The 112452-nt window shown below is 68.9% G+C and carries 106 protein-coding genes, 2 tRNA genes and 1 pseudogene (1 of these 109 cut by a window edge); 84 read left to right on the top strand and 25 right to left on the bottom strand.

Annotation, left to right across the window (positions count from 1 at the left end):
* The 3 genes in view from hisD to ACIPYT_RS16450 are tightly spaced (at most 10 nt apart) and all read left to right on the top strand, a layout consistent with a single transcriptional unit that may run on beyond the window.
* Positions 1–897 carry the 3' portion of a histidinol dehydrogenase gene (gene hisD, locus ACIPYT_RS16460; protein ID WP_401076696.1) on the top strand. It extends 408 nt beyond the left edge of the window, so the window shows 897 of its 1305 coding nt (coding positions 409–1305); its start codon lies beyond the left edge, outside the window; its stop codon occupies positions 895–897.
* A 10-nt stretch (positions 898–907) separates the two neighbouring features.
* A complete protein-coding gene (nrdR, locus tag ACIPYT_RS16455) occupies positions 908–1378 on the top strand; it encodes a transcriptional regulator NrdR (protein WP_401076694.1) in 471 nt (156 codons plus the stop codon).
* 10 nt (positions 1379–1388) lie between these two features.
* Positions 1389–2414 (top strand): quinone-dependent dihydroorotate dehydrogenase, encoded by a 1026-nt coding sequence (locus ACIPYT_RS16450; RefSeq protein ID WP_401076692.1) that lies wholly within the window; start codon positions 1389–1391, stop codon positions 2412–2414.
* Positions 2415–2506: 92 nt separating this feature from the next.
* Here ACIPYT_RS16450 and ACIPYT_RS16445 read toward each other — a convergent pair whose 3' ends face one another.
* A complete protein-coding gene (locus tag ACIPYT_RS16445; RefSeq protein ID WP_401076689.1) occupies positions 2507–3094 on the bottom strand; it encodes a DUF3043 domain-containing protein in 588 nt (195 codons plus the stop codon).
* 46 nt (positions 3095–3140) lie between these two features.
* Between ACIPYT_RS16445 and ACIPYT_RS16440 the strand changes: the two genes are divergently transcribed.
* The 5 genes from ACIPYT_RS16440 to ACIPYT_RS16420 all read left to right on the top strand — a co-directional run bounded on the left by ACIPYT_RS16440 (position 3141) and on the right by ACIPYT_RS16420 (position 8176).
* On the top strand, positions 3141–4562 hold the full coding sequence (locus tag ACIPYT_RS16440) for a dipeptidase (protein WP_401076686.1): 1422 nt from the start codon (positions 3141–3143) through the stop codon (positions 4560–4562).
* Positions 4563–4636: 74 nt separating this feature from the next.
* A complete protein-coding gene (gene erpA, locus ACIPYT_RS16435; RefSeq protein WP_401076683.1) occupies positions 4637–5002 on the top strand; it encodes an iron-sulfur cluster insertion protein ErpA in 366 nt (121 codons plus the stop codon).
* 96 nt (positions 5003–5098) lie between these two features.
* Entirely contained in the window at positions 5099–6001 is a 903-nt protein-coding gene (gene coxB, locus ACIPYT_RS16430) for a cytochrome c oxidase subunit II (RefSeq protein WP_401076680.1), read from the top strand.
* A 3-nt stretch (positions 6002–6004) separates the two neighbouring features.
* Positions 6005–7738 carry a cytochrome c oxidase subunit I gene (gene ctaD / locus ACIPYT_RS16425; protein WP_401076677.1) on the top strand — a complete coding sequence of 578 codons (1734 nt, stop codon included), beginning with the start codon at positions 6005–6007 and terminating at the stop codon, positions 7736–7738.
* 3 nt (positions 7739–7741) lie between these two features.
* Positions 7742–8176: a cytochrome c oxidase subunit 4 gene (locus ACIPYT_RS16420; RefSeq protein ID WP_401076675.1), complete on the top strand. Its 435-nt coding sequence runs from the start codon at positions 7742–7744 to the stop codon at positions 8174–8176.
* 59 nt (positions 8177–8235) lie between these two features.
* Here the strand turns inward: ACIPYT_RS16420 and ACIPYT_RS16415 are convergent, their stop codons facing one another.
* The 6 genes from ACIPYT_RS16415 to ACIPYT_RS16390 all read right to left on the bottom strand — a co-directional run bounded on the left by ACIPYT_RS16415 (position 8236) and on the right by ACIPYT_RS16390 (position 13802).
* Positions 8236–8655, bottom strand: a complete 420-nt coding sequence (locus ACIPYT_RS16415) for a rhodanese-like domain-containing protein (RefSeq protein WP_401076673.1) — start codon at positions 8653–8655, stop codon at positions 8236–8238.
* A 92-nt stretch (positions 8656–8747) separates the two neighbouring features.
* Positions 8748–9341 carry a GNAT family N-acetyltransferase gene (locus ACIPYT_RS16410; protein ID WP_401076670.1) on the bottom strand — a complete coding sequence of 198 codons (594 nt, stop codon included), beginning with the start codon at positions 9339–9341 and terminating at the stop codon, positions 8748–8750.
* 59 nt (positions 9342–9400) lie between these two features.
* Complete coding sequence (locus tag ACIPYT_RS16405) at positions 9401–11215, bottom strand: cytochrome bc complex cytochrome b subunit (protein WP_401076667.1); 1815 nt, start codon at positions 11213–11215, stop codon at positions 9401–9403.
* Positions 11212–12288, bottom strand: a complete 1077-nt coding sequence (locus ACIPYT_RS16400) for a Rieske 2Fe-2S domain-containing protein (RefSeq protein WP_401076663.1) — start codon at positions 12286–12288, stop codon at positions 11212–11214. The genes ACIPYT_RS16405 and ACIPYT_RS16400 overlap by 4 nt, the downstream gene beginning before the upstream one ends.
* 36 nt (positions 12289–12324) lie before the next feature.
* Positions 12325–13128 carry a c-type cytochrome gene (locus tag ACIPYT_RS16395; protein ID WP_401076661.1) on the bottom strand — a complete coding sequence of 268 codons (804 nt, stop codon included), beginning with the start codon at positions 13126–13128 and terminating at the stop codon, positions 12325–12327.
* Positions 13129–13148: 20 nt separating this feature from the next.
* Positions 13149–13802: a heme-copper oxidase subunit III gene (locus ACIPYT_RS16390; RefSeq protein ID WP_153302215.1), complete on the bottom strand. Its 654-nt coding sequence runs from the start codon at positions 13800–13802 to the stop codon at positions 13149–13151.
* Between the two features lie 192 nt (positions 13803–13994).
* On the opposite strand from ACIPYT_RS16390, the gene trpD reads away from it, so the two are divergent.
* The gene (gene trpD, locus ACIPYT_RS16385; RefSeq protein ID WP_401076658.1) at positions 13995–15059 is read left to right on the top strand and encodes an anthranilate phosphoribosyltransferase; all 1065 of its coding nucleotides are present in this window, start codon (positions 13995–13997) and stop codon (positions 15057–15059) included.
* 7 nt (positions 15060–15066) lie between these two features.
* Positions 15067–16053 carry a PHP domain-containing protein gene (locus tag ACIPYT_RS16380; RefSeq protein WP_401076655.1) on the top strand — a complete coding sequence of 329 codons (987 nt, stop codon included), beginning with the start codon at positions 15067–15069 and terminating at the stop codon, positions 16051–16053.
* A 10-nt stretch (positions 16054–16063) separates the two neighbouring features.
* Here the strand turns inward: ACIPYT_RS16380 and ACIPYT_RS16375 are convergent, their stop codons facing one another.
* The gene (locus ACIPYT_RS16375; RefSeq protein WP_401076652.1) at positions 16064–16999 is read right to left on the bottom strand and encodes a 5'-3' exonuclease H3TH domain-containing protein; all 936 of its coding nucleotides are present in this window, start codon (positions 16997–16999) and stop codon (positions 16064–16066) included.
* Positions 17000–17207: 208 nt separating this feature from the next.
* Between ACIPYT_RS16375 and rpsA the strand changes: the two genes are divergently transcribed.
* The 11 genes from rpsA to ACIPYT_RS16320 all read left to right on the top strand — a co-directional run bounded on the left by rpsA (position 17208) and on the right by ACIPYT_RS16320 (position 29787).
* Positions 17208–18662, top strand: coding sequence for a 30S ribosomal protein S1 (rpsA, locus tag ACIPYT_RS16370; protein ID WP_401076650.1), 1455 nt, complete (start codon positions 17208–17210; stop codon positions 18660–18662).
* Between the two features lie 163 nt (positions 18663–18825).
* On the top strand, positions 18826–19677 hold the full coding sequence (locus tag ACIPYT_RS16365; RefSeq protein ID WP_401076647.1) for an ABC transporter ATP-binding protein: 852 nt from the start codon (positions 18826–18828) through the stop codon (positions 19675–19677).
* Entirely contained in the window at positions 19674–20720 is a 1047-nt protein-coding gene (locus tag ACIPYT_RS16360) for an aliphatic sulfonate ABC transporter substrate-binding protein (RefSeq protein ID WP_401076645.1), read from the top strand. The genes ACIPYT_RS16365 and ACIPYT_RS16360 overlap by 4 nt, the downstream gene beginning before the upstream one ends.
* On the top strand, positions 20717–21574 hold the full coding sequence (locus tag ACIPYT_RS16355; RefSeq protein WP_401076642.1) for an ABC transporter permease: 858 nt from the start codon (positions 20717–20719) through the stop codon (positions 21572–21574). The genes ACIPYT_RS16360 and ACIPYT_RS16355 overlap by 4 nt, the downstream gene beginning before the upstream one ends.
* Entirely contained in the window at positions 21565–23577 is a 2013-nt protein-coding gene (gene acs / locus ACIPYT_RS16350; RefSeq protein ID WP_401076639.1) for an acetate--CoA ligase, read from the top strand. Before ACIPYT_RS16355 ends, acs begins: the two co-directional genes overlap by 10 nt.
* Positions 23574–24878 (top strand): O-acetylhomoserine aminocarboxypropyltransferase/cysteine synthase family protein, encoded by a 1305-nt coding sequence (locus ACIPYT_RS16345; protein ID WP_401076636.1) that lies wholly within the window; start codon positions 23574–23576, stop codon positions 24876–24878. Before acs ends, ACIPYT_RS16345 begins: the two co-directional genes overlap by 4 nt.
* The gene (locus tag ACIPYT_RS16340) at positions 24875–25450 is read left to right on the top strand and encodes a CoA-binding protein (protein ID WP_401076633.1); all 576 of its coding nucleotides are present in this window, start codon (positions 24875–24877) and stop codon (positions 25448–25450) included. The genes ACIPYT_RS16345 and ACIPYT_RS16340 overlap by 4 nt, the downstream gene beginning before the upstream one ends.
* Before the next feature lie 30 nt (positions 25451–25480).
* Complete coding sequence (gene coaE / locus ACIPYT_RS16335; protein ID WP_401076631.1) at positions 25481–26080, top strand: dephospho-CoA kinase; 600 nt, start codon at positions 25481–25483, stop codon at positions 26078–26080.
* Complete coding sequence (locus ACIPYT_RS16330) at positions 26077–27306, top strand: MFS transporter (protein ID WP_401076628.1); 1230 nt, start codon at positions 26077–26079, stop codon at positions 27304–27306. The genes coaE and ACIPYT_RS16330 overlap by 4 nt, the downstream gene beginning before the upstream one ends.
* A 58-nt stretch (positions 27307–27364) precedes the next feature.
* Positions 27365–29437, top strand: coding sequence for an excinuclease ABC subunit UvrB (gene uvrB, locus ACIPYT_RS16325; protein ID WP_401076626.1), 2073 nt, complete (start codon positions 27365–27367; stop codon positions 29435–29437).
* 17 nt (positions 29438–29454) lie between these two features.
* Positions 29455–29787, top strand: a complete 333-nt coding sequence (locus tag ACIPYT_RS16320) for a TfoX/Sxy family protein (protein WP_401076980.1) — start codon at positions 29455–29457, stop codon at positions 29785–29787.
* Between the two features lie 23 nt (positions 29788–29810).
* On the opposite strand, the gene ACIPYT_RS16315 is transcribed toward ACIPYT_RS16320, so the two are convergent.
* Entirely contained in the window at positions 29811–30059 is a 249-nt protein-coding gene (locus ACIPYT_RS16315) for a hypothetical protein (RefSeq protein ID WP_401076623.1), read from the bottom strand.
* A gap of 39 nt (positions 30060–30098) precedes the next feature.
* On the opposite strand from ACIPYT_RS16315, the gene ACIPYT_RS16310 reads away from it, so the two are divergent.
* The 16 genes from ACIPYT_RS16310 to ACIPYT_RS16235 all read left to right on the top strand — a co-directional run bounded on the left by ACIPYT_RS16310 (position 30099) and on the right by ACIPYT_RS16235 (position 46145).
* The gene (locus ACIPYT_RS16310; RefSeq protein WP_401076621.1) at positions 30099–30539 is read left to right on the top strand and encodes a MarR family winged helix-turn-helix transcriptional regulator; all 441 of its coding nucleotides are present in this window, start codon (positions 30099–30101) and stop codon (positions 30537–30539) included.
* A 66-nt stretch (positions 30540–30605) separates the two neighbouring features.
* Positions 30606–31358, top strand: coding sequence for a DUF4129 domain-containing protein (locus tag ACIPYT_RS16305; RefSeq protein WP_401076619.1), 753 nt, complete (start codon positions 30606–30608; stop codon positions 31356–31358).
* Positions 31355–31870 (top strand): hypothetical protein, encoded by a 516-nt coding sequence (locus ACIPYT_RS16300; RefSeq protein WP_401076616.1) that lies wholly within the window; start codon positions 31355–31357, stop codon positions 31868–31870. Before ACIPYT_RS16305 ends, ACIPYT_RS16300 begins: the two co-directional genes overlap by 4 nt.
* Positions 31860–32828: an AAA family ATPase gene (locus ACIPYT_RS16295; protein WP_401076613.1), complete on the top strand. Its 969-nt coding sequence runs from the start codon at positions 31860–31862 to the stop codon at positions 32826–32828. The genes ACIPYT_RS16300 and ACIPYT_RS16295 overlap by 11 nt, the downstream gene beginning before the upstream one ends.
* Positions 32825–34162, top strand: a complete 1338-nt coding sequence (locus tag ACIPYT_RS16290; protein WP_401076611.1) for a DUF58 domain-containing protein — start codon at positions 32825–32827, stop codon at positions 34160–34162. The genes ACIPYT_RS16295 and ACIPYT_RS16290 overlap by 4 nt, the downstream gene beginning before the upstream one ends.
* 8 nt (positions 34163–34170) lie before the next feature.
* Complete coding sequence (locus ACIPYT_RS16285) at positions 34171–34689, top strand: hypothetical protein (RefSeq protein ID WP_401076609.1); 519 nt, start codon at positions 34171–34173, stop codon at positions 34687–34689.
* A gap of 53 nt (positions 34690–34742) precedes the next feature.
* A complete protein-coding gene (uvrA, locus tag ACIPYT_RS16280) occupies positions 34743–37631 on the top strand; it encodes an excinuclease ABC subunit UvrA (RefSeq protein ID WP_401076606.1) in 2889 nt (962 codons plus the stop codon).
* On the top strand, positions 37631–39550 hold the full coding sequence (gene uvrC / locus ACIPYT_RS16275; protein WP_401076603.1) for an excinuclease ABC subunit UvrC: 1920 nt from the start codon (positions 37631–37633) through the stop codon (positions 39548–39550). The genes uvrA and uvrC overlap by 1 nt, the downstream gene beginning before the upstream one ends.
* Before the next feature lie 31 nt (positions 39551–39581).
* Complete coding sequence (gene rapZ / locus ACIPYT_RS16270; RefSeq protein ID WP_401076600.1) at positions 39582–40454, top strand: RNase adapter RapZ; 873 nt, start codon at positions 39582–39584, stop codon at positions 40452–40454.
* 68 nt (positions 40455–40522) lie between these two features.
* On the top strand, positions 40523–41500 hold the full coding sequence (gene whiA / locus ACIPYT_RS16265) for a DNA-binding protein WhiA (protein ID WP_401076597.1): 978 nt from the start codon (positions 40523–40525) through the stop codon (positions 41498–41500).
* Positions 41501–41698: 198 nt separating this feature from the next.
* Positions 41699–42325, top strand: coding sequence for a superoxide dismutase (locus ACIPYT_RS16260; RefSeq protein ID WP_401076977.1), 627 nt, complete (start codon positions 41699–41701; stop codon positions 42323–42325).
* A 115-nt stretch (positions 42326–42440) separates the two neighbouring features.
* Complete coding sequence (gene gap / locus ACIPYT_RS16255) at positions 42441–43451, top strand: type I glyceraldehyde-3-phosphate dehydrogenase (RefSeq protein WP_401076595.1); 1011 nt, start codon at positions 42441–42443, stop codon at positions 43449–43451.
* 10 nt (positions 43452–43461) lie between these two features.
* On the top strand, positions 43462–44676 hold the full coding sequence (locus ACIPYT_RS16250; RefSeq protein ID WP_401076593.1) for a phosphoglycerate kinase: 1215 nt from the start codon (positions 43462–43464) through the stop codon (positions 44674–44676).
* Positions 44667–45458 (top strand): triose-phosphate isomerase, encoded by a 792-nt coding sequence (gene tpiA, locus ACIPYT_RS16245; protein ID WP_401076590.1) that lies wholly within the window; start codon positions 44667–44669, stop codon positions 45456–45458. Before ACIPYT_RS16250 ends, tpiA begins: the two co-directional genes overlap by 10 nt.
* An 85-nt stretch (positions 45459–45543) precedes the next feature.
* Entirely contained in the window at positions 45544–45792 is a 249-nt protein-coding gene (gene secG, locus ACIPYT_RS16240) for a preprotein translocase subunit SecG (protein WP_050723792.1), read from the top strand.
* Positions 45792–46145, top strand: a complete 354-nt coding sequence (locus ACIPYT_RS16235) for an RNA polymerase-binding protein RbpA (RefSeq protein ID WP_050723793.1) — start codon at positions 45792–45794, stop codon at positions 46143–46145. Before secG ends, ACIPYT_RS16235 begins: the two co-directional genes overlap by 1 nt.
* An 88-nt stretch (positions 46146–46233) precedes the next feature.
* Here the strand turns inward: ACIPYT_RS16235 and ACIPYT_RS16230 are convergent, their stop codons facing one another.
* Both ACIPYT_RS16230 and ACIPYT_RS16225 read right to left on the bottom strand, forming a co-directional pair.
* On the bottom strand, positions 46234–47451 hold the full coding sequence (locus ACIPYT_RS16230; protein WP_401076587.1) for a hypothetical protein: 1218 nt from the start codon (positions 47449–47451) through the stop codon (positions 46234–46236).
* A 110-nt stretch (positions 47452–47561) separates the two neighbouring features.
* Positions 47562–47635 (bottom strand) — tRNA-Gly (locus ACIPYT_RS16225).
* Between the two features lie 107 nt (positions 47636–47742).
* Here ACIPYT_RS16225 and ACIPYT_RS16220 point away from each other — a divergent pair.
* From ACIPYT_RS16220 to clpX, 10 genes are all read left to right on the top strand, one after another.
* Positions 47743–47816, top strand: a tRNA-Pro gene (locus ACIPYT_RS16220).
* Positions 47817–47878: 62 nt separating this feature from the next.
* Positions 47879–49330 carry a trigger factor gene (tig, locus tag ACIPYT_RS16215; RefSeq protein ID WP_401076584.1) on the top strand — a complete coding sequence of 484 codons (1452 nt, stop codon included), beginning with the start codon at positions 47879–47881 and terminating at the stop codon, positions 49328–49330.
* Positions 49331–49411: 81 nt separating this feature from the next.
* Positions 49412–49906 (top strand): tetratricopeptide repeat protein, encoded by a 495-nt coding sequence (locus ACIPYT_RS16210; RefSeq protein WP_401076581.1) that lies wholly within the window; start codon positions 49412–49414, stop codon positions 49904–49906.
* 81 nt (positions 49907–49987) lie between these two features.
* The gene (locus tag ACIPYT_RS16205) at positions 49988–50578 is read left to right on the top strand and encodes an ATP-dependent Clp protease proteolytic subunit (RefSeq protein WP_050723797.1); all 591 of its coding nucleotides are present in this window, start codon (positions 49988–49990) and stop codon (positions 50576–50578) included.
* Between the two features lie 17 nt (positions 50579–50595).
* A complete protein-coding gene (locus ACIPYT_RS16200) occupies positions 50596–51237 on the top strand; it encodes an ATP-dependent Clp protease proteolytic subunit (RefSeq protein WP_050723798.1) in 642 nt (213 codons plus the stop codon).
* Between the two features lie 177 nt (positions 51238–51414).
* Complete coding sequence (locus ACIPYT_RS16195; RefSeq protein ID WP_401076579.1) at positions 51415–52350, top strand: sugar-binding transcriptional regulator; 936 nt, start codon at positions 51415–51417, stop codon at positions 52348–52350.
* Positions 52347–53348 carry a deoxyribose-phosphate aldolase gene (gene deoC / locus ACIPYT_RS16190; protein WP_401076576.1) on the top strand — a complete coding sequence of 334 codons (1002 nt, stop codon included), beginning with the start codon at positions 52347–52349 and terminating at the stop codon, positions 53346–53348. Before ACIPYT_RS16195 ends, deoC begins: the two co-directional genes overlap by 4 nt.
* Before the next feature lie 10 nt (positions 53349–53358).
* Positions 53359–54801 carry an aldehyde dehydrogenase family protein gene (locus ACIPYT_RS16185; protein WP_401076574.1) on the top strand — a complete coding sequence of 481 codons (1443 nt, stop codon included), beginning with the start codon at positions 53359–53361 and terminating at the stop codon, positions 54799–54801.
* Positions 54798–55649, top strand: a complete 852-nt coding sequence (locus ACIPYT_RS16180; protein WP_401076572.1) for an aldehyde dehydrogenase family protein — start codon at positions 54798–54800, stop codon at positions 55647–55649. Before ACIPYT_RS16185 ends, ACIPYT_RS16180 begins: the two co-directional genes overlap by 4 nt.
* Positions 55650–55786: 137 nt before the next feature.
* Positions 55787–57055 carry an ATP-dependent Clp protease ATP-binding subunit ClpX gene (gene clpX / locus ACIPYT_RS16175; RefSeq protein ID WP_050723803.1) on the top strand — a complete coding sequence of 423 codons (1269 nt, stop codon included), beginning with the start codon at positions 55787–55789 and terminating at the stop codon, positions 57053–57055.
* Between the two features lie 24 nt (positions 57056–57079).
* Here clpX and ACIPYT_RS16170 read toward each other — a convergent pair whose 3' ends face one another.
* Positions 57080–59131 (bottom strand): M3 family metallopeptidase, encoded by a 2052-nt coding sequence (locus ACIPYT_RS16170; protein WP_401076569.1) that lies wholly within the window; start codon positions 59129–59131, stop codon positions 57080–57082.
* Positions 59128–60045, bottom strand: a complete 918-nt coding sequence (locus ACIPYT_RS16165) for a LysR family transcriptional regulator (protein WP_401076566.1) — start codon at positions 60043–60045, stop codon at positions 59128–59130. The genes ACIPYT_RS16170 and ACIPYT_RS16165 overlap by 4 nt, the downstream gene beginning before the upstream one ends.
* A gap of 81 nt (positions 60046–60126) precedes the next feature.
* On the opposite strand from ACIPYT_RS16165, the gene tdh reads away from it, so the two are divergent.
* The 4 genes from tdh to ACIPYT_RS16145 all read left to right on the top strand — a co-directional run bounded on the left by tdh (position 60127) and on the right by ACIPYT_RS16145 (position 63233).
* The gene (gene tdh, locus ACIPYT_RS16160; RefSeq protein ID WP_401076563.1) at positions 60127–61170 is read left to right on the top strand and encodes an L-threonine 3-dehydrogenase; all 1044 of its coding nucleotides are present in this window, start codon (positions 60127–60129) and stop codon (positions 61168–61170) included.
* Positions 61170–62348: a glycine C-acetyltransferase gene (locus ACIPYT_RS16155; protein WP_401076561.1), complete on the top strand. Its 1179-nt coding sequence runs from the start codon at positions 61170–61172 to the stop codon at positions 62346–62348. The genes tdh and ACIPYT_RS16155 overlap by 1 nt, the downstream gene beginning before the upstream one ends.
* 73 nt (positions 62349–62421) lie before the next feature.
* On the top strand, positions 62422–63018 hold the full coding sequence (locus tag ACIPYT_RS16150) for an ArsR/SmtB family transcription factor (protein WP_401076558.1): 597 nt from the start codon (positions 62422–62424) through the stop codon (positions 63016–63018).
* Positions 63015–63233: a hypothetical protein gene (locus ACIPYT_RS16145; protein WP_401076555.1), complete on the top strand. Its 219-nt coding sequence runs from the start codon at positions 63015–63017 to the stop codon at positions 63231–63233. The genes ACIPYT_RS16150 and ACIPYT_RS16145 overlap by 4 nt, the downstream gene beginning before the upstream one ends.
* On the opposite strand, the gene ACIPYT_RS16140 is transcribed toward ACIPYT_RS16145, so the two are convergent.
* Complete coding sequence (locus ACIPYT_RS16140; RefSeq protein WP_401076553.1) at positions 63230–63448, bottom strand: hypothetical protein; 219 nt, start codon at positions 63446–63448, stop codon at positions 63230–63232. The two genes, ACIPYT_RS16145 and ACIPYT_RS16140, sit on opposite strands and share 4 nt — an antisense overlap.
* Positions 63445–66054, bottom strand: coding sequence for a valine--tRNA ligase (valS, locus tag ACIPYT_RS16135; protein ID WP_401076550.1), 2610 nt, complete (start codon positions 66052–66054; stop codon positions 63445–63447). The genes ACIPYT_RS16140 and valS overlap by 4 nt, the downstream gene beginning before the upstream one ends.
* A gap of 168 nt (positions 66055–66222) precedes the next feature.
* On the opposite strand from valS, the gene ACIPYT_RS16130 reads away from it, so the two are divergent.
* The 4 genes from ACIPYT_RS16130 to ACIPYT_RS16115 all read left to right on the top strand — a co-directional run bounded on the left by ACIPYT_RS16130 (position 66223) and on the right by ACIPYT_RS16115 (position 71162).
* The gene (locus ACIPYT_RS16130; protein WP_401076547.1) at positions 66223–67833 is read left to right on the top strand and encodes an ABC transporter substrate-binding protein; all 1611 of its coding nucleotides are present in this window, start codon (positions 66223–66225) and stop codon (positions 67831–67833) included.
* Positions 67834–67906: 73 nt separating this feature from the next.
* Positions 67907–68848: an ABC transporter permease gene (locus tag ACIPYT_RS16125; protein ID WP_401076545.1), complete on the top strand. Its 942-nt coding sequence runs from the start codon at positions 67907–67909 to the stop codon at positions 68846–68848.
* Positions 68845–69657 (top strand): ABC transporter permease, encoded by an 813-nt coding sequence (locus ACIPYT_RS16120; protein ID WP_401076542.1) that lies wholly within the window; start codon positions 68845–68847, stop codon positions 69655–69657. Before ACIPYT_RS16125 ends, ACIPYT_RS16120 begins: the two co-directional genes overlap by 4 nt.
* Positions 69654–71162, top strand: coding sequence for an ATP-binding cassette domain-containing protein (locus tag ACIPYT_RS16115; RefSeq protein ID WP_401076539.1), 1509 nt, complete (start codon positions 69654–69656; stop codon positions 71160–71162). Before ACIPYT_RS16120 ends, ACIPYT_RS16115 begins: the two co-directional genes overlap by 4 nt.
* Positions 71163–71175: 13 nt before the next feature.
* On the opposite strand, the gene ACIPYT_RS16110 is transcribed toward ACIPYT_RS16115, so the two are convergent.
* The gene (locus ACIPYT_RS16110; protein WP_401076535.1) at positions 71176–71826 is read right to left on the bottom strand and encodes a pentapeptide repeat-containing protein; all 651 of its coding nucleotides are present in this window, start codon (positions 71824–71826) and stop codon (positions 71176–71178) included.
* Between the two features lie 281 nt (positions 71827–72107).
* Here ACIPYT_RS16110 and ACIPYT_RS16105 point away from each other — a divergent pair, with 281 nt between their 5' ends.
* The 6 genes from ACIPYT_RS16105 to ACIPYT_RS16080 all read left to right on the top strand — a co-directional run bounded on the left by ACIPYT_RS16105 (position 72108) and on the right by ACIPYT_RS16080 (position 79416).
* Positions 72108–72896: an endonuclease domain-containing protein gene (locus ACIPYT_RS16105; protein WP_401076533.1), complete on the top strand. Its 789-nt coding sequence runs from the start codon at positions 72108–72110 to the stop codon at positions 72894–72896.
* 406 nt (positions 72897–73302) lie between these two features.
* Positions 73303–76668 (top strand): isoleucine--tRNA ligase, encoded by a 3366-nt coding sequence (ileS, locus tag ACIPYT_RS16100; RefSeq protein ID WP_401076530.1) that lies wholly within the window; start codon positions 73303–73305, stop codon positions 76666–76668.
* Positions 76665–78017, top strand: coding sequence for a bifunctional folylpolyglutamate synthase/dihydrofolate synthase (locus ACIPYT_RS16095; protein ID WP_401076526.1), 1353 nt, complete (start codon positions 76665–76667; stop codon positions 78015–78017). Before ileS ends, ACIPYT_RS16095 begins: the two co-directional genes overlap by 4 nt.
* Entirely contained in the window at positions 78014–78445 is a 432-nt protein-coding gene (locus ACIPYT_RS16090) for a DUF4233 domain-containing protein (RefSeq protein ID WP_401076523.1), read from the top strand. Before ACIPYT_RS16095 ends, ACIPYT_RS16090 begins: the two co-directional genes overlap by 4 nt.
* Position 78446: 1 nt before the next feature.
* Positions 78447–78863: a nucleoside-diphosphate kinase gene (gene ndk, locus ACIPYT_RS16085; RefSeq protein ID WP_400821079.1), complete on the top strand. Its 417-nt coding sequence runs from the start codon at positions 78447–78449 to the stop codon at positions 78861–78863.
* 166 nt (positions 78864–79029) lie between these two features.
* Positions 79030–79416, top strand: a complete 387-nt coding sequence (locus ACIPYT_RS16080; RefSeq protein WP_401076521.1) for a hypothetical protein — start codon at positions 79030–79032, stop codon at positions 79414–79416.
* 109 nt (positions 79417–79525) lie between these two features.
* On the opposite strand, the gene ACIPYT_RS16075 is transcribed toward ACIPYT_RS16080, so the two are convergent.
* The gene (locus ACIPYT_RS16075; RefSeq protein WP_401076974.1) at positions 79526–80143 is read right to left on the bottom strand and encodes a vitamin K epoxide reductase family protein; all 618 of its coding nucleotides are present in this window, start codon (positions 80141–80143) and stop codon (positions 79526–79528) included.
* A gap of 296 nt (positions 80144–80439) precedes the next feature.
* Between ACIPYT_RS16075 and ACIPYT_RS16070 the strand changes: the two genes are divergently transcribed.
* Positions 80440–83001 carry an Rne/Rng family ribonuclease gene (locus ACIPYT_RS16070; protein ID WP_401076518.1) on the top strand — a complete coding sequence of 854 codons (2562 nt, stop codon included), beginning with the start codon at positions 80440–80442 and terminating at the stop codon, positions 82999–83001.
* Here the strand turns inward: ACIPYT_RS16070 and ACIPYT_RS16065 are convergent.
* The gene (locus tag ACIPYT_RS16065; RefSeq protein WP_401076515.1) at positions 82963–83232 is read right to left on the bottom strand and encodes a DUF4031 domain-containing protein; all 270 of its coding nucleotides are present in this window, start codon (positions 83230–83232) and stop codon (positions 82963–82965) included. The two genes, ACIPYT_RS16070 and ACIPYT_RS16065, sit on opposite strands and share 39 nt — an antisense overlap.
* 212 nt (positions 83233–83444) lie before the next feature.
* Between ACIPYT_RS16065 and rplU the strand changes: the two genes are divergently transcribed.
* From rplU to ACIPYT_RS16010, 11 genes are all read left to right on the top strand, one after another.
* On the top strand, positions 83445–83753 hold the full coding sequence (gene rplU, locus ACIPYT_RS16060) for a 50S ribosomal protein L21 (RefSeq protein WP_050723826.1): 309 nt from the start codon (positions 83445–83447) through the stop codon (positions 83751–83753).
* A gap of 18 nt (positions 83754–83771) precedes the next feature.
* Positions 83772–84029 (top strand): 50S ribosomal protein L27, encoded by a 258-nt coding sequence (gene rpmA / locus ACIPYT_RS16055; RefSeq protein ID WP_017202370.1) that lies wholly within the window; start codon positions 83772–83774, stop codon positions 84027–84029.
* Positions 84030–84104: 75 nt separating this feature from the next.
* Positions 84105–85607 (top strand): GTPase ObgE, encoded by a 1503-nt coding sequence (gene obgE, locus ACIPYT_RS16050; RefSeq protein ID WP_401076513.1) that lies wholly within the window; start codon positions 84105–84107, stop codon positions 85605–85607.
* Positions 85604–86389 carry a glutamate 5-kinase gene (gene proB, locus ACIPYT_RS16045; protein ID WP_401076510.1) on the top strand — a complete coding sequence of 262 codons (786 nt, stop codon included), beginning with the start codon at positions 85604–85606 and terminating at the stop codon, positions 86387–86389. The genes obgE and proB overlap by 4 nt, the downstream gene beginning before the upstream one ends.
* Positions 86390–86398: 9 nt before the next feature.
* Positions 86399–87652: a glutamate-5-semialdehyde dehydrogenase gene (locus ACIPYT_RS16040; RefSeq protein ID WP_401076508.1), complete on the top strand. Its 1254-nt coding sequence runs from the start codon at positions 86399–86401 to the stop codon at positions 87650–87652.
* A 66-nt stretch (positions 87653–87718) separates the two neighbouring features.
* Entirely contained in the window at positions 87719–87943 is a 225-nt protein-coding gene (locus tag ACIPYT_RS16035; RefSeq protein WP_401076506.1) for a hypothetical protein, read from the top strand.
* A 6-nt stretch (positions 87944–87949) separates the two neighbouring features.
* Positions 87950–88552, top strand: a complete 603-nt coding sequence (nadD, locus tag ACIPYT_RS16030) for a nicotinate-nucleotide adenylyltransferase (protein WP_401076504.1) — start codon at positions 87950–87952, stop codon at positions 88550–88552.
* Complete coding sequence (locus ACIPYT_RS16025) at positions 88549–89874, top strand: hypothetical protein (RefSeq protein ID WP_401076501.1); 1326 nt, start codon at positions 88549–88551, stop codon at positions 89872–89874. Before nadD ends, ACIPYT_RS16025 begins: the two co-directional genes overlap by 4 nt.
* Positions 89874–90254 carry a ribosome silencing factor gene (gene rsfS / locus ACIPYT_RS16020; RefSeq protein ID WP_401076498.1) on the top strand — a complete coding sequence of 127 codons (381 nt, stop codon included), beginning with the start codon at positions 89874–89876 and terminating at the stop codon, positions 90252–90254. Before ACIPYT_RS16025 ends, rsfS begins: the two co-directional genes overlap by 1 nt.
* A gap of 1 nt (position 90255) precedes the next feature.
* The gene (locus tag ACIPYT_RS16015; protein WP_401076496.1) at positions 90256–90945 is read left to right on the top strand and encodes an SDR family oxidoreductase; all 690 of its coding nucleotides are present in this window, start codon (positions 90256–90258) and stop codon (positions 90943–90945) included.
* A 102-nt stretch (positions 90946–91047) separates the two neighbouring features.
* The gene (locus ACIPYT_RS16010; protein ID WP_401076493.1) at positions 91048–91332 is read left to right on the top strand and encodes a hypothetical protein; all 285 of its coding nucleotides are present in this window, start codon (positions 91048–91050) and stop codon (positions 91330–91332) included.
* Positions 91333–91353: 21 nt separating this feature from the next.
* Here the strand turns inward: ACIPYT_RS16010 and ACIPYT_RS16005 are convergent, their stop codons facing one another.
* A complete protein-coding gene (locus ACIPYT_RS16005; protein ID WP_401076490.1) occupies positions 91354–93009 on the bottom strand; it encodes a dipeptide ABC transporter ATP-binding protein in 1656 nt (551 codons plus the stop codon).
* A gap of 167 nt (positions 93010–93176) precedes the next feature.
* Between ACIPYT_RS16005 and ACIPYT_RS16000 the strand changes: the two genes are divergently transcribed.
* Genes ACIPYT_RS16000 through ACIPYT_RS15970 form a run of 7 tightly spaced genes read left to right on the top strand, consistent with a single transcriptional unit; the run spans position 93177 to position 101052 of the window.
* Positions 93177–94385 (top strand): dipeptidase, encoded by a 1209-nt coding sequence (locus ACIPYT_RS16000; protein ID WP_401076487.1) that lies wholly within the window; start codon positions 93177–93179, stop codon positions 94383–94385.
* The gene (locus ACIPYT_RS15995; protein WP_401076484.1) at positions 94385–96004 is read left to right on the top strand and encodes an ABC transporter substrate-binding protein; all 1620 of its coding nucleotides are present in this window, start codon (positions 94385–94387) and stop codon (positions 96002–96004) included. The genes ACIPYT_RS16000 and ACIPYT_RS15995 overlap by 1 nt, the downstream gene beginning before the upstream one ends.
* A gap of 33 nt (positions 96005–96037) precedes the next feature.
* Positions 96038–97000, top strand: coding sequence for an ABC transporter permease (locus ACIPYT_RS15990; RefSeq protein WP_401076481.1), 963 nt, complete (start codon positions 96038–96040; stop codon positions 96998–97000).
* On the top strand, positions 96997–97899 hold the full coding sequence (locus tag ACIPYT_RS15985) for an ABC transporter permease (protein ID WP_401076479.1): 903 nt from the start codon (positions 96997–96999) through the stop codon (positions 97897–97899). The genes ACIPYT_RS15990 and ACIPYT_RS15985 overlap by 4 nt, the downstream gene beginning before the upstream one ends.
* On the top strand, positions 97896–99092 hold the full coding sequence (locus tag ACIPYT_RS15980) for a M24 family metallopeptidase (protein ID WP_401076476.1): 1197 nt from the start codon (positions 97896–97898) through the stop codon (positions 99090–99092). Before ACIPYT_RS15985 ends, ACIPYT_RS15980 begins: the two co-directional genes overlap by 4 nt.
* Positions 99093–99133: 41 nt before the next feature.
* Positions 99134–100033, top strand: a complete 900-nt coding sequence (locus ACIPYT_RS15975) for an alpha/beta fold hydrolase (RefSeq protein WP_401076473.1) — start codon at positions 99134–99136, stop codon at positions 100031–100033.
* Positions 99979–101052, top strand: a complete 1074-nt coding sequence (locus ACIPYT_RS15970; RefSeq protein ID WP_401076470.1) for an Lrp/AsnC family transcriptional regulator — start codon at positions 99979–99981, stop codon at positions 101050–101052. The genes ACIPYT_RS15975 and ACIPYT_RS15970 overlap by 55 nt, the downstream gene beginning before the upstream one ends.
* An 18-nt stretch (positions 101053–101070) precedes the next feature.
* Here the strand turns inward: ACIPYT_RS15970 and ACIPYT_RS15965 are convergent, their stop codons facing one another.
* The 4 genes from ACIPYT_RS15965 to ACIPYT_RS15950 all read right to left on the bottom strand — a co-directional run bounded on the left by ACIPYT_RS15965 (position 101071) and on the right by ACIPYT_RS15950 (position 106409).
* On the bottom strand, positions 101071–102210 hold the full coding sequence (locus tag ACIPYT_RS15965) for an AI-2E family transporter (protein ID WP_401076467.1): 1140 nt from the start codon (positions 102208–102210) through the stop codon (positions 101071–101073).
* Between the two features lie 112 nt (positions 102211–102322).
* A complete protein-coding gene (locus tag ACIPYT_RS15960) occupies positions 102323–103738 on the bottom strand; it encodes an FGGY family carbohydrate kinase (RefSeq protein ID WP_401076464.1) in 1416 nt (471 codons plus the stop codon).
* Complete coding sequence (locus tag ACIPYT_RS15955) at positions 103735–104889, bottom strand: NAD(P)/FAD-dependent oxidoreductase (protein WP_401076461.1); 1155 nt, start codon at positions 104887–104889, stop codon at positions 103735–103737. Before ACIPYT_RS15955 ends, ACIPYT_RS15960 begins: the two co-directional genes overlap by 4 nt.
* Before the next feature lie 32 nt (positions 104890–104921).
* Positions 104922–106409, bottom strand: a complete 1488-nt coding sequence (locus ACIPYT_RS15950; protein WP_401076458.1) for an APC family permease — start codon at positions 106407–106409, stop codon at positions 104922–104924.
* A 90-nt stretch (positions 106410–106499) separates the two neighbouring features.
* On the opposite strand from ACIPYT_RS15950, the gene ACIPYT_RS15945 reads away from it, so the two are divergent.
* Complete coding sequence (locus ACIPYT_RS15945; RefSeq protein ID WP_401076455.1) at positions 106500–107246, top strand: GntR family transcriptional regulator; 747 nt, start codon at positions 106500–106502, stop codon at positions 107244–107246.
* Positions 107243–107884, top strand: a complete 642-nt coding sequence (locus tag ACIPYT_RS15940; protein ID WP_401076452.1) for an HAD family hydrolase — start codon at positions 107243–107245, stop codon at positions 107882–107884. Before ACIPYT_RS15945 ends, ACIPYT_RS15940 begins: the two co-directional genes overlap by 4 nt.
* Before the next feature lie 88 nt (positions 107885–107972).
* On the opposite strand, the gene ACIPYT_RS15935 is transcribed toward ACIPYT_RS15940, so the two are convergent.
* The gene (locus ACIPYT_RS15935) at positions 107973–109196 is read right to left on the bottom strand and encodes an MFS transporter (RefSeq protein WP_401076449.1); all 1224 of its coding nucleotides are present in this window, start codon (positions 109194–109196) and stop codon (positions 107973–107975) included.
* A gap of 126 nt (positions 109197–109322) precedes the next feature.
* Between ACIPYT_RS15935 and ACIPYT_RS15930 the strand changes: the two genes are divergently transcribed.
* Positions 109323–109670 (top strand): ArsR/SmtB family transcription factor, encoded by a 348-nt coding sequence (locus ACIPYT_RS15930; protein WP_401076445.1) that lies wholly within the window; start codon positions 109323–109325, stop codon positions 109668–109670.
* Between the two features lie 1284 nt (positions 109671–110954).
* On the opposite strand, the gene ACIPYT_RS15925 is transcribed toward ACIPYT_RS15930, so the two are convergent.
* On the bottom strand, positions 110955–111404 hold the full coding sequence (locus ACIPYT_RS15925) for a thioredoxin domain-containing protein (RefSeq protein ID WP_401076971.1): 450 nt from the start codon (positions 111402–111404) through the stop codon (positions 110955–110957).
* Between the two features lie 113 nt (positions 111405–111517).
* Between ACIPYT_RS15925 and ACIPYT_RS15920 the strand changes: the two are divergent.
* A pseudogene (locus tag ACIPYT_RS15920) lies at positions 111518–112452 on the top strand (hypothetical protein); the annotation flags it as partial.

The raw sequence follows: 112452 nt of genomic DNA, 5'->3' as shown, positions 1-112452 counted from the left end.
CCGTCGAGCGTGGTCATGAACGTCGTGCCCGCGCAGGTCGCCGGCGTCACCCAGATCGCCCTCGCCTCTCCGCCGCAGGCCGACCAGAACGGTCGCGTCCACCCCACGATCCTCGCGGCCGCGGGTCTGCTCGGTGTCACCGAGGTCTACGCGATGGGCGGTGCCGGAGCGATCGGCGCCTTCGCGCACGGTGTGAGCGGCATCGGCCTCGACCCCGTCGATGTCGTGTCCGGCCCGGGCAACAACTACGTCGCCTCGGCCAAACGCGCCGTCGCCGGCGTCGTCGGCACGGACTCCGAAGCCGGGGCGACCGAGATCCTGGTGGTCGCCGACGCGGCAGCCGATGCACGGCTGATCGCCGCGGACCTCATCAGCCAGGCCGAGCACGACGAGCAGGCCTCGGCCGTGCTCGTCACCGACTCGGTCGACCTCGCCGACCGGGTCGTCGCCGCTGTGGCCGAGTTGGCGCCGCGCACTCGTCACGCCGCGCGCGTGGCCGCCGCGCTCGACGGTCCGCAGTCGGCGATCGTGCTGGTCGACGACCGCGCCATGGCGACCGCGTTCAGCAACGCCTATGCGCCCGAGCACCTCGAACTGCACCTCGACGACGCCGACGACGCCGCTGCCGCGTTCACGAGCGCCGGCGCCGTGTTCGTCGGCGATCAGACGCCGGTGAGCCTCGGCGACTACATGGCGGGCAGCAACCACGTGCTGCCCACCGGCGGCCAGGCGCGCTACGCGCCGGGGCTCGGCGCCTACACGTTCCTGCGCCCGCAGCAGGTCATCGCCTACGACCGGGAGGCCTTGGCCGCCGTGCGCGCGGGGGTCGTCGCGCTCGCGAACACCGAGATCCTACCCGCGCACGGCGAGGCGATCGAGGCGCGCTTCACGGCGTAGGATCGGTCAGATGCACTGCCCCTTCTGCCGCAACCCGGACTCCCGTGTCATCGACTCGCGCACGAGCGACGACGGGCTCTCGATCCGCCGACGTCGTCAGTGTCCGAAGTGCGGCGGTCGATTCACGACCACCGAGACCGCGAGCCTCAACGTCATCAAGCGCTCGGGCGTCATGGAGCCGTTCAGCCGCGAGAAGGTGATCTCCGGCGTCCGCAAGGCGTGCCAGGGGCGACCCGTCACCGAGGCCGACCTGGCGATCCTCGCGCAGCGCGTCGAGGAGGCCGTGCGGCAGACCGGCGTCTCTCAGCTCGACACGAACGAGATCGGCCTGGCGATCCTCGGCCCGCTCCGTGAGCTCGATGAAGTGGCCTACCTGCGCTTCGCCAGCGTGTATCAGGCGTTCGACTCGCTCGAGGACTTCGAGAGCGCGATCACCGATCTGCGCGCCGACCACGCGGAACGCGAGCCCGTCGACCGGTAACCTGGCAGGGATGTATCCGCTGCTCTTCCGCGCCGTCCTGTCGCGCTTCGACCCCGAGTTCGCCCATCACGCCGGCATGGCGGTGATCAGGGTGCTCGGCGCGCCGCCGTTCTCGGCCATGACGCGCGCCCTGACGAAGCCCGATCCCTCGCTGCGCGTCGACGCTCTGGGGCTCACCTTCCCTTCGCCGTTCGGCATCGCCGCGGGCTTCGACAAGAACGCCGTCGGCGTGCGCGGTCTCACGGCGCTCGGCTTCGGACACGTCGAGGTCGGTACGATCACCGCGATCCCTCAGGACGGCAACCCCAAGCCCCGACTCTTCCGACTCATCGCCGACCGCGCGGTCATCAACCGCATGGGGTTCAACAACCAGGGCGCGGATGCGGTCGCCCGACGCCTCGCCACCCTGCGTCGCGGTGCGCCCGACACCGTGATCGGCGTCAACATCGGCAAGAGCCGCGTCGTCGACGTCGACGAGGCGACCGACGACTACGTGGCCTCTGCGACCCGCCTCGCGCCCCTCGCCGACTATCTCGCCGTGAACGTGTCGTCGCCGAACACGCCGGGGCTGCGCGGCCTGCAGGCGGTCGAGACCCTGGCACCGCTGCTGCGTGCGGTGAAGGCAGCGGCGGGGGCGACTCCGCTGCTCGTGAAGATCGCGCCCGACCTCCCGGACGAGGAGATCACGGCGATCGCGCAGCTCGCGGTCGCCGAGGGACTCGCGGGCATCATCGCGCACAACACCACCATCAGCCGCGACGGACTGCTCACCGACCCGGCGACCGTCGAGGCGGCAGGCGCCGGGGGGCTCTCCGGCGCGCCGCTCAAGGAGCGGTCGCTCCAGGTGCTGCGACGGGTGCGCGCCGCGGTCCCCGAGGACTTTTGCGTCATCGCGGTGGGGGGTGTCGAGACTCCCGCCGACGTGCAGGAGCGGCTCTCGGCGGGTGCCACGCTGGTGCAGGGATACACCGCATTCCTCTATCGCGGTCCCTTCTGGGGACGCGAGATCAACCGCGGACTCGTCCGCGGACGCTGACGGGCGCATCGCGCACACACGCAGAAGGCGCCCGGCTCTCGCGAGCGGGCGCCTTCTGCGTGCCTGTGGGGCGGATGCCGGTCGGCGGGGGATCAGTCCGGGTACTGGCCGCGCTTGACCTGCGCCTTCGGAAGACGCATGAAGCGCATCTGCAGCGATCGCATGGCGGCGTACCAGCCGAGCCCGCGCTCCATGCGCTCCTGCCCGAACTTCGCCGCGATCTTGCGCTTGACGCGGAAGCCGAGCAGGATCATGCCGCCGATCGCGAGCACGAGGTAGGCCATCATCACGAGGTACGCCCAGCCGGCGACGGCGAATCCGGCGATCGCGAGGTTCGGCGGGAGGAGCGAGATGAGGATCACGAGCACCATGACGCCCATCACGAACTCGGCGGGGTGCCATCCGGCATCCACGTAGTCGCGCACCCAGCGGCGCTGCGGGCCCTTGTCGCGAGCCGGGAGGTACTTCTCCTCGCCCGCGGCGAGTCCTGCCTGCGCACGTGATCGGCGCTCGTTCAGCTCGGCGCGCGCGGCGGCCTTGGCCTCCTTGGTGTTCGCGACCAGCGGTCGACGACGCGCCGCCTCCTGCTCCGCCCGGGTCGGCGTGGCGCGTCCCTTGCCCGCGGCGGGCGTCTCGGGGGCGTCGTCGTTCGTCGGCGGGGATGCGGGGGAAGTGGCCACGAGGTTCCTCGGTTCGGTGTGAGCGGATCACCTTAAGATTACTCGCATGACTTCTCCTGTTCAGCCCGGCGACCAGATTCCGACCAGCGACCGCGAGCCCGCCGTCCTGGAGGCGGCGTCGACCGGGATGCCGGCGGCGCTGAGCGATCTCGGACACCTCGTGCGGATCCCGGGCATGGCATGGCCCGCGTTCGATCAGACGCAGCTCGAGCGCAGTTCCGAAGCCGTCGCGGCACTCGCCGAGGGCACGGGCGTGTTCGACAGCGTTCGCATCCTCCGTGCGGGCATCCCGGGCACCGAGGAGGTCGGGCAGCCGGCCGTGCTCGCGACGCGCGCGGCGAAGAACGGCAAGCCGACCATTCTGCTCTATGCCCACCACGATGTGCAGCCTCCCGGCGACGAGGCGCTGTGGGAGACGCCGCCGTTCGAGCCGACCGTCCGCGACGGACGCCTGTACGGACGCGGGGCGGCCGACGACAAGGCCGGCATCATGGCGCACATCGCCTCGATCCGTGCGGTGTCCGAGGTGCTCGGCGACGACCTCGAGCTCGGCATCGCGATGTTCATCGAGGGCGAGGAGGAGTACGGCTCCCGTTCCTTCGCGCAGTTCCTCTCCGACAACAAGGACGCCCTGCGGGCGGACGCGATCGTGGTAGCCGACTCGGGCAACTGGGACTCCGAGACCCCGGGCCTCACGGTGTCGCTCCGCGGCAACGCGCGCTTCACGGTGCGCGTGCGCACGCTCGACCACGCCTCGCACTCCGGCATGTTCGGGGGAGCCGTGCCCGATGCGATGATGGCGACGGTCACGATGCTGTCGACGCTGTGGAACGGCGACGGCTCCGTCGCCGTCGAGGGGATGACCGAGCGCGACGCGCCGACGCCCGATTACTCGGAGGAGACCCTGCGCGATGAGGCAGGGCTCCTGCCTGGCACGTCCCCGATCGGCGACGGCACGATCCTCAGCCGCATCTGGAACAAGCCGTCGGTCACGGTCATCGGCATCGACGCCACGAGCGTCGCGGCGGCCTCCAACACCCTCCTCCCCGAGGTCTCGGTCGTGATCAGCGCGCGCGTCGCGCCCGGGCAGTCGGGGGAGGACGCGTACGCGGCCCTCGAGGCGCACCTGCGCGCCCACGCCCCGTTCGGCGCCGAGCTGACGTTCTCCGACGTCGACCTCGGCAACGGCTTCCTCGTCGACACGAGCGGCTGGGCGGTCGCGCTGACCCGCTCGGCGATGCACGACGGCTACGGAGTCGCCCCGATCGACCTGGGCGTCGGCGGGTCGATCCCGTTCATCGCCGATCTCGTGCGGGAGTTCCCCGCCGCGCAGATCCTGGTGACGGGCGTCGAGGACCCGCACTCCCGCGCGCACAGTCCGAACGAGTCGCTGCACCTCGACACGTTCCGCCACGCCGTCGCGACCGAGGCGCTGCTGCTCTCGCGCATGAACGACGTCGTGATCTGACCCCCGCCCACCGGGGTGGAGGGTAAAATCGAGGCACCAGCCGTGTGCGAGCGCGGCAGATCCGAAGGAGCGACATGAGCGACACCACACTCACCCCGGCCGAGACCGCGCAGGCACACGGCGTGAAGCTGACCGACGCGGCCGCCACCAAGGTCAAGAACCTCCTCGAGCAGGAGGGTCGCGACGACCTTCGTCTGCGCGTCGCGGTGCAGCCCGGAGGATGCTCGGGCCTCATCTACCAGCTCTACTTCGACGAGCGCTTCCTCGAGGGCGACGAGACCGTCGACTTCGACGGCGTCGAGGTCATCGTCGACAACATGAGCGTCCCGTACCTGGACGGCGCGTCGATCGATTTCAAGGACACGATCTCCGAGCAGGGCTTCACGATCGACAACCCCAACGCGGCGGGCAGCTGCGCCTGCGGCGACAGCTTCCACTGATCCGATCGGCTCCGCCAACCTGCGTGGTTGGCATGAATCGGGTGTGAGGTTGCCCTAGACTTGGGTGTGCCCTGTCCGCAATCTGAAAGGTGCATCGTGCCCTCGAAACGCCGCCTTCGTTGGGTCGCTCTTCCGCTGGGAGTAGTGACCGCCGTGGCCCTGGCTGGATGTACCACCACCGAGCTGAACGGGTACCTCCCCGGCTTCGTGGACGACGGACCAGCAGCCACGAACCAGACCGAGCGGGTCTCCTCGCTGTGGGTCAACTCGTGGATCGTCCTCCTCGCGGTCGGCGTGATCACCTGGGGCCTGATGGCCTGGGCCGCGATCGCGTACCGCCGCCGCAAGGGGCAGACCGGTCTGCCGGTGCAGATGCGCTACAACATGCCGATCGAGATCTTCTACACGATCGTGCCGCTCATCCTGGTGCTGGGTATGTTCTTCTTCACGGCCCGTGACCAGGCCGCCATCGAGGCGAAGTGGGACGACCCCGACGTCGAGATCACCGCGATCGCCAAGCAGTGGGCGTGGGACTTCCAGTACGACGGCGACGAGGACGACAACTCCGACGCCGTGTGGACCATGGGAATCCAGGCGCAGCCGGATGCCGCGGGCAACATCGACCAGGATCTGCTCCCCACGCTGGTGCTCCCGGTCGACCAGAAGGTCACGATCAACCTGCAGTCCCGCGACGTCATCCACTCCTTCTGGATCATCGACTTCCTCTACAAGAAGGACATGTACATCGGGAAGGACAACTCCTGGTCGTTCATACCCACCCGCGTCGGGGAGTACGCCGGCAAGTGCGCCGAGCTCTGCGGCGAGTACCACTCGATGATGCTCTTCAACGTCAAGGTCGTTGAGCAGGACGAATACGACGCCTACCTCGAGACGCTCAAGGAGGAGGGGAACACGGGAGACATCACCGACGCTTACGACCGTCTGGCGAACTACCCGGGCACCACCCCCGCGACCGGCACCGAGGAAGGGGAGGAGTAAGCCATGTCGACCACTGAAGCCCCCCGCACCGACGAGGCGCCCCGCTCGCGCCCCACGACCCTCCCGGCTCGCCAGGCCGCTCTCATGAGCTCCTCGCGCGTCGAGCAGAAGGGCAACATCGTCGTCAAGTGGATCACCTCGACCGACCACAAGACGATCGGGTACATGTACCTCATCGCGTCGGTGCTGTTCTTCCTCCTCGGCGGCGTGATGGCCCTCGTCATCCGCGCCGAGCTCTTCGCGCCGGGAATGCAGATCATCCCGACGAAGGAGCAGTACAACCAGCTGTTCACGATGCACGGCACGATCATGCTGCTGATGTTCGCGACGCCGCTGTTCGCCGGTTTCGCGAACGCGATCCTGCCGCTGCAGATCGGTGCTCCCGACGTCGCCTTCCCGCGTCTGAACGCGTTCGCGTTCTGGCTCTTCCTGTTCGGCTCGACCATCGCGGTCGCCGGCTTCCTCACCCCGCAGGGTGCGGCATCCTTCGGCTGGTTCGCCTATCAGCCGCTCGCGAGCGCCTCGTTCTCGCCGGGCGCGGGCGGCAACCTCTGGATGCTGGGTCTCGGCATCTCCGGATTCGGAACCATCCTCGGCGCCGTGAACTTCATCACGACGATCATCACGATGCGCGCCCCGGGTATGACGATGTGGCGCATGCCGATCTTCTCCTGGAACACGCTCATCACGAGCCTCCTGGTCCTGATGGCCTTCCCGGTGCTCGCCGCCGCGATCTTCGCCGCCGGCGCCGACCGCGTGCTCGGCGCGCACATCTACGACCCGGCCAACGGCGGCGTCCTGCTCTGGCAGCACCTGTTCTGGTTCTTCGGTCACCCCGAGGTGTACATCATCGCCCTGCCGTTCTTCGGCATCGTGTCCGAGGTCTTCCCGGTCTTCAGCCGCAAGCCGATCTTCGGGTACAAGACCCTCGTCTACGCGACCATCGCGATCGCGGCTCTCTCCGTCGCGGTGTGGGCCCACCACATGTACGTCACCGGCTCCGTGCTGCTGCCGTTCTTCGCTCTCATGACGATGCTCATCGCTGTGCCGACGGGTGTGAAGATCTTCAACTGGATCGGAACGCTCTGGCGAGGATCCGTGACCTTCGAGACTCCGATGGTCTTCGCCCTCGGCTTCCTCGTGTCGTTCGTCTTCGGCGGTCTGACCGGTGTCATCCTCGCGGCTCCGCCGCTGGACTTCGCGCTGTCCGACTCGTACTTCGTCGTCGCCCACTTCCACTACGTCGTCTTCGGAACCGTCGTCTTCGCGATGTTCTCCGGCTTCTACTTCTGGTGGCCGAAGTGGACCGGTCGCATGCTGAACGAGCGCCTCGGCTACGTGCACTTCTGGATGCTGTTCATCGGCTTCCACATGACGTTCCTCATCCAGCACTGGCTGGGCGTCGACGGCATGGTGCGTCGCTACGCGGACTACTCGGCGGCCGACGGCTGGACCTGGCAGAACCAGGTGTCGACGATCGGTGCGATCATCCTGGGAGCCTCGATGCTGCCGTTCTTCCTGAACGTCTGGATCACGGCGCGCAAGGCTCCGAAGGTCACCGTCAACGATCCGTGGGGCTACGGCGCCTCGCTCGAGTGGGCCACCTCGTGCCCGCCGCCGCGTCACAACTTCACGTCGATCCCGCGCATCCGCAGCGAGCGTCCGGCATTCGATCTGAACCATCCGGAGGCTGCGGAGTTCGCTACCACGGCTCCCGGCGAGCGAGAGGGCCACTGACCCATGCGCGACAACGTCATCCTCTGGTGGATCCTGACCGCGTTCTTCGCGCTGGTCGGCGTCGTCTACACCGGTTGGCACATCCTGGCCACGCCGAACGACAACTTCGCGATGCGAATCGAGTGGGTCGGCACCGTGGCGCTGTTCTTCGCGGCCTTCATGGGCGCGATGATCGCCTTCTATCTCGACCGCACGCACAAGGCGCAGAAGGGTGAACTTCCCGAAGACATCCTGACCAGCGACATCGACGACGGCGACCCCGAGCTCGGCGAGTTCAGCCCGTGGTCCTGGTGGCCGCTCGTCCTCGCGGCGTCGGCGGCGATCTTCGTCGTCGGACTCGCCGTGGGTCACTTCCTGCTCCCGATCGGACTCGCGATCTTCGTCGTCGCGATCGTCGGCTGGGTGTACGAGTACTACCGAGGCAACTTCGCCCGCTGACTCATGACGCAGAAGGCCCCTGGGACGCATCCCAGGGGCCTTCTGCGTGCCCGAGATTGCTAGGCGCGCGTGCGGATGCGGGCGATACCGGTGAGAGGGTCGACGGGCCGTCGATGGACGCCGTCGGCGTCCTCCACGGGATAACCTTCGCGCACCCAGTACTCGAAGCCGCCGATCATCTCCTTGACGTCGTAGCCGAGCTTCGCGAACTCGAGCGCTCCCTTGACGCCGGCGTTGCATCCAGGGCTCCAGCAGTAGACGACCACCTGAGCGTCCTGAGCGATCTCGACGGGTGCCCGGGTGGCGATCTCCCGGTAGGGCATGTGCACGGCGCCGGCGACGCGTCCCTGTGCCCACGCCTCGGCGGAGCGCACATCGACGATCATGAGGTCGTCGCCGCGCGTCAGCGCCGCATAGGCGTCGCTGGCGTCGGTCTCCGAGGCGAGTCTGGCTGCGTAGTAGTCGGCGCGATCGATCATGAGGCCAGACTATGGAGGTCCGCCCCTTATCCGCCGCTGCGATCCTGACGATGACGCGTCGGATTCCGCCAATCACGCAGGACGGAGTTCCGTCAGAGCTCCACAGTCATCTGCAGGCGGCGACCGTAGCGGTCGATGCCGAGCGAGGCTTCCGTCTCGACGAGCCCGAGCTGGAATCCGGACTCCGGGATGCTCTCCAGGAAGCCGCAGGAGGCGTAGAAGGGCGCGTTCCACGGGATGTCGGCGTAGGTGCGGAGAGTGACGCGCGTGTACCCGCGCTCCCGCGCCTCATCGAGCGCGGCCGTGACGAGGCTGCGGCCGTATCCCTGCTGCCCCGACTCCGGGAGCACGGAGAGCTGCTCGAGGTGGGCGTGCCCGTCGACGTCGAGGACGTGCACGAAGCCGACAGGGAAGTCGTCGTCGGGGTCGTCGAGCACGAGGACGTAGCCCGGCTGTCCGAGGCGCTCGATCGCATCTCCCGGCGGCGGCCACTCCGGCGCGCCGAGAACGTCGATGAGCAGAGCGTCGGCTGCGGCCTCGATCGCCTGGATCATCTCGGCGTCATCGGCGGCCGCCTCGCGGATGACCGTGGTCGTCACGACGCGCCTCCGTCCTCCGCGGCGAACGCTGCGGTGCAGGAGGCGGCACAGGGGACTCGTACGGAGGCCATGCCCCGATCCTCCCACGTGAACATGAGAAGGCCCTGTCCGCGAACGGACAGGGCCTTCTCGGGGAGGGGCGGGTCTTACTCGCCGTCCTCCGACTTCTTCTTGCGAGGCTTCTTCACGGGCTCGGTCGCGATGACCGTGCTGGGCGTGTTCGGCGTCTCGTCCACGTGGGTCTCATCGACCGTGAGCGGGGCGTCGGGGAAGCCTGCGCGCTCGTGGGCACCCTGGATCTCGGCAGCCTCGGTCTCCTCGTTGTGAGCCGTGACGTGGTGCTGGTGCGCATCGGCCTCGTCGATCTCAGCCTGCGTGAGCGGGGCGAGACGGTCTTCGAAGAACCACCGCGAGATCGAGGAGCGAAGGTTCTCGGTCCACGGGATGCGGCCCTTGTCGTTCGGACGCACCACCAGGGGCTCGTAGCCGTCGACGTCGATGAGCTTCCAGCGGTCGTACTTGTCGACCGGCTCGTGGACCTCGATGAACTCGCCGCCGGGGAGGCGCACGATACGCCCCGACTCGAAGCCGTGCAGGACGATCTCGCGATCCTTCTTCTGCAGGGCCAGGGCGATGCGCTTCGTGACGAAGTATCCGAGGATCGGGCCGAGGAACAGCAGCGCTTGCAGCGTGTGGATCACGCCCTCCATCGTGAGCATGAAGTGCGTCGCGATGAGGTCGGACGATGCTGCCGCCCACAGCACGGCGTAGAAGATGACGCCGGCCACGCCGATCGCGGTACGGGTCGCCGCGTTGCGGGGACGCTGGGCGATGTGGTGCTCGCGCTTGTCGCCCGTGACCCACGCCTCGAGGAACGGGTAGATCGCGACGACCACGATGAACAGTCCGAGCACGGCGACCGGCGCCAGGATGCCGAACGACCACGTGTGGTTGAGGAACACGACGTCCCAGTTCGACGGAGCGAGACGCAGAGCGCCGTCCGCGAAGCCGATGTACCAGTCGGGCTGGGTTCCGGCGGAGACGGGGGATGGGTCGTAAGGTCCGTAGTTCCAGATCGGGTTGATCTGGAAGAACGTCGCGATCAGGACGATCGTGCCGAAGACGATGAACAGGTAGCCGCCCATCTTCGACATGTACACCGGCATCATCGGGTAACCGACGACGTTGTCGTTCGTGCGGCCGGGGCCGGCGAACTGGGTGTGCTTGTTGACGATCATCAGCATGAGGTGCACGACGATCAGCGCGATGACGAGCATCGGCAGCAGGAGGATGTGCAGCGTGTAGAGGCGCCCCACGATGTCGGTGCCGGGGAACTCGCCGCCGAAGAGCAGGAACGAGATCCAGGTGCCGACGAGCGGGAAGCCCTTGATCATGCCGTCGATGATGCGGAGGCCGTTGCCCGAGAGCAGGTCGTCAGGCAGCGAGTATCCGGTGAAGCCCTCGGCCATGGCCAGGATGAACAGCACGAAGCCGATCACCCAGTTGAGCTCACGCGGCTTGCGGAACGCGCCGGTGAAGAAGACGCGCAGCATGTGCACGCCGATGCCGGCCACGAAGACCAGGGCGGCCCAGTGGTGGATCTGGCGGACCAGGAGTCCGCCGCGCAGGTCGAAGGAGATGTGCAGCGACGACTCGAGCGCCGCCGACATCGCGATGCCGCGCATCGGCGCGTACGCACCTGTGTAGTGCGTCTCGACCATGGAGGCCTGGAAGAAGAACGTCAGGAAGGTTCCGGAGAGGAACACGACCACGAAGCTCCACAGCGCGATCTCGCCGAGCATGAACGACCAGTGGTCGGGGAAGATCTTGCGTCCGAGCTCCTTGACGAAGCCGGAGAGGCTGGTGCGCTCATCGATGTAGTTCGACGCGGCGCCGACGAAGCGGCCGCCGAGCGGCGCCTTGGTGTCCTTGTCCTCTTTGGACAGCGTTGCGGTGCTCAATGGCGCTCCCAGAAGCTCGGGCCGACGGGCTCGGTGAAGTCACTGCGTGCGACGAGGTAGCCCTCGTCGTCGACGGTGATGGGCAGCTGCGGCAGCGGACGCGCGGCCGGGCCGAAGATGACCTTGGCGTGGTCCGTGACGTCGAACTGCGACTGGTGGCAGGGGCAGAGGAGGTGGTGCGTCTGCTGCTCGTACAGCGCCACGGGGCAGCCGACGTGCGTGCAGACCTTCGAGTACGCGACGATGCCGTCGTACGACCAGTCCTTGCGTTCTTCCGACTCGATGAGCTGCTCGGGACGCAGACGCATCATGAGGACGATGGCCTTGGCCTTCTCCTCCAGGTAGCCGTCGTGGTGGCTGAGCGTCGCGAGCTCCTCGGGGATCACGTGGAACGCGGAGCCGAGCGTGACGTCCGCAGCGCGGATCGGGGTGCCGTCGGGGTCGCGGACGAGACGAGCGCCCTCTTCCCACATCGTGTGCTTGAGCAGCGCGACGGGGTCGCCGGCGGTGGGGTCCTCGGGGGTGCTGTGCGGGGCGAGGCCGCGGAACAGCGTGACACCGGGGATGATCGACGCCACGATCGCCGCGAACAGCGAGTTGCGGATCATGGTGCGACGGCCGAAGCCGGACTCCTCGTTCGCGGCCTCGAACGAGGCGATGACCGCCTCGCGCGTCGAGTCCTTGCCCCGGGTGGGGTGGCGGTGCTCGATGTGCTCCTTGTCGGCCATCAGCGCCTTCGACCAGTGGATCGCGCCGATACCGATCGCGAGCAGCGCGAGTGCGATGCCGAGACCGATGAAGAGGTTGTTCTGGCGGATGTCGATGAGCGCGCCGCTCTCGATCGGGAACAGCATGTAGGCGGCGACTGCCCAGATGCTTCCCGCGAGCGATAGGTAGAACAGGGTGTAGACCGTGCGCTCCGCCGTCTTCTCGGCGCGCGGGTCCTTGTCGGTCATCCGCTCACGATGCGGCGGCAGCCCCGGGTTCTGCACGGGGTCGCTGACTGCGACGCCCAGCCCCGGAGAGGGCTGGTAGGCCCTGTCAAGAGCCTGCGAGTCGTCGTCGTGTGCCATGGTGCTCCTCGTACGTTCCTCTTCGATGAATAAGCGTCAGTTGGACTTCGCCGTGATCCACACGGTGATGGCGACCAAGGCGCCGATTCCGAAGATCCAGACGAACAGGCCCTCGGACACCGGACCGAGCGAGCCGAGCGAGAAACCGCCGACCTGCACGGACTGCTGCTGGAAGAGCAGTGCCGAGATGATGTCGCGCTTGTCCTCGTCGGACAGGTTCATGTCGCCGAAGACGGGCATGTTCTGCGGGCCGGTGACCATGGCGGCGTACATGTGCAGCGCGCTGGTCTCGGTCAGTCCGGGGGCGTACTTGCCCTCGGTGAGAGCGCCACCGGCGGCGGCGACGTTGTGGCACATCGCGCAGTTGACGCGGAAGAGCTCGGCGCCGTTCGCGACATCGCCCTTTCCGTCGAGCGTCCGCTCGGAGGGGAAGGTCGGGCCGGGGGCCACGGACTGCACGTACGAGGACACGGCGAGGATCTGGTCCTCCGTGAACTGCGCTTCCTTCTGCGGTGCCTGCGGGCCCTGCATCTGCAGCGGCATGCGTCCGGTCGACATCTGGAACTCGACCGCGAGCTCGCCCACGCCGTACAGGCTGGGGCCGTTGGCGGTGCCCTGCATGTCGAGGCCGTGACAGGTGGCGCAGTTCGCCTGGAACAGCTTCTCGCCGTCCTCGACGGTGAGCGTGCTCGAGGCCGCCGTCTGGGTGTCGGTCGCGGCGAACGCGGCCGACGCTCCGGCGTACACGGCGCCGGTGATCATGAGGCCTGCTCCGATGAGGGCGGCCGCAGCCAGGGGACTGCGACGACCGTTCGAACGGCGCTTCTTCTCTCGTGCCATCTCGGGGATCAGCTCCGCTCTTATTTCAGGAAGTAGATAACGACGAACAGCACGATCCAGACGACGTCGACGAAGTGCCAGTAGTAGGACACCACGATCGAGGAGGTCGCCTCCTTGTGCCGGAAGTTCTTGACGGCGTAGGCGCGCCCGATGACGAGCAGGAACGCGATCAGACCGCCGGTGACGTGCAGGGCGTGGAAGCCCGTGGTGATGTAGAAGGCCGACGCGTAGGAGTCGGCGCTGATCGGGAGGCCCTCGGCGACGAGCTGGGCGTACTCCCAGACCTGGCCGGACACGAAGATCGCGCCCAGGGCGAAGGTGAGGAAGAACCATTCGACCATGCCCCAGCCGAACAGGCGGCGACGACCGGCACCGTTCTTCTGGCCCTTGGCGATGCGGTACGGCTGCAGGTCCTCGGCAGCGAACACGCCCATCTGGCACGTGAACGAGGAGAGCACCAGGATCGCCGTGTTGACGAAGGCGAACGGCACGTTCAGCAGCTCGGTGCGGTCGGCCCAGAGCTCGGGGGAGGTGCTGCGGAGGGTGAAGTAGATCGCGAAGAGTCCCGCGAAGAACATCACCTCACTGCCGAGCCACACAATGGTGCCGACAGCTACCGGGTTGGGCCGCTTGATGGTTCTCGCCGCCGGGGCATACGTCGCTGAGGTCGTCACCCCTCCATTATGGCCGATCCGCGAGCGTGATTCTTGCACTCCGGGGCCCCGAATCGCCTTCATTCGACTTAGGGGACCCTAAGAAAACACTGCGAATCCACGGTGAATCCGCGGGAAACGGGGGATGCACGTCGTCGGGTGCCGGGGTCGGAAGAATCTGAGCGCTCGTGCCGCGCCGATAGGATCGCACACATGGCTGAATCGCTGACCTGGTCCGACGTCCTCACCACACTCCTGGAGCGTCGCGACCTCAGCGTCTGGGAGTCGACGTGGGCCATGCGCCAGATCATGCGCGGCGACGTGACCGAGGCTCAGCTCGCCGGGTTCCTAGTCGCGCTGCGCGCCAAGGGCGAGACCATCGATGAGATCGTCGGGTTCCGCGACGCGATCCTCGAGGCGGCCGTACCGCTGCCGGTCTCGCCGAACGTGCTCGATATCGTCGGCACGGGAGGAGACCGCGTCGGCACGGTCAACGTCTCGACCACGGCGGCGATCATCATCGGCTCCGCCGGCATCCCGGTGGTCAAGCACGGCAACAGGGCGGCGAGCTCGGCATCCGGTTCTTCCGACGTCCTGAGCGCACTCGGTCTGGAGCTGACGCTCGACCCCACCGCGGTGTCGTCCATCCTCGACCGCACCGGCATCACGTTCGCGTGGGCAGGCGCCTTCCACCCCGGGTTCAAACACGCCGGCCCCGTCCGTGCGGAGCTCGGCGTGCCGACCGTGTTCAACATGCTCGGACCGCTGTGCAACCCCGCACGCGCCGAGGCCAACGCGGTCGGCGTGGCGCAGATGGAACGCGTGCCGCTCATCACCGGGGTGTTCCGCACGCGAGGCGCGACCGCTCTCGTCTTCCGCGGCGACGACGGGCTCGACGAGCTCACCACGACCGGCCACAGCCGTATCTGGGAGGTCACGCGCGGAGACATCCACGAGCACGATCTCGATCCTCGCGACCTCGGCATCCCGATCGCGGATCTCGCGGATCTCATCGGCGGCACCCCCGAGCACAACGCCGCCGTGCTGCGCCGCACCCTCGAAGGCGAGAAGGGGGCCGTGCGCGACATCGTGCTGCTCAACGCGGCCGCCGGCATCGTCGCCTTCGAGCTCTCGCAGGATGCTGCGCAGGCACAGCGTCCGATCGTCGAGCGGCTGCGCGAGGGGTACGCCCGCGCGGCCGCGGCGGTCGACGACGGACGGGCCGCCGCGAAGCTCGACCAGTGGATCGGCGTCAGCCGGGAGCTGGCCTCGGCCTGAGGACGCCATGGACCCGGTCGCCGCACTGCTCGAGATCGCGTCGCTGCTGGAGCGCGAGCGGGCGTCGCGCTATCGGGCGAAGGCATTCCGGCAGGCCGCTGCGACCCTGCAGCAACTGCCCGAAGACGTGCGGGACGACCCCACGCGGCTGCGCGCCGCGAAGGGCATCGGCGAGTCGACCTTCGGGGTGATCCGCCAGGCGCAGGCAGGATCCGTGCCGGACTATCTGGTGGAGCTGCGCGGGGAGGTCGAGCCGGAGATCGCATCCGAGCTCCGCGGAAAACTCCGCGGCGACCTCCATGCGCACACGGACTGGTCGGACGGCACGACCCCGATCGCGGTGATGGCCGCGGCTGCGCGCGCGCTGGGTCACGAGTACCAGGCCGTCACCGACCACTCGCCGAGACTGCGCGTCGCTCGCGGACTCTCCGCCGAGCGGCTGCGCGAGCAGATCCCGCTCGTGCGCGCCGAGTCCGGTGACGGCTTCACCCTGCTCGCCGGGATCGAGGTCGACATCCTCGAAGACGGCGCCCTCGATCAGGAGGACGGGCTGCTCGCGGAACTCGACATCGTCGTGGCTTCGGTGCACTCGAAGCTCCGCATGGATGCGCGGCCGATGACCGCGCGGATGCTTGCTGCGGTGGCGCATCCACGGGTGAACGTGCTCGGGCACTGCACGGGCCGTCTCGTGCAGGGGGAGCGCGGCACGCGACCGGAGTCGCAGTTCGACGCGCGAGCGGTGTTCGCCGCTTGCGCCGAGAACGGGGTCGCGGTCGAGATCAACTCCCGGCCCGAACGGCAGGATCCCCCTGACGAGCTCATCGCGATCGCCCTCGAGGAAGGATGCCTGTTCTCGATCGACTCCGACGCGCACGCTCCAGGGCAGCTGTCGCTGCTCGACCACGGCGCGCAGCGTGCGGAGAGGGCCGGTGTCCCGGCATCCCGCATCGTCACGACCTGGGGTCTCGAGCGGCTGCTCGCCTGGGCGGGCTGACGGCCGCCGTTCAGTCGGCCGTCGTGCCCACCGCGGCGATCGCGCGGGCCATCGAACCCCCGAGATTCCACTTCTCGGCCAGCGCCAGGGCGGCGTCGACCTGCTCGGGACCGAGCGGCCGCAGCGGCTCGGTCGGGGCGACGATGTCGAGGTGCTTCGCGACTTCCACGACCGTCGGCGCGACGTCGAGGTAGGCGGTCGACGCGAGGATCTTGCCCCGGACTCCGGCGCTCATGCCCTCGCCCGCCTCGGCCGCCGCACGGATGCCGGCGAGGTCGCCGTGCTCCTTGAGCAGCGTCGCGGCGGTCTTCTCGCCGACGCCCGCGACTCCGGGGAGGCCGTCGGAGGCGTCTCCGCGCATGGTCGCGAAGTCGGCGTACTGCGTCGGGAGCACGCCGTACTTGGCGACGACCACGGCATCCGTCACGATCTCGAGATTGCTCATGCCCTTAGCGGTGTAGACGACGCGGACGTCGCGCTCGTCGTCGACCAGTTGGAAGAGGTCGCGGTCGCCGGTCACGATGTCGACCGGCATGGTCGCGTCGGTCGCGAGCGTGCCGATCACGTCGTCGGCCTCGTGTTCGGCGACGCCGATGATCGGGATGCCGAGCGCTCCGAGGGTCTGGCGGATCAGCGGGATCTGCGCTTCGAGGGGGTCGGGCACCTCTTCGACGTCCGGGCCGGCGGGCACGACCTCGACAACACGGTGCGCCTTGTAGCTGGGGATCAGGTCGACGCGCCACTGGGGACGCCAGTCGTCGTCCCAGCAGGCCACGACATGCGTGGGTTCGTACAGCGTCACGAGCTTCGCGACGATGTCGAGCAGCCCGCGGGCGGCGTTGATGGGGGAGCCGTCGGGCGCCGTCACCTTGTCGGGTACCCCGTAGAACGCACGGAAATACAGACTGGCGGTGTCGAGCAGGAGGAGCTTCTCGGGGCGGGGCATGAGCACAGTCTGTCAGCGCCCGCGTCGGACGTCAGCATTCGGATCGTCAGGGCCGGTCCTGATCTGATAACCTGAACTGTCACTCGTGGCGTGCCTATGCATGCCCTCGTGACACGACACCACAATCACACCGCTGAGAGGCATTCTCCGACCGTGCGCGGTCGAGCCGTCTCAGCCCGAGTATCCATTCACAAGGACAACCCACTACATGACTACCGCAACGACCGCCCCGGCCACCAAGCAGGTCGCCATCAACGACATCGGATCTGCTGAGGACTTCCTGGCCGCGGTCGAGAAGACCCTGAAGTTCTTCAACGACGGCGACATCATCGAGGGCACGATCGTCAAGATCGACCGCGATGAGGTTCTGCTCGACGTCGGCTACAAGACCGAGGGTGTCATCCCCTCGCGCGAGCTCTCCATCAAGCACGACGTCGACCCCAACGAGGTCGTCAAGGTCGGCGACGAGGTCGAGGCCCTCGTCCTCCAGAAAGAGGACAAGGAAGGCCGTCTGATCCTCTCCAAGAAGCGTGCGCAGTACGAGCGCGCTTGGGGAGACGTCGAGAAGATCAAGGAGAACGACGGCGTCGTCACCGGTACGGTCATCGAGGTCGTCAAGGGTGGACTCATCGTCGACATCGGCCTCCGCGGCTTCCTGCCGGCCTCGCTCATCGAGCTGCGCCGCGTCCGCGACCTCACGCCGTACCTCGGCCAGGAGATCGAGGCCAAGATCCTCGAGCTCGACAAGAACCGCAACAACGTGGTCCTCTCGCGTCGCGCCCTGCTCGAGCAGACGCAGTCCGAGTCGCGCACCACGTTCCTCAACAACCTGCACAAGGGTCAGGTGCGCAAGGGCGTCGTCTCGTCGATCGTCAACTTCGGTGCGTTCGTCGACCTGGGCGGCGTGGACGGCCTCGTGCACGTCTCCGAGCTGTCCTGGAAGCACATCGAGCACGCCTCCGAGGTCGTCGAGGTGGGCCAGGAGGTCACCGTCGAGATCCTCGAGGTCGACCTCGACCGCGAGCGCGTCTCCCTGTCGCTGAAGGCGACGCAGGAGGACCCGTGGCAGGTCTTCGCCCGCACCCACGCGATCGGTCAGGTCACGCCGGGTAAGGTCACCAAGCTCGTCCCGTTCGGTGCGTTCGTGCGCGTCGCAGACGGCATCGAGGGCCTCGTCCACATCTCCGAGCTCTCCAGCAAGCACGTCGAGCTGGCCGAGCAGGTCGTGTCGGTCGGCGAAGAGGTCTTCGTCAAGGTCATCGACATCGACCTCGAGCGTCGCCGCATCTCGCTGTCGCTCAAGCAGGCCAACGAGTCGGTCGACCCCAACGGCACCGAGTTCGACCCGGCGCTGTACGGCATGGTCGCGGAGTACGACGAGAACGGCGAGTACAAGTACCCGGAGGGCTTCGACGCCGAGACCGGTGCCTGGAAGGAAGGCTTCGACGCCCAGCGCGAGGCATGGGAGCAGGAGTACGCTGCGGCCCAGGCTCGCTGGGAGGCGCACAAGGCTCAGGTCACCAAGGCGGCCGAGGCCGAGGCTGCGGCCGGCGAGGACTTCGGCGGCCAGTCCTTCACGAGCGAGGCCGCCGGTGCGGGCACGCTCGCGGACGACGAGGCTCTCGCGGCTCTTCGCGAGAAGCTCTCGGGCGGCAACTCCTGAGTACGCTCAGCTCGTCTGAACAGCTCTGACAGAACGGGCCGTCACCCCTCGGGGTGGCGGCCCGTTCCGCATGTCCGACGCCTGCGCGCGCCCGAGGTCGCTTCGTGACCGAACATTACGACGCGGTTCGTCACATCGCGACCCACTCGGACAGCATGGGGGCATGACCTCCCTGCTCAGCGCGCCCTCGAGGGCGGGCGCCTCCGGATCGCCCGGTGCTGCGGCACCCGTGCGGTTGGAGGCAGTGGAGCGTGCCTTCCCTCTCGGCGGCGGCGTGCGACGTGAGGTGCTGCGCGACGTGGACCTCGAGATCGCGGCCGGCGAGATCGTCGCCGTGGTCGGTCCCTCGGGATGCGGCAAGTCGACTCTGCTGCGACTGATCGGCGGGTTGGACGCACCGAGCGGAGGAGGCATCCTCCTCGATGACCGCGCGGTCGCAGACGCCGATGAGCGCACGGCCATCGCCTTCCAGGAGCCGCGGCTGCTGCCCTGGCGCACGCTGGCCCAGAACGTCGAACTCGGGCTGCCCCGTCGGACGCCCCGTCGCGAAGGCCGGGAGCGAGTGGCTGAGCTGCTGCGCCTCGTCGGTCTCGAGCACGCGGCCGAACAGCGGCCGCGAGAGGTCTCCGGCGGCATGGCGCAGCGCGCATCCCTCGCCAGGGCGCTCGCGCGCAACCCCGGCGTCCTGCTCCTCGACGAACCGTTCGGAGCCCTCGACGCATTGACGCGCCTGCGCATGCACGACCTGCTGCTGGACATCCATGCGGCGGAGCCCACCACGGTGCTGCTCGTGACGCACGACGTCGAAGAGGCCCTGTATCTCGCAGATCGCGTGCTGCTTCTGCGCACCCTCTCGGACGATGCAGGAGCCGAGTCGTCCGTCGCACGCACGATCGCCGTCCCCGGCATCCGACCTCGTGATCGCGCCGACCGCGGCCTCGCCGACCTCCGTGCCGAGCTCCTCGAAGGACTCGGCGTCGACACCCATCACACCCCTTCTGAGGAGAACCGATGAGCACCATCACCCGCCGACTCGTCCCCGCGATCGCGATCGCCGGGGCGATGATGCTCGTCGCCACCGGTTGTGTCGCGGGGGAGGACGCGCCCGCCGACGGAGCGACGCAGGACGGCGCCGCCGCCTCGGGCGAGTGGTCGTCCGACACGCTGTCGATCGACTTCGCGACCTACAACCCGTTGAGCCTCGTCGTGAAGGACCAGGGCCTGCTGGAGGACATCCTCGGCGACGACGTCACGGTCGAGTGGGTGCAGTCCGCGGGCTCGAACAAGGCCAACGAGCTGCTGCGCTCCGGTTCGATCGATGTCGGATCGACGGCCGGTTCCGCCGCTCTCTTCGCCCGCGCCAACGGCTCGCCCATCCAGGTCATCGACATCTTCTCGCAGCCGGAGTGGGCGGCGATCGTCGTCGGCCCCGACAGCGACATCACCTCGGTCGAAGACCTCGCCGGAACGTCGATCGCCGCGACCAAGGGCACCGATCCCTACTTCTTCCTCCTGCAGGCGCTCGAGGAGGCCGGTCTCTCGGTAGACGACGTCGAGGTGCAGAACCTCCAGCACGCCGATGGACGCGCAGCGCTCGACGGCGGCTCGGTCGACGCCTGGTCGGGTCTCGACCCGATCATGGCCGCTGCCGAGGTCGAGTCCGGTGACAAGCTGATCTATCGCAACGTGGACTTCAACTCGTACGGGTTCCTGAACGCGACCGAGGACTTCATCGAGAACCACCCCGACCTCGCGCAGGCCGTCGTCGACGCGTACGAGCAGGCCCGTGAGTGGGCGCTCGAGAACCCCGAGGAGACCGCGGCGCTGCTCGCGGAGGTCGCCGGGATCGATCCCGCCGTCGCGACGACCGTGATCGAGGAGCGTTCCAATCTCGACGTGAGCGGCGTGCCCGGAGACGACCAGATCGCGGTGCTCGAGAAGATCGCTCCCGTGCTCGTCGAATCGGGAGACGTCCTGGGCGGTCAGGACTCGATCGACGACGCCCTCGACTCGATCATCAACGACACCTTCGCGAAGAAGGCGACCGGGGGAGAATGAGCGACGATCAGCGGGTCGTCGTCCGCGCGGATGCTCGCGACGCCCTCGACGCGGCGAAGGGGACGTATCGCCCGGTCGACGAGCGATCGCGCCGTGGCTGGGATCGTCCGGCCGTGCGTGTCGTCGGTGGATTCCTGCTCCCCGTGCTCATCATCGTCGCCTGGCAGATCACCACGACGACCGGGATGGTCGAGGCATACCGGCTGCCGACGCCGGCGTCGGTCTGGGCCGCGGGCGTCGAGCTCGCCGAGCGCGGAGCGCTGTGGACGCATGTCGCGATCTCGGTGCAGCGTGTGCTGCTCGGCTTCGCGATCGGCTCGGTCATCGGCCTCGCCGCCGCAGGCATCGTCGGGCTGTCGCGTCTCGGCGACATCCTGCTGAGCCCGACGCTCGCCGCGATCCGTGCCGTGCCCTCGCTCGCGTGGGTTCCGCTGCTCATCCTGTGGATGCAGATCGGCGAGTCGTCCAAGGTCACTCTCATCGCGATCGGCGCCTTCTTCCCCGTGTACACCACCGTCGCGACGGCTCTGCGTCACGTCGACCCGCACCTGGTGGAGGCCGGTCGGTCGTTCAGCCTGCGTGGCTGGTCGCTGTTCCGCACGGTGCAGCTGCCCGCGGTCGTGCCGTCCGTCGTGGCGGGCCTTCGACTCGCGCTCGCGCAGGCATGGCTGTTCCTGGTCGCCGCCGAGCTCATCGCCTCGTCGATGGGACTCGGGTTCCTGCTCACCGATTCGCAGAGCAGCGGGCGCGTCGATCGCATCATCCTGTCGATCGTGCTGCTGGCATTGCTCGGGACGATCACGAACGGCGTGCTGGTGCTCTTCGAGAAGTACCTCCTGCGGCGGTGGACGTGAGCGGCTCCGAAGCCCGCCTGCACGAAGACCGCAGCTATCCGCCACCCGCCGACCTCGCGGCGACGGCGAACGTCGGGGTCGAGGCGTACGCGCGAGCCGCGGCCGATCCGATCGCGTTCTGGGAGAATGCCGCGCGCCGCCTGGACTGGGCGGAGCCCTGGCACACCGCGCACGAGTGGGACCCGCCCGTCGACGGAGCCGTGCCCGCCGCGCGCTGGTTCACGGGCGGACGCCTGAACGTCGCGTACAACTGCGTCGACCGTCACGTCGAGGCCGGGCGCGGCGACAAGGTCGCTCTGCACTTCGAGGGTGAGCCCGGCGACCGCGCGACGGTGACGTACGCCGATCTGCGGCGTCGCGTCTCTCAGGCCGCGAACGCACTGCTGGCTCTCGGCATCCGCCCCGGCGACCGTGTCGTCGTCTACCTTCCGGTGCTCGTCGAGACCGTGGTGATCACGCTCGCGTGCGCGCGCATCGGCGCTGTGCACTCGCTGGTCTTCGGCGGGTTCTCGGCGGAGGCGCTGCGCTTCCGTCTTGCCGATACGGGTGCGAAGCTGCTCGTCACGAGCGACGGTCAGTTCCGTCGGGGCACCGCGACGGAGGTCAAGTCCACCGCCGACATCGCCGCGGACGGGCTGCCCGATCTCGAGCACGTGCTCGTGCTCCGTCGCACGGGCCAGGACGTGCCGTGGACCGAGCACCGGGACGTCTGGTGGCACGACCTCGTCGACGCCGCCTCGCCCGAGCACGATCCGCAGCCGTTCGATGCCGAGCATCCGCTCTTCATCATCTACACCTCAGGCACCACAGGGAAGCCGAAGGGCCTCGTGCACACCTCGGGCGGCTATCTCGCACACTCGAGCTGGGCGCACTGGGCGCACTTCGACGCCAAGCCCGACGACGTGCACTGGTGCACGGCCGACCTCGCCTGGGTGACCGCGCACACCTACGAGATCTACGGACCGCTGTCGAACGGGCTGACGCAGGTCATCTACGAGGGCACACCGGACACTCCGGTGCGCGAGCGGCACCTCGAGATCATCGAGCGCTACGGCGTGACCGTCTACTACACGGCGCCCACGCTCATCCGCACGTTCATGACGTGGTTCGGCCCCGACCTGCCTGGCGGACACGACCTGTCGAGCCTGAGACTCCTCGGCACGGTGGGAGAGGCGATCAACCCCGAGGCGTGGGTCTGGTTCCGCCGCAACTTCGGACGTGACGAGCTCCCGGTGATCGACACCTGGTGGCAGTCCGAGACCGGCGCGGCGATGATCGCCCCGCTCCCGGGCGTCACGACGCTCACGCCCGGATCGGCCTCCGTGCCGCTTCCCGGCATCGACGCCGCCGTCGTGGACGAGGCCGGCGAGGAGGTCGCGCCCGGACGTTCGGGAACCCTCGTGGTCCGTCGGCCGTGGCCCGGCATGGCCCGCACCGTGTGGGGCGACCCGCAGCGTTACCGTGACGCCTACTGGGCGACCTACGCCGGGCACGGGGAGTGGGGCGGCTACTACGTGGCCGGCGACGGTGCGACGCGCGACGCCGACGGCAGCATCCGCATCCTCGGCCGTCTCGACGACGTCGTGAACGTCTCGGGGCACCGCCTGTCGACGATCGAGATCGAATCGGCGCTTGTCGCGCACGACACGGTCGGCGAAGCAGGGACCGCCGGCGTCTCGGACGCCGTGACGGGTCAGGCCGTCGTCGCGTTCGTGACCGGATCCGGGCGCGCTGAAGTCTCGACGAGCGCGCTGCGTGACGAAGTCGCACGCGCGATCGGTCCCGTGGCCAAGCCACGCCATATCGTGGTGGTGGAGGATCTCCCCAAGACCCGGTCGGGCAAGATCATGCGCCGACTCCTCGCCCAGCTGTGGGAGGCCGAGCACGATCGCCGTGCCGGCCGCCCCGTCGCACCTCTGGGCGACACCACATCGCTGCAGAACCCGTGGGCCGTCGACGACATCGCCGCCGTGCTCGAGAACGCCGAACTGAGGACACCATGACGGAAGAACACCGCTTCGGATTCCGCACCAGAGCGCTGCACGCCGGCGGCACGCCGGACGCGGCCACGGGTGCTCGTGCCGTGCCGATCTACCAGACGACGTCGTTCGTCTTCGACGACGCGGCGGACGCGGGCAACCTCTTCGCCCTGCAGAAGTACGGCAACATCTACTCGCGCATCGGCAACCCGACCGTGGCGGCGCTCGAGGAGCGTCTGGCCTCTCTCGAAGGCGGGATCGGCGCCGTCGCGACAGCATCCGGCATGAGCGCGGAGTTCATCACGTTCGCGGCTCTCGTCGGCGCCGGCGACCACGTCGTCGCCGCCGCGCAGCTCTACGGCGGAACCGTCACTCAGCTCGACGTGACGCTGCGCCGCTTCGGCGTCGACACGACCTTCGTCGCGTCGACGGATCCGGCCGACTACGCAGCCGCGATCCGTCCGGAGACCAAGGTCGTCTACGTAGAGATGATCGGGAATCCCTCGGGCGAGATCGCCGACATCGAGGGGCTCGCCGGGGTCGCCCATGCCGCCGGCGTCCCGCTCGTGGTCGACGCCACGCTCGCGACCCCGTACCTCGCGCGTCCCCTCGAGCACGGCGCGGACATCGTCATCCACTCCGTCACGAAGTTCCTCGGCGGACACGGCACCACGCTCGGCGGCATCGTGATCGAGAAGGGCACGTTCGACTGGGGCAACGGCCGCTTCCCCCAGATGACCGAGCCGGTCGCCTCGTACGGCGGCATCAAGTGGTGGGACAACTTCGGCGAGTACGGGTTCCTCACCAAGCTCCGCACCGAGCAGCTGCGCGACATCGGGCCCGCGCTGAGCCCCCAGGCGGCGTTCAATCTGCTGCAGGGCATCGAGACGCTCCCGCAGCGGATCGACGCGCACGTCGCGAACGCCCGCGTGGTCGCCGACTGGCTCGCATCCGATCCGCGCGTCGAGTACGTCACGTGGGCGGGCCTCGAGGGGCACCCGCATCACGATCGCGCTGCCAAGTACCTGCCGCTCGGACCCGGATCGGTCTTCGCGTTCGGTGTGAAGGCCGACGACGGCCGTGCCGCGGGGGAGAAGCTCATCGAGAGCCTCCAGCTCGCCTCGCACCTCGCGAACATCGGCGATGCGCGCACGCTCGTGATCCACCCGGCGTCCACGACGCACCGACAGCTCACCGAGGAGCAGCTCGACGGCGCGGGTGTCCGACCCGATCTCATCCGCATCTCGGTGGGCCTCGAGGACGCGGCCGACATCATCTGGGACCTCGATCAGGCCCTGACCATCGCGACGGGAGCGAACCGATGAGCGACATCACTGCGGGCGACGCCTGCGCACTCCCGGCTCAGGATGCGGTCGCCTGCGCTCTGCCCGGTGCCGCGCCGGCCGTCGACGGGCGCACCTGGGTCGGCCCCGGTGCGCAGCAGCGCTTCGAGATCCTCCGTCGCACGAAGAGCGTCGCGATCGTCGGGGCGTCGAACAACCCCGCGCGCGCGTCCTACTTCGTGACCACGTACCTGCTGTCGAGCAGCGGATACGACGTGTATCTCGTGAATCCGCGGGAGACCGAGATCCTCGGTCAGCCCGTGTACGCCTCGCTCGCCGATCTCCCGGTCGCGCCCGACGTGGTCGACGTGTTCCGTCGCCACGACGACCTCCCGGGTGTGGCACAGGAGGCGATCGACGCGGGGGCGAAGACGCTGTGGTTGCAACTCGGCTCGTGGAACGAGGATGCCGCGGCTCTCGCCGAGGCGGCCGGTCTCGACGTCGTCATGGACCGGTGCATCAAGATCGAGCACGCGCGGTTCCACGGCGGTCTGCATCTCGCGGGCTTCGACACGGGCGTGCTCAGCTCGCGGCGGCAGCTGCTCGCTCGCTGACCCGCGGGTCACCGAGCCTAGACTGACGTCATGCCTCTCATCGCTCTCACCGGCGGCATCGCGTCGGGGAAGTCGACCATCGCGCGACGGCTCGCCGAGCACGGGGCCGTGATCGTCGACGCGGATCGGATCGTGCGCGACGTGCAGGCTCCGGGCACGCCGGTGCTGGCCGCGATCGCCGACGCCTTCGGCGAAGGAGTGCTCGCGGAGGACGGGTCGCTCGACCGCGCAGCGCTCGGTGCCATCGTCTTCGGAGATCAGGAGCAGCTTCGACGGCTCAACGAGATCGTGCATCCGGCGGTCCGCGCCGAGTCCCAGCGTCGATTCGACGAGGCCGCGGCGGGAGATCCGGATGCGGTGGTGGTCTACGACGTGCCGTTGCTCGTCGAGGCCCGCGTGGACGATCCCTGGGACCTGATCGTGGTCGCGCACGCACCGGCCGAGGTGCGCCTGCGTCGACTCGTCGAACTGCGAGGGATGGAGTCAGGGGCCGCGCAGGAGCGCATCGACGCGCAGGTGAGCGACGAGCGTCGGCTGGCGGTCGCGGACGAGGTGATCGACACCGCCGGGTCGCTCGACGAGACGCTCGCGCAGGCGGACGCGCTCTGGCAGCGGATCACGCAGCGGTGACTTTCACCGGACACGCGCCCGGATCGACCCCCTACCGTCGCCTGATCGTCGGGCTGTTCTTCGCCGGGATCGCGACGTTCGCGCAGCTGTACTCGCCCCAGGCGGTGCTGCCGCAGTTGTCGGCCGAACTGGGCGTCTCTCCGGCGACGGCCGCGCTGACCGTGTCGGCCGCGACGCTGGGACTCGCTGCGGCCGTCATCCCCTGGTCTCTCGTCGCCGACCGCATCGGCAGGGTCCCCGCCATGGGGATCGGCGTTCTCGCCGCCACGGTCCTCGGACTCCTCGCCCCGCTGAGCCCCACGCTCGAGATGCTCCTGCTGCTCCGGTTGCTCGAGGGAATGGCGCTCGGCGCCGTCCCGGCAGTCGCCCTCGCGTACCTGAGCGAGGAGGTCGAGGTGCGCAGCGCCGCGGCAGCAGCGGGGAGTTACATCGCGGGGACCACGGTCGGCGGTCTGCTCGGACGCATCGCCTCGGGGATCGTCGGAGAACCGGCCGGATGGCGCATCGGGATGTGGACGGTCGCGGCGATCTGCGCGGTCGCCGCGGTTCTCTTCCTGTGGCTCACGCCCAGGGCGCGTGGTTTCGTGCCCGGGAGGATGCGGGCGGGAGAGGACACCGTGGGGATGCTCACCCGTCTGGTGGTCCCGCTGCGCTCCGCGGCGCTGCTCGTGCTCTACGCCCAGGGGTTCCTCCTGATGGGCGCGTTCGTCGCGGTCTACAACTATCTCGGCTTCCACCTCGCCGGCGCGCCGTTCAGCCTGCCCGCCTGGTTCGTGACCCTGCTGTTCCTCGCCTATCTCGCCGGCACGGTGTCGTCGCCCTGGGCGGGCGTGCTCGCGTCGCGGTTCGGGCGTCATCCCGTGCTGGTCGGCGCGACGGGCGTGATGGCGATCGGGGCGCTCCTGATGCTCGCCGGGGTCACGGCGGTCGTGCTGCTCGGTCTCCTCCTCTTCACAGCAGGCTTCTTCGGCGCGCATGCGGTGGCGTCGGGGTGGGCGCCCGTCGCCGCCGGGCCGACGACGAGGGCGCAGGCGTCGTCGCTCTACTACTTCGGCTACTACGCGGGGTCGAGTCTGTTCGGCTGGGCGCTCGGGATCGTGTTCGGATCGGCGGACTGGTCGTGGTTCGTGGTCGCGATCGTCGGTCTGTGCGGGGTCGCCGCTGCGCTGTCGTCCGGCGTCCTGCGCGACGCAGCGGGGGCGCACCCCCTGCGCGACGGGGACTGAGCCCGGGGCGTGCGCACCGCGCGGCCCCGATGTCGGTGGTCCGGCCTACGCTTGAGGTATGCAGACCACCCGCAGCGTCCGTCCCTTCGAGGTCGTGAGCGAGTACGCCCCGGCCGGAGACCAGCCGCAGGCGATCGCCGAGCTCGCCGCGCGCATCAACGCCGGCGAGACCGATGTCGTACTCCTCGGTGCGACCGGTACCGGCAAGTCGGCGACCACGGCCTGGCTGGTCGAGCAGGTGCAGCGGCCGACGCTCGTGCTGGCGCACAACAAGACGCTGGCCGCGCAGCTCGCGAACGAGTTCCGCGAGCTCATGCCGAACAACGCCGTCGAGTACTTCGTCTCCTACTACGACTACTACCAGCCCGAGGCGTACGTCCCGCAGACCGATACCTTCATCGAGAAGGACTCCTCGATCAACGCCGAGGTCGAACGGCTGCGGCACTCGACCACGAACTCGTTGCTGAGCCGTCGCGACGTCGTGGTGGTCTCGACCGTGTCGTGCATCTACGGACTCGGCGCACCGGAAGAGTATCTGCGTGCGATGGTCGCCCTGCAGGTGGGGGAGCGCTACGACCGCGACGCCCTCATCCGGCAGTTCATCGCGATGCAGTACAACCGCAACGACGTCGACTTCTCGCGCGGCAACTTCCGGGTGCGCGGCGACACGATCGAGATCATCCCCGTGTACGAGGAGCACGCCATCCGCATCGAGCTGTTCGGCGACGAGATCGAGGCGCTCTACTCGCTCCACCCGCTGACCGGAGAGGTCATCGAGAAGCTCGACTCGGTGCCGATCTTCCCCGCCTCTCACTACGTCGCGGGCACCGACGTGATCCAGCGGTCGATCGGCACGATCGAGACCGAGCTGGAGGAACGCCTTGCCGAGTTCGAGCGTCAGGGCAAGCTGCTCGAGGCTCAGCGTCTGCGCATGCGCACGACGTTCGACCTGGAGATGCTCCAGCAGCTCGGGTTCTGCTCGGGGATCGAGAACTACTCGCGGCACATGGACGGCCGCGAGGCGGGTGAGCCCCCGCACACGCTGCTCGACTTCTTCCCCGACGACTTCCTGCTCGTGATCGACGAGTCGCACGTCACGGTGCCGCAGATCGGGGCGATGTACGAGGGAGACGCCTCGCGCAAGCGCACGCTCGTCGACCACGGATTCCGTCTGCCGAGCGCGATGGACAACCGTCCGCTTCGCTGGGACGAGTTCAAGAACCGGATCGGCCAGACCGTATACCTCTCCGCGACGCCCGGCAAGTACGAGATGGGCATCGCCGACGGCGTGGTCGAGCAGATCATCCGGCCGACCGGTCTCGTCGACCCGCAGATCATCGTCAAGCCGTCGAAGGGTCAGATCGACGATCTGCTCGAGGAGATCAGGGTGCGGGTCGAGCGTGATGAGCGAGTGCTCGTCACCACCCTGACGAAGAAGATGGCGGAGGAGCTCACCGACTTCCTGGGTGAACACGGAGTGCGGGTGCGGTACCTGCACTCCGACGTCGACACCCTGCGCCGCGTCGAGCTGCTGAGCGAACTCCGCGCCGGCGTCTACGACGTGCTCGTCGGCATCAACCTCTTGCGAGAGGGGCTCGACCTCCCGGAGGTGTCGCTCGTCGCGATCCTCGACGCCGACAAGGAGGGGTTCCTCCGCTCCGGCACCTCTCTCATCCAGACGATCGGCCGGGCCGCGAGAAACGTCTCGGGCGAGGTCCACATGTACGCCGACAAGGTGACCGACTCGATGGCCAAGGCGATCGAAGAGACCGACCGTCGACGAGAGAAGCAGATCGCGTACAACAAGGAGAACGGCATCGACCCGCAGCCGCTGCGCAAGCGGATCGCCGATATCACGGAGGTGCTGGCACGAGAGGGTGCGGACACCGCCGACATGCTGTCGGGCCGTGGCAAGGCGACGGGCAAGGGCAAGTCGCCCACGCCCAATCTTCGACGCACGGGGATCGCCGCCGAGGGGGCGCAGCAGCTCGAGGCGACGATCCAGGATCTGTCCGACCAGATGCTCGCGGCCGCGTCCGAGCTCAAGTTCGAGCTCGCGGGGCGACTGCGCGATGAGGTGCAGGATCTCAAGAAGGAGCTGCGCGCCATGGAGCGTGCAGGTCACGCCTGACGAGGAGGGTCGTGGTGATGGATGCCGCCGGAGAAGAACTCGCCGACCGCGTGCGCGCTCTGCTGACGCTCGGCGGCGATGTGGAGGAGAAGAGGATGTTCGGCACTCGCGCCTTCCTCATCGACGGGCACATCCTCGTCGGCGCGCGGAAGGGTGGAGTGCTGCTCGTGCGGGTCCAGGAAGAGAACGGGGCGGCGCTCGTCACTCGTCCCGGCGTCGCCACGGCGGTCATGGGGCCGCGGACGATGGGCACCGGCTGGCTCGACGTCTCGTCGACCGTGATCGCCGATGACGAGGCACTCGCGTTCTGGCTCGACGTCGCTCGGGAAGACGCGGCAGGCATCCACTGACCGACCGATGCCCGCTCTGCGGATCAGGGGCAGTGCATCAGGGGCTTGGGGCCCGAGCGGTCGATCTCGTGCTGCGTCATCGGTGCGCCGCACAGCGGACATCCACGTTCCGCACGCTGAGCCGCGCTGGGCGGCGGAGTCTTCTCGTACGGCCCGACCGACGCCGGACCGGCGAACCGGATGAGGTTCGTGTTGACCCATGAGTACAGCCCTCCGGCCTCGCGGATCCTGTCGCGGAGGGGAGGACGTCGATCGGGGTTGGTCATGATCATTAGTGTACTAACTATTAGGGTGCGGGTATAGTCGAAGGCATGCCGACCGCCGACGACCTGCTCCGGCTCGAGAATCAGCTGTGCTTCGCCGTGGTCACGGCGGCGCGCAACGTGGTCGCGATCTATCGCCCGATCCTCGAACCGCTCGGGCTCACGCATCCGCAGTACCTGGTGATGCTCGCCCTGTGGGAGAGGGCCCCGCGTCCGCTCAACGACCTCGCGGCCGACCTCGCGCTCGATCCCGCCACGGCCTCTCCGCTCGTGAAGCGACTCGAAGCCGACGGACTCGTCGCCCGGCAGCGCAGCGCGCGGGATGAGCGCCGACTCGACATCACGCTCACGGATGCCGGGCGCGCGCTGCGCGAGCGAGCACTCGACGTGCCGCGTCAGGTCATGGCCTCCGTGGGGATGGACCTGGACGAGATCGCCGCGCTGCGTGATGGGCTGGCACGCTTCGCCGGACGGCGTCAGGACGCCTGAGCCGCTCCGCTGACACCGCCCACGGGGGTCCCCGAGGTCGCGGGCCTTCCGCCTAGGGTGGAGATCATGTCGCGCCCCGTTCCGCCCGAGATTCCCGAGGAGTCCGGTGTCGCGCGTCGGCCGGGTCTCGTGTTTCCGCTCCTCGGGGTGGCCGGGTTCTTCGTGATCCTGATGCTCGCAGCGACAGTCCAGGGGCACCCGGTCTTCCGGCCGGTCGGCGACCCGAAGTCGATCCCGACCCGGACGCCGGTCCCCGAGCCCGTGCCGACGACGTCGGGGATGCCCGAGTTCGAGCCGCCGGAGGACTCGCTCATCCTCACGATCATCACGGCCGTCGTCGTGATCCTCATCGGCGGCGTGCTCCTCGTGGTGGTGTTCCTCGGCGTCCGCCTCCTCGTGCGCACCCTCCTGAGTCTCTGGCACGGGCGTCGTCCGCGCCGGCGAGGCGGCGCCGAGATCCCCGGTGCGGTCGCGGGCACGGAGCCCGCGGCGTCGACTCCGGATGCCGTCGAGATCCGACGGGGGATCTCCGACGCGCTCGTCGCACTCGAGCGGGACGAGCCGCCGACCGGCGCGATCGTCGCGGCCTGGATGAGCCTCGAGGAGTCCGCGGCGGACGCCGGGGTGGTCCGCGCTCCGTCGGAGACCGCGGCGGAGTTCACGGTGCGCATCCTCGCCCGCCGTTCGTCCCTGGCCTCCGACGTCTCCCGCCTGCTGCGCCTGTACGAGGACGTGCGCTTCGGCGGACGCATCGCGACCGAGCACGACCGTGACACGGCGGTGCGGTGTCTGCGCGCTATCGAGGAGGGGTGGCGATGATGCGCCGGGTCCTCCTGGTGGCGCTCGGCGCCGCACTGGTCATCCTGGTCCCCCTGCTCCTCGCGGCCGTCGGCGCTCCGTACGAGTTCGCGCTCTCCTGGGCGCTGATCGGGGTCGCTCTCGTGCTCGTCACCCGCCCGACGCTCATCGACGAGAGCGGTGCCTGGCCGCCGGCCGCACCGTCGAGCGGCATGCAGGGCTCGGACGTGTCCCGGCTCGCCTGGGCCATCAACAGCCGTACGGGGGTCGTCGGTCACGCGCTGCTCCGGCGGATCGACCGCGTCGTGCGGCGTCGGCTCGCCCGTCATGGACTCGACCCCGACGTCCCCGCCGACCGGTCGCGCATCGACGAGCTCCTCGGCGCAGGCGTCCCCGATCCGCTCCGCGCCGGAGAGGTGTCGCGCGCCGACGTCGAGCGGATCCTCGACGCGCTCGACCGACTTCCCGATCACGGCCCGCCATCCGGCGCGGCCGCCGCCCCGCTGCACCAGGAGAGAACGCATGACCGCTGAGACCGTCGACATCGCCGCCGCCGGACGCCGCATCCTGGACGGAGTGCGCACCGCCGTCGTGGGGATGGACGAACCCCTCACGATCGCGCTCGCGAGCATCCTCGCCGGTGGTCACGTCCTGTTCGAGGACGTGCCGGGACTGGGCAAGACTCTTGCCGCACGCAGCCTGGCAGCGGCCCTGGGACTCGACTTCCGCCGCCTGCAGTGCACGCCCGACATGCTGCCGGGCGACGTCACGGGATCGTCCGTGTACGTCCCCGTCACAGGTGGGTTCGAGTTCCGCCCCGGGCCGATCTTCACCGGGCTGCTGCTCGCCGACGAGATCAACCGCACGACGCCCAAGACGCAGTCCGCGATGCTCGAAGCCATGGCGGAGCGCCAGGTGACGGTCGACGGCACGCGGCACGCACTTCCCGAGCCCTTCCACGTGATCGCGACGTCCAACCCCATCGAGTACGAGGGGACCTACGCGCTACCCGAGGCGCAGCTCGACCGTTTCATGGTCCGCCTGTCCGTCGGCTACCCCACCATCGAGGACGAGTCGCGGATCGTCGCCGAGCGGATCCGCCGCCAGACCGCGGACGCACCGGTCGACGCCGTGGTCGACAGTGCCCAGCTGCGCGCCATCCAGGCGGCGGTCGAGCGCATCCATGTCGACGCCGATGTGATCGATTACTGCGTCGAACTCACGCGTGCGACGCGCGCGGCGGCGACGGTCGCGGTGGGTGCATCGCCCCGAGGGTCGCAGGCGCTCGTGCTGCTGGGCCGCGCACTCGCGGCGTTGGACGGGCGCGACTACGTGCGTCCGGACGACGTCAAGCGCATCGCGGTCCCCGTGCTCGCGCACCGGCTCACGCTCACGCCGCAGGCCTGGGCCCAGGGCACGGATCCCGCATCCGTCGTGGAGGCCGCCGTCTCCCAGACACCGGTCCCTCCCACGGCGGCCGTCGCGCGATGACCGACGAGGTCCGTTCCGAGCTGCGGATGCCGGTGCGCTGGCATCGCGGCCCCGTCGTGGCCGTCGGCATGGTCGCCTCCGCCCTGCTCGCCGCGGTGGGCCTCGCGTTGTCGCGCCCCGATGTGGTGGCGATCGGCCTCCCACTCGCTCTCGCCTCCGCCTGGGCCCTGCTGCGGAGGCCGCGGACCGCTGAGGTGGACCTCGCGCTGCACGCGCGTGGTGGTGCGCCCGAAGACATGGGCCCCGCCGACAGCTTCGGCGCCGCGGTGCGGGGAGTCATCGATGTGCACGCCCCCGCCGATCTCGATTGGGTCCAGCTCGCGGTCGACCAGGGCGGACGCCGCGCAGGCCTCGTCGACGTGCCGCCGGGAGACGCGGGCGTGCGCACGACCACACGGCCTCGGCATTCGGGGCCGGTCGAGCTGCTCGCGGTGACGGCACGGGCGATCGCCCTCGACGGTGCATGGGCTTCCGGGGTCGGGCCGCGGGTCGCGCTCGAGGGGAGCGTCGCGCCGGCGCGGCACGATCTGGGGCGGCTCCCGCTCGCTCCCCGGCTCCTCGGTCTCCACGGGGCGCACGACGGCTCCCGACCGGGCGCGGGCGGGGACTTCCGCGACATCCACGCGTTCGCGCCCGGCGACGAGCTGCGCCGCATCGACTGGAGGGCCACCGCCCGCGCCGCTCGGCGTCCGGGCGAGTTGCTCGTGCGCCGCACCGACGCCCTGAGCGACTCCTCGGCCGTCGTGGTGCTCGACACGGTCGACGACCTCGGCTCCGCGGTGGCCGCGTGGGGATCGGGCGACCCGGAGCGCAGCGGTGTCACCTCACTCGATCTCGGCCGGGAAGCGGCTCTGTCGATCGCCGCGACCGCGATCTCCGCGGGCGACAGAGTCGCGTTCCACTCCCTCGCAGGCGGGGGAGCGGGGATGCGCTCGGGCAGCGGAGCACGCCACCTGGCGCGCCTGAGCAGCGCCATCGCCGCGACGGGAGCCGGTGGCGACGGCACCCGCTACCGGCGCTCGCCGGTCGTGCCCGTCGGGTCGATCGTGTTCGTGCTGTCGACGTTCTTCGACGGCATCGCCGCCCAGCTCGCGTCGCGGTGGCGGGCGTCCGGTCATGCGGTGGTCGCGGTGGACACGCTGCCCGAGCTCGACTCCGTGCGCCTCACCCCCGAGCAGACCGTCGCGATGCGCACGCTGCTCGCCGAGCGGGCGGAGGTGCTCGCCGAGCTGCAGCACACCGGGATCGAGGTCGTGCGATGGGTCACCGACCGCGATGTCGGGATGCGCCTGGCCGCGCGACGTCAGCAGCGGATGCGGGCGGTGCGCAGATGAGCGCGCGCATGCACTCCCTCCACGTTCCCCTGGCGATCCCCGGGATCGTGCCGCGACTGCTGGTGGTCGCGTTCGTCGTGGTCGGGGCGTCGGTGCTCATGCCCTATCCGGTCTGGCAGGGGATCGCGGTGGTCGCGGCGCTCGCGTCCGTCGTCCTCCCGGTGTCGATGACCGCGTGGGGAGCCGCAGCCTGTCTGCCGTTCGGCGTCGTCCTCACAGAGCCGAGCATCGCGCGCACGGCGTTCGCGGTGCTGCTCGTGCATGCGATCCACGTCTGCGCGGGCCCGTCGCTCGTGATCCCCGTGCGGTCGCGGCTGTCACTGCGCGTGCTCGGGCCGACGCTGCGTCGGTTCGTCGTGATCCAGACGATCGCGCAGCCCCTCGCCCTCGGCGTCGCTCTGCTGGGCGGACGGGGGCTCCCGACGGGGATCTCCTGGGCGGCTCCGCTCGCGGCCGGGATCCTCGTGGTCGGGATCTTCCTCGCCCTGCGCGCTCTGCGACGAGCGGACATCGGTCCGCCGACGTAGTGCGTCCCCGCGGGAGCGGAGCCAATGTCCGTGGCCCCTCGTAGACTTGTCCGGTGCCTATCGTCCCGGTTGCAACCCCAGGAAAACTCAGTGTTCGCGGTGCCCGCGTCCACAATCTGAAGAACGTCGACATCGACATCCCTCGTGACTCGCTCGTCGTGTTCACGGGCCTGTCCGGGTCCGGCAAATCGAGTCTCGCGTTCGACACGATCTTCGCCGAGGGCCAGCGTCGCTACGTCGAGTCGCTGAGCGCGTACGCGCGCCAGTTCCTCGGCCAGGTCGACCGACCCGACGTCGACTTCATCGAGGGCCTGAGCCCTGCGGTGTCGATCGACCAGAAGTCGACGAACCGCAACCCGCGTTCGACGGTCGGCACGATCACCGAGATCTACGACTACATGCGTCTGCTGTGGGCGCGCATCGGCGTGCCGCACTGTCCCGAGTGCGGTGAGCGCATCCAGCGTCAGACCGTGCAGCAGATCGCCGATCAGCTCATGGGTCTTCCCGATCGGACCCGGTATCAGATCGTCGCGCCGATCGTCTCGCAGAAGAAGGGCGAGTTCGTCGATCTGTTCCGCGAACTCGGCGCCAAGGGATACGCGCGCGCGATCGTCGACGGCGACCTCATCCAGCTCGCCGAACCGCCCACGCTCAAGAAGAGCTACAAGCACGACATCGCCGTCGTGGTCGACCGTCTCGTCGCCGCCGACGACATCCTCGGCCGTGTGACCGACTCCGTCGAGACCGCATTGGGTCTCGCGGGCGGCGTCATGCAGGTCAACTTCGTCGACGAAGAAGGCGATGCCGCATGGCAGTCGTTCTCCGAGAAGCTGGCCTGTCCGAACGGGCATGCGCTGAGCCTCACCGAGATCGAGCCTCGCACGTTCTCGTTCAACGCGCCGTTCGGGGCCTGCCCGGCCTGCTCGGGGCTGGGCACGCGGATGTCGGTCGACGTCGACCTCATGCTCGGCGACGAGGAGCTCTCGATCCGCGAGGGCGCGATCATCCCGTGGACGACGCAGGGCAAGGGGCTGTTCCAGTACTACGAGCGTCTGCTCGAGGGGCTCGCGGCCGATCTGAACTTCTCGCTCGACACTCCCTGGCAGGACCTCAGGGTCGATGTGCAGGACGCGATTCTCCGCGGCGACAACTACAAGGTCACGGTCAAGTTCAAGAACCGATACGGGCGCGAGATGCGCTACGCCTCGGGATTCGAGGGCGTCGTCCCCTACATCGAGCGGCAGTACGCCCAGGCCGAATCCGACACCCAGCGCGCCCGATGGGGCGAGTACCTGCGAGAGGTGCCGTGCCCGGTCTGCGACGGCAACCGTCTCAAGCCCGAAGTGCTCGCGGTGCACGTGCACGGCCACTCGATCGCCGAGGTCTCCCACCTGAGCCTCGCCGACGCCCGCGACTTCATGGAGACGCTGTCCCTCACCGACCGTGAGGCGAAGATCGCGGCGCAGGTGCTCCGCGAGATCCGCCTGCGGCTCGACTTCCTGTTGCAGGTGGGGCTGTCGTACCTGAACCTCAGCCGTTCGGCCGGCTCATTGTCGGGCGGCGAGGCGCAGCGCATCCGCCTGGCCACGCAGATCGGCTCGGGTCTGACCGGCGTGCTCTACGTGCTCGACGAGCCGTCGATCGGACTCCACCAGCGAGACAACCGCCGGCTCATCAACACGCTGATCAAGCTCCGCGATCTGGGCAACACCCTGATCGTCGTCGAGCACGACGAAGAGACCATCGAGGCGGCCGACTGGGTCGTCGACATCGGCCCCGGCGCCGGCGTGAACGGCGGCGCGGTCGTGCACTCGGGTCCGTACTCCGCCCTGTTGAGCGAGTCTGCGTCGATGACGGGGGAGTACCTGTCGGGAGCGCGCGAGATCCCGACGCCGACCAAGCGACGCAAGATCGACAAGAAGCGCAAGGTCAGCGTCGTCGGCGCGCGCGAGAACAACCTCAAGAACGTGAGCGTCGACTTCCCGCTCGGCATTCTCACGGCTGTCACAGGCGTGAGCGGTTCGGGCAAGTCCTCGCTCGTGAACGACATCCTGTACCAGGTCCTCGCGTCCCGCCTGAACGGTGCGCGCACGGTGCCGGGCAAGCACACCCGGGTCTCGGGGCTCGACAACCTCGACAAGGTCGTGCACGTCGACCAGGCGCCGATCGGGCGCACCCCCCGATCGAACCCGGCGACGTACACGGGAGTGTTCGACCGGATCCGCACGCTCTTCAGCGAGACCCCCGAGGCGAAGGTCCGCGGCTATCAGCCCGGCCGCTTCAGCTTCAACGTCAAGGGCGGACGCTGCGACGCATGCTCGGGCGATGGCACGATCAAGATCGAGATGAACTTCCTGCCCGATGTGTACGTCGATTGCGAGGTCTGCCACGGCAAGCGCTACAACCGCGACACCCTGGCCGTGCACTACAAGGGCAAGAACATCGCCGAGGTGCTCGAGATGCCGATCGCGGAGGCCGCCGAGTTCTTCGAGCCGATCCAGGCGATCCACCGCTACATGAAGACCCTGGTCGACGTCGGCCTCGGCTACGTGCGGCTCGGGCAGTCGGCGACGACCCTGTCGGGTGGAGAAGCACAGCGCGTCAAGCTCGCCACCGAGCTCCAGAGGCGCAGCAACGGCCGCAGCATCTACGTGCTCGACGAGCCGACCACTGGTCTGCATTTCGAGGACGTGCGCAAGCTGCTCGAGGTGCTGAACGGACTCGTCGACAAGGGCAACACCGTGATCGTGATCGAGCACAATCTCGATGTCATCAAGTCCGCCGACTGGGTGATCGATCTCGGGCCCGAGGGCGGCTCCGGCGGTGGCGAGATCCTCGCGACCGGCACACCCGAGCAGATCGCCCGCGTCGAGGAGAGCCACACCGGCCAGTTCCTCGCCGAGATCCTGGGTGAGGGGCGCTCTGCGCGGAAGGCCAGCTGATGGCCGACGTGCTGCCGTACAAGCCGAGGGCGGGGGAGATCCCCACCGATCCCGGCGTGTACCGGTTCCGTGACGCCGCCGGGCGGGTGCTCTACGTCGGCAAGGCCAAGAACCTTCGTCAACGGCTCTCGAACTACTTCGCGCCGCTGCGCACGCTTCACGAACGCACGCGCCGGATGGTCACGACCGCGACGTCGGTGGAGTGGACGGTGGTGCCGACCGACGTCGACTCGCTCCAGCTGGAGTACATGTGGATCAAGGAGTTCGATCCGCCCTTCAACGTGCGGTACAAGGACGACAAGTCCTATCCGTTCATGGCCGTCACCCTGGGCGATGAAGCGCCTCGCGTGATCGTCACCAGGAACCGGAAGATCCCCGGGGCCCGGTACTTCGGCCCCTATCCCAAGGTCTGGGCCGTCCACGAGACGATCGACCTCATGGTCAAGGCGTTCCCGATCCGCACGTGCAGCGACGCGAGCTACAAGAGGGCGATGCAGACGGGGCGGCCGTGCTTCCCGGGGCAGATCGGCAAGTGCGGCGGGCCCTGCTCGATGACGGTGACGATCGAGGAGCACCGGGCCATGGTCGACGACTTCGTCGCCTTCATGGCCGGCGGTGACGAGCGGTTCACGAGAGACCTGACGAAGCGGATGCTGGCGGCGTCCGCCGCGATGGACTACGAGGCCGCGGCGAAGTACCGCGACAAGCTCTCGGCGATCGAGGCCGTGCTCGGCAAGAGCGCCCTGGTGCTCGCCGCGGACGAGGACGCCGACCTGTTCGGGATCGCCGAGGACGAGCTCGCCGCAGCCGTGCAGCACTTCACGATCCGCGGCGGGCGGGTGCGGGGCGTGCGGGCGATGACGATCGAGAAGGAGATCGACATCTCCTCCGCCGATCTCGTCGACCAGGTGCTGCAGCGTGCGTACGGCGACGCGCAGGACGTGCCGCGCCGCATCCTCGTGCCCACGCTCCCCGACGACGCCACTGAACTCGAGGAGTGGCTGCGCGAGCGCCGCGGGCGCAAGGTCGAGATCGCCGTCGCCCAGCGTGGCCAGCGCGCCGACCTCATGCGCACCGCGACCATCAACGCGCAGCAGGCGCTCATCCGCCACAAGACCCGGCGCACGAGCGACTACGTCGCGCGGACGCAAGCACTCACCGACCTGCAGGAAGCCCTCGGCATGGGCGAGGCGCCGCTGCGCATCGAGTGCTTCGACATCTCGCATCTCGGCGGCACGAACGTGGTCGCCTCCATGGTCGTGTTCGAAGACGGTCTCCCACGCAAAGATCAGTACCGCTCGTTCAACATCGCCGAGACGACCGACGACACCGACTCGATGTACCAGGTGCTGCGGCGTCGTCTCGCGTATCTCGATCGCCCGGAGGAGGTCGAGACGATCGATCCGACCACCGACGAGGTCGTGGGAGAGGATGTGGGCGAGGCCACGGCCCGACGCAAGCCGCGGTTCGCGTATCCGCCGCAGCTCCTCCTCGTCGACGGTGGACAGCCGCAGGTCGAAGCCGCAGCCAGGGCGCTCCGCGACGCGGGGCATACCGAGATCGCGGTGTGCGGCATCGCCAAGCGACTGGAGGAGATCTGGCTTCCCGGCGACGACTTCCCGGTGATCCTGCCGCGCACGAGCGAGGCGCTGTACCTCCTGCAGCGGCTGCGCGACGAAGCCCATCGGTTCGCGATCACGCACCAGCGCAAGCGCCGTCGCAACGACATCACGACGGTGCTGGCCGAGGTGCCGGGGCTCGGTGCGTCGCGCATCAAGGTGCTGCTCAAGCACTTCGGTTCGGTGACGGCCCTGAGGGCTGCCGCTCCCGGACAGATCGAAGAGGTCCAGGGCATCGGCCCGGTGCTCGCGCAGAACATCCACTCCCATCTCGCCACCCGGCAGTCCGGTACTCGATAGGCTGGTTGCGGCGGGGGGAGAAGGAGTAACGATGACTGACGGGGACAAGGGCGAGTTCCTCATCGTCACGGGCATGTCGGGCGCAGGACGCACGACGGTCGCCAACGCGCTGGAAGACCTCGGCTGGTACGTGGTCGACAATCTCCCGCCGCAGATCCTGCGGCCGCTGCTCGACCTGACCGACATGGGCGGCAACGCCCTGCCGAAGGTCGCCGCAGTGGTGGACGTCCGCGGACGCAACCTGTTCGACGACTTCCCCGGAGTGGCTCGTGCCCTCCGCTCGCGCGGCTCGGTCCGGGTGCTGTTCCTCGACGCCTCCGACGACGTGCTCGTGCGGCGCTTCGAATCCGTGCGACGCCCGCACCCGTTGCAGGGCGACGGAACGCTGCTCGACGGCATCCGCAACGAGCGCTCCCGTCTCGCGCCCATCCGTGAGGCCGCGGACATCGTGATCGACACGTCAGCGCTCAACATCCATCAGCTCGCGACGCAGGTGTCGGAGCTGTTCGCCGAGGAAGGGGCGCCGCGCCACCGCGTGACACTCATGAGCTTCGGCTTCAAGTACGGCCTTCCGACCGATGTCGACCTCGTCGCCGACATGCGGTTCCTGCCGAACCCGTTCTGGAACGAGGAGCTCCGAGGGCTCACCGGCCAGGACGAGGAGGTCAGGGAGTACGTGCTCTCGCGTGAAGGCGCCTCCGAGTTCCTCGACGCGTACACAGCCGCACTGACGCCCGTGCTCGAGGGGTATCAGCGCGAGAACAAGAGCCATTCCACGGTCGCGATCGGCTGCACCGGCGGCAAGCACAGATCGGTCGCGATGGTCGAGGAGTTGGCGCGACGCCTCGCTGCGATCCCCGGCGTCGCCGTCAACGTGCGTCACCGCGACCTCGGCAGGGAATAGCAGGGGTCCTCGGCCGACTAGGCTGGAGGTTTGCGTCGCGACCCGACGCGTCATCGTGAAGGAGTCCCGTGGCACTAACCACCGACGTCAAGGCTGAGCTCGTCAGCATCCGCAACGCACCCCCGACGGTGCGCGTCGCGGAGGTCACCTCGATCCTGCGATTCGCCGGCGGGCTGCACTCCATCGCCGGCCGCGTCGCCGTCGAGGCGGAGGTGGATGCCGAGGTGCTCGCGCAGCGCGTCGCCCGCGACCTCGCCGAGATCTACGGGGTCCGCCCCGAGATCGCCCAGGTGCAGTCGAGCACCGCCAACGACGGAGCCCGTTGGGCCGTGCGCGTGATCGCGGCGGGGGAGACGCTCGCCCGTCAGACGGGTCTGCTCGACCAGCGCCGCCGCCCCGTGCGCGGCCTGCCGAATCGACTCACCACCGGCTCTCGCGCCGAGGTCGCCGGCCTGTGGCGCGGCGCCTTCCTCGCCGCCGGCACGCTCAGCGAGCCCGGTCGGTCGGCGATGCTCGAGATCGCCTGCCCCTCGTCGGAGGCCGCGATGGCCCTCGTCGGCGCCGCGCACCGCCTGGGTGTCGCCGCCAAGGCGCGCGAGGTCCGCGGCATGCCCCGCGTGGTCGTGCGCGAGGGCGAGGCCATCCGCACGATCCTCGCCGAGATGGGCGCGCAGAAGACCGCCGTCGCCTGGGAGGAGATGCGTCAGCGCCGCGAGGTGCGCGCGGGCGTGAACCGGCTCGTCAACTTCGACGACGCGAACCTGCGTCGCTCGGCACAGGCCGCCGTCGCCGCCTGTGCACGCGTGGAGCGCGCGCTCGAGATCCTCGCGGACGACGTGCCCGATCACCTCAAGGTGGCGGGAGAGCTCCGCCTGGCACACCGTGACGCGAGTCTCGACGAGCTCGGCCACCACGCCGACCCGCCCATGACGAAGGATGCCGTCGCCGGCCGCATCCGCCGACTCCTCGCCATGGCCGACAAGCGCGCCCAGCAGGACGGCATCCCCGGCACCGAGTCGGCCGTCCCCGCCGGGCTCGACGTCTGACCCCCCGCTGCCCCGCAGCTTCTACGAGGAGAGGCGGTCCCTGTCAAGGGGCCGCCTCTCTTCGTCATACGGCGGAAGGATCAGGGACGACGACGTGTTGTCGTCACTAGGATGAGTTACGTCCGCTCCGCACCGCACTTCGGCGTCGCGGAGGACCGACAAGCGCCGCGGCGCGGCGCGGATTGGATGACCAGAGACATGGCGACCTACACGCTCCCCGACCTTCCCTACGACTTCGCAGCCCTCGAGCCGCACATCAGTGGCAAGATCATGGAGCTGCACCATGACAAGCACCACGCGACCTACGTCGCCGGCGCGAACACGGCGCTGGAGCAGCTCGCCGAGGCCCGTGAGAGCGGCAACCTGGCGAACGTCAACAAGCTCGAGAAGGACCTCGCCTTCAACCTCGGCGGTCACGTCAACCACTCGATCTTCTGGACCAACCTCTCGCCGACCGGCGGCGGGCAGCCCGAGGGCGAGCTCAAGGCCGCCATCGACGAGTTCTTCGGCTCCTTCGAGAAGTTCCAGGCGCACTTCACCGCCAACGCCCTCGGCATCCAGGGGTCGGGCTGGTCGGTGCTGAGCTGGGATTCGATCGGGCAGCGCCTCATCATCCAGCAGCTGTTCGACCAGCAGTCCAACACCGCGCAGGGCACCGTCCCGCTGTTCCAGCTCGACATGTGGGAGCACGCCTTCTACCTCGACTACCTCAACGTGAAGGCCGACTACGTCAAGGCCGCGTGGAACATCGCCGACTGGGAGAACGTCGCCCAGCGCTTCGAGGTCGCCCGTCAGCAGACGAACGGCCTGCTGGTACTGTCGTAACCGGGTCGCGTCCCGACGGGCCTGGTCTCGTCGGGACGCCATCTCAGCCAAAAACCCCCGCGCACAGCGCATGCACGATTGCTGCGCACAGCGCACGAGAAACAGGGAGACCTGAGTGTCTGTCAAGATCGGTATCAACGGCTTCGGCCGCATCGGACGCAACTACTTCCGCGCGGCTCTCGCGCAGGGCGCTGACCTCGAGATCGTCGCGGTCAACGACCTCACCGACAACAAGACCCTTGCGCACCTGCTGAAGTACGACTCGGTCGGCGGCGTCCTCGACGCTGAGATCAGCTACGACGACGACAGCATCACCGTCAACGGCAAGGAGATCAAGGCGTTCGCCGAGCGCGACCCCGCGAACCTCCCCTGGGGCGAGCTCGGTGTCGACATCGTGATCGAGTCCACCGGCTTCTTCACCAAGGCGGAGGCGGCCAAGAAGCACATCGACGCCGGCGCGAAGAAGGTCCTGATCTCGGCACCGGGCACGGGCGTCGACGCGACCTTCGTCATGGGCGTGAACGAGGACACCTACGACCCGGCAGCGCACCACATCATCTCGAACGCCTCGTGCACCACGAACTGCCTCGCGCCGCTCGCCAAGGTCTTCAACGACGAGTTCGGCATCGACCGCGGCTTCATGATGACCGCGCACGCCTACACGGCCGACCAGAACCTGCAGGACGGCCCGCACAGCGACCTGCGCCGTGCACGCGCCGCCGCGATCAACATCACGCCGGCCTCCACGGGTGCCGCGAAGGCGATCGGCGAGGTCCTCCCGGAGCTCAACGGCAAGCTCAGCGGCTCGTCGTACCGCGTCCCGGTTCCCACCGGCTCGATCGTCGACCTCACGCTCGTCACTGACCGTGAGAACCTCACGGTCGAGGAGGTCAACGAGGCCTACAAGAAGGCAGCGGCCGACGGTCGTCTCGCCGGCTACCTCCAGTACAACGCCGACCAGATCGTCTCGAGCGACATCGTGCACAACCCGCACTCGTCGATCTTCGACTCCACCCTCACCAACGTGAGCGGCAACCTGGTCAAGGTCTCCAGCTGGTACGACAACGAGTGGGGCTACTCCAACCGTCTCGTCGACCTGACCGAGTACGTGGCCGAGCGTCTCTGAGACACTCCTCATGACTCTGCGCACCCTGGATTCGCTGGGTTCGCTCGAGGGCACGCGCGTCATCGTCCGTTGTGATCTCAACGTCCCCCTGCGGGATGGGATCATCACGGACGATGGCCGTGTCCGCGCCTCGTTGCCGACCTTGAACGCCCTGATCAACGCGGGAGCCCGCGTCGTGGTCTGCTCGCACCTCGGACGTCCCGACGGGGCGCCCGACCCGCAGTACAGCCTCGCCCCGGTCGCCCAGCGCCTGTCGGAGCTGCTCGGCAAGCCCGTCGCGTTCGCCCGTGACACCGTGGGCGAGTCCGCTCACGAGGCTGTCGACGCACTCGAGGACGGCGGCGTCGTCGTCATCGAGAACCTGCGGTTCAACCCGGGGGAGACCTCGAAGGACGACGCCGAGCGCGCTGCCTTCGCGGCCCAGCTCGCAGAGCTCGGCGATGTCCTCGTCTCGGACGGGTTCGGTGTCGTGCACCGCAAGCAGGCGAGCGTCTACGACCTCGCCGAACTGATCCCGTCGGCCGCCGGTCTGCTCATCGCAGCGGAGCTCGACGTGCTCGACCGCCTGACCGAGAACCCCGAGCGCCCGTACGCCGTGGTGCTCGGCGGGTCGAAGGTCAGCGACAAGCTCGGTGTGATCTCGCATCTGCTCCCGCGCGTCGACCGCATCCTCGTCGGCGGAGGGATGCTGTTCACGTTCCTCAAGGCGCAGGGTCACGCGGTCGCATCGAGCCTCCTCGAGGAGGACCAGCTCGACACCGTCCGCGACTACATCGCCGAGGCCCAGGAGCGCGGCGTGGAGCTCGTGCTCCCGACCGACGTCGTGGTGGCATCGTCGTTCTCGGCCGACGCCGAGCACGAGGTCGCCGCCGCCGACGCGATCGAGCAGACCGCGTTCGGTTCCTCGGGCATCGGACTCGACATCGGACCTGAGACCGCTGCGCGGTTCGCCGAGGTCATCCGCGGCTCGAAGACGGTGTTCTGGAACGGCCCGATGGGCGTGTTCGAGTTCCCGGCCTTCGCGAGCGGGACCAAGACGGTCGCACAGGCGCTCACCGAGGTCGACGGCCTCAGCGTCGTCGGAGGCGGTGACTCCGCGGCGGCCGTTCGTCAGCTCGGATTCGCCGACGACCGCTTCGGTCACATCTCGACCGGTGGCGGCGCCAGCCTCGAGTTCCTCGAGGGAAAGAAACTACCCGGCCTGGAGGTGCTCGGATGGGCGTAGCCGCTCGTACCCCGCTGATCGCGGGAAACTGGAAGATGAACCTCGACCACCTGCAGGCGGTCGCGTTCGTGCAGAAGCTGCACTGGACCCTGAAGGACGCCAAGCACGAGGACGGCTCGGTCGAGGTCGCGGTGTTCCCGCCCTTCACCGACATCCGCAGCGTGCAGACGCTGATCGACGCCGACAAGATCCCGTTCGCCCTCGGCGCGCAGGACCTCTCGGCCCACGACTCGGGCGCCTACACCGGTGAGGTCTCCGGAGCGTTCCTCGCGAAGCTCGACGCGAAGTACGTCATCATCGGTCACTCGGAGCGCCGCGAGTACCACGCGGAGAGCGACGAGGTCGTGGCGGCGAAGACGAAGGCGGCGCTGAAGCACGGCCTCGTACCGGTGATCTGCGTGGGCGAGACCCTGGCTCAGCGCGAGGAATCCGGGCCCACCGCGGTCTCGGTCGCTCAGCTCGAGACCGCGCTCGGCGCGGTCTCCGCCTCGGATGACATCGTGGTGGCCTACGAGCCGGTCTGGGCGATCGGAACCGGTCAGGTCGCGTCGCCGGACCAGGCACAGGAAGTGTGCTCGGCTCTTCGTGCCGTCATCGCGGCGAAGCTCGGCGACGAGGCTGCGGCGCGCACCCGCATCCTGTACGGAGGTTCCGTGAAGGCCGCGAACATCGCGAGCTTCATGCGCGAGCCCGACGTCGACGGTGCCCTCGTCGGAGGCGCGAGCCTCGTCGTCGACGAGTTCGCGGCGATCATCCGCTTCGAGAAGCACGTCGGAGTATGAGCGCGTGCGGCGGGGCTCCGGCCCCGCCGCACCGTATACTTGACCGTTACCGGGGCAGTCCTGCCCCAGCGAAAGGCTCTTCCTCGTGGAAATTCTCGAGTTCGTCCTGCAGGTCGTGCTGGGCATCACCAGCGTCCTGCTGACCCTCCTCATCCTGCTCCACAAGGGGCGCGGCGGCGGTCTGTCCGACATGTTCGGCGGCGGCATGTCGACGGCGGTCGGATCGTCCGGCCTCGCAGAGCGCAACCTCAACCGCTTCACGGTGATCCTCGCACTGGCGTGGTTCGTGGCGATCGTCGCGCTCGGCCTCATCACGAAGTTCGAGGTGATCTGATGGCTACCGGTGGCAACGCGATCCGCGGAACCCGTGTCGGTTCCGGCCCCATGGGCGAGCAGGACCACGGCTATCACGCCGACCGCATCGCCGTGTCGTACTGGGACGGCCTCGGCAACGAGACGGTCCGCTACTTCGCCGCCGGTCTCCCCGAAGAGGAGATCCCGGAGACGATCGATCACCCCCAGAGCGGACTCCCTGCCGGGCGTGACAAGGCGAACCCGCCCGCACTCGCGAAGACCGAGCCCTACAAGACGCACCTCGCCTACGTGAAGGAGCGTCGCACCGACGAGGAGGCCGTCCAGCTCCTCGAGGACGCGCTCACGCAGCTGCGCGAGCGCCGGGGGCAGTAGCTCCCCACCGACCACGCAGGAGGCCGCCGCGATCAGATCGCGACGGCCTCTTCTGCTGTCGTCGTGCAGGCGACACGAGAGGCGCGGCTCACCGGCATCCGTACGCGGCATCGATGTAAGACTGCGGCGGATATCCGTACGCCCACACGCCGTTCGCGTCATCCGTGAAGCCCATGCTGATGGCCCATGCGGTCGCCCACTTCTCGATGCTGTCCTGGGTCGACGAGTCGTACATGTCCTCGCACTTGACGCTGATCGCGTGACCGACCTCGTGGGCGACGAGGGCCCTGCTGCGTTCGGCCGGCCACTGCTCCGCCACCGAATTCGACAGCTCGATCACCGCGCGGTCGGGCTCGTCCCACCACCAGGTCGTCAGACCGCCCATGCTGCCGTTGTCGCCCGCACCGTTCACCGTCGGGTTCCAGTCGAACTCCAGCAGCACGCCCGGGGCGAGGGAACGGGCGAACGCCTCGACCTCGAGGCGCGCGTCCATGAGGGGGCCGGCCTTCTCGGCGAGCTCGGCCTGCTCGGAGGCGACGACCTGGTTGGCGGCGTCCTGGAGCGCGAGGAACGAATCGACGCTCGAGGCGTCGAGCGTCCTGGCGAGCGAGAGCGTGCTCGCCGCGTCGCGCAGGGCGATCACATCGTCGTTGCGTGCCGACAGATGCGCCGCCTCGAAGGAGGACGCGGCGGTCGCCGCCGAGCCGAGGTAAGCGATGCCGGCATCGTCGATCGCCGAGTCCGCGTCGGCCACGGACGGTGACTCGGCGTCCGCGTCATCCGAGAGCCCGTCGAGCTCCTGGGCGTGGGTGTGCAGCTGCTCGGTCGCGCCGAAGAGCTCCCAGAAGAAGGTCGGCTTCGCTCCGGCATCCGGAAGGTCGGCGGCGAGGAGGCCGTGCGCCGCGGACTGCGTCTCGCCGGCCGCGGCCACGGCTGCGGTCAGCGTCTCCTTCGCGGCGGGATCGGTGAGCGTGCCCGCGTCTCCTGCGGTGAGCTGATTCGCGACGTCGGTGGTCTCTGCGAGTTGCGTGGTCGCCTGGTCGAGCGCGGCGAAGGAGGTCTGCGTCGATTCGTACGCGTCGTCGAATCCGGACGCCGCCTCGTCGTAGCCGAGGTTCGCCGCCACCTGGGTGGCGCCGATCGCTCCCGCGAGCAGCACGGCCCCGGCCACGCCGATCACGACCCCGCGCCGGGGACGCCGGCGGGGGCGAGGAGCGGGGGTGCGCGCGGCGGACGCGCCGGCGATGTGCGCGGGGAGCGCATGACCGCCGTGCGGCGGTGCGGTGATGTCTGCGGGCACGGACATGCGGGGGACCTCCGATGAGAACCTGCTCATGACGACTCTGCCAGAAGAACGTCCATCGACCGCAAGAAACCTCGAAGGCCCCCACAGGATCTGCGGGGGCCTTCGTGACGTGGAGGGGGTGACGGGAATCGAACCCGCGCAATCAGTTTGGAAGACTGAGACTCTACCATTGAGCTACACCCCCGGAGCGGGGCCCGTCGTGGGCCCGCACCGACTGTTCGATCATAGCGGACTGACGAGGGTGCTCCCGTCCGTTAGACTCTCTGGGGCTGAATCTGCGCGCGGATTCCCCGGGGCGTAGCTCAGTTTGGTAGAGCGCCCGCTTTGGGAGCGGGAGGTCGCAGGTTCAACTCCTGTCGCCCCGACACGGCTCGACAAGCCTGACAGCCGCGATTCAGCGCGGAAACCACAAGGAGAACACACCAGCATGGCGAACAGCACCGTCGAGAAGCTGACCCCGACCCGGGTCAAGCTCACCATCACGGTCACCCCGGACGACCTCAAGCCCAGCATCGCGCACGCGTACGAGCACATCGCGCAGGACGTCCAGATCCCCGGCTTCCGCAAGGGCAAGGTCCCGGCGCCGATCATCGATCAGCGCATCGGCCGCGGCGCGGTCATCGAGCACGCCGTCAACGAGGGGCTCGACAAGTTCTTCCGCGAGGCCACGACCGAGCACAAGCTCCGTGTCGTCGGTCGTCCGTCGGCCGACATCACGCAGTGGCCGAACGAGAAGGACTTCTCGGGTGATCTGCTCGTGGACGTCGAGGTCGACGTGCGTCCCGACATCGAGCTGCCCGACTACGAGGGCATCACGCTGACCGTCGACGCCGTCGAGGCGGACGACGCGGCGCTCGACGCCGAGCTCGACAACATGCGCGCCCGCTTCGGCACGCTGATCCCCGTCGACCGCCCCGCGGCGAAGGGCGACTTCGTCGAGCTCGACCTCGTCGCCACGATCGACGGCGCCGAGATCGACCGCGCAGAGGGCGTGTCGTACGAGGTCGGCTCCGGCGAGCTGCTCGAGGGCATCGACGACGCGATCGAGTCGCTCACGGCGGGCGAGGACACCACGTTCCGCTCGTCGCTCGTGGGCGGCGACCACGCCGGTTCCGAGGCCGAGGTCTCGGTCACGGTCAAGGCCGTCAAGGAGCGCGAGCTCCCCGAGGCCGATGACGACTTCGCGCAGATCGCGAGCGAGTTCGACACGATCGCCGAGCTCCGTGAGAGCCTCGCCGAGCGCGTCGCGCAGCAGGGCGTCTTCACGCAGGGCTCTGCCGCTCGCGACAAGCTCGTCGAGACGCTGCTCGAGAAGATCGAGATCCCCGTGCCGCCGCAGCTCATCGAGGACGAGGTGCACAACCACCTCGAGGGCGAGGGCCGCCTGGAGGACGACGTGCACCGCGCCGAGGTCACCGAGGCGAGCGAGAAGCAGTTCCGCACGCAGGTGCTGCTCGACACGATCGCCGAGCAGGCCGACGTGCAGGTGTCGCAGGAGGAGCTCTCGCAGTACCTCATCCAGTCCGCCGCGCAGTACGGCATGGCTCCGCAGGAGTTCGTCGAGGCGCTGCAGTCGTCGAACCAGCTTCCGGCGCTCGTCGGCGAGGTCGCACGTAACAAGGCGCTCGCGATCGCCCTCGGCAAGGTCAAGGTCGTCGACAGCAACGGCAAGGCCGTCGACCTGTCGGACTTCGTCGTGACCGACGACGAGGCCGCGGACGAGACCGAGGCTCCGGCCGAGGAGAAGCCCGCCAAGAAGGCTCCGGCGAAGAAGGCCGCCGCCAAGAAGGCCGACGACGCGGACGGCGACGACAAGCCCGCCAAGAAGCCCGCTGCCAAGAAGGCTCCGGCCAAGAAGGCTGCCGACAAGGCCGAGTGATCGATCACGATCGCGAGTGAAGGGGCGGATGCTGCGGCATCCGCCCCTTTCTCGTGACAGACGACGTCCTGAGGAGACGACATGAAGAGCTGGGATGAGCGGATCGACGAGGTCTGGGCGGATGCCGCGGGCGACGAGGTCGGCGACGACACGATCGCGCGGATCGACGCGCTGGCCGCCGAGCGGGGGAGCGACGACGGGCGCGCGGAGTTCGAGCGTGCGGGCGCGCGGGATTCGGCCGGCCGACCCGCCGAGGCGATCGAGCTGTATCGGAGGGCGCTCGCGCTCGGACTCGACGAGGAGCACCGGCCGCAGTGCGTCATCCAGCTCGCGAGCTCCCTGCGCAACCTCGGCGACTACGACGACGCGCTCGCGGTGATCACTCAGGAGGAGCGGATCTCGGCCGACGGGCCGTATCGGGACGCCGTCGCGACCGTGCACGCGTTGATCCTCGCGAGCGCGGGGAATCCGGCGGCAGGGCTGTCGATCGCCCTCCTCGCGCTCGTCCCGCACCTGCCGCGGTACCACCGGTCGATGACGGCGTACGCCCACGAGATCGCCGATCTCGACACCTGATATGCCGACGGCGAACACGGCCTGGGCGCTGCGTTGTCGCCGGTAGATTCGAATCACTGAAACACGGAATCAGGAGCTGACATGGCTGCAGAACCCCTCCTCGCGACGAGCGTCTTCGACAGGCTGTTGAAGGACCGCATCATCTGGCTGGGATCGGAGGTGCGCGACGAGAACGCCAACGAGATCTGCGCGAAGATCCTCCTTCTCGCCGCAGAGGACTCCGAGAAGGACATCTACCTCTACATCAACTCGCCCGGCGGCTCGATCACCGCGGGCATGGCGATCTACGACACGATGCAGTTCGTGCCGAACGACATCGTCACGGTGGGCATCGGTATGGCCGCGTCCATGGGCCAGCTCCTGCTGACCGCCGGCACCAAGGGCAAGCGCTACATCACCCCCAACGCTCGCGTGCTGCTGCACCAGCCGCACGGAGGCTTCGGTGGTACTTCGAGCGACATCCAGACTCAGGCCCAGCTGATCGTGTCGATGAAGAACCGTCTCGCCGAGATCACCGCAGCGCAGACCGGCAAGCCGGTCGAGCAGATCAACGAAGACGGAGACCGCGACCGCTGGTTCACCGCCGAGGAGGCCCTCGAGTACGGCTTCGTCGACCACATCCGCGAGTCCGCCACCGACGTCATCGGCGGCGGCGGCACGGACGCCAACTGAGAGCGAGAGGAACCTTCATGTACACACCCACCTTCCGCTCCGCCGGTGACCTGCCCTCCAGCCGCTACGTGCTCCCGCAGTTCGAGGAGCGCACGGCCTACGGCTTCAAGCGTCAGGACCCGTACAACAAGCTGTTCGAAGACCGCGTGATCTTCCTCGGCGTGCAGGTCGACGACGCGTCGGCCGACGACGTGATGGCCCAGCTCCTCGTTCTGGAGAGCCAGGACTCCGAGCGCGACATCACGATGTACATCAACTCGCCCGGCGGTTCGTTCACCGCCATGACGGCGATCTACGACACGATGCAGTACGTCGCTCCGCAGATCCAGACCGTCGTGCTCGGGCAGGCCGCGTCCGCGGCATCCGTGCTGCTCGCCGCCGGTCACCCCGGCAAGCGTCTCGCGCTGCCGAACGCCCGCGTGCTCATGCACCAGCCGGCGATGGGTGAGGCCGGCCACGGGCAGGCGTCGGACATCGAGATCCAGGCGGCGGAGATCCTCCGTATGCGCACCTGGCTCGAGGAGACCATGGCTCGTCACACCGGGAAGTCGGTCGAGCAGGTCAACCGCGACATCGACCGCGACAAGATCCTGTCGGCCTCCGAGGCTCATGAGTACGGGATCGTCGATCAGGTGCTCAGCTCGCGCAAGCGCGCCTGAGACCCTCGTCGCAGAACGGAAGAGGACGTCGGCCTTCGGGTCGACGTCCTCTTCCGCGTCTGCGGGCGCGGCGTCGGTGCGGCGGATGCGCAGACGCTTTGATATCTGCCGCTCATATGAGCAAGCGGATGCGCGAACGGTGATCACGGCGTACTCTGGACGAGGAAGGAGGATGCCGTGGAAGACGAACTCACCATGGTCCGCGTCGCCGAGCTGTACTACGACGAGGACAAGACGCAGGACGAGATCGGCGCCCTCCTCGCGTTGTCGCGGTGGAAGGTGGGCCGTCTGCTCACCCAGGCCAGGGAGCGCGGCATCGTCCGGATCGAGATCATCCATCCGCGCGCGCGTCGCCTCGGACTGGAGCGCGAGCTCGTCGAGCGTCATGGGCTAGCCGCAGCCGTGGTCGTGCCCTCTCCGGACGGAGACGACGGCACGCTCGAACGTGTCGCCCAGGCGGCGGCCGACTACCTGAGCGCCATGCGCCCGGTGCCGCGCACGCTCGGCGTCAGCTGGGGCCGCACGCTACGCGCCGTGGCCGAGGCTCTGCCCGACGGATGGGCGACCGGCGTCACGGTCGTGCAGCTCAACGGGGGAGTGAGCCTCAACCGCCGGTCCGGTGGCGCCGCAGGTCTCGCCGTCACGATCGCGCAGCGCGCATCGGGGCAGGTGTCGTTGCTGCCCAGCCCCGCGATCCTCGAACGTGTCGAGACCAAGCAGGCCATCGAGTCCGACCGCACCGTCGCGGCCGTGCTCGAAGAGGCCGCCCACGCACAGGCGTTCCTCTTCACGGCAGGGCCGTGCGACGCCAGCTCCGCTCACGTCGAGAACGGCTACCTGTCGGCATCCGACGTCGAGGAGCTCGCCCGCCGCGGAGCGGTCGGCGACGTGCTCGGCCGCTACATCGACGCCGATGGCAACATCGTCGACCCGCAGCTCGACTCCCGCACCGTGGGCGTCGATCTCGCGCGTCTGCGCGGAGCCGAGCGCGCGATCTTCGTCACCGCGGGCGACGCCAAGCACGACATCGCCCGCACGGTCGTGACCAGCGGCCTGTGCAGCGTCCTGGTGACCGATGAGACCACAGCACGAGCATTGTTGGAGGAACGATGACGACCCAAGAACTCAGTCGCAGGGCGGCGGTGGACGTCCTCGGCGGTGAGCCGGACGACGCCACGCTGCGCCGTTTCCTGCACGGCCTGCCCGGCGTCGACGCCGTCGGCCTGGAGCAGCGCGCAGCCGGCCTCGGCACGCGGTCGATCAAGACGACGTCGAAGGCCTGGGCGCTCGACACGATCATCCGCCTGATCGACCTCACGACCCTCGAGGGGGCGGACACGCCGGGCAAGGTGCGCTCGCTCGTCGCGAAGGCGAAGAACCCGGATGCCGCCGACCCGACGACCCCGAAGGTCGCGGCCGTGTGCGTGTACGGCGACATGGTCCCGTATGCGACCGACGCGCTCGGCGCGATGCACGGCGACCCTGACGACGGGCTCATCTCGGTCGCCGCGGTGGCCACGGCCTTCCCCAGTGGCCGCTCCTCTCTCGCGATCAAGCTCGCCGACACCGCCGAGGCGGTCGCTGCCGGCGCCGACGAGATCGACATGGTGATCGACCGCGGGGCATTCCTCGCGGGGCGCTACGGTCTCGTCTTCGACCAGATCGCCCAGGTGAAGGAGGCGTGCCGCCGCGAGGACGGCACCTACGCCTCGCTCAAGGTTATCCTGGAGACCGGGGAGCTGAACACCTACGACAACATCAAGCGCGCATCCTGGCTCGGCATCCTCGCCGGCGGCGACTTCATCAAGACGTCCACCGGCAAGGTCCAGCCAGCCGCGACGCTGCCGACCACGCTGCTCATGCTCGAGACGGTGCGCGACTGGTACCGCGGTACGGGGCAGCGCATCGGCGTGAAGCCCGCCGGCGGCATCCGTGCATCCAAGGATGCCGTCAAGTACCTCGTCACGGTCGCCGAGACCGTCGGCGAGGAGTGGCTGCAGCCGCACCTCTTCCGCTTCGGCGCCTCGAGCCTGCTGAACGACGTGCTCCTGCAGCGCCAGAAGCTCACCACCGGCCACTACTCCGGCCCCGACTACGTCACGATCGACTAGGAGCCCGCACATGTCATTCCTGGAATACGCTCCGGCACCGGAGTCGAAGGCGGTCCTGAACCTCAAGGACAGCTACGGCCTGTTCATCGACGGGGAGTTCGTCGACGGATCCGGGTCGAGCTTCGTCACGATCTCGCCCGCCGACGAGAGCCGCATCGCCGAGATCGCCTCGGCGAGCGACGAGGACGTCGACCGCGCGGTCGCCGCAGCGCGTCGCGCCTACGACAAGACGTGGTCGAAGATGAGCGGCCGCGACCGCGGCAAGTACCTCTTCCGCATCGCCCGTCTCGTGCAGGAGCGCGCTCGCGAGCTCGCGGTCGCCGAGAGCCTCGACAACGGCAAGCCCATCAAGGAGAGCCGCGACGTCGATGTGCCTCTCGTCGCGTCCTGGTTCTTCTACTACGCCGGCTGGGCCGACAAGCTCGACCACGCAGGACTCGGCGCGAACCCGCGTGCGCTCGGTGTGGCCGGTCAGGTCATTCCATGGAACTTCCCGCTGCTCATGCTCGCGTGGAAGGTGGCCCCGGCCCTCGCCGCCGGCAACACGGTCGTGCTGAAGCCCGCCGAGACCACGCCGCTCACGGCGCTGATCTTCGCGGAGATCCTCCAGCAGGCCGATCTGCCCGCAGGCGTCGTCAACATCGTCACCGGCGCGGGGCTGACGGGCGCGGCGCTCGTGCGTCACCCCGACGTCGACAAGGTCGCCTTCACGGGTTCGACCGGTGTGGGCCGTGACATCGCCCGTGCCGTCGCCGGCACGAACAAGAAGCTCACGCTCGAGCTCGGCGGCAAGGCCGCGAACATCGTGTTCGACGACGCGCCGATCGACCAGGCCGTCGAGGGCATCGTGAACGGCATCTTCTTCAACCAGGGTCACGTCTGCTGCGCCGGCAGTCGACTGCTCGTGCAGGAGTCGATCCACGACGAGGTCATCGACCGGCTCAAGAACCGCCTGTCGACGCTGCGCCTCGGCGATCCGCTCGACAAGAACACCGACATCGGCGCGATCAACTCGGCCGCCCAGCTCGCCCGCATCCGCGAGCTCAGCGACATCGGCGAGGCCGAAGGCGCCGAGCGGTGGACCGCGGACTGCGCGATCCCCGAGAAGGGCTTCTGGTTCGCCCCGACGATCTTCACCGGCGTCGAGGCCTCGCACCGCATCGCCCGCGACGAGGTGTTCGGCCCGGTGCTGTCGGTGCTCACGTTCCGCACGCCGGCCGAGGCGATCGCCAAGGCCAACAACACCCCGTACGGCCTGTCGGCCGGCATCTGGTCGGACAAGGGGTCGCGCATCCTCGCGGTCGCCGACCGACTGCGCGCGGGCGTCGTGTGGGCGAACACGTTCAACCGTTTCGATCCGTCGAGCCCTTTCGGCGGTTACAAGGAGTCCGGATACGGCCGCGAGGGCGGACGTCAGGGTCTCACCGCGTACCTGAAGGGGGCCGCAGCATGAGCAAGCGACTGAGCGTTCCGAAGACGTACAAGCTCGCGATCGGCGGCGCCTTCCCGCGCAGCGAGTCCGGACGCACCTACGAGGTGCTGTCGGCGAAGGGCGCGTTCCTCGCGAACGCCGCGAAGGGCTCGCGCAAGGACGCCAGGGATGCCGTCGTCGCGGCGCGCTCCGCCGTGAAGGGCTGGTCGGGTGCGACCGCGTACAACCGCGGGCAGGTGCTCTACCGCGTCGCGGAGGTGCTCGAGGGTCGCCGTGCACAGTTCATCGACGAGATCTCGGCGCAGGAGGGCGTGTCGGCCTCGGCCGCCGCGACCCAGGTCGACGACGCCATCGACCTGTGGGTCTGGTACGCAGGGTGGTGCGACAAGTACGCGCAGGTCGCGGGCAACGCGAATCCCGTGTCGGGTCCGTACTTCAACATCTCGGTGCCCGAGCCCACCGGCGTCGTCGCGATCGTCGCGCCGCAGGACTCCGCGCTGCTCGGCCTCGTGTCGGTCGTGGCCCCGGCGCTGGTCGCGGGCAACACCGTCGTGGTGATCGCGAGCGAGCGGCATCCGCTCTCCGCCATCAGCCTCGCCGAGGTGCTCGCGACGAGCGACGTGCCCGGGGGAGTCGTGAACGTGCTGACCGGCTCGCCCGCGGAGATCGCGCCGTGGCTCGCCTCGCACCAGGACGTCAACGCTCTCGACCTCGCGGGAGCAGGCGACCTCGACTGGGTCGACATGCAGATCGCCGCAGCCGAGACGCTCACGCGGGTGCTCGCACCGGGCGCGGTCGTCGCTTCGCCCGAGCGCATCGCGGCCTTCACCGAGGTCAAGACGGTCTGGCACACGAAGAGCATGGTCTGACGCCGTCGCTCCCGCCGGTATCCCCCTCGGATGCCGGTGGGAGCGAGTCCGGCACGCGTCCGCGCCAATGCGCCCCGGTGTCCGACGCACCGGTTAGGCTCAGTAGACGATCTCTGGATCCCTCGAGGAGGACGCGCATGGCCCGTATCGGTGAAAGCGCTGACCTGTTCAAGTGCTCGTTCTGCGGAAAGAGTCAGAAGCAGGTGCAGCAGCTCATCGCTGGCCCCGGTGTGTACATCTGCGACGAGTGCGTCGAGCTGTGCAACGAGATCATCGAGGAGCGGATGGCCGAGTCCTCCGCCGAGGGCACCGCCGACTTCGAGCTGCCCAAGCCCCGTGAGATCTTCACGTTCCTCGAGGAGTACGTCGTCGGGCAGGAGCCCGCCAAGCGTGCGCTGGCCGTCGCGGTCTACAACCACTACAAGCGCATCCGCGCACACGGCACGCTGCAGCCTGCCGAGCAGAAGGCCGAGAGCGTCGAGATCGCCAAGAGCAACATCCTGCTGATCGGTCCCACGGGCTGCGGCAAGACCTACCTCGCGCAGACCCTCGCCAAGCGCCTCAACGTGCCGTTCGCCGTCGCCGACGCGACGGCGCTCACCGAGGCCGGTTACGTCGGTGAAGACGTCGAGAACATCCTCCTCAAGCTCATCCAGGCAGCCGACTACGACGTCAAGCGCGCCGAGCAGGGCATCATCTACATCGACGAGGTCGACAAGATCGCCCGCAAGGCCGAGAACCCCTCGATCACGCGCGACGTGTCGGGTGAGGGCGTGCAGCAGGCGCTCTTGAAGATCATCGAGGGCACGGTCGCCTCCGTGCCTCCGCAGGGCGGTCGCAAGCATCCGCACCAGGAGTTCTTGCAGATCGACACCTCGAACGTGCTGTTCATCGTCGCCGGCGCGTTCGCCGGTCTCGAGGACATCGTGTCGGCCCGCGTCGGCAAGCACGGCATCGGCTTCGGCGCCCCGCTGCACGACAAGGGCAAGGATCTCGACCTGTTCAGCGAGGTGCTGCCGGAGGACCTGCACAAGTTCGGCCTCATTCCCGAGTTCATCGGCCGCCTCCCGGTCGTCACGAACGTCTCGCCGCTCGACCAGGATGCGCTGATCGACATCCTCACCGGCCCGCGCAACGCGCTCGTGAAGCAGTACCAGCGGATGTTCGAGCTCGACGGCGTGGAGCTCGAGTTCGAAGACGAGGCGCTCCGTTCGATCGCCGACCTCGCGGTCGAGCGCAAGACGGGTGCGCGCGGCCTCCGCGCGATCCTCGAAGACGTGCTCGGCCCGATCATGTTCGAGATCCCCTCCGCCGAAGACGTCGCGAAGGTCATCGTGACCCGTGCCGCCGTCGACGAGGGTGCACCACCCACCATCGTGATGGAGCGCAAGCGCAAGAGCGCCTGACCTGGTACAAGGCCCGGGAGTGGCTCAGTTCGTGAGGCCGCGCCGCTTCAGGAGCGGCGCGATGTCGGCATCCCGACCGCGGAAGTCGCGGTAGGCCTCCAGGGGATCCTTCGAGCCGCCCACGCCCAGCAGCCGTTCGCGGAAGCGGTCGCCGTTCTCGCGGGTGAGTCCGCCGTTCTCGCGGAACCACTCGACCGTGTCGGCGTCGAGGACCTCACTCCAGATGTACGAGTAGTACCCCGCGCTGTAGCCGCCCGAGAACACGTGCGCGAAGTAGGCCGAGGAGTAGCGGGTCGGCACGGCCGGCTCGTCGAGTCCGATGTCCGCGAGGGCCGCCGCTTCGAACGACGTCACGTCACCCGGCTCCGCATCGGTCCCGATCCGGTGCCAGGCCTGGTCGAGCCATGCGGCTGCGAGGTATTCGCTCGTGGCGTGACCCTGGTCGAAGGTCTCCGCCGCGCGGAGCCGTTCGACGATCGCGGGGTCCAGCGGTTCGCCCGTCACGTGATGCCGCGCGTAGTCGTCGAGCACCTCGGGCCAGAGGATCCACATCTCGTTGACCTGGCTCGGGAACTCCACGAAGTCACGGAACACGTTCGTGCCCGCGAAGTGCGGGTACGTCACGACCGCGAACAGCCCGTGCAGGGCGTGCCCGAACTCGTGGAACAGCGTCGTCACCTCGTCGAGAGTGAGAAGGGTCGGCTCGCCGTCGCCGGGCTGCACGACGTTGAGGTTGTTGACGACGACCGGGACGGTGCCGCGGAGCCGCGACTGGCTGACGATCGGGTTCATCCACGCACCGCCGCGCTTGGAGTCGCGCGTGTACAGATCGAGCACGTACAGCCCGAGCGCCGAGCCGTCTTCGTTGCTCACCTCGAACACCCGCGCTCCCGGGTGGTACGCGACGAGATCAGGGCGCTCCGCGAACGTGACGCCGTAGAGGCGTGTGGCGGCCGCGAAGACGCCGTCCTGCAGCACGCGCTCCGCCTCGAACCAGGGGCGCAGGGCCGCGGTGTCGATGTCGTAGCGCGCTGCGCGCACCTTCTCGGTGTAGAACGCCCAATCGTGGGCTTCGACGGCGAACGGCTTCGGCTCCACGTCGTCGACGATCTCCTGCAGCGCGGCCTTCTCCGCCTGCGCGTTCCGCGCAGCCGGCCCCGCGAGCCGCCGCAGCATCCCCTCGACCGCCTCCGGAGTGCCCGCGGTCTCGTCGGCCGTGATGTAGGCGGCGTGCGAGGCGTAGCCGAGGAGCGCGGCGCGCTCGGCACGGAGACGGACGATGTCGGCGAGGACGCCGCGGTTGTCGTTCGCGTCACCGCGCGACGCACGGCTGCGCGACGCCTCCATGATCCGTCGCCGTGACTCCCGGTCGGTGAGCTGCGCGAGATACGGGTGTCCCGTGAACAGCGGCAGGGTTACGAGGTAGTGCCCGTCGAGTCCGCGGTCCTGCGCGGCGCGGGCGGCGGCGGAGAGCTCGCCGACGCCCAGCCCTGCGAGCTCCTCGGCCGAGTCGAAGACCACCGCGAGATCGTTCGTGTCGTTCAGCAGATTGCGCTCGAACGTCGTGCTCAGCGTCGACAGCTGTTGGTTGAGGAGCGTGAGCCGTGACTTGGCCTCATCGTCGAGAGCCGCGCCCGCGTGGGACATCTCGCGGTGGTGACGCTCGACCAGATAGCGCTGCTCGGCGTCGAGATCGAGGTCGGCGAGCTGTGCGTGCACTTGCTGCACCCGCCAGAAGAGCGCGCCGTCGAGCGTCACGGCATCCTGGTGCGCGGCCATGAGCGGCGCGAGTTCCTCGTCGACCGCCTGGATCTCGGGCGTCGCGTCCGCCGAGCTCACGGTGTAGAACGCGTGGGACACCCGGTCGAGCAGTTCGCCTGATCTCTCCAGCGCCTCGATCGTGTTCTCGAACGTCGGCATCGAGCGCACCATCGTGATGCGCGAGATCTCGCGCCGGTGCTCTTCGAACGCCGCACGGAACGCCGGCAGGTAGTGCTCGGGACGGATGCGGGCGTAGTCGGGGAGTCCGTAGGGGAGCGTCGACGGCTGGAGCAGCGGATTCGTCTCGTCGGTCATCCCCTGAGCCTAGCCATGACCCTTCCGAGCGCATCGACGACGAGGCGTACCGAGCGGCGGCGGAGGTTCTCCGGTCGGGCGAGCACGTCGATCACCCGATGGGTCGACACCCCGCGCAGCGGCAGCCGCACGATGTCGTCGTCGTCGACCGTGCGCGAGGTGTAGCGCGGCAGCATCCCGATGACTCCACCGGCCGCGATGACGCCTGCGACCGCGCCGTAGTCTTTGATGCGGTGACGGATCTCGACAGGACGGCCGGCGACCGCGGCGACGGCGCCGAGCACGTCGTCGGGGGAGTAGCCGGTGCGGCTCGTGACCCACGGGCCGTCGACGACGTCGGCGGGTGAGACCCGAGAGCGTGCGGCGAGCGGGTGATCCCGGGCGACCGCGACGTCGAGGGGCTCTTTGGCGAGGGTGAGGCCGCGCACCCCCTGCGTCGGCCATGGAGCGGAGTGCTCCATGCGATGCGCGAGCACCAGGTCGTAGCGAGCCGTGAGCGCGGGGAACTCGCTCTGCGCGACGTCTTCGTCGGTGAGTTGCACGGTGGGTGCGTCCTCCCCGGCACCGGAAGGGGACAGTTCGCGGATGAGTTCGCCGAACAGGGCCTGCCCGACGCTGTGGAATCCGCTGATCGTGACGACACCGGATCCCGCCGTCTCGAAGTCGTCGAGTGCGTTGCGCGCCGCTGCGACGGCATCGATGGCTTCGGCGCCGGCGGTGGCGAGCACCTCGCCCGCCGCTGTGAGTGCGAGACGGCGGCCGTCCTTGCGCGTCAGAGGTGTGCGGAAGCCGCGCTGCAGAGCGGCGAGCTGCTGCGAGACGGCCGAGGGGGTGACGTTCATGGTCGCGGCGACCGCGGCGACGCTGCCGAGGGCCCCGAGCTCGCGCAGGATCTGCAGCTGATGGATCTCCATTCCGACAGTTTAGAGATCGCTACATTAACCATCCAGAAGAGCGGTCTTGTTCTACATGATGCGGTGCGATGGGATCGAGGCATGAAGGCACTGTTCAAAGCCGAACGCGCGGCGGGTCTCGAGCTCGTCGACCGACCGGATCCGGTCGCCGCCGCCGACGAGGTCGTGATCCGCGTGCTCCGCACCGGCATCTGCGGCACCGACCTGCACATCCGCCGCTGGGACGACTGGGCCGCATCCGCCGTGGTCGCGCCGCTGATCCCCGGCCACGAGTTCTACGGCGAGGTCGTCGAGGTCGGACCGCTCGTGCACGACATCGCGGTCGGCGACAGGGTCTCGGGCGAGGGGCACATCGTCTGCGGCACGTGCCGCAACTGCCGTGCCGGACGACGGCAGATGTGCATCCGCACGATCGGACTCGGACTGCAGCGCGACGGCGCCTTCGCCGAGTACCTCGCGCTGCCCGCGACGAACGTCTGGGTGCACCACGCCGACGTGAGCCCCGAGCTCGGCGCGATCTTCGACCCGCTCGGCAACGCGGTGCACACCGCGCTCATGTACCCGCTGGTGGGAGAGGACGTGCTGGTCACCGGATGCGGTCCGATCGGCCTGATGGCGATCGCGGTCGCTCGTCACGCCGGCGCGCGGTTCATCACCGCGACCGACGTGAGCGCGCCGCGACTCGAGATGGCGACGCTCATGGGAGCCGACCAGGTCGTAGACGTCTCTCAGCGCGACATCCGCAGCGCACAGCAGGCGCTCGGCATGCGCGAGGGATTCGACATCGGATTCGAGATGAGCGGGGCGCCGTCGGCGCTGCCCGCGATGATCGACAACATGAACCACGGCGGCCGCATCGCCATGCTCGGACTCCCCAGTTCGGGCTTCGGCATCGACTGGGGCAAGCTCGTCACGCACATGCTCACCATCAAGGGCATCTACGGGCGGGAGATGTTCGAGACCTGGAACGCGATGGGCGCGATGCTGCAGACGAGCGCGACGCTGCGTGAGTCGATCGGCCGCGTGATCGCCGAGGTGCTTCCGGCGAGGGAGTGGGAGCGCGGATTCGCGGCGGCCGAGTCCGCCGGCACGGGAAAGATCATCCTCGACTGGACGGAGCTGTGATGTACGGGACCTTTGAGAAGCACGTGGCTGCTGAGCTCGCCGGGATCGAGGAGGCCGGGCTCACGAAGCACGAGCGCGGTATCCGCGGCCCGCAGAGCGCCGAGATCACGGCGGACGGCGCCGAGGTGCTGAACTTCTGCGCCAACAACTACCTCGGCCTCGCCGACGACGAGCGCATCAGGGACGCCGCGAAGACCGCACTGGACGAGTGGGGCTACGGCCTCGCGAGCGTGCGGTTCATCTGCGGCACCCAGGAGCAGCATCTCGAGCTGGAGCGCCGGCTCGCGGGGTTCCTCGGCACGGACGACGCGATCCTCTACTCCTCGTGCTTCGACGCGAACGGCGGCGTGTTCGAGACCCTGTTCGGCGCGGAGGACGCGATCATCTCGGATGAGTTGAACCACGCGTCGATCATCGACGGCATCCGACTGTCGAAGGCCCGCCGGCTGCGGTACCGCAACCGCGACATGGCCGACCTCGAGGAGCAGCTGAAGGCGGCATCCGATGCGCGCTTCCGCGTGGTCGTCACCGACGGGGTCTTCTCGATGGACGGGTACATCGCCCCGCTGGCGGAGATCTGCGATCTGGCCGAGCGCTACGACGCCCTGGTGTTCGTCGACGACTCGCACGCGGTGGGCTTCGTGGGGGAGAACGGCCGGGGCACTCCCGAGCTGTGCGGCGTCGCCGATCGCGTGGACATCTACACGGGCACGTTCGGCAAGGCGCTCGGCGGCGCGTCGGGCGGCTACGTCGCCTCGCATGCCGACATCGTCGCGCTGCTGCGCCAGCGATCGCGACCGTACCTGTTCTCGAACACGCTCGCGCCGTCGATCGTCGCGGGCACGCTCACCGCGCTCGACCTCGTGGAGGGCTCTGCGGATCTTCGGGCCCGGCTGCGCGACAACGCGGCGCTGTTCCGCGAGCGCATGGCGGCGGAAGGATTCGATCTGCTCCCCGGGGAGCATCCGATCGTGCCGGTGATGTTCGGCGACGCTGCCGTCACGGCGCGGATCGCGAGCGAGATGCAGCGTCACGGCGTGTACGTCACGGCGTTCAGCTTCCCCGTGGTGCCGCGCGGTCTCGCGCGCATCCGCGTGCAGCTCTCGGCGGCGCACACGCCGGAGCAGATCGAGCGATGCGTGACGGCATTCGTCGCGGCGCGCGCAGCCGTCGCCTGACTCGAGAGAGCGCAAAGGAACCTCTGCAAAGAAAAACTTGCAAAGAAACATTTGCAAGTGTATCTTTGCATTCATGACGAACACACGAGAGTCCCGGAACCTCGACGCTGGCGCATTGAAGGCCCTGGCGCACCCGCTTCGTGTGCGCATCTTCAATCTGCTCAGTGAACGAGGAGCGCAGACCGCGAGCTCGCTCGCAGCGCTGGTCGGGGAGACGTCGGGTTCCATGAGCTACCACCTCCGTGCTCTCGCCGCTCACGGCCTGATCCAGGAGGTCGAAGGTCGGGGCACGGCGCGAGAGCGATGGTGGGAACTCCCGAAGGGGAGCGTGTACCTTCCGGGTCCGGGCGAGAGCCAGACTCCGTCGAACCGGGCCGCGGCGCAGATCGTCACCTCTGAGTTCTTTCGGCAGCGCCACGAGACGCTCATGGCGTACATCGAACGACCGGTCGCGCAGGTTCCCGAGGAATGGCGGGATGTCGGACTCATCACGACGTCGTATCTCGATCTCACCATCGAGCAGATGACGGAAGTCAGTGCCGAGTTGAGAGAGTTCATCGACCGCGTCACCGAGCGCTACCGCGGACAGTCCGTCCCCGACACGCACCGCGTGTCGCTGCGCGCCGAACTCTTCGATCTGCCCACTGACGCACGTACGGAGGAATCATGACCAGCGCGGCCCTGCATCTGTCGGCTCCGACCGTCGTCGAGCGCCGACTCCTCACACTCGCCCAGCACCTGACCGCGTTCGTCGAGCACCGCATCGCTGCGCGCGCGGAACGGCGCGACATCGCCCTCGATCTGCTCCGCGAGCAACAGGCTCGCAGGCACGATCCGCGAGCCGTCGAGCACTTGCTGGCGCAGATGGGCGTGCCGCGGCGCTAGTCCTCGAACGGGCGCGCGACGATCTCGCCGGTGGAGGTCTGTACGACCTCCCAGCCGGCGTCGAGCTCCGCGATCGCCCGACCCTCGAGCCAGGTGAGAGTCCAGTGGCCGACCAGGCCCCGTGCCTCGACCTCGGCGATCGCCGGGCGCAGGGCCGCAGGGACGGATGCCGGAGCAGCCGACCCCGTGGCCCAGCGCGTACCGAGCTGCATCATGCCCCCTCGACCGGAGCGAGCACGATCTCCGTGACGGCGAACTCCTCGGCCTCGTCGAACTCGAGCTCGGCGATGCGTCCCACAGCCCGCAGGTCGTCGGCGGCGGCACGCAGGGCTTCGAGCTTCGCGGCGGGAGCGGCGATCGTGGCGTGCGACACTGGGGTCTTCTGCGAGGCCTTGGCCTCGGTCTTCGCCCGGCGGATGCCGATCAGGGCCTCGCTGGCCACGGAGAGCACCGACGTGTCGCCCTCGATCGACAGCGGCTCGGGCCACGACGCCGTGTGCACGGATCCCTCCTCGAACCACGACCACACCTCCTCCGTGGCGAAGGAGATCACCGGGGCGAGCAGACGCAGCAGCGTCGACAGCGCGAGGCGCAGCGCCAGCGCGGCGGACGCCTGGCCGACGTTCGTCTGGTCGTAGGCGCGCTCCTTGACGAGCTCGAGGTAGTCGTCGCAGAACGTCCAGAAGAACGCCTCGGTGACCTCGAGAGCCTTCGCCTGATCGTAGTTCTCGAACGCCTTCGTGGCCTCGACGACCACGGCGTCGAGGGCCGTGAGCATCGAGGCGTCGAGCGCGTGCGTCACCTGCGCTCCCTCGGGCACCGGGAACGACAGCACGAACTTCGCGGCGTTGAGGATCTTGATGGCCAGGCGTCGGCCGATCTTCACCTGCGTGGGGTTCTGCGGGTCGAACGCCGCGTCCATGCCCAGGCGGCTGGACGCGGCCCAGTAGCGCACGGCATCCGATCCGTGGGCGTCGAGGATGTCGGCCGGGGTCACCACGTTGCCCTTGGACTTCGACATCTTCTTGCGGTCGGGGTCGACGATGAAGCCGGAGATCGCGGCGTTGCGCCACGGAGTCCGACCGTCTTCCAGCGTCGAGCGCAGCATGGTCGAGAACAGCCAGGTGCGGATGATGTCCTGCCCCTGGGGGCGCAGGTCGAACGGCGCGGTGAGCGACCACAGCTCTTCGTCGCGCTGCCATCCGCCCGCGAGCTGCGGCGTGAGCGACGACGTGGCCCACGTGTCGAGGATGTCGGCCTCGGCGTCGAACCCGCCGGGCACGCCGCGCTGGTCCTCGGTGTAGCCCGCGGGCACGTCGGTCGTGGGATCGATCGGCAGCGAGGCGTGATCGGGCGCGAGCACGCGGTCGTAGTCGCGCTCGCCGTTCTCGTCGAGGCCGTACCAGAGCGGGATCGGCACCCCGAAGAAGCGCTGACGCGACACGAGCCAGTCGCCGGTGAGTCCGCCGACCCAGTTCTCGTAGCGCACGCGCATGAAGTCGGGGTGCCAGGCCAGCTCCGAGCCGTGCGCGAGCAACTGGTCGCGCAGCTCGCCGTCGCGGGCCCCGTTGCGGATGTACCACTGGCGCGTCGACACGATTTCGAGCGGGCGGTCGCCCTTCTCGAAGAACTTCACGGCGTGGTTGAAGGGCTTGCCGACCGCGGTCATGTCGCCGGTCTCCTGCAGCTTCTCCACGATCGCCTTGCGTGCGGAGAACACGGTCTTGCCGGCGAGCTCGGCCGCGTACCAGTCGATGGCGGCGGCATCCGCGACGATCGACGGCGCGGTCGGCAGGAAGCGGCCGTCGAGACCGATGGTCGTCATGTTGGGAAGGTCGCGGCCGTCGGTGGTGCGCAGCTCGCGCCACCAGATGATGTCCGTCACGTCACCGAAGGTGCAGACCATCGCCGCTCCCGTGCCCTTGTCGGGCTGGGCGAGGTGGTGGCCGTGGATCTCGATCTCGGCGCCGAAGAAGGGCGTCTTCACCTTCGTGCCGATCAGGTGCTTGTGCGGGCCCTCGGGGTGAGTGACGATCGCGATGCACGCGGGGAGCAGCTCGGGGCGGGTCGTCTCGATCGTGATCGAACCGGAGCCGTCCGCGAAGGGGAAGTCGATCGTGTGGTACGCGGCCTGCTGGTCGCGGTCCTCGAGCTCCGCCTGGGCGATCGCCGAACGGAAGTCGATGTCCCACAGGGTCGGCGCCAGCGACTGGTACGCCTCGCCGCGCTCGAGGTTGCGCAGGAATGCGAGCTGGCTCTGACGGATCGTGTCGTCGGAGATCGTGCGGTACGTCTGCGTCCAGTCGACGGAGAGCCCGAGCTGACGGAACAGCGCCTCGAACTGCTTCTCGTCCTCGACGGTCAGGCGCTCGCACAGCTCGATGAAGTTGCGGCGGCTGATCGGCTTCTGGTCGGCGGCGCGGCTCGACTTGTTGTCGCCGCCCTCGAACGGGGGAGTGAAGTCGGCCTCGTAGGGGAGCGACGGGTCGCAGCGCACACCGTAGTAGTTCTGCACGCGGCGCTCGGTCGGCAGGCCGTTGTCGTCCCAGCCCATCGGGTAGAACACGGTCTTGCCGCGCATCCGCTCGTACCGCGCCTTGACGTCGGTGTGCGTGTACGAGAACACGTGACCGATGTGCAGGCTGCCGGAGGCCGTGGGCGGAGGGGTGTCGATCGAGTAGACGCCGTCGCGACCGCTCTGCGCGGCACGGATGCGGTCGAAGAGGTAGGTTCCGCGCTCCGACCAGGACTCGCCCCACTTCGCTTCGAGGCCTTCCAGCGCGGGCTTGTCAGGGATCTGAGAGTGTGCGGACGCGGCCATGAGGTCTCCTCGAGCGATGTATGCGGCACTGTGTGAGCGTGCCTGAGTGTGGGTTGTGACTCCAGTGTACCGAGAGGCGCAGGATGCGGAACGCGACGCAGATCGACCGCGTCCAAGAATCCGCCCTAGAATCGGAGTATCCCGACCCGTTCTTTCCGAGGAATAGTCATGCCCGCACATCCTGCTCGTCGCCTCCTGCCGCTCGCGGCGCTCGCCGCCGTCTCTGCGCTCGCGCTCAGCGCCTGCACCGCGGCCCCCTCCGAGTCCGGCGGAACGGAGCTCGTATGGTCGATCGAGGGCGCCAACCTCGCCGCAGGGCACATGGACCCGCAGACGAGCCAGCTCGACGTGTCGGGCATGGTGCAGCGCTCGGTGCTCGACTCGCTCGTCTTCCAGGAGGCGGACGGCTCGTTCACCCCGTGGCTCGCGAAGGACTGGGAGGTGTCGCCCGACAGCACCGAGTACACCTTCATGCTGCGCGATGATGTGACGTTCACCGACGGCGAGCCCTTCGACGCCGCGGCCGTGAAGGCGAACTTCGACCGCATCGTCGATCCCGAGACCGAATCCGCTCAGGCGGCGAGCATGCTGGGCGCCGACTTCTACGCGGGCACCGAGGTCGTCGACGAGCACACCGTGAAGGTCTCGTTCACGCAGCCCTACGCCCCGTTCCTGCAGGCTGCCAGCACTCCGCAGCTCGGCTTCTACTCGCCCGCCGTTCTCGCCGAGTCGGCCGATCAGCTCAAAGCCGGAGGCCCCGGGGTCACGGTCGGCACCGGCCCCTACGAGCTCACCGAGTACACGCCCGACCAGGAGATCGTGTACACCCGCAACGACGACTACGCCTGGGGTCCGCACGGCGAGAAGGCTCCGGAGGTCGAGACGCTGCGCGTCGAGATCCAGCCCGAGGCCTCGGTGCGCGCCGGCGTCGTGCAGAGCGGCGAGGCCGACATCGCCAGCAACATCCCGCCGAACCTCGCGGGAGACCTCGGCGACGGCATCACCGTCGACTCGATCGAGTACCCGGGTCTGCCCTACTCGCTCTACCTCAACGAGAAGTACGGCGTGTTCGCCGACGAGAAGGTGCGCCAGGCGTTCGCGCGCGGCATCGACATCGACGCCGCGGTGCAGGAGATCTTCTTCGACCAGTTCCCGCGTGCGTGGAGCATCCTCGGTCCCACCACGCCCGGGTACGACGCGTCGCTCGAGGGCACCTGGCCCTACGACCCCGACGCGGCGAACGCACTCCTCGACGAGGCCGGGTGGACGGAACGGGATGCCGACGGCATCCGCGTGAAGGACGGCCAGCCTCTGTCGGTGCGCTGGATCGCCTACACGCCGGTTCCGGATGACCGCGCCGCGCTCGCGAACGCCATCCAGTCCGATCTCAAGGCGATCGGCATCGACGTCGTGCGCGAGGTGCTCGAGCCCGGCGCCTACAACGAGCAGTACGGCCCGAAGACGTTCGACCTGACCGACTGGGGCTTCTCGGGTGTCGACCCCGACCTGCTGCGCAGCCACCTGCACACCGACGGCTTCCAGAACGCCTCCCAGGTGTCCGACCCCGCGGTCGACGGTCTGCTCGAGCAGGCCGTGGCGACGAGCGACCAGACCCAGCGCGACGAGCTCTACACGCAGCTGCAGGACTGGAACGCGACGCACCAGGCGATCGTGCCGCTGTACGTGCCCTCGGCCATCACCGCGGTGGGCGAGCGTGTCAGCGGTCTGGAGTACGACCTCTACGGCCGACCGCTGTTCTACGATGTGAGCGTCGACTGAGCACGATCGGTCGCCGAGGGACACTTCGACTCGCATTCGCTCGCTCAGTGCGGGTCTGCGCGGAAGGAGAGGGATGAAGGCTGCGCTCATCCGCATCGCGGGTCTCGCGGCTTCCGTCGTGGTCGTGGTGTGGGGCGCGGCGACGCTCGCGTTCCTCGCGTTCCGGGTGATCCCGGGCGACCCCGTGTCGGTGATGCTCGGCCCGCAGGCGCAGGTGAGCGAGGCCGTGAAAGACGGCATCCGCGCCGAGCTCGGGCTCGACCGCCCACCGCTCGAGCAGTACGTGACCTTCATCGCTGAGCTCGCGCGCGGCGACCTCGGCGAGTCGTACCAGCTCAGGATGCCGGTGACCGAGGTGATCGGTCGTCAGCTCGCACCCACGTTGCAGCTCTCCGCGCTCGCGCTCGTCATCGCCGTCGTCCTGGCGCTCGCCGTGGCACTGCTCGCGCGGGGCGCGGTCGGACGCGGCATCGCCGCCGGTGTCGAGCTCGTCATCCTGTCATCGCCCGTGTTCTGGATCGGGCTGATCCTGTTGAGCGTCTTCGCGTTCGGGCTGGGCTGGTTCCCGGTGTCGGGTGCGCGCAACCCGGCGACCATCGTCCTCCCCGCGATCACTCTCGCCCTGCCCGTGGCGGCACTGCTCAGTCAAGTGCTCCGCGACGGTCTCACGCAGGCCGAGCGCATGCCGTTCGCCGAGACCGTGCGCGCCCGGGGCGCGAGTCCGTCGTGGTTCACCCTGCGTCACGGTCTGCGTCACGGCGCCTCCGGTGCGCTGACGCTCGCCGCCTACCTCACCGGCTCGGTGCTCGGGGGAGCGGTGCTGGTCGAGACCGTCTTCGCCCGGGCGGGCCTCGGACGCGTGACGCTCGCGGCCATCAGCAATCGGGACCTGCCGGTCATCACGGGCATCATCCTGCTGAGCGCCGTGGTGTTCGTCGTCGTCAACCTCGCGGTCGAACTGCTGCATCCTCTGCTCGATCCGCGACTGCGCGCCGCGCGCCGAGGTGCACGATGAGGCGGGCGCAGTCGGCACTGCTCTGGGCCGCGGTCGGGGTGCTCGTCGTGCTCACCGTCGTCGCCGCGTTCCCCGGGCTGCTCGCGACGCACGACCCCCTCCAGACCGATGTGCGCGCCGCGCTCCTGCCTCCGAGCGCCGAGCACCTGTTCGGCACCGATCAGAGCGGCCGCGATGTCTACTCCCGGGTCGTCTTCGGTGCGAGCCGTTCGATCGGCATCGGACTGCTCGCGACCGGGATCGCCCTGACGGCGGGGCTGCTCGTCGGCTCCCTGGCCGGACTCGCCCCCCGCGGCGTCGACGCCGCACTCATGCGGGTCAACGACGTACTGATGGCCTTCCCCGAGTTCCTCGTCGCCCTCGTGGTGGTGGCCGTGGTCGGCCCTGGGCCGGTCAACATCGCGATCGCCGTCACGCTCGCCGCCGCTCCCGTGTACGTGAGGCTCGCGCGCGTGCAGACCCGCACGCTCCGCACGGCCGAGCACGTGGAGGCAGCGCGGATCCTCGGGGTTCCCGCACCGCAGGCGTTCCTCCGACACGTCGTCCCCGGGGTGCTCGGATCGCTCAGCGTGCTCGCGACGATCGGCATCGGATCGAGCATCCTCGCTGCGGCAGGCCTGAGCTTCCTGGGGCTCGGCCCATCGGAGCCGACGCCGGAATGGGGGCTCATGCTCGCGGGCGGTCGAAACGTGCTCGGCCAGGCGTGGTGGATCGCCGTGTTCCCGGGCATCGCGATCACCGTGACCGTCATCGCTGCGACGATCGTCGGGCGGGTGCTGCGGGCGCGCGCGGAGGGGCGACGGGCATGACCACGGCACTGGAACTCGAGGGCCTGCGCATCGACTTCGGCGGCGAGCCCGTCGTCGACGGCGTCTCGCTGCACGTCGATCGCGGCGAGTGCGTCGCGATCGTGGGGGAGTCGGGGGCGGGGAAGTCGCTCACCGCGCGTGCGCTCCTCGGGCTCGTCTCCGACGGCGCCAGGGTGCGCATGGATCGCCTCGACGTCGACGGCATCGATGCGCGGACACTGAGCGAGCGCCGGTGGCGTGCGCTGCGGGGCCGGCGCATCGCTCTCGTGTCGCAGGACGCGCTCGTCTCGCTCGACCCGCTGCAGCGCGTGGGTGCCGCGATCGCGGAGCCTCTGCGACTGCACGGCCTCGCGAAGGCGGGAGATGCGCGGCGTGCGCGCGTGCGCGATCTGCTCGCCCGCGTCTGGATGCCCGACATCCCGCGGAGGGAGCGTCAGTATCCGCACGAGCTCTCCGGCGGTCTCCGGCAGCGCGCGCTGATCGCCTCGGCGCTCGCCGCCGACCCCGCGGTGCTCGTCGCCGATGAGCCGACCACGGCGCTCGACGCGACGGTGCAGGCGCGCATCCTCACGCTGCTGCGCGACATCGCGGATGCCGGCACGGCCGTCGTGTTCATCAGCCATGACATGGCGGCGGTGCGCCGGGTCGCCGACCGCGTGCTGGTGATGCGCGACGGCGTGGTGGTCGAATCCGGACCCGTCGCCGATGTGCTCGACGATCCGCAGCACGAGTACACGCGGCAGTTGATCGCCGCGACCATCCACGAGCCGAGGACCCCGCAGCACGGCTCGGCGGACCCGGTGCTCGTCGTGACCGACGCGACCCGACGTTTCGGCGATCTCGTCGCGGTCTCGTCGGCGTCGTTCTCGGTGCCGGAGGGCCGCACGCTCGGAGTGGTCGGCGAGTCCGGTTCGGGCAAGACCACGCTCGCTCGCCTGATCGTGGGCGTCGAGACCCCGGACGAGGGTGCAGTGCGGTGGGCGGGGCGACGTCGGGTGCAGCTGGTGCATCAGAATCCGCTCGGCGCGTTCGATCCCCGCTGGACGATCGGGCGCTCGCTGCGCGAGGCTCTCGCCGCCGGAGGAGTGCCCCGAGCGCTGCGGGCGGCCCGGGTGTCCGAGCTGCTGCGCGAGGTCGACCTCGATCCGGCGCTCGCCGCTCGCCGACCGCTCGCGCTGTCGGGCGGGCAGCGCCAGCGCGCGGCGATCGCCAGGGCGCTCGCCGCCGAACCCGAGGTGCTCGTGCTCGACGAACCGGTCTCGGCGCTCGACCCCTCCGTACGCGAGAGGGTGCTGCGCCTGCTCCTACGGCTGCAGCGCGAGCGCGATCTGACGATGGTCTTCGTGTCGCACGACCTCGACGTGGTCGGGGCCGTGGCCGATGAGGTGATCGTGATGCAGGACGGCGTGATCGTCGAGAAGGGTGCCGTGGATGCCGTGTTCGCTGCGCCACAGCATCCGTTCACGCGCGAGCTGATCGAGGCGAACCGCCCGGTCGCGCGCTGATCCGGCGTGCCCGTCAATCGAGGACGTGGATGCCCACACCGGTGGCCAGCACGCTCGCGAGCTGCTGCACCTGGAACGACGACAGCGTCGTGCCGCGCAGGCTGTTCGTGTCGAGGAACGCCCCGGCGTCCAGGCCGCGCAGGTCGACGTGCGTCGCTCGGAGGCCCCTCGGGTCGACCTCGTCGGTGCGCGTGTCCGCGAAGCGGATCCTGGTGAGCTCCGACTGGGGCATGTCGAGCGTGCGGATGCCGCTGTCGGCGATCTCGACATCCGTGGCCTTCGCGCCGCCGAGGTTGAGGTAGTCGATGCGCACGCCCCGCAGGTCGAGCTCGTCGATGCGGGCGCCGCTGAGGTCGAGCGTGCCGAGGCGACCGCCCGTGATCCTGACGCGCCGGAGGTTGGCGTCGCGCAGACGCAGCGAGGCGATCCGGGCATCCGTCATCTCGACGTCGATGAGCGTCGCCCCCACGAGGTCGACCGCGTCGGCATCGGCTGCGATGGTGCACTGCTCGAGCGAGGAGTGCGCCAGGTCGACCGTGCCCGCGAGGTCGAGTCGCGCGGCGAGCAGGTCGGCGCCGCGTGAGGCGTGCGCGGGCTCGAGCTGCGGCGGTAGGTCGGGCGGGGAGACGCGGGGAGCGGCGAGAGAGTCGGATGCACGGGCCATGTCTCGAGCGTAGGCCGCGGGTCCGACGTCGGCTCGCGCGTGCGTCACGTCATTCGGCCGGATGCCCCTCCCTCGGCCGTTTTCGGCCCATGGGGCCGAGGGAAGGTAAGACGGCCGAGCAACGGTTCGCACGAACCACCTCTGCACAGTCGTCCTCGCGCTCGAGTTCTCCCCGGATGCGGGGATCTCGAACTCCGACCGGACTGATCCGCATTCAGACTGAGCCGATGCGAAGAGATATCGGCACGGTGGTCGACGCACTGCGGGGTAGCGACGGTGTCATGCGGACGCGCACTCTGCAGCAGCTCGGGTTCACTCCTCGTGACATCCGCTCAGCCGTCGAGTCGGGAACAGCCCTTCGTCCACGGCGCGGATGGCTGGCGCTGCCGTCGGCCGAACCGCTACTCCTGTTCGCGGCGACGCACGGCGCAGTGATCACCTGTCGCTCGCAGGCGAGGCGCCTGGGGCTGTGGGTGCACGATCCCAGTGGACCTCCGCATGTCGCGGTCGGCGCGAACGCTGACGGTGGTCGCCGCATACCGGCGCGCGTCCATTGGGGGAGCCCGGTCATCCCTCGGCATCCGGATGCGCTCGTCGACCCGATCGAGAACGTGCTCGCCCACACCGCGGAGTGCGAACCGTTCGAGCAGGCGCTCGCGACGTGGGAGTCGGCGCTCAACAAGTCCCTCGTCACACTCGACGCGCTGCGGAACTACGCGTGGAAGCCGACCGCGCGCGAACTCATCGCGCACGCATCGCCGTTCGCGGATGCGGGACTCGAGACGTATCTGCGGCAGCGACTGCGCTGGCTCCGCGAGCCCATCCGCGTGCAGATCTGGATCGCCGGGCACCGCGTGGACACGCTCATCGGGGATCGTCTCATCGTGCAGATCGACGGCGCCCACCACGTCGGCGCGCAGCGCAGCGAGGACATCCGACACGATGCCGAGCTCCGGCTCATGGGGTTCCACGTCATGCGCGTCTCATACGCCCAGGTCATGTTCGACTGGCCGACGGTTCAGGACCTGATCATGCGCGCGGTGGCGCAGGGACTTCATCGGTCCCGATGAGCCGGCGCTTCGCTCGGTCTCCTGCTCTTGCGTCGGCCGAATCCGCGGCGTATGGCCGAGGGAAGCGTAGAAGGCCGAGATACCGTGCGGGGGCAGGAGACAGGGGAGACGGGGAGACAGGGGAGACAGGGAGACGGGGCGACAGGGGGCAGGGGAGGGAGACGTGCGCGTACAATGGAGGCACGAGCATCGATCCGGCCATCACCGGGGAGCTCTCGGAAGAACACTTCGGCCGGCTCAGTGCAGGCGGGAGCAAGTAGAACCGAGCGGGGCAGGCCCGTCACAGCCGCAGTGAGAGTGGTCCCGCCGTGAGGCGCGGCACGCGAGGTGGTACCGCGGTCCCCGGAACGACACGCCGGACGGATCGTCCTCGCAGCAGCATCCGCCACGACTCCTGCGAGACGACATGACCTACCCTCGTTCCTCCTTCGGCCCCGCCGCCGACCAGGCAGCCTCCGTCGCCCCGAGCCCTCGGTTCCCCGAGATCGAGCGCGAGGTGCTCGACTTCTGGGAGCAGGACGACACGTTCCGCGCCTCGATCACGCAGCGCGACGGCGCCGACGAGTGGGTGTTCTACGACGGCCCGCCGTTCGCGAACGGCCTGCCGCACTACGGTCATCTGCTGACCGGCTACGCCAAGGACGTCTTCCCGCGCTTCCAGACCATGATCGGCAAGAAGGTCGACCGCGTGTTCGGCTGGGACACGCACGGTCTTCCGGCCGAGCTCGAGGCCATGAAGCAGCTCGGCATCACCGAGAAGAGCGAGATCGAGGCGATGGGCATCGACGTCTTCAACGAGAAGGCGCGATCGTCGGTGCTGAAGTACACGCACGAGTGGCAGGACTACGTCACGCGGCAGGCCCGGTGGGTCGACTTCGAGCGCGGCTACAAGACGCTCGACCTCGGCTACATGGAGAGCGTGCTCTGGGCGTTCAAGACGCTGTACGACAAGGGCCTCGCCTACGAGGGCTACCGGGTGCTGCCGTACTGCTGGCGCGACGAGACCCCGCTGTCGGCGCACGAGCTGCGCATGGACGACGACGTGTACCAGAACCGCCAGGACCCGTCCGTCACGGTGACCTTCCCGCTCACGGGAGCGAAGGCCGAGGCGCTCGGGCTCACCGCGGTGCGGGCCCTCGCGTGGACGACCACGCCCTGGACCCTCCCGACCAACCTCGCGCTCGCCGTGGGTCCGGACATCGAATACGTCGTGCTGCCCGCGGGTCCGAACGGCGCCGCCGACGTGCACGCGGCCGCCGGATCCTCGGATGCCGTGGTCGAGGCCTCCGCACACCGCTATCTGCTGGCGCGCGAGCTGCTCGCCGGCTACGCGAAGGACCTCGGCTACGAGAGCCCCGACGACGCGCTCGCCGCGGTCGATCAGACGGTGCGCGGATCCGAGCTGCAGGACGTCACCTACGACCGCCTGTTCGACTACTACGCGGATGCCGACACCTACGGCACCGAGCACGCCTGGCGCATCCTCGTCGACGACTACGTCACGGTCAGCGACGGCACCGGCATCGTGCACCAGGCTCCGGCCTACGGTGAGGACGACCAGCGGGTGGCCGGCGGAGCCGGCATCCCGACGATCCTGTCGCTCGATGACGGCGGCAGGTTCCTCCCGAACGTCACCGACGTCGCGGGGATGCTGTGGATGGACGCCAACACCCCGCTCATCCGCCTGCTGCGCGGCGAGGGCCGGCTGCTGCGCGAGCAGAGCTACGTGCACTCCTACCCGCACTGCTGGCGGTGCCGGAACCCCCTGATCTACAAGGCCGTGTCGAGCTGGTTCATCCGCGTCACGGACATCAAGGACGACATGCTCGCGAACAACGAGCAGATCACCTGGGTGCCCGAGAACGTGAAGCACGGCCAGTTCGGCAAGTGGCTCGAGGGCGCGCGCGACTGGTCGATCAGCCGCAACCGCTACTGGGGTTCGCCGATCCCGGTGTGGAAGAGCGACGACCCCGAGTACCCCCGCGTCGACACCTACGGCTCGCTGGAGGAGCTGGAGCGGGACTTCGGCACGCTGCCGCGCAATCCCGAGGGCGAAGTCGACCTGCACCGTCCGTACATCGACGACCTCACCCGGCCGAACCCCGACGACCCCACGGGGAAGAGCACGATGCGCCGCATCGAGGACGTCTTCGACGTATGGTTCGACTCGGGATCGATGCCGTACGCCCAGGTGCACTACCCGTTCGAGAACCAGGAGTGGTTCGACTCGCACGCACCGGCTGACTTCATCGTCGAGTACATCGGGCAGACCCGCGGCTGGTTCTACGTCATGCACGTGCTGTCGACCGCGCTGTTCGACCGCCCGGCGTTCACGGGTGTCAGCTGCCACGGCATCGTGCTCGGCAGCGACGGGTACAAGATGTCGAAGTCGCTGCGCAACTACCCCGACGTCTCCGAGGTGCTCGACCGCGACGGCTCCGACGCGATGCGCTGGTTCCTGATGTCGAGCTCGGTGCTGCGCGGCGGCAACCTCGCGGTGACGGAGGAGGGCATCCGCTCCGGTGTGCGCGAGTTCCTGCTGCCGCTATGGAACTCCTGGTACTTCTTCGCGACGTATGCGAACGCGGCGAACGACGGCGGGTACGAGGCGCGGTGGCGCACCGACTCCACCGACGTGCTCGACCGCTACATCCTCGCCCGGCTCGGCGATCTCGTGCGCGAGGTGCGCACCGATCTCGAGGGGCTCGACTCCACGACGGCGTCGGCGCGTCTGCGTGACTTCGCCGAGGTGCTCACGAACTGGTACATCCGTCGTTCGCGCGACCGGTTCTGGGAGGGCACGTCGACGGAGGCGTTCGACACGCTCTACACCGTGCTCGAGACGCTGTGCCGCGTGGCCGCGCCCCTCGTGCCGCTCGTGAGCGAGCGCGTCTGGCAGGGGCTCACCGGTGGACGAAGCGTGCACCTGCAGGACTGGCCGGACGCCGACGCGTTCCCCGCGGCGGACGACATCCGCGATGCGATGGATGCCGTGCGCGAGCTGTCGAGCGTCGGAAACGCGCTGCGAAAGAAGGAGAAGCTGCGCGTGCGGCTGCCTCTCGCACGTCTCACGGTCGTCTCGCCGCTCGCCGACACCCTCGGCCAGTTCGAGGACATCCTCCGCGAAGAGCTCAATGTGAAGGCCGTCGAGCTCGTCGCCCAGTCCGACACCACGGCGGTCGACTACGGCATCAGCCACCGTCTGAGCGTCAACGCCCGTGCGGCGGGTCCGCGCCTCGGCAAGAACGTGCAGACCGTGATCAAGGCCGCGAAGGCGGGCGACTGGTCGGAGGCCGGCGGCGTCGTGACCGCGGGTGGCATCGCGCTGGAGCCCTCGGAGTACGACCTGGTGCTGGAGACCTCCGGACGTCCGGAGGGCGAAGCGCTCGCATTGGTCCCCGGCGGTGGGTTCATGCTGCTCGACACGGCCACGACCCCCGAGCTCGAGGCCGAGGGGCTCGCGCGCGACGTGATCCGCGCCGTGCAGGAGACGCGCAAGAACGCCGGCTTCGACGTGAGTGACCGCATCGCACTGGTGCTGGACTTCGCCGACGAGGTCGAAGCACGGGCCGTCGCCGATGCTTTCTCCGTCGCCGACGTCGACGGCGAGACCCTGTCGGTCGCCTATGCGGTGCGCGTGGGCGACACCGTCGTGCTCGCAGCGGGCGAGCTGCCCGTCGGGCACGAGTTCACCGCTCCCGTTCCCGCGGGAACCTACGCCAACACCGGCGACATCACCATCGGCGTGAGCCGGATCGGAGCCTCCGCATGAGCGCACGCGACAGAGCGGATGCCGTCTACGAGACCCTGCTGAGCCGCGCCGGTGAGCGCTGGGTGCAGCCGCGCAAGGAGCGCACGGCGCGCATCCTCGAACTGCTCGACGATCCCCAGCGCACGTACCGGGTCGTGCACATCACCGGTACGAACGGCAAGACATCGACCGCGCGCATGATCGAGAGCCTGCTGCGCGCGCACGGCCTGCGCACCGGCCTGTTCACTAGTCCGCACCTCGAGCGCTTCACGGAGCGGATCATGATCGACGGCGAGCCGATCGCCGACGAGGCCGTGGCGGACGCCTGGGACGAGATCGAGCCGTTCGTCGGCATCGTCGACGCCGAGCTCGAAGCCGCGGGTGAGGAGCCCCTGACGTTCTTCGAGCTGCTCACGGTGCTCGCTTTCGTGGCCGTGGCCGACGCCCCGGTCGACGTGCTGGTGCTCGAGGTCGGCATGGGAGGCGAGTGGGACTCGACGAACACGGCCGACGGCGACGTCGCGGTGTTCGCGCCGATCGACATCGATCACGCCGACCGCCTCGGGAACACGATCGCCGAGATCGCCCAGGTCAAGGCGGGGATCATCAAAGAGGGCGCAGCGGTCGTCTCGGCTCAGCAGTCCGAGGAGGCCGCTGACGTGCTGCGTCGTGTCGCCGCCGAGCGGAACGCCACGATCGCGTTCGAGGGCACGGACTTCGGACTCGGAGAGCAGAAGCTCGCGGTCGGCGGTCAGCTCATCAGCATCCGCGGGCTGGCGGGGGAGTATCTCGAGGAGTACCTGCCGCAGTACGGCGCTCACCAGGGGCACAACGCGGCCCTCGCGATCGCCGCCGTCGAGTCGCTGATCGGCGGCGCGCAGCAGCGCATCGCCGATGACATCGTGTCGGAGGGGCTGCAGGGGGCGACCTCGCCCGGACGCCTGCAGCTGGTGGGCGTCGCGCCGACCGTCATCGTCGACGCCGCACACAACCCGCACGGCGCTGCGGCCCTCGTGCAGGCGATGGACGACAGCTTCGACTTCGACGAGTGGGGCGTGGTGCTCGGCATCCTCGCCGACAAGGATGCCGCAGGCATCGTCGCACGCCTCGCGCCGGCTGCGGCGCACGTGTTCGCGACGGCACCGGACTCCGATCGCGCCAGCGACGCCGACGCGATCGCCGACCTGGTCGAGGCCACCGGCCACCGCGCCACGGTGCACCCGACCCTTGCGGAGGCGGCCGACGCCGCACGCGAGTGGGCAGCGTCGTCCGATCGTCGTGCCGTCGTGATCGCCGGCTCGGTCGTGCTCGCGGGGGACGCCATCGCGCTCTCCGAGGAGGAGGACTGGAAGTCGGGGTGGCGCGCATGAGTGCCGACTCCACGCCCGCACGCCGCCCCCGCCCGCCGAGGACGCTGGTGCAGAAGCTCGCCCCCATCGTGCTCGGGTTCGAGTCGATCGTGGTGTTCCTCGCCGGGCTCACGATCTTCGGGCTGAAGACGCTGCCCGCCGGCATCCCGCAGTGGTGGGGCATCGTGGCCGGCGGCATCGTGGGCCTCGCCTGCATCGCCGTCGCCGGCATGATCACGAAGCCCTGGGCGATCACGGCGGGATGGGTGATCCAGGTGGTCATCGCCCTGTCGGCGATCCTCGTTCCGGCGATTCTGCTCGTCGTCGTGATTTTCGGCGGCATGTGGGCGTATGCGACGATCATGGGGGCCCGTCTGGACGCACGACGTCCGGACGCGCCCGTGACCGAGGCTCAGACAGAGACCACGACTCAGACAGAGAGTGAATGACATGGCCACCGAAGAAACCCTCGTCCTCGTCAAGCCCGACGGCGTCGCCCGCGGCCTCACCGGCGCGATCCTGGCGCGCATCGAGTCGAAGGGGTACGCCCTCGTCGACATCCGCCTCGTCGAGCCCGACCGCGACCGTCTCGCCGCGCACTACGCCGAGCACGAGGGCAAGCCGTTCTACGAGCCGCTGCTCGAGTTCATGCTCTCCGGCCCGTCGGTGGCGATCCGCCTGGCCGGCAACCGTGTGATCGAGGGCTTCCGCTCGCTGGCCGGCACGACCGACCCGACCACCGCCGCCCCCGGCACGATCCGCGGTGACTTCGGTCGCGACTGGGGCCTCAAGGTGCAGCAGAACCTCGTGCACGGCTCCGACAGCCCCGAGTCCGCTGCCCGCGAGCTCGGCATCTGGTTCGACTGACGCGATTCACGACGAAGCCCGCCGCACATGGAGTGCGGCGGGCTTCGTCGTGTACGGGATCGGGTCAGGACAGCGCGTGCTGTGGATGATATATCGGTTGAGTCGACGGAGGTGCCTATCGTCTAGATCTTGAACGCGGAGTGTCCGCGAAGAAATGGAGGCAGTGATGAAGAATCGACTTGGGATCGCGGCAGGAGTCGCCTCAGGGCTACTGATCGCCACGGGGTTCCTCTCGTCGCCCGCTGCGATTGCAGATTCGGCTCGCACGATGGTGACGGACGGATCGCCGGCTGCCACGGTGTCATACAACTCCGGCAGGAACTCCTTCACGATCACGGATCGGAAGGCCGATGGATTGGGCGTCCACGTTGAATACAGCTTCACGGGGATCGCAGGAGTGAAGAACCTCATGAACAAGCAGGGATCGGGGAAGACCACGACGACGTCGATTTCAGTACCATCGGGCGCCACGGAGATCCGCTGGAGGATCAGGCTCTACAACGGCGACACTCTGATGAAGACTGATCCCTTGCTCGTTTCTGACAAGCCTTGATTTCGGGTGCACCCGGCGGAGCCGGGGCGCCGCCTGTTCGACGGTGGCGTAGGTTCCAGTGGAAGCCCGCCGCACGCATCGTGCGGCGGGCTTCGTCGTGTGCGGAGGGTCAGAAGATCAGTCCGATGACCTCACTGAGGAGGTCGAGCCCGCGTAGCTGAACGAGAAGGATGACGAGCGCGAACGCGAGGATCGTCGCCAGAGGGACCCACGCCATGAGACTATTCGCTCGCACCTTGGCCTTCTCGTTGCTCGTGAACGTGCCGTTTCGGGTCAGATGCACCATCGTGGCAATGAACGTGGGGATGGTGACTGCCCACGTCAGCATGCACCAGGGGCACAGCACTCCGAGATTCGGGGCATAAAGGCTCTGCCAGATCAGCCAGCAGACGAAGCCGAACGCGAAGGTGACGCCGGCCCCGAACCCTGCCCAGAACCATCGTGGGAAGCGCGCGCCCGCGAGGATCGCGATGCCGACCACCACGGGCGCGGTCCAGAGCGTCAACCCGATGATCGGATTCGGGAAACCGAAGATCTCGCCCTGCCAAGAGTCGAGATTCTTCCCGCACTGGATCATCACGCTGACGTTACAGCTGAGGGCTGCTTGGGGATCCTCGAGTTGGATGAACTTGTCGATCGTGAGCTGGAAGGCGGCGAACCAGCCGACGACCCCCGCGATGATCAACCAGACGGCGTAGACGGTGGGGCGGGTGCGCTGCTCGCTCATATGTGGATTATCACAGCGATCGCTATGGATCGGGCGAGAGGCGGGCCGGAGAATATCGCGTCGCCGCGGCTCGCGCGATCGGGCGGATGCCGCGAACTCGCGCACTTGGTGCGATAATGGCCTGTGATGCACCGCTCGACCCCGTCGAGACACGCATCGACGCAGACTTCGGGGCCGTATGCCCCTCGCGACCAGAGCCCAGAGCCGGTCGCACACCGAATGAGTTCGCGGCACCTGCGGGAGCTGCATGAGAATTCGCGGAGCACCTGGTGCACCGCGCGAGGAGTACGCCAGAGATGGCCGATGAGAACAATGACTACGACGCCCCTACCCTCGACCTCCCCGCGGATGCGGACGCCCCGGCGCCCGTGACCGCAGAGGCTCCCGAGGAGCCGACCTCGGAGGAGACTCCCGCCGCGGAGGCTCCTGAGGCGTCTGACGACGCGGTATCCGCCGAGGTCGCACCTGACGCTCCTGTGGACGAGGGGGACGTCACCACGGCCGCTCAGCAGCCCGAGGAGACTGCTCCTGCCGGAGAGGCGACACCTGCCGACGCCGAGAGCGCAGACGCTGCCGAGTCGGACGCGCCGGTCGCGGACGCGAAGCCCGTCGACGCCGAGAAGCCGGCAGAGGCGGCGACGCCCGTCGACGCTGAGAAGCCGGCCGAGGCCGCGGCTGAGAAGCCGGCCGACGCCGAGAAGCCGGCCGAGGCTGAGGCTGAGAAGCCGGTCGAGGCCGCGCCTGCGAAGCCGGAACCCGTGACCGCCGTCTCGCTCGGCCTCCTTCCCGAGGTGTTCGTGTCGCAGGTGTCGACCCGTCTGGCCTTCTACGCCCCCGAGGTCGTCGTGCTCCCGGCACGCCCCGGGCGCGACCGCGCTCCCGAGCGCGATCTCGACCGCGACTCCGACGAGCCGACGAGCGGGCGCCGCGGGCGTCGTCGCCGCGGCGGCTCCGACGACGGCGATCAGCGCGACGAGCCCCGTCAGCCGCGCCAGCGCGTCGTCGAGTACATCACCGAGCCGAAGGCCATCAAGGGGTCGACCCGTCTCGAGGCCAAGAAGCAGCGTCGCCGCGACGGTCGGGACGCCGGCCGCCGTCGTCCCGTGGTCACCGAGGCCGAGTTCCTCGCGCGTCGCGAGTCGGTCGACCGCAAGATGGTCGTCCGCGCCAAGAACGGCCGCACGCAGATCGGCGTGCTGGAAGACGGCGTGCTCGTCGAGCACTACGTCGCACGCAACCAGGACGCCTCGCTGATCGGCAACGTGTACCTCGGACGCGTCCAGAACGTGCTGCCGAGCATGGAGGCCGCGTTCGTCGACATCGGCCGTGGCCGTAACGCCGTGCTGTACTCCGGCGAGGTCGACTGGGACGGCGTCGAGCTCGGCAACCAGCCGCGCCGCATCGAGCTGGCGCTCAAGGCCGGCGACCGCGTGCTCGTGCAGGTCACCAAGGACCCGGTCGGGCACAAGGGCGCCCGACTGACAAGCCAGATCTCGCTCCCGGGTCGCTACCTCGTGTACGTGCCCGGCGGGTCGATGAACGGCATCAGCCGCAAGCTCCCCGACAACGAGCGCGCACGCCTGAAGCGCATCCTCAAGGAGGTGCTCCCCGAGTCCTCCGGCGTGATCGTGCGCACGGCGGCCGAGGGCGCGACGGAGGAGCAGCTCACGCGCGACGTGCAGCGTCTCACCACCCAATGGGAGCACATCCGCAAGACCGTGGAGAACCAGCAGGCACCCGCGCTGCTGCACGCCGAGCCCGACCTCCTGGTCAAGATCGTCCGCGATGTCTTCAACGAGGACTTCACGAAGATGCTGATCCAGGGCGAGGACGCGCAGCGCACGATCCGCGCCTACCTCGAGAGCGTCGCCCCCGACCTTCTCGAGCGCGTCGAGTCGTATGAGGACGAGGTCGACCCGTTCGACGCGTTCCGCATCACGGAGCAGATCGAGAAGGCGCTCGACCGCAAGGTCTGGCTGCCCTCGGGTGGCTCGCTCGTGATCGACCGCACCGAGGCCATGACGGTCGTCGACGTCAACACCGGCAAGTTCGTCGGCTCCGGCGGCAACCTCGAGGAGACGGTCACCAAGAACAACCTCGAGGCGGCGGAGGAGATCGTCCGCCAGCTGCGTCTGCGCGACATCGGCGGCATCATCGTCGTCGACTTCATCGACATGGTGCTCGAGTCGAACCGCGACCTCGTGCTGCGGCGCCTCATCGAGTGCCTGAGTCGCGACCGTACGAAGCACCAGGTGGCCGAGGTCACCTCGCTCGGCCTCGTGCAGATGACCCGCAAGAAGCTAGGCCTCGGGCTGCTCGAGACCTTCAGCGAGGCGTGCGAGGTCTGCGCCGGCCGCGGCGTCATCGTGCACCACGACCCCGTCGTCAAGCACCGTTCGAACGGCGGCAACGGGAGCGGTAACGGCGGGTCCTCGTCGAACCGTCGCCAGCGCGGCGGCGGCAACGGCCAGAACCAGACCTCCGCTCCGGCAACTGGCACGACGCACAGCATCCCCGAGGGTGCCAAGTCGGCACTCGCGCAGATCGCGGCCTCGTCGCGTCCTGCGGCCGCAGAGGATGCCGTCGAGACCGCGCCCGCTGCGGTCGCGCAGGCGGATGCGCCTGCCGCGCCCGAGCGTGCCAAGAAGCCCCGCAAGAAGCGCGGCTCCGACCGCAAGGGGCCGAAGTCGCAGGCCGAGCAGCTGCTCGACTCGGTGCTCGACGCCCTGCCCGAGCCCAAGGCGCCCGGTCAGGGGAGGGGGCGTCGGCGCGTCACCACCGCCGCGCTCACGGGTACCCCTGTCTCGGTGAACTCGGAGTCAGCGGCGCCGGTCGCGGCCCCGGACTCGGAGTCCTGAGGCGATCAGCCGACGCACCAGCTCCTTGCCCGGGACGTGCACAGCGCCGGCGGCGATGAGCCGTGGCAGGGCGTCCTCCGGGACGTCGTAGTGGTCGAGGTCGAAGGCGCGCGCGGGGAGGTCCTGCCCGCGCGCGAAGGCGTGCAGTTCGTCGAGGCTCTCGTCGCTCACGAGGTGCGCCCACAGGCGCCCGTGGGCGGGCCAGAGCGGGTCGTCGACGAGAACGGTCATCCCGTCAGCCTACGACCGGACACGCGGCCCGGCGCGTTTTGCGACACCGCACGGCATCCGGTAAAGTAGTCCCTTGGTGCGCATGCCGCGTCGTCCCCGACGGTCGAAGCGGAGAGTCTTGCGTTCGCGCCCGTCGCTCTGCGGCGCATGCAAGCAACAGTCTTCCCGTGAGATTCTCGGAGCCTCGCGCTCCCCAACGAAACAGGTATGAAGTGGTTTACGCAGTAGTGCGCGCCGGTGGGCGGCAGGAGAAGGTCGAGGTCGGCACGATCGTTCAGCTCGACCGTGTTCAGGCTGCACAGGGCGAGAAGATCGAGCTGGCCGCCGTGCTGCTCGTCGACGGCGCCACGGTGACCACCGACGCTGACAAGCTGGCGAAGGTCAAGGTCACGGCTGAGGTTCTCGGCAACCTCCGCGGCCCGAAGATCGTCATCCAGAAGTACAAGAACAAGACCGGTTACAAGAAGCGTCAGGGCCACCGCCAGGAGCTCACGCGCGTCAAGATCACCGGCATCAAGTAAGACCGAGGAGACCAGGACATGGCACACAAAAAGGGCGCAAGCTCCACCCGTAACGGTCGTGACTCCAACGCACAGCGACTGGGCGTCAAGCGCTTCGGCGGACAGCAGGTCCTCGCCGGCGAGATCATCGTCCGTCAGCGCGGCACGCACTTCCACCCCGGCGTGAACGTCGGCCGTGGCGGCGACGACACGCTGTTCGCTCTCGCCGCCGGTGCGGTCGAGTTCGGCGCGAAGGGCGGCCGCAAGGTCGTCAACATCGTCGCCGCTGCTGAGTGATCACAGCACGACGCTAGACATCCGAATCGGGGCGGGCTTCGGCCCGTCCCGATTCTTTTCTGCAAGGAGAGAGACATGGTCACCTTCGTCGACACCGTGACGCTGCACCTGCGTGCGGGCAAGGGCGGCAACGGCTGTGTCTCGGTCCACCGCGAGAAGTTCAAGCCGCTCGGCGGACCCGACGGCGGCAACGGCGGCGACGGCGGCGACATCGTGCTCGTCGCCGACTCGCAGACGGGCACTCTGCTCTCGTACCACCACTCGCCGCACCGCAGCTCGGGCAACGGTGGTCCCGGCATGGGCGACCACCGCGCCGGTTTCATGGGGGAGGACCTCGTGCTCCCCGTGCCGGTCGGCACGGTCGTGAAGAACGCAGCGGGCGACGTGCTCGTCGACCTGATCGAGCCGGGCGAGCGCTTCGTGGTCGCCAAAGGCGGCTACGGCGGCCTCGGCAACGCCGCACTGGCGACGCCGAAGCGCAAGGCCCCGGGCTTCGCGCTGCTGGGCACGCCCGGCACCGAGAACGACGTCGTGCTCGAGCTCAAGACCGTCGCCGACGTCGCACTGGTGGGGTACCCCTCGGCGGGCAAGTCCAGCCTGATCGGCGCGATCTCGGCCGCGCGGCCCAAGATCGCCGACTACCCGTTCACGACGCTGCACCCGAATCTCGGCGTCGTGCAGCAGGGCGACTTCCGCTACACGGTCGCCGACGTGCCCGGTCTGATCGAGGGGGCGAGCGAGGGACGAGGCCTCGGGCTGGAGTTCCTCCGCCACGTCGAGCGCTGCTCGGCTCTGCTGCATGTGCTCGACTGCGCCACGCTGGAGCCCGGACGCGACCCGATCTCCGATCTCGACGTCATCCTCGCCGAGCTCGCCGCCTACGAAGTGCCCGAGGGGCAGACGCCGCTGCTGGAGCGTCCCCAGCTCGTCGCGCTCAACAAGGTCGACGTACCGGAGGCTCGCGATCTCGCCGATCTCGTGCGCCCCGACCTCGAGGCGCGCGGCTTCCGCGTGTTCGACATCTCCACTGTGTCGCACGAGGGTCTGCGCCCGCTCACCTTCGCGCTCGGCGAGATCGTCGAGCAGCATCGTGCCGAACAGGCCGCCGCCGAGCCCGTGCGCGAGCGCGTCGTCATCCGGCCCAAGGGTTCGAAGAAGGACTTCACGATCCGGGTCGAGGGCGGCACGTACGGCAACGTGTACCGCATCATCGGCGAGAAGCCGGTGCGCTGGGTGCAGCAGACCGACTTCCAGAACGAGGAGGCCGTGGGCTTCCTCGCCGACCGTCTCGAGAAGCTCGGCGTCGAGGACGAGCTCTTCCGGCTCGGCGCGGTGCAGGGATCGACCGTCGTGATCGGCGAGGGCGACAGCATCGTGTTCGACTGGGAGCCGACCATGTCGTCGGCCGCAGAGCTGATGACCGCGCCGCGCGGCACCGATCCGCGCCTCGCCCCGAACGCGCGTCGCACGACGTCCGAGCGCCGCGAGCAGTACTACGAGCGCATGGATGCCCGCGCCGAGGCGCGTGCGGCCGCAGAAGAGCGCCGTCTGGCGACCCGCGACGAGGGCGGCGAGTGACCGCTCGCACGCGCGCGGATCTCGCGACCGCGTCGCGCATCGTCGTCAAGGTCGGTTCGTCGTCGATCAGCGGCGAGTCGTCGTGGCGCATCCCCATGCTCGTGCACGCTCTGGCCTCTGCACACGCCCGCGGCACCGAGGTGATCCTCGTGTCGTCCGGCGCGATCGCGACGGGCATCCCCTTCCTCCGACTGGACGCGCGCCCGACCGATCTCGCGACCCAGCAGGCGGCTGCGGCGGTCGGACAGAACATCCTCGTCTTCCGCTACCAGGAGGCCCTCCGACCCTTCGGGATCGTGGCGGGGCAGGTGCTGCTGACGACGGGCGACCTCGAGAACCCGACGTCGCGCAGCAACGCGCGTCGGGCGATGGAGCGTTTGCTGGGTCTGCGCGTCCTGCCCATCGTCAACGAGAACGACACGGTCGCCACCCAGGAGATCCGCTTCGGTGACAACGACCGGCTGGGCGCGCTCGTCGCGCAGCTGACGAACGCGGACGCCCTGGTGCTGCTCAGCGACATCGAGTCGCTGTACACCAAGCCGCCGTCCGATCCGTCTGCAGAACCGCTCGACGTCATCGAGCCCGACGCCGATCTCTCCGGCCTCGAGTTCGGATCGACGGTCGTCAACAGCGTCGGCACCGGGGGAGCGGCCACCAAGGTGTCAGCCGCCCGCCTGGCCGCGGCGTCGGGGATCGGTGTGCTCGTGACGAGCGCCGATCTCGTCGAGAAGGCCCTGTCGGGTGCCGAAATAGGAACCTGGTTCGCCCCCGCCCTCTCCTAGACTGGGCGGATGACCGACCAGACCCCGCAGGTGCGTCTCGAGCGCGCCAAGGAGGCCTCGCGTGCCACCGCCGCGCTCACCAGCGACGACAAGGAGCGCGCGCTCGAAGCGATCGCGACGGCGCTCGAGCGCGAGTCCGTCCGCGTCATCGCCGCGAATGCGCTCGACATCGATCGCGGCCGTGCCGAGGGGATCGGCGAGTCGCTCATCGACCGCCTGCGTCTGGATGAGACGCGGGTCGCCGCTCTGGCGGCGGCCGTGCGCCAGGTGGCGGCGCTGCCCGACCCCGTGGGGCGCGTGGTCGGAGGGCATCGGATGCCGAACGGCGTCGCCCTCGAACAGGTGCGCGTCCCGTTCGGCGTGGTCGGTGCGATCTACGAGGCCAGGCCGAACGTGACGGTCGACATCGCCGCCCTCGCGCTCCGTTCCGGCAACGCCGTCGTGCTGCGCGGCGGCAGCGCTGCTCGGGAATCGAACACCGTGCTCGTCGAGGTCATGCGCGACGCGCTGGCGGGCATCGGCATCACCGCCGAGGCGATCCAGACCGTCGACGACTTCGGCCGAGACGGCGCGAAGGCGCTCATGCACGGCCGCGGGTTCATCGACGTCCTCGTCCCCCGTGGCAGCGCCGCCCTGATCGAGACCGTCGTGACCGAGTCGACCGTGCCCGTGATCGAGACGGGCGCCGGCAACGTGCACATCGTGCTCGACGAGAGTGCGCCCGACGACTGGGCGCGCGACATCGTCGTGAACGCCAAGGTCCAGCGCCCCAGCGTCTGCAACGCGGTCGAGACCGTGCTCGTGCTGCGTCAGGCCGCACCGCGGCTCATCCCTCTCGTCGCGAGCGCGCTGCAGAGCGAGGGCGTCGCGATCCACGGCGACGACATCACGGCGGGTCTCGTCTCGAACGTGATCCCGGCGACCGATGAGGACTGGGCGACCGAGTATCTGAGCCTCGACGTGGCGATGAAGGTCGTCGACTCCCTCGAGGACGCGCTCGACCACATCCGGCGTTACAGCACGGGTCACACCGAGTCGATCGTCACCACCGATTCCCGCAACGCGGAGCGATTCCTCGCGGAGGTCGACTCGGCCGTCGTGATGGCCAACACCTCGACGCGCTTCACCGACGGCGGCGAGTTCGGCTTCGGCGCCGAGGTGGGGATCTCGACCCAGAAGCTCCACACGCGTGGGCCGATGGGGCTTTCCGAGCTGACCAGCACGAAGTGGCTGGCGCGTGGAGCAGGGCAGACGCGCGGCTGAGGGCTAGACTAGGGGGCGCTGAGGCGCCGGAGGCGCCACGCCCGCCAGCCACGAAACGGAGCAAGGATGAATCTCGTCGCACAGATCGCGATGGCCGCAGCCGAGACGGAGCACCACGGCAACGTCGCAGCCGAGACCGTGATCTTCGGGATCATCGCCGCGATCGTGTTCGCCTTCCTCGCACTGGTGACCCTGTCGTACAAGAACGTCGCCAACCGCCACTCCGCCAAGGCCGAGGCCTGGGCCGAGAAGCACGGCAAGCACGGACACGAGGCGGGACACGGCCACTAGGCCCGCATGAACGACACGACCTCGCGCCCTGCGCGCATCGGTGTGATGGGCGGCACGTTCGATCCCATCCATCACGGCCACCTGGTCGCCGCGAGCGAGGTCGCGCACTCCTTCGATCTCGACGAGGTCGTCTTCGTCCCCACCGGGCATCCCTGGCAGAAGTCGCGCGTCACGCCCAGTGAGCATCGCTACCTCATGACGGTGATCGCCACGGCGTCGAACCCCCAGTTCACGGTCAGCCGCGTCGACATCGACCGCGAAGGCCCCACGTACACGATCGACACGCTCCGCGATCTGAAACGCGATCGTCCCGACGCCGAGCTCTTCTTCATCACCGGCGCGGATGCCGTGGCGCAAATTCTCAGTTGGAGGGACCATGATGAGTTGTGGGAACTGGCCCACTTCGTCGCGGTCTCACGTCCAGGACACGTCCTGAGCACTGACGGCCTCCCGAGCGACGACGTCAGCCAGTTGGAGGTCCCCGCGCTGTCGATCTCGTCGACGGCCTGCCGTGAGCGGGTCCGTGACGATCAGCCGGTGTGGTACCTCGTCCCCGACGGAGTCGTTCAATACATCGCGAAGCATCATCTGTATCGGAGCAAGGCATGAGTACATCGGATCAGAACGGGCAGGGTCCGCTGACACGAAAGCAGCTGCGGGAGATCCGACTGACCGGATCCACGCCGGTCATCTCGCCGGACGAGGCCGCTGAGGCCGCAGCCGCCGCCGCGGCGACCCCGCCCGCGCCTCCGGTGCCCCGCCCCGCCGCGCCCGCGGACGTGCCGCCGGCGCCGTCCGACGAGACGACAGACGACTCCCGGCTCACTCGCCGCCAGATCCGCGAGCGCGAGCGTGCCGCCACCGCATCCGTGCCGGTCGTGGACGAGACGGCTCCCGCCGACGCGGAATCCGCCGACGCGGAATCCGCCGACGCGGCACCCGTCGACGCGGCACCCGTCGACGACGTCCGGCCGGCCCCCGCGGAGGCGCCGGCGATCGTCACGTCCGTCCCTGCTTTCGCCCCGGCCGCTCCCGTCGAGGAGCCTGCTGCGTCCGACGAGCCGGAAGTCGTCGAAGAGCCTGTCGTCGAAGAGCCCGTCGCCGCCGAGCCGTCCGCTCCTCTCGAGGTCTCGCAGGACGAGCAGGCCGAGGAGACCGTCGACGAGGAGATCGTCCTGGCGCCGGTCAGCGCGTCGGCGAGCGTGGATTCGGTGGGCGAGGTCCCGATCGCGCCGTTCGCTCCCGTCGAGCACGAGGTGCCCGCCGACGCCGAGGTCTCCGATGACGAGGACCCGGTCGCTGCGGTCGCCGCGCTGGGCATCGAGATGGAGCCCGAGCAGGAGCCGGCCGCAGACGAGCCCGACCCGGACGATGTGCTCTCCGACGTCGCCGACTCCGACGATGTCGACGTGACCACCGGCGAGCGGCCCACCGTGAACTCGGCCTTCGGGCAGGACCTCCTCGCCGACGCGTCCCCGGAGCCGCAGAAGCCGTTCGCGCCATCGTTCGACGAACTGCTGACGGTCGGCGACTCGACCGGATCGCACCGCGCGGGCAACACGCTGATCTTCACCCCCGGTCCCGGCGAGGGCTCGCTGTCGGGCCCTGTCGCCTCGACCGGCGAGATCCTCGTCACCGGGTCGTACGAGCTGCCGAAGGGCTTGGGATCGCGCGGTCACTCCGACGGCACCACCGACGGCAAGGAGGTGGATGCCGTGCTGATCGACGGCGAACTGCCCCCCGCCTCGTCGCCCACGCCGATCGCCGCGAGCTCGGCGATCAGCACGATCAAGCCCGCCGGTGAGGTCATCCGTCCCCCGGTGCCCGAGAAGGGCAACCGGCTCACCCTCATCCTCGCGATCGTGACGGGCGGTCTGGCGCTCGCTGTCGGCGTCGTCGTCGTGATCGCCCTGACCACGAATGTGTTCTGATGCAGTCACCTGAATCCGCTGTCGAGATGCTGCAGATCGCGGCCGACGCCGCCGTCTCGAAGGGCGGCGAAGACCTGGTCGCGCTCAACGTCTCCGAGCCGCTTCCTCTCGTCGACATCTTCCTGCTCGTCACCGGCAACAGCGAGCGCAACGTCGCTGCGATCGCCGACGAGGTGGAGGACAAGCTCATCGAGGCCGGCCACAAGCGCGTGCGCCGCGAGGGGCGGGCGGAGGCGCGCTGGGTGCTCCTCGACTTCGGCGACCTGATCGTGCACGTCTTCCACCAGGAGGAACGGGTCTACTACGGCCTCGAGCGCCTGTGGAAGGACTGCCCGGTCGTGCCGTTCGAGCTCGCAGAGCCCACTGCCGATCGCGCCTGACGTGCGCACGCACCTGATCACGGGTGCCGGTTCGGGGATCGGCGCCGTCGTGGCCGGCCGTCTCCTGGAGCGCGGCGACCACGTCGTGCTCCTCGCGCGGGACGCCGGTCGTGCACGCGAGATCGCCGCTCAGCACCCCGGCGCGACGACGATCGTGGGCGACCTCGCGCAGCCGGGGCGTCTGTCCTGGGCGTTGTCGAAGCAGGCGCTGCCCGAACGCATCGACTCGATCATTCATGCGGCCGGTGTCGTCGACCTCGGGCCGGTCGCCGACCTGCCCGCGGCGCTCTGGGAGCAGCAGCTCGCCGTCAACCTCGTCGGACCCGCCGAGCTCACCCGGCTGCTCCTGCCGCTGCTCCGGGTCGCGCGAGGCCGCATCGTGTTCGTGAACTCCGGAGCAGGTCTGCGCGCGAACGCGGGGTGGTCGGCGTACGCCGCGTCGAAACACGGTCTGCGAGCCCTCGCGGACGCGCTGCGCGCGGAGGAGGCTGAGCACGGCATCCTCGTCACCTCCGTCTACCCGGGGCGCACCGCGACACCCATGCAGGAGCGGGTGCACCAGCAGGAGGGGCAGGAGTACGACCCCTCCCGCTTCATCTCACCGGACTCGGTGGCGACGACCATCCTCGCCGCTCTCGACCTCCCGGACGACGCCGCGCTCACCGATCTGACGGTTCGTCCGGCGCGCTGACACGACGCCGCACAGCGCTGTCGAGTTGTCAACGGGCTGTGCTCTGAGCGCGGTTCCCGAGAGGATCTCTCCCAGGGGGAGAGAGTCTTGGAGGACCGTCACATGCCCGGAGATCCGGAGCCACGATACGAGCTCAACCGCATCACTCCGACGGAGTGGGTGATCAACGACCGGCGGTACCCCGAGAACGACCCGCGTCACCTCGTCGCCTGCGTGTACGAGTACGCCGAGACCGAGGTCGAGGTCGTGTGGCTGCGGGACCTGCCCCTCGCCATCCACTACTCCGACGCCTATCAGGTGCTGGAGGACGTCGCCCGCATGCAGGACGCGAGCCGCGCGACGCGTCCGATCGCCATCCCGCACCTTCCGCCGCTGCTCGCGACGTGAGGTCGCGTCAGCAGCCCGTGCTCAGGCGCTGAGCCGGGTACGCCTCGCGAGCATGCCGCGCTCGGCCCGCGTCTGCGGGGGGATCGCTGACAGCAGCGACTGCGTGTACGGATGCTGCGGCGTGCGGTACACGGTCTCGGTGTCGCCGACCTCGACCATGTCGCCGAGGTACATGACAGCGACACGGTCGGCGATGTGCCGCACGAGCGACAGGTCGTGCGCGATGAACACGATGGACATGCCGAGGCGCTCGCGCAGATCGCACAGGAGATCGATGATCTGCGCGCGGATCGAGACGTCCAGCGCCGACACCGGCTCGTCGCACACCAGCACGTCGGGGTCGAGGGCGAGGGCGCGGGCGATGCCGATGCGCTGACGCTGCCCGCCCGAGAACTGGTGCGGGAACCGCGAGGCCATCTCGGGCGAGAGCCCTACGAGATCGAGAAGCTCCGCGACCCGCTCACGTCGGCTCGCAGGGGTTCCCGTGCGGGTCGCGGCCAGGGGCTCCGACACGATCTGCTGCACCGTCATGCGCGGGTTCAGCGACATGTACGGATCCTGGAAAACCATCTGCACTCCGCGTCGCAGCGTCTTGCGGTCGGCGAGCCGGCCGCGCGTGACGTCCTGATCGCGGTAGACGAGCGATCCCGCGTCGGGGGAGTCCAGGCCCACCAGCATGCGGGCGAGGGTCGACTTGCCGCTGCCGGACTCGCCCACGATCGCCAGGATCTCCCCGGCCCGAAGGCTGAGGTCCACACCGGCGACGGCGGCCACGCGATGGGCGCGGCGCCCGCTGCCGGAGCGGAAGGTGCGCTCGAGGCCGGTGGCGCGGAGGATCGGCGCGGATCCGTCGCCGTCTGCTGCGGCGCTCACGTCCTTCGGCATCGAGTTCAGGAGCTGCTTCGTGTACGCGTGCTGCGGGGTCGTCAGCACCTCGTCGGCTGTTCCGGACTCGACGATGCGACCCGTGCGCATGACGGCCACGCGGTCGGCGACCTCCATCACGACGCCGAGGTCGTGGGTGATGAGCAGGATCCCCATTCCCAGGCGCTCGCGGAGCGACAGGAGCAGTTCGAGGATCTGGGCCTGTACCGTGACGTCGAGTGCGGTGGTCGGCTCGTCGGCGATGATGAGATCGGGATCGAGCGCGATCGCCATCGCGATGAGGATGCGCTGTCGCTGGCCGCCGGAGAACTGGTGGGGGTAGTCGCTCACGCGCCGATCGGGCGAAGGGATGCCGACGAGTCCGAGGAGCTCGACAGCGCGCGCCCGGGCGTCGCGGCGGGTCACGCGACGATGCGCACGGAGCAGGTCGATGATCTGGTCGCCGATGCTCAGCACGGGGTTGAGGGCCGACAGGGCGTCCTGCATGACCAGGCTCACCCCGACGCCCCGCAGTCGGCGGTGCTGCTCGGGGGAGAGTGACAGGAGGTCGTCGTCGCCGAGGCGGAGGGTCGTCGCCTCGACGTCTCCGTCGTCGATGAGCCCCATGATCGCTCGCGCGGTCATGGACTTGCCCGAGCCCGATTCCCCGAGGAGCGCGAACACCTCGCCGCGGCGGACGGACAGATCGATGTCGTCGACGACGCGCGTGCTGCGACCGTCGCCGTGCAGCGTGACCGTGAGACCCCTGACGTCGAGGACGGGGCCGTTCTGCGTTGCGGGCGTGTTCTCCATGGGGCCATCATGCCAGCATTACGGCTCTGAAATGTTTCGAACAGGAAACATCTCAGCCGAATTTTCGCAAAGTAGTTGACATGAGTGCCGAAATCATCGAGATTCGAGGAAATCTCCCGTCGTCGGATGGAAGACGCACCCGCACACCGAACCGAAGGAGCGCATTCGTGCTCGAACAAGCTGACCGCTATACCGGCTACACCGCCTACGAGTACCTCGAAGCGGGCAAGGACTACCGCGAGTTCCGCTACGCGAAGCAGATCGGCCGGGTCCCCGCCTACGAGGGGCTCGACCTCAGCGACGCGCAGAAGGAGCGCACCGAGCGCCTGCTGCGCGAGGAGACCGTGATCTCCCTGCACGAGCACGTGCAGGTCTTCCCCGAGGACATGGGCGAGCTTCGCGACCACATCCGCCAGGGCCGGGAACCCACCGGATACCAGGGCCTCGCGCGCTCGGGTCTCACGGCCGTGTTCGACAACGGCATGGACGGCACCTGCTGCATCTCGAGCGACGCCGGGTGGAAGTATCAGGATGTGCTCTTCGACCTCGGCGTGCGCATGGCCGACCTCGCCCACCAGGACTTCGTCATCAAGGCGGAGTCGATCAAGGACATCCGGCACGCGGCCGAGACGGGTCGCGTGGCCCACATCTTCGCGCTCGAAGCGTCGACCATGATCGAGAACGAGGTCGATCGCCTCGACGTGCTGTACGGCTTCGGCGTGCGGCAGATGGGCATCGCCTACTCCGAGGCGAACATGCTCGGCGGCGGGCTCAAGGAACGCGGCGACGGCGGTCTCACCTACTTCGGCGAGCGCGCGGTCGAGCGCATGAACAAGCTCGGCATCGCGATCGACATCTCGCACTCGGGCGACCAGACGTGTCTCGACGTCATCGCGCACTCGAAGGTGCCGGTGTTCATCACCCACGCGGGCGCTCGCGGGCTCTGGCCCACGAACCGCATGAAGACGGACGAGACGATCATCCAGTGCGCGAAGCGCGGCGGCGTCATCGGCATCGAGGCCGCACCGCACACGACGATCTCGCCCCAGCATCCGAAGCATTCGCTGGAGTCGGTCATGGACCATTTCCAGTACTGCGTCGACCTGGTGGGCCTGGAGCACGTCAGCTTCGGTCCCGACACGCTGTTCGGCGACCACGTGGGCCTGCACGACGCGTTCTCGTCGAACCTGTCGCTCGGCCAGGCGCACGCCAACGTCGAGTACGAGAAGCAGCCGTACGTCGACGGGATCGAGAACCCGGCCGAGGCGTTCTACAACATCATCGGCTGGCTCGTGAAGCACGACTACTCCGACGACGAGATTCGCGCCGTCGTCGGTGGGAACACCATGCGCGTCCTCGAGGAGGTTTGGGTCTGATGAAGCACAGCAGGTTCTTGGCGCTCGGCGCCGCCGCGGCACTCGCGGTCGGTCTCGTCGCGTGCGCACCGACGGCGCCGGAGCCGGGGGAGTCCTCCGGGGCCACCGGGCCGAGCGACGAGACGCTCAGCATCGGCACGACGACGGACGTCGTGAACTTCAACCCCGTTCTCGGCAACAGCCGCACGGACTCCTGGATCACCAACCTCATGTACCCGCACCTGCTGAGCATCAGCGAGGACGGGACCAAGGAGGAGCACGTCGCCACCGACTGGGGTTATGTCGACGACACGACGGGGTTCTACGAGATCCGCGACGACCTGACCTGGAGCGACGGGGAGCCGTTGACCGCAGAGGACGTCGCCTGGACGCTCAACGCGGTCAAGCGCGATCAGGCGCCCGGTACCTTCTACGGGCAGCTCGGCAGCCTCGACACCGCGACGGCCGTCTCCGACACCCGGGTCGAGCTCACGCTCACCCAGCCCGACTCCTCGATCATCGACGAGATCGGATTCTGGGGCGTCGTCGTGCCGAAGCACATCTTCGAGCCGCAGGGGTCGATCGCGGAGTTCGCGAACGACGGCAGCACGGGCGGATGGGTCGGCATGGGGCCGTTCATCCTCGATGACTTCCAGGTGGGGCAGCACTACACGCTGAAGCGCGTGGAGGACTACCCGCTCGTCGACGGCGGCGTGCCCGGACCGGCCGAGGTCGTGTACCGCGTGTACCCGGATGTGAACACCGAGATCCTGGCGTTGCAGAGCGGTGAGATCGACGTGATCGCGAACGCCCTGCCGCCCGCACAGGTCGAGCAGCTCAGCAACGCCTCCGGCCTCCAGGTCATCGAGGCTCCGGGGCTGGGGTACGCGCACCTCGTCTACAACATGGAGAAGCCCGACCTCGCGAAGACCGAGGTGCGGCAGGCACTCGCCCACGCGGTGGACTACGAGGCCATCCGCACGGTCGTGCTGCAGGGCCAGGCCGTGTCGACCGGGTCGAGCGCGCTCATGCCGGTGCTGGCGAAGTACTACGACGACTCCGTCACGGAATACGAGTTCGACACCGACAAGTCGCGCGAGCTCATGGAGGAGGCCGGATACACGGCCGACGCCAACGGCACGTTCCCGATCTCGTTCCGCCTGATCTACTCGCTGCAGGACAGCGTGACCAGCCAGTGGGCGCAGCTCGTGAAGGACAGCGCTGCCGAGGCCGGCATCACGATCGAACTGCAGGGCACCGAGCGGAACACCTACCTCTCGATGACCAACGAGGGCGACTACGACATCTACGCCGGCAACTTCGCGATCATGGACGACCCGGTCACGAACTTCGCCCTGTCGTACCTCCCCGGAGGAGCGATCAACTACACCCACGTCGACGACCCCGACCTCAACGCCCTGATCCAGGAGGGCATGGTCACGTTCGACGAGGACGAGAAGATCTCGATCATGCGCGAGGCGAACAAGATCGTGCACGAGCAGGTCTACGACAACATCATGTACACGCAGAACCTGTTCTTCGCCGCCAGTGACGAATGGGCCGGCTTCATCTCGAAGCCGAGCGAGCTGCTCTCGATCGTGAACCCGCTCTCGCTCGCGAGCGCGCACCCGGTCGAGTAACAACCACCGCACATCTCGAGGAAGGTCGCCCGGGTGTCCCGAGCATCGTTCATACTCCGTCGCGCAGGGCGAGGCCTGCTCACGATCTGGTTCGCCGTGACCGTGACGTTCCTGCTCCTCCGCCTGCTCCCCGGAGACCCCGCGCTCGCTCTCGCGAGCCCGAACATGACCGACGCCATCCGGGCGACCATCCTCGAGCAGTACGGGTTGGATCAGCCGCTCATCGTCCAGTACGGGCTGTACATGTGGCAGCTCGTGCAGGGAAATCTCGGCATCTCCTTCACACAGTCCATCCCGGTGCTGGATGTGCTGCTGCAGCGGCTCCCGTGGACGCTGCTGCTCACGATCACCGCGCTCGTCCTGACGATCCTGATCGGCATCCCGCTCGGTGTCGCGGCGGCGTCGCACAAGGGGCGGTTCATCGACCGCGCCGTGCAGATCCTCGGCGTCACCGGACAGTCGCTGTTCGTGCCGAGCGTGGCGATCCTGCTGCTGTTCGTGTTCGGCCTCAACCTCGGCTGGTTCCCGATCGGCGGGGCCTACACGAACAACACCTACGGCATGGAGTGGTATCTCAGCGTGGCGCAGCACCTCGTGCTCCCCGCCGTGTCGCTCATGCTGATCCAGGTCGGCTCGTACGTGCTGACCATGAGGTCGACCCTCATCGAGACCCTCGGTGAGGACTACATCCTCCTCGCGAAGGCGAACGGCCTGCGGGGGCGACGCATCCTGTGGAAGCACGCCCTGCGCAACGCGCTGCTCCCCACGACGACGCTGATCGGACTGCAACTCGGATTCCTCGTCGGCGGTGCGGTGCTCACCGAGACCGTGTTCGCCTACCCCGGTATCGGCCGCGGCATCTACGAGGCCGTCACGCAACTCGACTTCCCGGTGCTGCAGGGCGCCTTCCTGATGCTCGCCGCCACAGTCGTGGTCGCGAACACCGCCACCGACATCGTCTACGGCTACCTCGACCCGAGAGTGAAGACGTCATGACCGCTCCTCTTCTGCCCTCCGCGGAGGGTGCCCCCCTGACCGAGCCGGCCGCGGTCGGCAGCGAACGCGCCAGCGCGCACACCTGGCGGGCGTTCCGACGCGACCCGCTCGGCATGATCTCGCTCGGGCTGCTGGTGCTCCTCGTGGTGATCGCGCTCGCGGCACCCCTCATCGCCCCGTACCCCGCGAGCTACGGGCCCGACGTCCTCCGCCCGCCGGGAGGCGACCACTGGTTCGGCACCGATGCGCTCGGACGCGATGTGTTCGCCGAGGTGATCTGGGGCACACAGCAGAGCGTGCTCGTGGCCGTCGCGGCATCCGTCATCGCGATCGTGTTCGGCACGATCATCGCGGTGATCGGCGCCTACTTCCGCCGCCTCGACAGCGTGATCAGCGTGATCGTCGACATGACGCTGTCGCTGCCCGTGCTCCCGCTCATGATCCTCATCGCGGCCCTCGTCGGCCCGAGCACGAGCACGATCATCTTCGTGGTCGCCGCGTTCTCGTGGCCCGAGGTCACGCGCCTCGTGCGCTCGCAGGCGCTCACGGTGGTCGGGCTCCCGTACGTCGACGCCTCGCGCCTGATGACGACGTCGCCGTTCTGGATCATCACGCGTCACCTGCTGCCCGCCGTCACCCCCGTCGTGGTGGTCTCGGTGGTGGTGACGGCCTCCCGCGCGGTGCTGTCGGCCGCCGGGCTCGCGTTCCTCGGACTCGGCGACCCGACCACGTGGTCGTGGGGCCGCATCCTCTACGAGGCTCAGCAGGCAGGTGCCATGGTGAGCGCGTGGTGGCTGACCCTGTTCCCGTCGATCGCGATCCTCATCCTCGTGCTGTCGGCGACGCTGCTCTCGATCGCCTACAACGACGCCCGAAACCCGCGGCACCTCAAGCGATGAACGGAGACCCCGGAATGGACCGGTTCGACCAGCGCCTCGCTCCCGAGTTCTTCGACCGCGCCCAGGAGCGGGTGCGCGCCATGATGGCCGACGAGGGCCTCGACGCACTCCTCACGGAGCACCCGGAGGACATCGCGTACCTCACCGGGTTCTTCCACCACCCCTCCGAGCGGCCGGTGGCCGTGTGGCTCGAGGCGTCGGGGCGGGTCGTGATGCTGCTGCCCGAACTCGAGCGGGAGTACGCGCAGTCGCAGTCCGCGCGGGCTGAGCTCGTGGCGTTCTTCGAGTATCCCGGCGTCGTCGCTCCGTTCGCGGTGCTGGCGGATGCCGTCGCGCCGCGCGGCCGCGTCGGCTTCGCGTCGACCATGCCCTACGTCCGACTGGCGTCGGCGCGTGCGGCCATGACCGATGCCGACCTCGTCGCGACCGACCTCCTCGCCCGGGCGCGCTATGTGAAGCTCCCCGAGGAGATCGCGCTGCACCGCGAGGCCGCGCGCATCACGGATCGGATGCTGGAGGCCGGCGTGCAGCTCGTCGCCGACGCCGTCGCCGCCGGGGGAGAGCTGCCGACCGAGGCGGAGCTCGAGCGCCACGTGACCGCGACCGGAGCCGGCCTGATGTACGCCGAGCACCGCAACGTCGTCGTGGCCTCGCTGCTGGCCGGAGGGCTGGTGTACTCGGGGGCGAACTCGGCCTTCCCGCACGGCCTGCCGTCGGTGAATCGGCTGCGGGCGGGCGACACGTTCATGCTGTCATTGGGCTGCGCGGTGGGCGGGCGCTTCATCGAGGGCGAGCGCACCTTCGTGCTCGGCGAGCCGACGGCCGATCAACGCCGGTACCACGACACGATCCGTGCCGCCCAGCAGCTCGGGCGCGAGACGATCCGCGAGGGGCTGGAGTGCCGTGAGGCGAACCGGCTGTGCCTCGACGTGATCCGCGAGGCCGGGCTCGGAGAATTCATCCGGCACCGTCAGGGACACGGTATCGGACTCGGCATGCACGAGGCGCCGTGGCTCGAGGACGGCGACGACACCGTGCTGCGCGCCGGAATGGTGGTGTCGAACGAACCGGGCATCTACGTGCCGGGCCACGCCGGGTACCGCATCAGCGACAGCATGCTCGTGACGGCCGACGGGGCCGAGGCGCTGACGACTTACCCGCGCGCGCTCGACGACTGCACGATACCGCTCTGAACCCGCGCCACTACAGAGATCTGGACAGGAAGAGGAAGACGATGACCAGCACACCGGAGGTCTCCCCGGAGTTCGCCGCAGCGACCAGCGACCACGAGTGGGTCGAGATCAACGGCAACCATCTCGCGGTCGAGGTGCTCGGCCCCGAGGGCGCTCCCGTGATCATCACCCACCACGGAGCACCGGGACTGGGGTCTCGCGCCGAACCGCGGGCGAGCTTCGGACGGCTCGCCGACGAGTACCGGGTCGTGGTGTTCGACGCGCGCGGCAGCGGGCAGAGCGAGGGAGAGGGCACGTACAGCCACGAGCAGTGGGCGGCCGACATCGACGGTCTGCGCGAGTGGATCGGCGCCGAGCGGATCGTCATGGCAGGCGGGTCCTACGGCGGATTCATGGCCATGGAGTACGCGCTGCGCTACCCTGAGCGCGTCTCGGCGATCGTGCTGAGGGACACCTCGCCCGACAACGGGAACGCGCATCTCGCGAGGGAGAACGCCCTCGCATCCGACCGCGTCACGATCGACATGGAAAAGTTCGATCGCATCGACACCGGCCAGGTGCGCGACGACGACGACCTCAAGGACTGCTGGCGCGAGATCCTTCCGCTGTACGACTTCGTGTACGACCCCGCGGCCGTCGAGCGCAAGGTCGAGGCGACCCCCTACCGCTACCGCGCCCACAACTACGCGTTCTCGGTCAATCTGCCGAACTACGATCTGAAGCCGCGACTGCACGAGATCACGGTCCCGACACTCATCACGGTGGGGAGGACCGACTGGATCACGCCAGTATCGTGTAGCCAGACGATCGCCGATCTCATCCCGGACTCCGAGATGGTGGTGTTCGAGAAGTCGGGGCACTCCCCGCAGATCGAGGAGGCTGAGGCGTGGACCGAGACCGTGCGCGCGTTCCTGCACCGGGTGCACCCGCCGACGGCATGAGCTCGATGGCACTGGTGAGGGACGTGAGCGACCTCGATCGGCGCATCGTCGTCGCCCTGCAGCAGGACGGACGGGCCAGCTGGACCTCCATCGCCGAGTTCGCGGGAGCCTCGGTGTCGACCGTGACCCGGCGCGGGCAGCAGCTGCTCGCCGAGGGGATCGTGCGTGTCGGCATCGTCCCGACCTTGGGCAGCGAGGGGCACGTCGAGACGTTCTTCGTGCGGATCAACTGCACTCCCGGGTCGCAGCTCGACGTGGCGGAGGCGCTGATCGGGTCGCCGTATGTGCGGTTCGTCACCCTGGTCACGGGCAAGTTCGACGTGTTCGCGGAGGTCGTCATCCCCGGGGACTCGGCGAACTACGCGCACGTGCTCACCGATCTGCAGGCGATCCCGGGCGTCGAGCGCTGGCGCAGCGATCTCGTGGTGCACACGTACAAGGTGAGCTTCGACTGGGGGCGCCAGCTCTACGACTCCCACGCCGAGGCGGCGTCGGATCCGCAGTCGTACATGCCGGCCCCGAACACGTGCGACCCCTCGCACTTCGACGACGCCGATCGCGCGATCGTGCGAGAGCTCAGCGAGAACGGACGCGCCTCGTTCCTGTCCATCGCGGCCACGCTCGACATGAACGAGAGCAGCGTGCGACGCCGCTACGAGCGGATGCGGGCGGCCGGGTGCCTCACGACCGTGACGATGGTGCCGGCATCCGCCCTCGGCATGAGCGCCGAGACCCTGCTGATGCTGCGCGTGGAGCCCTCGCGCCTGGCATCCGTGGCGCAGACGCTGTCGCAGCACGTGTCGGTGCGCTTCCTCGCCGCCGTGCTGGAGGAGAACTCGCTCTACTGCGAGATCATCCTGCCCAGCACCGAGACCCTGCACGACTTCCTCACCGGCACGATCGCCCAGTTGAAGGGTGTGAAGGGGTGGGACGCCGCGATGGAGCTCGTGTTCATGAAGCGCGGGTTCATCGAGACGCCGTGGTGGCGCGGTCAGGTCGCGTCCGCTGGCGGCAGCTGACCTCGGTCTGAGCCGGGGTCAGACGGTCTCGTCGCGCTTCTTGCGGAACGGGCGAGCGGGGGTGTGCGGCCCGTCCCAGACGGTGATGATGCCCCAGGCGACCGCGGCGAGAGGCACCGACAGCACGGCGCCGACGATGCCGCCGAGGATCGTGCCCGCGGTCAGGGCGAGCAGGATGACGAGGGCGTGGAGCTTGAGCGAGCGCGCCATGACGACCGGCTGCAGGAAGTTGCCCTCGAGCTGGTTCACGAGCACCACGATTCCGATGACGATGAGCGCCGCGACCGGACCGTGCGTCACGAGTGCGACGAGCGCCGCGAGGATGCCGGCGGCCGTCGCTCCGACGAGCGGGATGAAGGCCGTGAGGAACACGATCACGGCGAGCGGGACCGCGAGCGGGATCTGCAGGATCGCGAGGCCGATGCCGATGCCGATGGCGTCGACGGCCGCGACGATCGAGGTGCCGCGGATGTAGCCGCCGAACACGTCGACCGTCTTGTCGCCGATGCGGCGAGCGCGCTCGTAGCTCGCGCCCGTGAAGGGACGGAGCAGGAACTCCCAGATGCGGGGGCCGTCTTTGAGGAAGAAGAACAGCACGACGACCATGAGCGCGAGTCCCGTGAAGAAGCTCGCGGTCGCGGAGACCCCCGCGAGCGCGCCCTGACCGAACGACGCGCTCGTGAGGAAGTCGCCGGCGCTCGCCCACACGTCGTCGAGGTCGATCGCCTCGAGGTCGAACGGCAGGGTGCCGAGCCACGCGGTGACCTGGGCGATGCCGTCGGTCGCGGAGTCGACGAGGTCGTCCCATTGCGAGCGCACGGTCAGGACGATGATCCAGACGATGCCGCCCAGCACCGCAAGGATGCCGATGAGCGCGATCCAGGTGGCGAGGATCGAGGGCACGCCCTTGCGGCGCATGAGCGCGACGAGCGGATGGATCGCGCACGCGAGGATCAGTGCGATCGTGACGGGGATGAAGACCAGCGACAGTTGCGTGATGACGAGGACGCCCACCGCGACGAGGGCGAGCACCGCGAGCGTCTGCAGGCTGCGGGTGGCGGCGAGGCCCCACCCGCGCGACCACAGGCGTCCGGTCTCGCCCGCTCCGCTCGACGCCGTCACGTCCGTCTTCGTCTCCGGTCGTCGGAACAGTCCCATCACGTGTGCCTCCCGCTGCTCGCTGATCGGTGCGTCGTGGGTCTATCAGATCATCACCCGGTGACAACTCCCTGGTGATCCGTCGCGCGCCGCGGGGCGGGATCGGCCGGGATCAGCTCTGCGCGTCCGCGACCGCGCGCCAGCGCGCCGAGAACTCCGCGGCGCGGTCGTCCGACCACAGCGGCTCGTACGTGCGCACGGGCGTCCACGGGATGACGGCGTCGTCGAGCGCGAGGCCGGGCGTCACCGCGCATCGGGCGAGGGCGGCCGCGCCGAGCGGAGTCGCGTGCGACGAGGGATAGACGTCGACGGGGATGCGCATGAGGTCGGCGACGGCCTGCATGAGCACCCGACTCTGCGTGAGGCCGCCGTCGACCCGCAGGCGTTGGAGAGGCTGCGCCAGGTCGCCGGCCATCGCCCGCGCGAGCTCGGCGACCTGTGCGGCGATGCCGTCGAGCACGGCGCGCACGAGGTGCTCGCTGCCGGTCGACAGCGTCATGCCGGTGAACGTCGCGGTCGCGTCGGGGCGCCACCAGGGGGCGGCGAGCCCGGCCAGCGCCGGTACGCACAGCACGCCCTTCGGGTCGTCGGCCGCCGTGCGGTCGAGGTCGGCCGCGGTGTCGATGAACGTGAGCCGCTCGAGCCACTGCACCGCAGAGGCCGCCGTGTACACCTGGCCGTCGAGGCAGTAGGTGGTGCGCCCGCCCTGCTGCCAGGCCACGGAGGAGGAGAGACCGGCAGCGGAGCGCACCGCCTCGCGGCCCGTGTTCGCGAGTAGGAACGCGCCGGTGCCGAACGTGCACTTCGCCTCGCCCGGCTGCAGGCACGACTGGGCGACGAGCGCCGCCTGCTGGTCGACCACCAGTCCGCCGACCGCCGCCGTGCCGCCGAACGCGGTCGTCGAGCCCGCGATGTCGTCGCAGGCGAGGATGGCCGGCATCCGCTCGTCGGCGAGGCCGAAGAGGTCGAGGAGCGCAGGATCCCAGGCCACGTCGTCGAGGCCGGTCACGAGCGAGCGGCTCGCGGTCGACGCATCCGTGACGAACTCCCCGGTGAGTCGGTGCAGGAGCCAGCTGTCGGACGTCGTCACGACCCCATCGGTCGTGACGGTGCGGCGCAGCCACGCCTGCTTCGGAGCCGAGAAGTAGGGGTCGAGCACGAGCCCCGTCCGCTCGGCGATCGACTCGGCGTGGTCGCTCAGCTCGGCGCAGATCGACTCGGAGCGCCGGTCCTGCCAGACGATCATGTTCGACAACGGACGCCCGGTGTCGGGATCCCAGGCGAGCACGGTCTCGCCCTGGTTGGCGAGCGTCACGACGTCGATGTTGATGTTCGCGGTGTTCACGGCGACCCGCCCTGCGCGCAGCACCGAGTCGAGAACCGCTTCGGGGTCGTGCTCGACGCCGCCGCCCGGGAGGTAGGTGGGGCGCACCGACACCTCGCTCAGCGCGAGGACCTCGCCGTCGGGGGCGACGACGACGGCCTTCGTGCCGGAGGTTCCCTGATCGATGGCGAGGACGGTGGTCACGACGCCACACTCCCACGGTAGGCGGCGGTGCGTCGCCACCACGGGTCGATCGAGGCGCTCGCCGCGATCGGCGCCGGTGCACGCTCCTCGCCGAGCGGGATGCCGAGGCCGGGCAGCATCTCCACGACGTGGTCGGCGATGCCCAGTGATGCGGTCAGCCCCGTAGACCGGATCGCGGCGACGTTGATCAGACGCGCGTCCGCCGCGGACGGACCGATCACGTAGTTGCTGTCGCGCCCTGCCGGACGCAGGCCCGCGTAGCTGAAGACAGGCTCGAGGCCGGCGAGGGGCGGGAACTGCGCCACGGCGTTCGCGAGGATCTCCTCGCGGGCGTCCGGGCGCACGCTCCAGTCCTCCTTGTCGTCGAGGTCGACGGCCGTGGGGCCGGCGACGACCTTGCCGTCGAGCGTCGGGAACACGAGCACGCCCTTGGTGCGCTTGGTCGGGACCGGGAGGATGATCCGGTCGAGGGTCTGCCCGTCGGGGAGCTCGAACACGAAGAACTCGCCCTTGCGCGGATAGATCTCGAACGACTCGTCGCCGATCAGGCGGGCGACCTCGTCGGCGTACAGGCCCGCGGCGTTGACGGCCGCGGCGACGGTCAGCGCGCGTCCGTCGGCGGTCTCGACCACCAGTCCGTCGTCCGTCGGCGTGATCGCGGTGACACGAGCATCCGTCTCGACTCGCGCTCCGGCGGCGACGGCCGACGCCGCGAGCGCACGGGTGAACGCCACCGGATCGGTCACCGATTCCCCGGGCACGAGCAGCGCGCCGTCGGCCGGGCGGATGCTCACCTCGACGCCGTTCGTGGCGGCGTTCGCGGCGAGGGCGCGCACGGTCTCGTGATCCTCGGCGGTGTGCGGCACCAGCTCCGCTCCGGCAGCGATCACAGGGACGTCGAGTGCATCGAGGACGGCCGGGCGGATCCATGCGGCGCGGAGGATGAGCTCGGTCTCGAGGTGCCCGGGCGTCGAGTCGAAGCCGGTGTGCAGTACTCCGGAGTTCGTGCCGCTCGCCGCGAGTCCGAGGTCGCGCTCGGCCTCCAGGAGCACGGCGTCGATGCCGCGGTGGGCGAGGGTGTGGAGGATCGCGGATCCCACGACACCGCCGCCGATGACGGCGACGACGGGGGGAGAGGTGGAGACGTTCACGGGGTGTTTCCTTCTGGGTGGGAGGTCGACGATCAGGCGGTGGGGACGGCGTCGTCGTCGAATGTGCGATCGACGTCGGCCATGTCGGGCATCGTGAGGCCCCGGCGCCCTCGGGTGACCAGAAGGTACACGAGATAGACGATGCCGACCACGAGCATGATGCCGACGTAGAGCCGCGGCTGTGCGAACGAGTCGTCGCGGAAGATGAGCAGCTCGTAGACGAGCCACACGCTCGCGAGCACGAGCACCGGCACCTCCCATCGGCCGAGGGCGAATCCGGTGCTGGCGGGGAGCGACCTGCGCTTGACGATGTACAGGAGGACCGTCCCCGCGTAGATGATGGCCGGCAGCAGGGTCGCCGCCGAGAACAGGATGAACAGAGCATCGCTGGTGCCGCTGAAGATCGCAAGGATCGCCTGGGTGATGAAGAGGTAGCCGAGAGTGGCCGCGACGGGCGTGTGCCGCGTGCGGCTGACCCGACGCAGCACCTGCCACGCGGGGAAGCGCTCGTCGCGCGACATCGCCCAGACCAGGCGGGTGCCGCTCAGAGTGATGACGAGGCCGCACGAGAAGATCGAGATCACGACGAGCACGAGCAGGATCTTGCCCACCACCGGGCCGAGCACCGAGGTGATCACGGTCGCGACGGGGGTGGCCGACTGTGCGAGGGCGGTCGTGTCGCCGGCGAGCGCCGTGACGGCGATGAGGAACAGCATCCCGAGCACGCCCAGGGCGATGACCGCCTGCACCATCGCGCGGGGGATGACGCGTTCGGGGTTCTTCGTCTCCTCGGCCAGGTTGGCGGCGGACTCGAACCCGACGATCGTGAAGGCGCCCAGCAGGAACGCGAGCGGGAAGGGGCCGGCGTCGGTGAGTCCGCCGACGTCCCAGTAGCCGGCTTCGGCGACGGGAGCGGTGGCGAAGAGCTGGCCGAAGTCGAGGCGCCCGAGTGCGGCGCCGACCACGAAGAGGAGCAGGGTGATGCCGATCATGCCGATGATCTGCACCGTGACGGCGACCTCGTTGACCCGGTTGGTGACCTTGGTGCTGAGGGCCACGAGGATGGCCTGGAGCAGCATCACGACGGAGGTGATGACCCAGCAGTTGGCGGGCGTGGGTGTGTAGCCGAAGAGCTCGGGGAGGATGGTCGCGGCGATCGTGTAGTCGACCGCGACGACCACGATGACGAGGAAGGCGAACGAGATCCAGCCGGTGAGCCATCCGAGGACGGGGTTCGCGAGGCGGGACACCCACTGGTACGCGTAGCCGCTGATGGGGATGCGGGCGGCGAGGGCGCCGAAGATGAGCGCGACCATGGTCTGGCCGACCACCGCGATGGGCCACGCCCAGATGCCGCGGGGTCCGCTGCTGTTCAGGACGGCGCCGTAGGTCGTGAAGATGCCGGTGGCGATCGACACGAAACCGAAGGCGACGGCGAAGGAGGCGTACAGCCCGAGTTCGCGCTTCATGCGCGTGCCGGTTGGGGCTGAGGATGCCGGGGCGGCAGGGGTGGTGTCCATATCTCGACTTCCATCGTCGGGGGTTTTGGTATAGACCAACACTGGTCTATACCAAAGTACGATAGAGAGATGACCGATAGCGTGTCAAGGGTGAGCAGTGAGTCGCCCGGAGAGCACGCCTCTCCTCAGCCCGCCGATCCGGCCTACGCCCGCATCGCGGACGAGCTCCGAGCCCGCATCCGCGACGGACGCCTCGAGATCGGCGGACCCGTCCCTCCCGAACGGGATCTCTCGGTCGAGTTCGGCGTCAGCCGGATGACGGTGCGCCGGGCACTGGGAGTGCTGGAACGGGAAGGGCGCGTGCACCGCGCGGCCACGCGAGGCACCTTCGTCTCCGAGCCGCGCGTCCAGTTGCGTCTCGGATCGTTCTCGCAGGAGGTGGCGCGCGCCGGCCGGCATCCCGGCGCCGAGCTGTTCTGGGCCGAGGCGCGCCCGGCCGACGACGCGATCGCCGAAGGGCTCGACGTACCGGTCGGGGCGAGCGTGTACGCCCTGCAGCGCCTGCGGCGTTCGGACGGGGAGCCACTGGCCGTGGAGACCACCTACTACCGCGCCGACCTCGTGCCCGGTCTGCTCGACGGCGACCTCTCCGGATCGCTCTGGGACGAGGTGCGGAGCCGGTACGGACTGCGCGTCTCCCGCACCACCGCCGCTCTCGAGGTCGTGGTGCTCGAGCGCGAGACGAGCGCGCACCTCGGCGCACAGCCCACCTCCGGAGGACTGCAGCTCACCCGGCGCAGCTTCCTCTCCACGGGGGAGTGCCTCGAGTTCGCCGTCGACGTCTACCGGGCCGACCGGGTGTCCCTCGTCATCGAGCGAACGGTCGACGACGCATGATCTCGGTGTTCGACCTCGACGGCGTGCTCAGTCGCTCCGACACCATGGCCGCGCTCGTTCTCGCACGGCTCCGACGGCGACCCTGGCTCGTGGGCTCGGTGGGTCTGCTCGCGCTCGCCGCAGCGATCGTCGGTGCCGAGTCGCGCCTTCGTGCCCGTTGCAATCGCGCGATCGTGCACATCGTGCTGGCCGGCGTCTCCGAGGAGGAGTACCTGCAGCTCGCCGACACGGTCGCCCGACGGCTCGCGTCGCGCGACGGCAATGCACCCGAACCCGTGCTGACCGCGGTGCGACGCGCGATGGAGGAGGGGGCTGTCGTGGTCACCACCGCCACCGAGCGCTGGCTCGCGCAGCGCTACCTCGCCGAGATCGGCATCGCCGGCGTGCACGTCCACGCCTCGCAGCTCCGGTTCCTCGCGGACGGCGCACGGTTCGCGGCCCACAACGTCGGCGAGGCGAAGGTCGCGAGCTTCCGGGCCTCGTTCCCCGACACAGGGATCGCGGAACTGCACACCGATTCGGCGACCGACCTGCCGCTCGCGCGGATGAGCGCGGAGACCGTGCTCGTGCGCCCCTCGTCCCGGACGCTGCGGGCGTTCACGAGGGCGGGGGTCGAGTTCCGCGTCGCCGAGGTCTGAGCCCGGCATCCGGCCCACGCGGCTCGTCGGGGAGCGGTTGACGGATCAGAGACGTCGCGCGACGGCATCCGTCCGCGTCGTCCGTGATCTATCGTCGGCCCGATGATGCGTGAGCTCTCGAACGCCACGCCATCCCTGCGCCCGCGGCTGCGGCCGCGCCGATGACCGCGAGAGTGGCGGCGGCGGCACCTATGCCCCAGGTCGCCCCGATGATGCCGGCGAGGGGGTAGGTGATCATGAAGCACGCGTGGGAGAGCGAGAACTGCGCGGCGAACACCGCCGGCCGGTTGCCCTCATCCGAGGCACGACGCAGCAGGCGTGCGGACGGCGTGAGGATGAGCGACGTCGCTGCTCCCAGGAGCAGCCAGGTCGCCAGAAGCAGCGGCCAGGTGGCGTCGCCTGCCGGCCCCGCCGTGAGCGCGGATGTCGCTGCCAGCCCGAGGGGGAGGGCCGCGGCGCCGCTGAGCATGACCCGGCGGTCGGGGAGGTGGTCGAGGATTCGCGGGAGTGCGAGAGCGATGACCATCGACCCTGCCCCGTACGCGGCCAGCAGCAGCGCGACGTCGCTCTGCGGACGTGCGAGTTCGCCCTGCACGAGGACCACGGTGTTCACGATGACCATCGCCGTCGAGGCGGCGACCACCATGTTCATCGCCAGCAGGCTGCGCAGCTCTCTCGTGGCGAGGAAGACCCGGGCTCCGCGGGTGAGACGTCGGAGGAACGGGGCGGGTTCGCTCGGTCGGAGTGTCGGGAACCTCGTCGCGATGACCAGGATCGCCGATCCGATGAATCCGATGACCGTGCCGATGAACAGGTTGTTGTAACTGATGACGCTGAGCAGAACGGCTGCGAGCACGGGGCTGATGAGCGATTCCAGGTCGTAGGCGAGGCGGGACAGCGAGAGGGCGCGGGTGTAGTCGCGCTCGTCCGGCAGGACCTCGGGGATCACGGCTTGGAACGTCGGCGTGAACGTGGCCGACGCGGACTGCAGGAGGAAGATCAGGATGTAGATCTGCCAGGCGTCGGTGACGAACGGGAGCGAGACGGCGACGGCGGCGCGGGTGAGGTCGGCGGCGATGAGAAGTGTCTTCCGGGGAACCCGGGCAGTGATCGCGACCATGAGCGGCGACACCGCGACGTAGGCGACCATCTTGATGGTGAGCGCGGTGGCAACGACGATGCCCGCATCACCGCCGGCGATGTCGAACGCCAGCAGGCCGAGAGCCACCGTGAGAAGACCCGTGCCGACGAGCGCGATGACCTGGGCGCTGAACAGCTTGGCGTAGGACGTGTTGCGGAGGACGGAGATCATCGGATCCTCGCGGCTGCGGATCGCAGGTGCGCCAGAATGCTTGTTCTACTATCTGCATGCATACGCAGATTATGACATACGATCGGATGTTTCGCGCGCGCAGCCTCGTCGCGTCACAATGGACGCATGGGCCATTCCGATGCCGAACTGAGCGCCGCGCACGTCGACGACTACGTGGAGCTCGCCGTCGAAGTGTTCGGGATGCTCGCGGACGCCACGAGAGTGCGGCTCATCCTCGCCCTCCGCGGCGGTGAACAGGCCGTCAACGACCTCGCATCCGCGGTCGGCAAGTCGCCTGCCGCGGTGTCTCAGCATCTGGCCAAGCTCCGACTCACACGCATCGTCACGACGCGGCACGAGGGCACGCGCGTCTTCTATCGGCTCGTCGACGAGCACGCCGTGAACCTGGTCGAGGAGGCGCTGAAGCAGGCGGAGCACGCCATGGAGAAGCCGAACCATCACCTGGTGAGGTGAGGGCGGAGGCGGCCGCGGAAACAGAAAATCCCGCGATCTCTCGCGGGATTTCTTCGGTGGACCTGAGGGGACTCGAACCCCTGACCCCCTGACTTCAGTTCGAGTATCCCGCGCTATCCCGCCTTGCCCCGCTGATGCCCCCGTTGACCGGGTTTGCGGCTGATTCGAAGACGATGTCAGGTCCCACCAACGAAAGCAATGAGGGCAGTAATGCGGGCACCTATGCGGGCACTGCTCTAGCCTTCGACGTCGATGCGTCCCGGCGGCCATTGCGTATCGACTGGCTGCTGCCTCCGTCGCTGCCGGTGATGCACGCGGGTGAACGAGACCGCGCATAGAAACGTTAGCGGCCAGCGCACACAGCGCAGCCCCAGCGAAAGAAGGTTCCTATGTCCCGTCTCGCCCGTGTGACGAAGGTCGTCGCCGATGCTGTCCCCGCCAACGCCACCGTCCTCTCCGACAAGGGAGTGCCGGCGTGGGTGCGTTACCAACCGCGTCGGCGTGCAGCAGGCTTCGATGGCCAGGCGGTTGACGAGTATTTCGGTCACGTCGCGGAACGATGGGCTTGAATCTCACTGTCACCGCCACCACCAGAGCCCCGACGCCGGTTGACACGACGGGGGTTCGGGGTCTTCGTCATGGTCGTCGTGAGGGCGGCGGTAACGCAGCGGCAACAGAACAGCAGCGACCGGATGCGCCACCCGCGGAGACGGCTCGCTCAGCTGGAGACGCCACGACGGATAGTGTCGTGGCGGCTCCGGCTCCGGCTGCACAAAAAGGGAGCTCATAGAGGCGCGGTTGCGAGAGGACGTGTGCGGCTAGATGTCTCGTCGGCGATCGCACACGAGATCAGGGATATCGGGGGGAGACTGCGCGACGCCCGCGAGTCGCTTAGCATTTCCGTGGAGGACGTCGCTCGAGAAGTCTTCATGTCGCAGACGACCGTTTGGCTGAACAAGTGAGGGGCTCGAATGCTCCCATTGGTCGCGTCCTTCACTCTTGCGGAGCGGCTGAGGCGCTCTGGTGTCGACGCGACATCAGTTCCATGATTAGTCGGCGTCGTCGATCGCCGCATCGAGGAAATCGCGAAAACACCTCGAGGGGTTGGGCCCCCGCCAGAGCCATATCGCGCGCGACGAAGAAGGGAACGGCGAGCCGCTGGCCTAGCGTCGCGCTCTGCCTTGCCTCGATGTGCAGCGCGCCACTCTCGAGTGTCGCGGTGAACTCGGCGATGTCGGGGGCGCAATCTGTCCGGGGAAGTCGATGAGCTCGGCAGCCGTCAACTCAGGATGACCGGTCTCCGAGCAACGCCATAAGCGGCCTCGAGACAATCCAAATCGAGGCTCTGATCGCCCGCCGCTCGCGCGGCAGCGGCTGCTCGCAGGACCGATCGCCGAAGTGCGCGACGTCATTGAAGTCGATGCGAATGAGTCCCGCATCGACGTACTCTCCGCTCACACTGGACGGGGTGTCGCGGCTGAAGACTGCGCAGAACGGGCATCGCAAGTGCGTCCAATAGGACAGCGCGACTGGAGCACCTACCTCGCCGATTGCCCGCGAGTCGAGAGGATCTCGACGCTCGAGACGAACGTCCTCCCGCTTTTCCGATTCATCTGAGTTCGGTCCGCCGAAGCCTGAAGAGGCGGTCGAGCTCGCGGCCCTTCCGGGCGTGCCAGCGAGCAGAGATGTGGTGCCGCAGCGCTCTCGAGGGCGATGACACCTGCGCTGGGTCACCAGAACCCGATTCTTATCAGCTAGTATTTTGTAACTGTGGATCTGGCATACGGCGCGATCCGCACTCTTGGCCACGCGGCAGGCTTCGCCGCCACGACAGAATGCACCTTCTCATGAACAAGTTGATAAGAAACGTCTTTGGGGTAGCGGTTGTCGCCGCCTTCGTCGCGGGCGGAAACGCGGCCGTGGCCGCAACCGAACTGCCCGAGCACTTTACGACGGGGAACGGCGCGTCGGACACCGAAGCCGAATCGACACCCGTGACCACAACAGCGGCAGCTGGGGTCCGCGTCGTCGGACAGCTCGTGCTGAGCGATAAGGTCGAGCTTCTCGCCAAGCTATTGAGTCCTGAGGTAGAGCGCGTTACCGTAGACATTACCTACCCGGCGAACGGTCACGAGGCTCCGCCTCATCCTGCGTTCGGTGGCACGGGCGATCCCGGCGCAACGGTCACACTGACTGACGAATTCGACAGGTTCGTCTGCTCGGACGTCGTTGCTGACGACGGCACCTGGTCGTGCGTGTCCTCAGTCATGTTCGGTGAAGGGCTCCACCCGGTCACTGCCGAGCAGGTCGATGTCGATGGCGCAATCACGGAGGACAGCGTCGTCATCCGAATCCTTGCGGACACGAGTGTGAACGCGGCGGCGTCGGCGTCGGCGGACTCGCAGTCCAACGCGGCGGCTCAGGCTGCGGCGATGGCGGATGCGTCTACGGCTGCTCAGGCCGCGGCGACAGTTGCGGCGTCTGCGGACGCGTCGGCGGATGTGTCCACGGACGCGGATGCTGCGGCATCGGCGGCTGCTCAGGCTGCGGCGATGGCGGATGCGCGGTCGGACACGGCCGCGGATGCGTCGGCCGCGATGGACGCGGATGCGGCGTCGGCTGCTCAGGCCGCCGCGGTGGCGGATGCCTCCGCGGACGCGGATGCGGCGTCGGCTGCGGGCTCGACCGCGGACGCGGATGCGGCGTCGGCTGCGGGCTCGACCGCGGACGCGGATGCGGCGTCGGCTGCGGGCTCGACCGCGGACGCGGATGCGGCGTCGGC

It is taken from the genome of Microbacterium sp. NPDC089695, from assembly GCF_044749085.1.
Taxonomy (GTDB): Bacteria; Actinomycetota; Actinomycetes; order Actinomycetales; family Microbacteriaceae; genus Microbacterium.
The sequence above is the reverse complement of the archived record's forward strand: the minus strand, read 5'-3'. Positions and strand labels throughout refer to the sequence as shown.

What these genes read in the sequence shown, in the direction of transcription:
- ctaD (WP_401076677.1), top strand. Translation starts at nt 6,005, where the DNA reads ATGTCGACCACTGAAGCCCCCCGCACCGACGAGGCGCCCCGCTCGCGC.
- ACIPYT_RS16155 (WP_401076561.1), top strand. Translation starts at nt 61,170, where the DNA reads ATGTACGGGACCTTTGAGAAGCACGTGGCTGCTGAGCTCGCCGGGATC.
- erpA (WP_401076683.1), top strand. Translation starts at nt 4,637, where the DNA reads ATGAGCGACACCACACTCACCCCGGCCGAGACCGCGCAGGCACACGGC.
- ACIPYT_RS16010 (WP_401076493.1), top strand. Translation starts at nt 91,048, where the DNA reads ATGCCCGGAGATCCGGAGCCACGATACGAGCTCAACCGCATCACTCCG.
- ACIPYT_RS16075 (WP_401076974.1), bottom strand. Translation starts at nt 80,143, where the DNA reads ATGAGCGAGCAGCGCACCCGCCCCACCGTCTACGCCGTCTGGTTGATC.
- ACIPYT_RS15995 (WP_401076484.1), top strand. Translation starts at nt 94,385, where the DNA reads ATGAAGCACAGCAGGTTCTTGGCGCTCGGCGCCGCCGCGGCACTCGCG.
- ACIPYT_RS16105 (WP_401076533.1), top strand. Translation starts at nt 72,108, where the DNA reads ATGCGGACGCGCACTCTGCAGCAGCTCGGGTTCACTCCTCGTGACATC.
- ACIPYT_RS16065 (WP_401076515.1), bottom strand. Translation starts at nt 83,232, where the DNA reads ATGACCGTTCTCGTCGACGACCCGCTCTGGCCCGCCCACGGGCGCCTG.
- ACIPYT_RS16310 (WP_401076621.1), top strand. Translation starts at nt 30,099, where the DNA reads ATGCCGACCGCCGACGACCTGCTCCGGCTCGAGAATCAGCTGTGCTTC.
- ACIPYT_RS15940 (WP_401076452.1), top strand. Translation starts at nt 107,243, where the DNA reads ATGATCTCGGTGTTCGACCTCGACGGCGTGCTCAGTCGCTCCGACACC.
- ACIPYT_RS16340 (WP_401076633.1), top strand. Translation starts at nt 24,875, where the DNA reads ATGAGCGACATCACTGCGGGCGACGCCTGCGCACTCCCGGCTCAGGAT.
- ACIPYT_RS15930 (WP_401076445.1), top strand. Translation starts at nt 109,323, where the DNA reads ATGGGCCATTCCGATGCCGAACTGAGCGCCGCGCACGTCGACGACTAC.
- ACIPYT_RS16230 (WP_401076587.1), bottom strand. Translation starts at nt 47,451, where the DNA reads ATGTCCGTGCCCGCAGACATCACCGCACCGCCGCACGGCGGTCATGCG.
- trpD (WP_401076658.1), top strand. Translation starts at nt 13,995, where the DNA reads ATGGCTGAATCGCTGACCTGGTCCGACGTCCTCACCACACTCCTGGAG.
- ACIPYT_RS16115 (WP_401076539.1), top strand. Translation starts at nt 69,654, where the DNA reads ATGACCACGGCACTGGAACTCGAGGGCCTGCGCATCGACTTCGGCGGC.
- ACIPYT_RS16440 (WP_401076686.1), top strand. Translation starts at nt 3,141, where the DNA reads ATGACTTCTCCTGTTCAGCCCGGCGACCAGATTCCGACCAGCGACCGC.
- ACIPYT_RS16165 (WP_401076566.1), bottom strand. Translation starts at nt 60,045, where the DNA reads ATGGAGATCCATCAGCTGCAGATCCTGCGCGAGCTCGGGGCCCTCGGC.
- ACIPYT_RS16145 (WP_401076555.1), top strand. Translation starts at nt 63,015, where the DNA reads ATGACCAGCGCGGCCCTGCATCTGTCGGCTCCGACCGTCGTCGAGCGC.
- ACIPYT_RS16080 (WP_401076521.1), top strand. Translation starts at nt 79,030, where the DNA reads ATGAAGAATCGACTTGGGATCGCGGCAGGAGTCGCCTCAGGGCTACTG.
- ACIPYT_RS16420 (WP_401076675.1), top strand. Translation starts at nt 7,742, where the DNA reads ATGCGCGACAACGTCATCCTCTGGTGGATCCTGACCGCGTTCTTCGCG.
- ACIPYT_RS16345 (WP_401076636.1), top strand. Translation starts at nt 23,574, where the DNA reads ATGACGGAAGAACACCGCTTCGGATTCCGCACCAGAGCGCTGCACGCC.
- ACIPYT_RS16140 (WP_401076553.1), bottom strand. Translation starts at nt 63,448, where the DNA reads ATGATGCAGCTCGGTACGCGCTGGGCCACGGGGTCGGCTGCTCCGGCA.
- tpiA (WP_401076590.1), top strand. Translation starts at nt 44,667, where the DNA reads ATGGGCGTAGCCGCTCGTACCCCGCTGATCGCGGGAAACTGGAAGATG.
- ACIPYT_RS16210 (WP_401076581.1), top strand. Translation starts at nt 49,412, where the DNA reads ATGAAGAGCTGGGATGAGCGGATCGACGAGGTCTGGGCGGATGCCGCG.
- ACIPYT_RS15975 (WP_401076473.1), top strand. Translation starts at nt 99,134, where the DNA reads ATGACCAGCACACCGGAGGTCTCCCCGGAGTTCGCCGCAGCGACCAGC.
- uvrB (WP_401076626.1), top strand. Translation starts at nt 27,365, where the DNA reads ATGCAGACCACCCGCAGCGTCCGTCCCTTCGAGGTCGTGAGCGAGTAC.
- ACIPYT_RS16200 (WP_050723798.1), top strand. Translation starts at nt 50,596, where the DNA reads ATGTACACACCCACCTTCCGCTCCGCCGGTGACCTGCCCTCCAGCCGC.
- ACIPYT_RS16415 (WP_401076673.1), bottom strand. Translation starts at nt 8,655, where the DNA reads ATGATCGATCGCGCCGACTACTACGCAGCCAGACTCGCCTCGGAGACC.
- uvrC (WP_401076603.1), top strand. Translation starts at nt 37,631, where the DNA reads ATGGCCGACGTGCTGCCGTACAAGCCGAGGGCGGGGGAGATCCCCACC.
- rpmA (WP_017202370.1), top strand. Translation starts at nt 83,772, where the DNA reads ATGGCACACAAAAAGGGCGCAAGCTCCACCCGTAACGGTCGTGACTCC.
- ACIPYT_RS16300 (WP_401076616.1), top strand. Translation starts at nt 31,355, where the DNA reads ATGATGCGCCGGGTCCTCCTGGTGGCGCTCGGCGCCGCACTGGTCATC.
- ACIPYT_RS16305 (WP_401076619.1), top strand. Translation starts at nt 30,606, where the DNA reads ATGTCGCGCCCCGTTCCGCCCGAGATTCCCGAGGAGTCCGGTGTCGCG.
- ndk (WP_400821079.1), top strand. Translation starts at nt 78,447, where the DNA reads ATGGCCACCGAAGAAACCCTCGTCCTCGTCAAGCCCGACGGCGTCGCC.
- ACIPYT_RS16395 (WP_401076661.1), bottom strand. Translation starts at nt 13,128, where the DNA reads ATGGCACGAGAGAAGAAGCGCCGTTCGAACGGTCGTCGCAGTCCCCTG.
- ACIPYT_RS16355 (WP_401076642.1), top strand. Translation starts at nt 20,717, where the DNA reads ATGAGCGACGATCAGCGGGTCGTCGTCCGCGCGGATGCTCGCGACGCC.
- ACIPYT_RS16040 (WP_401076508.1), top strand. Translation starts at nt 86,399, where the DNA reads ATGACCGACCAGACCCCGCAGGTGCGTCTCGAGCGCGCCAAGGAGGCC.
- nrdR (WP_401076694.1), top strand. Translation starts at nt 908, where the DNA reads ATGCACTGCCCCTTCTGCCGCAACCCGGACTCCCGTGTCATCGACTCG.
- obgE (WP_401076513.1), top strand. Translation starts at nt 84,105, where the DNA reads ATGGTCACCTTCGTCGACACCGTGACGCTGCACCTGCGTGCGGGCAAG.
- ACIPYT_RS16005 (WP_401076490.1), bottom strand. Translation starts at nt 93,009, where the DNA reads ATGGAGAACACGCCCGCAACGCAGAACGGCCCCGTCCTCGACGTCAGG.
- ACIPYT_RS16295 (WP_401076613.1), top strand. Translation starts at nt 31,860, where the DNA reads ATGACCGCTGAGACCGTCGACATCGCCGCCGCCGGACGCCGCATCCTG.
- ACIPYT_RS16365 (WP_401076647.1), top strand. Translation starts at nt 18,826, where the DNA reads ATGACCTCCCTGCTCAGCGCGCCCTCGAGGGCGGGCGCCTCCGGATCG.
- tdh (WP_401076563.1), top strand. Translation starts at nt 60,127, where the DNA reads ATGAAGGCACTGTTCAAAGCCGAACGCGCGGCGGGTCTCGAGCTCGTC.
- ACIPYT_RS15985 (WP_401076479.1), top strand. Translation starts at nt 96,997, where the DNA reads ATGACCGCTCCTCTTCTGCCCTCCGCGGAGGGTGCCCCCCTGACCGAG.
- ACIPYT_RS16320 (WP_401076980.1), top strand. Translation starts at nt 29,455, where the DNA reads ATGGATGCCGCCGGAGAAGAACTCGCCGACCGCGTGCGCGCTCTGCTG.
- ACIPYT_RS16185 (WP_401076574.1), top strand. Translation starts at nt 53,359, where the DNA reads ATGTCATTCCTGGAATACGCTCCGGCACCGGAGTCGAAGGCGGTCCTG.
- ACIPYT_RS16150 (WP_401076558.1), top strand. Translation starts at nt 62,422, where the DNA reads ATGACGAACACACGAGAGTCCCGGAACCTCGACGCTGGCGCATTGAAG.
- tig (WP_401076584.1), top strand. Translation starts at nt 47,879, where the DNA reads ATGGCGAACAGCACCGTCGAGAAGCTGACCCCGACCCGGGTCAAGCTC.
- ACIPYT_RS16070 (WP_401076518.1), top strand. Translation starts at nt 80,440, where the DNA reads ATGGCCGATGAGAACAATGACTACGACGCCCCTACCCTCGACCTCCCC.
- ACIPYT_RS16400 (WP_401076663.1), bottom strand. Translation starts at nt 12,288, where the DNA reads ATGGCACACGACGACGACTCGCAGGCTCTTGACAGGGCCTACCAGCCC.
- ACIPYT_RS16120 (WP_401076542.1), top strand. Translation starts at nt 68,845, where the DNA reads ATGAGGCGGGCGCAGTCGGCACTGCTCTGGGCCGCGGTCGGGGTGCTC.
- nadD (WP_401076504.1), top strand. Translation starts at nt 87,950, where the DNA reads ATGAACGACACGACCTCGCGCCCTGCGCGCATCGGTGTGATGGGCGGC.
- ACIPYT_RS16110 (WP_401076535.1), bottom strand. Translation starts at nt 71,826, where the DNA reads ATGGCCCGTGCATCCGACTCTCTCGCCGCTCCCCGCGTCTCCCCGCCC.
- ACIPYT_RS16250 (WP_401076593.1), top strand. Translation starts at nt 43,462, where the DNA reads ATGACTCTGCGCACCCTGGATTCGCTGGGTTCGCTCGAGGGCACGCGC.
- deoC (WP_401076576.1), top strand. Translation starts at nt 52,347, where the DNA reads ATGACGACCCAAGAACTCAGTCGCAGGGCGGCGGTGGACGTCCTCGGC.
- coaE (WP_401076631.1), top strand. Translation starts at nt 25,481, where the DNA reads ATGCCTCTCATCGCTCTCACCGGCGGCATCGCGTCGGGGAAGTCGACC.
- ACIPYT_RS16360 (WP_401076645.1), top strand. Translation starts at nt 19,674, where the DNA reads ATGAGCACCATCACCCGCCGACTCGTCCCCGCGATCGCGATCGCCGGG.
- ACIPYT_RS16315 (WP_401076623.1), bottom strand. Translation starts at nt 30,059, where the DNA reads ATGATCATGACCAACCCCGATCGACGTCCTCCCCTCCGCGACAGGATC.
- ACIPYT_RS16380 (WP_401076655.1), top strand. Translation starts at nt 15,067, where the DNA reads ATGGACCCGGTCGCCGCACTGCTCGAGATCGCGTCGCTGCTGGAGCGC.
- ACIPYT_RS16375 (WP_401076652.1), bottom strand. Translation starts at nt 16,999, where the DNA reads ATGCCCCGCCCCGAGAAGCTCCTCCTGCTCGACACCGCCAGTCTGTAT.
- ACIPYT_RS16130 (WP_401076547.1), top strand. Translation starts at nt 66,223, where the DNA reads ATGCCCGCACATCCTGCTCGTCGCCTCCTGCCGCTCGCGGCGCTCGCC.
- ACIPYT_RS15935 (WP_401076449.1), bottom strand. Translation starts at nt 109,196, where the DNA reads ATGATCTCCGTCCTCCGCAACACGTCCTACGCCAAGCTGTTCAGCGCC.
- ACIPYT_RS16025 (WP_401076501.1), top strand. Translation starts at nt 88,549, where the DNA reads ATGAGTACATCGGATCAGAACGGGCAGGGTCCGCTGACACGAAAGCAG.
- ACIPYT_RS16260 (WP_401076977.1), top strand. Translation starts at nt 41,699, where the DNA reads ATGGCGACCTACACGCTCCCCGACCTTCCCTACGACTTCGCAGCCCTC.
- ileS (WP_401076530.1), top strand. Translation starts at nt 73,303, where the DNA reads ATGACCTACCCTCGTTCCTCCTTCGGCCCCGCCGCCGACCAGGCAGCC.
- rpsA (WP_401076650.1), top strand. Translation starts at nt 17,208, where the DNA reads ATGACTACCGCAACGACCGCCCCGGCCACCAAGCAGGTCGCCATCAAC.
- ACIPYT_RS16180 (WP_401076572.1), top strand. Translation starts at nt 54,798, where the DNA reads ATGAGCAAGCGACTGAGCGTTCCGAAGACGTACAAGCTCGCGATCGGC.
- rapZ (WP_401076600.1), top strand. Translation starts at nt 39,582, where the DNA reads ATGACTGACGGGGACAAGGGCGAGTTCCTCATCGTCACGGGCATGTCG.
- ACIPYT_RS16125 (WP_401076545.1), top strand. Translation starts at nt 67,907, where the DNA reads ATGAAGGCTGCGCTCATCCGCATCGCGGGTCTCGCGGCTTCCGTCGTG.
- ACIPYT_RS16170 (WP_401076569.1), bottom strand. Translation starts at nt 59,131, where the DNA reads ATGACCGACGAGACGAATCCGCTGCTCCAGCCGTCGACGCTCCCCTAC.
- clpX (WP_050723803.1), top strand. Translation starts at nt 55,787, where the DNA reads ATGGCCCGTATCGGTGAAAGCGCTGACCTGTTCAAGTGCTCGTTCTGC.
- ACIPYT_RS16090 (WP_401076523.1), top strand. Translation starts at nt 78,014, where the DNA reads ATGAGTGCCGACTCCACGCCCGCACGCCGCCCCCGCCCGCCGAGGACG.
- ACIPYT_RS16205 (WP_050723797.1), top strand. Translation starts at nt 49,988, where the DNA reads ATGGCTGCAGAACCCCTCCTCGCGACGAGCGTCTTCGACAGGCTGTTG.
- ACIPYT_RS16290 (WP_401076611.1), top strand. Translation starts at nt 32,825, where the DNA reads ATGACCGACGAGGTCCGTTCCGAGCTGCGGATGCCGGTGCGCTGGCAT.
- ACIPYT_RS16450 (WP_401076692.1), top strand. Translation starts at nt 1,389, where the DNA reads ATGTATCCGCTGCTCTTCCGCGCCGTCCTGTCGCGCTTCGACCCCGAG.
- ACIPYT_RS15980 (WP_401076476.1), top strand. Translation starts at nt 97,896, where the DNA reads ATGAACGGAGACCCCGGAATGGACCGGTTCGACCAGCGCCTCGCTCCC.
- ACIPYT_RS16285 (WP_401076609.1), top strand. Translation starts at nt 34,171, where the DNA reads ATGCACTCCCTCCACGTTCCCCTGGCGATCCCCGGGATCGTGCCGCGA.
- ACIPYT_RS16235 (WP_050723793.1), top strand. Translation starts at nt 45,792, where the DNA reads ATGGCTACCGGTGGCAACGCGATCCGCGGAACCCGTGTCGGTTCCGGC.
- ACIPYT_RS16095 (WP_401076526.1), top strand. Translation starts at nt 76,665, where the DNA reads ATGAGCGCACGCGACAGAGCGGATGCCGTCTACGAGACCCTGCTGAGC.
- ACIPYT_RS15950 (WP_401076458.1), bottom strand. Translation starts at nt 106,409, where the DNA reads ATGGACACCACCCCTGCCGCCCCGGCATCCTCAGCCCCAACCGGCACG.
- rsfS (WP_401076498.1), top strand. Translation starts at nt 89,874, where the DNA reads ATGCAGTCACCTGAATCCGCTGTCGAGATGCTGCAGATCGCGGCCGAC.
- ACIPYT_RS16035 (WP_401076506.1), top strand. Translation starts at nt 87,719, where the DNA reads ATGAATCTCGTCGCACAGATCGCGATGGCCGCAGCCGAGACGGAGCAC.
- valS (WP_401076550.1), bottom strand. Translation starts at nt 66,054, where the DNA reads ATGGCCGCGTCCGCACACTCTCAGATCCCTGACAAGCCCGCGCTGGAA.
- ACIPYT_RS15965 (WP_401076467.1), bottom strand. Translation starts at nt 102,210, where the DNA reads ATGGGACTGTTCCGACGACCGGAGACGAAGACGGACGTGACGGCGTCG.